Below are 113684 nucleotides of genomic sequence, written 5' to 3'. Positions count from 1 at the left end.
AATCCACCACAAAAACCGCATAAGATACTGTTTGTGGTGGATATTCCTGTTCTGCATGAGTTATGCGCAATTTCCTGCCGTTTTTGCTCGACATTTAAGCGGGTGCGCTGTATTTTGCCTGCGCCCGGCGGGTCGCCAACAGCGCCGAATGCCGCACCATGCCTGCGATGGCAGCGCAAGCAGGTGTTTTCGGCAACGCCAGATCCCCAGAGCAGAACAAGAATAAATTGATTAATTTCTAAGGACACCCATGAAATACGCTATTGCAGCGATCCTGGTTATTTTTGCCAGCGGCTGTGCCAGCACCGGCAGTCAGCAGGTAGTCAACCCACAAGCCAAACAGGCAGATGCCTTTATCGGTCACAAGAACCGCACCGTGATGCCCGGCAAAGCCGCTAACCCCAGAAAGGCCGTGTCAGCCATCTGAGCCGACCCCGCCAAAACCCCGCCCGGTGCGGGGTTTATTTTTTAATCCATTCGGCAGTGACTGGCGTATCCATTCTGGTAACCCAAGCCAAGGAGTCATGCCATGACCATTCGCTATTCAAGCCTCAAAGTCATGCCCCGCATCGACAAAGCCTGCATTCATTCGCTGGATATGTCGCTGTATCAGCTGTCGGTGGTGATTGATGGCGCCGAGCTGTATGTGACCGATGATGATGACCGTATGCTGCGAAGTTTAAATCTGTGCCAGATGCAGGCACTGCTTGAAGACTTGCCGGTGCGTGAGACAGTGCTGCGTCAGGAAAGCGCCTACGATGAAATGGTCGGTCAGTCGGTGCGGGAGTGCAGCAATGCCATGGAAATTCCCCTGCGCGTTGCCTGAATACGGCTTTGTGCAAACGCTCCCAAATAAAAAGCCCCGCAGTGCGGGGCTTCTCGTTTCGCGCAGTTTTACGTGCTGACAGGCTTAATGCTTGTCGGCCGGTTTGTCGGTGTTGTGCTCTTTGCCTTCTTTCTCGCGCTTGCTGAAGATACGCTCAACAATCACGAAGAACAGCGGCACGAAGAAGATGCCGAGGAAGGTCGAGCTCATCATACCGCCGAGTACCCCGGTACCGATGGCGTTCTGCGCGCCTGAGCCCACGCCGGTAGAGATAGCGAGCGGCACCACACCCAGACCGAAGGCCAGCGAGGTCATCAGAATGGGGCGCAGACGCACCCGCACCGCGTGCAGGGTGGCTTCGATAAGTCCGGCGCCCTTCTCATAGAATTCCTTGGCGAATTCCACGATAAGGATGGCGTTCTTGGTCGCCAGACCCACTGTGGTGAGCAGACCCACCTGGAAGAATACGTCGTTGGACAGACCGCGACCGTTCATTGCCAGCAGGGCACCGATAATACCGAGCGGTACCACCAGGATAACTGCAAAGGGCACCGACCAGCTCTCATAGAGGGCCGCCAATACCAGGAATACCACCAGAATCGACAGCGCATACAGTGCCGGCGCCTGGTTGCCTGACAGACGTTCTTCGTACGACAGACCGTTCCATTCGATACCGAAGCCCGGTGGCAGCTGCTCAACGATTTTCTCGATATCCAGCATGGCATCACCGGTGCTGTAACCCGGGGCGGTGGCGCCCTGGATGTTCATCGCAGGCAAGCCGTTAAAGCGTTCCAGACGTGGCGAGCCATATTCCCAGCGACCGGTGGCGAAGGCCGAGAAGGGCACCATTTCGCCTTTGGCGTTACGCACATACCAGGTGTTGAGGTCTTCTGGCTGCATCCGGTACTGGGCATCGGACTGCACAAATACCTTCTTCACCCGGCCACGGTCGATAAAGTCGTTCACGTAGCTGCCGCCCCAGGCGGTGGCAATGGCGCTGTTGACCGAGCCGATATCCACGCCGAGCGCGCGCAGCTTGGCATGGTCGATATCCAGCTGGTACATGGGCGCATCTTCCTGACCATTGGGGCGCACGCCCACCAGGTTGGGGTTTTGCGCGGCCAGGCCCAGCAATTGGTTACGGGCTGCCAGCAACTTGTCGTGGCCCTGACCGTTTTTGTCCTGCAGATAGAAATCGAAACCGTTGGCGGTGCCGAGTTCAATTACCGACGGCGGCGCAAAGGCAAACACGAAGGCTTCTTTAATCTGCGAGAAGGCACCCATGGCGCGGCCGGTGAGGGAGAATACGTCCTGACCAGGACCTTCACGCTCGGCCCAGTCCTGCATACCCACGAAGGCGATACCCATGTTCTGACCCATACCGGCAAAGGAGAAGCCAGCCACGGAGAACACGGATTTCACGTTCTCTTTCTCGTCTTCGAGGAAGTATTTGTCCATCTTCTCCAGCACCTTCACCGTGGACTCCTGAGTGGAGTTGGTGGGCAGGATCACCTGGGCAAACAGAATACCCTGATCTTCATCGGGCAAGAAGGCGGTAGGCATGCGCATAAAGATCCAGCCGGTGGCAACCACCAACGCCAGATAAATCGCCATCACCCGCAGGGTGCGCTTGAGGATACCGGCCACACTGGCTTCGTAGCGCGATGTCAGGCGCTCAAAGCTGCGGTTGAACCAGCCAAAGAAGCCGTGCTGACCATGGGCATGGCCGGGCTTGAGCGGCTTGAGCATGGTGGCACACAGCGCTGGAGTCAGAATAAGTGCCACCAGTACCGACAGCGCCATTGCCGATACGATAGTGATGGAGAACTGACGGTAAATCACCCCGGTTGAGCCGGACATAAAGGCCATGGGCACGAATACCGCCGACAGGGTCAAACCGATACCCACCAGGGCGCCGGTGATCTGATCCATCGACTTACGGGTGGCTTCCAGCGGGCTTAAGCCCTCTTCCTGCATTACCCGCTCGACGTTTTCCACCACCACAATGGCATCGTCCACCAGAAGACCAATGGCCAGTACCATGGCGAACATGGTCAGGGTGTTGATGGAGAAGCCAAAGGCCGACAGCACCGCGAAGGTACCCAGCAGCACCACGGGTACCGCAATGGTTGGGATAAGAGTGGCGCGGAAGTTTTGCAGGAACAGGTACATGATCACGAATACCAGTACCACGGCTTCCAGCAGGGTGTGCACCACGCCTTCTATGGATTTTTCCACGAAGGGGGTGGTGTCGTAGGGGTAAACTACTTCCATACCGGCAGGGAAGAAGGGCTTCATCTCTTCGATTTTTGCCCGTACCCGCTTGGCGGTATCCAGCGCGTTGGCACCTGTGGCCAGGCTGATTGCCAGACCCGCTGCCGGACGGCCGTTGTAGTAGGATTCAACCACATAGCTTTCGGCGCCCAGTTCCACCCGGGCCACGTCGTTCAGATAAACCTTGGCGCCGTTAGTGTCGGACTTGAGGATAATCTTACGAAACTGCTCCGGGGTTTCCAGGCGGCTTTGGGCCGACACAGTCGCGTTCAGCTCCTGACCTTTTACCGAGGGCGCGCCGCCCAGCTGACCGGCCGACACCTGGGCGTTCTGCTCACGAATCGCGGCAACCACGTCCTGGGTAGTCAGGCTGTACTGGGTCAGTTTGAGTGGGTCGAGCCATATCCGCATCGCATAGGGCGCGCCGAACAGGGTGATATCACCCACACCGGCAACCCGGCTTAAGGGGTCCTGAATGTTGGAGCCCACATAGTCGGCGATGTCGTTCTTGGTCAGGCTGCCGTCACCGGACACAAAGCCCAGCACCATCAGGAAGCCTGAGGTGGACTTATTCACCCGCACGCCCTGGGCCTGCACTTCCTGCGGCAGCAGCGGCATGGCCGATTGCAGCTTGTTCTGCACCTGCACCTGAGCGATATCCGCGTCGGCTTCGGCGTTGAAGGTCAGGGTGATTTCGGCATTACCGAAACCATCACTGGTGGAGTTGATGTAACGCAGGTTGTCCAGACCTGTCATCCGCTGTTCGATAACCTGGGTTACCGAGTCTTCCAGGGTCTTGGCGGATGCGCCGGGATAACTTGCCGAGATCACCACCTTGGGCGGTGCAATGTTCGGATACTGGGATACGGGCAAGCCCCTGATGGCGAGCACACCCGCCAACATCACCAGAATCGCGATCACCCAGGCAAAGATGGGTCGATCGATAAAGAAACGTGCCATAGCTTATTCCTGAAACTCGCTTGGTCTGAATTACTGTGCCTGAGTAGAACCGGCAGGCTTGGCCACCACAGGGGCGCCGGGACGAATTTTCTGCAGCCCTTCGATGATGAGCTTGTCACCGGCCTGAAGACCTGAAGTGACGCGCCACTGGTGATCGATCACCTCGGCTGTGGTCACGTTACGGGCCTCAACCTGGCTTTCGGCGTTCACCACCATGGCCACGGCTTCACCGCGGGTGTTGCGGGTAATGGCCTTTTGCGGCACCAGAATGGCACTCGGGTCCACGCCTGTGTTCAGCACGGCGCGCACATACATGCCGGGCAGCAACACGTTGTCAGGGTTAGGGAATTCGGCGCGCAGAATAACTGAGCCTGTGTTCTCATCCACGCTCACTTCGGCAAATTGCAGCTTGCCTTTGTGCTCGTAGGTGGTGCCATCTTCGAGTACCAGTTGCACCTCGGCGTTATCGGCCGCCTGCAACTTACCGGCACGCAACTTGGCCTTGAGGGCCAGCAGCTGAACGCTGGACTGGGTGATGTCAACGTTGATGGGGTCAAGCTGCTGGATGGTGGCCAGCACCTGTCCCTGGTTGGCGGTCACCAGTGCACCCGGGGTCACGGCAGATTTGCCGATGCGGCCGGAAATAGGCGCCTGCACCTGGGTGTACTTGAGGTTAATCTCGGCGGTGTGCAGCTGGGCTTCGGCCACTTTCACCCGGGCGAGGGCTTCTTTGTAGCTGGCGTCGGCTTCGTCGAAGTCCTGTTTGGAGATAGCATTGGTTTTCACCAGCTTCTCGTAACGGGCGGCGCGGGCCTTGGCACTGGCAAGGGATGCCTGGGCGCTGGCCAGATCGGCCTTGGCGCTTTCCAGAGTGGCCTTGTAGGTGGCGTCGTCAATCTTGTACAGCGACTGGCCTTCCTTCACTTCGCGACCTTCAACGAAGTTGCGCTCCATGATGATGCCGGACACCTGAGGGCGCACTTCGGCTTCGAGGTAAGCACGACTGCGGCCGGGCAGTTCCACCAGAATGTTCTGGGCGGATGCCTTCACCTCAACCACGCCCACTTCCATGGGGGGACGCGCTTGCTGGGCGCCCTGCTGCGCTTCTTCCTGACCACAGGCACTGACCCACAGCACCAGGCCAACGGCGGAGGCAATTTTTAACATTTGCCGCATTGAAATCTCCTTTTTGTGTCTGGGCTAACGGGGTGGTGTAGATAAAAACACCTGGATACCCAGACAAATCGCCCATTTTTAATACTGAATTTATGATCCGCAAGTTATCTCACACAGGGGACGACAGCTCAAGTCAGCAAATAGCTGAAAAGTGTAAAGGAGTGCAAAAATTTCTTTTATTTGCACGTATTTAGCTATTTTTTAACATTTCATGGCAGCAAATTGTCTCCCGATAACCTGCCACATCAGTTGTTCATATTTCTTCATAATCTGTCGCGAGCTATTCACGACCCCCGCCAAGGCCATTCATAACCCCTGCTTATTATTCGTTGCAGCGGGAGAACCCATTTCAATGAGGCAGTGATGATGAAATTGAACAAAACCCTGTTGGCGCTGGCCGCCATCGCGTGTTCCAGCGGCGTTATGGCCGAAGAAGCCAAGGTATTTGGCGGCACCCTGGGCGGCAAGCTGACTATCGCCAGCGACTATGTATTCCGTGGCGAATCCGAAACCATGGATGGCGATGTGCCAGCCATTCAGGGCACCCTGAGCTGGAGCAATGATGCCGGTTGGTATGCCGGTGTATTCGGCTCCAACATCAAGTTTGCCGACCCCAATCTGGAAGTGGTAACCGGCCCCTTTATCGGTAAGGCCGGTGAGTTTGGTGATTCAGGTTTCACCTACGATGTGATGGTGTTTTCTTACCTGTATCCCGGCGCTTCCTACAGCAATTACACCGAGCTGTGGCTGAAGGTGGGTAAGCAATTTGGCAAGCTGAACATGCAGTTAGAGGTGACTCCAACGCTGGATGACTGGTTCGGCGTGGATGGCTGGCAAGGGGTGAACTATGCGGTGCACCCAAGCTACAGCTTCGACAATGGCATTCAGCTGTCCGGCTCTGTGGGTTATCAGGATCTCGACGGCGAAGGCGCCGAAGGCTGGGGCCACTGGAACCTGGGTGTGTCCAAGACCTGGGCCGGTTACACCCTGGATCTGCGTTACCACGGCAGCACAGTGGACACAGATCACAAGGTGTACGGCACCCAAACCGAGATTTTTGACGATCGCTTCGTCGTCGGCATCAGCAAGGCGTTTTAAATCCGGTTGTCACCCACGCCGCAGGCAATAATGCGGCTGACTTGAGCCAGCGTCCGGCCCGATTCAGCCTGCCAGTGGTTAAAGGCGGCCTGCGCCTGAGCCAGGCCCTTTTGGGTGGCAAGCCCTGCATCCACCAGACCGGTTGCCCTCAGATAGCCCTCCACATCTGAGGTCAGCAGGAAGGTGTCTTTCCCGGTGGCGCGCAGGAAGTAAGGGCCGGTATTGCCCCCAAGCCTGGCGCCGCGCTTTTTGAGTACCTGCCACAAGGCGGTGATCTCTTCCCCGGGCCAGAGGCCGATATAACGTGCCAGACTGCCATGTTCAGCAGCAATTTCTTTCACCATCAAGGCATTGTCGTAGATGGCCCGGGTCTTTTTTTCATGGCGGATAAGCGCAGGATCGCTGGCGCGGGCATCCAGTTGCTCCGGTGACATCAGCAAAATCTTCAGCGGATCGAAGCCAAAAAACGCCTCTTCATAGGCGGCCCATTTGGCGTCCACCACCTTCCACACAAAACCACTCTGAAAAATCTGCTTGCTCATGGCCGACAGTAACCGGTCATCAGAATATTCCTGATATTCGTCGGCCGACAAAGACTGTGGCAGCAGTGCCTCAAGCGCATCGACGCCGCCTTTTCGCTCGGCGGCGCGCTGATAAATACTGGCAAAGGATTCGATTTTCATGAACTTCCCTGAAACGAAGAATGGCTTTGCCAGTGTACTTGCATGGGTGCCGTCAATCCAAGTGGTTGCGGTGAGCCGGGTTATCAGCCAAGGGCGGCTGCAATCACCTCGCGAAGACTGCGGGGCTCGCGGCCGAGGATACGCGCCAAATCATCGCTGCGCGTATCGTATTCCCCTGCGGCAATGGCACGGCTGGCACCGCCCAGCGCCTTGGCCAAGAAGCCGGGCAAACCCATTTGGCTCAGCGCCGCAATTTGCGCTTCCGGGCTGATTTCGTTGGTTTCAATTCGCTTACCTGTGAGTTCGCTGATGAGTTTGGCGATGTCGGCATAGGACAGCAGCTCAGGGCCGGTGAACTCGTAAGTGCTGCCGATATGCTTGTCTGCATCGGGTGTTGTCATCAGCAATCTGGCCAGCGCCTCGGCAATATCTGCCTTGCTCACAGGTGCAAAGCGGCCGTCGGCGGCAGCGTGGGTCAGGGTGCCGCTTTCCAGGGTATGGCCAAGGCTCATCAGTTGCAGCTCAGCATAAAAGGCGTTGCGCACCACGGTGGCAGGCACGCCCGAGGCGCGGATGGCGGCCTCAGTGGCGGCGTGGCTGGCACCAAAATCAAAGGCGCTGTCGAGGCTGGGTGACTGGAAGCTGGTGTACAGCAGTTGGCTCACGCCGGCCTTTTTCGCGGCGGCGATAACGTTCAGATGCTGGGCCAGACGGGCATCGTTGGCGATGTTGCCCGAAATAAACAAGACTTTGGACACGCCCGCCATGGCGGCTTCGAGTGAGTCTTGTTGGTCGTAGTCGGCAAACAGGGTTTGGATGCCTTCGGCCGCCAGTTTGGCAGGGGAGCGGCTGCCCAGGCGTACAGTTTCAGTGTTGCCGAGGGTTTGCAGGGCTGCTGTGGTCAGGCTGGCCAGTTCGCCACTTGCACCGAGGATCAGGATCATAATGTGTACCTCAAGGGTTGGGATTGATGAGGTGCTCAGTGTATTCCCGTGGCAAAAATTGATAATGAGTGATTTACTTATATCTTTGGTAATTAAAACTAAACAAAAGGACGGGCCATGGACGCTTCCCAACTCTATCGCATGCTGGTGTTTGCCTCGGTTGTCGAGCAGGGTTCGCTGACCTTGGCCGCCGAGGTGCTGGGGATAAGCCGCTCCATGGTGAGCCAGCATCTGAAAAAGCTGGAAGAGCGTTTGGGCTGCGAGCTGTTGCATCGCACCACCCGCCGTATCAGCCTGACCGAGGACGGCCGTGAGTTTTTCCATTACTGCGGCGAACTGCTGCAATTGGCGCGTCAGGCCGAGGCGGTGACCCGTCCGGCGGATGAACATCTGCACGGCAGTTTGAGGATCACCGCCCCTGTGGGCCTTGGCGAGCACGATCTGTTGCCGCTTATCGGCGAGTTTCACCAGCGTTATCCCAACATCCGCATGACCCTGCTGCTGGAAGACAACAAGCTGAATTTGCTTGAGCATCAAATCGATGTGGCCATTCAGGGCGGCTGGCCGGAAGACTCAGAATTCAGAGCCATCAAGCTTGGCAGTTTCGATGAGCAGCTGGTGGCCAGCCCAGCCTATGTGGCCGCCCACGGCAGGCCATTGCACCCTGATAATCTCCAACATCATCAGTGGCTTGCCCATGCCTCAAGCCATCTTCCCAAGAGCTGGACCCTACACAATGGTCAGGGCGAGGAATACCGGGTTCGGGTGACTCCCTTTATCAGCTGTAACAGCACCAATGGCCTGCTGGCGCTGACCTTGCAGGGCCTGGGGGTGGCGATTCTGCCGGACAATCTGATAGGCCAGCATCTGGCCTCCGGCGAGCTTGAGCTCTTACTGCCCGACTACCATTTGCGCGAAGGCGGCATCTACGCATTGCACCCCTACAAGGAGAACACTCCGCCACGGGTGCGGGTGTTTATCGATTTTCTGAAACAGAAGCTGTTCAAATCTACCTGAACGGGGCTAAATTTAAGGAAGGCGTAAATTTGCCTGTGCGGCAGCCGCCTTCTTGAAAGGGCGTATGAAATGGGGGCCAGATTCCATGGAGCTCTTCTACCATCCGCTTTCCCGTTACTCCCAAAAGGTACTTCTTGGGCTGTACGAGAAACAGGCGAACTTCTATCCCAGGGTCACTGAACTCAGAGACCCCTTGCAGCGTCAGGCCTTCAGTAGCCTCTATCCCCTGTGCAAGCTGCCGCTGCTCAAATGCGTTGATGGCAGTCTGCTGCCGGAATCCACCATCATTATTGAATACCTCGACCACCATATTCACGGCGGCACCAGGCTGCTGCCGGTGGATGACAATGACCGTCTGCGGGTCAGGCTGTGGGACAGGATCCTCGATAACGATGTCAGCAATCAGTTGTTTTTGCTGGAACAGCAACTGAGCATGGCGCCTGAACATCGCAACGAGTTGGCCATGGCGCAAGTGCGCCAAAAGCTGCTGCAGGTGTTTGCGGGCATAGATGAGGAGCTTGCCAACAGCCACTGGCTGGTGGGCGATGGCTTTACCCTGGCCGACTGCGCGCTGCTGCCTTGTCTGGAGCCGGCGTTTGAGCTGATGGGTTTGCTGGATTTGGAAAATCTCTGCCGCTACCGCCAGCAGGCCAAGCTAAGAGGCGCCTGGGAGCTGGTGGCAGAGGAGGCGGCACTGGCCGCCGCCGCGGAAGTCACAGGGCTGAAACTTATCCCTTAACCTCAGGTATTGCGCTCTTTTTTGAGCTGCAGGAAGGCCTTCCACTTTTGCACTTCGGGTGACAGGGCTGGCGCCTCGCCCTCATAACCTGCTTCCCGTACCAGCTCGCTGATGGGCACCTGCTTGCGATTACACACAAACACCCCGCGTACATGCACTATGCAATGCAGGCCACGCTCGCTGACAAAGCGCTGATCAATATAAAAATACTTTTCATCCCAACCCACTACGCGGCTCTCGATGGTGAACTTTTGCAGCGGCTTAATATCGCGGATGTAGGTGAATTCGGCGGCATTGACTATGGGCATCCACTTCAGTTTCAAAAAGCGTTTCAGCAGACCCATTTCCGCCAGCATGTAGGTGCGGGCCAGATCCATAAAGGCCGGATAGCGGCTGTTGGTCAGGTGCATGTTGATATCGCAGTCTGACGGCAGTGCCCGGTATTCGATGCGGCTGACATCGAGGAATCCAATGCGATTGCAGTGGCGAACACGCCATAAAAACAACCAGATAAGTCGAAAGTACAGGTTCATGGATCTATGTATTAGAGTAATTGCGTAAAGCTGAAGGCTATCAGAGGTCGTACCTGCAAGCAATCGAGCCGGGCAAAGGGGGCGCGGCGTATGCAGTCAGTTGACCAACAAAAAGGGCGCCGCAGCGCCCTTTGAAGTTTCTAAACCTCAGCTTCAGTGACTGATACCGCTGTGACGCAGCAGCGCGTCTGTGTTGGGTTCACGGCCCATAAAGCGGCGGAACAGCTCCATCGGCTCTTCGCTGCCACCCATCTCGAGGATGTTGGTGAGGAAGGCTCGGCCGGTTTGTGGGTTGAAAATCCCTTCATCTTCAAAGCGCGAGAAGGCGTCTGCCGACAGCACTTCGGCCCATTTGTAGCTGTAGTAACCGGCAGCATAACCGCCGGCAAAAATGTGCGAGAAGCTGTGCTGGAAGCGGTTGATACTGGGGGGGATCACCACAGCAACCTGCTGACGCACTTCATCCAGGGTTTCCTGAATACGGGCGCCGTCTTCGCTGTTGTATTCCAGGTGCAGGCGGAAATCGAACAGCGAGAACTCCAGCTGACGCACCATCATCATCGCCGACTGGAAGTTTTTCGCCGCCAGCATCTTGTCCAGCATGCTCTTGGGCAGTGGCTCACCGGTTTCAAAGTGGCCGGAGATTTCCTGCAAGGCTTCTTCTTCCCAGCACCAGTTTTCCATGAACTGACTTGGCAGTTCTACCGCATCCCAGGGCACACCATTGATGCCGGACACGCCCGCCACATCGACCTTGGTCAGCATATGGTGAATGCCGTGGCCAAATTCGTGGAACAGGGTTACCACTTCGTCGTGGGTGAACAGCGCTGGTTTGCCGCCCACCGGACCGTTGAAGTTACAGGTGAGATAGGCCACCGGGCGTTGCAGTTCACCGCCGCTTAAGCGCCGTACCCGACACTCGTCCATCCAGGCGCCTCCGCGTTTGCCGCTGCGGGCGTATAAATCGAGGTAGAAGCTGCCTCTGTGCTCACCTTCGGCATCAAAAATATGGAAGAAACGCACGTCTTTATGCCAGCGGTCGAACTCGGTTTGCTCTTCGATTTTCAGGCCAAACAGGCGCTCAACCGTGTGGAACAGGCCACTCAGCACCTTGTTTTCTGGGAAGTACGGGCGCAGTTCTTCCTGGGAGATTTCGTATCTGTGCTGTTTGAGCTTTTCGCCATAGAAGCTCAAGTCCCATGCCTTGAGGTCGGTAGCGCCATATTCGCTGGCGGCAAAGGCCTTGAGTTCATCCAACTCTTTTTTGGCCTGTGGGCGGGAGTGCAGCGCCAGTTCGTTCAAGAAGCTGATGACCTGGGCCGGAGTCTCGGCCATTTTGGTGGCCAGCGACTTGTGGGCAAAGCTGTCAAAGCCGAGCAGGGTTGCCAGTTCATGGCGCAGTGCCAGCAGCTCTTCCATCAGCGGGCCATTGTCGAACTTGCCTGCATTGGGGCCCTGATCTGATGCGCGGGTAACGAAGGCGGTGTAACACTCTTCACGCAGCTCACGGTTTTCGCAGTACATCATCACCGGCAGGTACGACGGGAAGTCGAGGGTGAACAGATAGCCCTGCAATTCTTTGTCTTCGGCCATGGCTTTGGCGGCGGCCAGGGCTGACTCGGGCAGCCCCTTAAGCTCGGATTCGTCGGTGATGAGTTTGGTCCAGGCGTGGGTGGCATCCAGCACCTGATTGGAGAAATTGCTGGAAAGCTCCGACAGACGCTTGACGATGTCGCCGTAGCGAGCCTTTTTGGCATCGTCCAGGCCAATGCCCGACAGTTCAAAATCACGCAGCGCGTGTTCAATCAGAGTTTGTTTGGCCCGTGGCAGGGTTTTGAATTCGTCTGAGCCGTGCAGGGTTTTGTAGGCCTGATACAGGCCCTCGTGCTGACCAACGAAGGTGCCGTATTCAGACAACAGCGGCAAACAGGCATCGTGGGCGGCGCGCCATTCTTCGGTGCTCAGCACAGAATTCATGTGGGATACCGGTGACCAGAGCTTGCTCAGGCGGTCGTCGGCCTCTTCGAGCGGCGCCACCAGTCCCTGCCAGCTGAAGTCGCCGGCCGCCAGTACGCGTTCTATCTCGGCGCGGCAGTGGCCTATGGCCTGCTCAACAGCGCTTTGGATGTGCTCGGGTTTAATGGCCGAAAACGGCGGCAGCTTGGAAGGCTCAAGCAGTGGATTGGTCATTGGGTATCCTTTTCTCTGTAAGGAAAGGGCGAGTCCTGTGATGGCTGAGCCATGGCAGAAGCGGCTTGCACCTTTCTGAGTATCGATAGGGGATAAATAGGGGCTGGCAGGCAATTTATCAAGGCCGCCGGGCACTCGTTACGCATTCCTAACAACTCATCCCGCCAAAAACCGTGAGCAAAATCCCGAAATGGATTTACGCTTAATTTACAATGTCATCTTTGCTAACGGCGCCGCAAATGCAAGCTATTCGCATTTACTCTCGCATTGGCGGGCATAAGATCGCAGCAGATCAAGCGTAGTTTCAGGATGGGTGAAATGAACGGGGCAAAATCGATGTTGGCACTGGCCTTGGGGTTGGTGACCTTACCTGCCGTGGCGTTGGAGCCAAGTTTTGTGGTGGATGTTGGCTGGGATAGCCGTTATATCACCGAAGGGCGCGACAATCTCAACAAAGGCGGCATTGGCTGGGGCGCTTTGGCGGCCAGTTTTGGTGATTTGACCACCTATGCCCTGGTTGGCCGTGCCGACAGTGAACATTACACCGAATGGAATCTTGGTTTCGAATATGCCCTGCACCTGCATGAGGATATCGAAGCCTTTGTCGGCCTGCAGCGCATTGAAAGCTACGGCGACGAGCGTTGCAGCGACAATGAGCTGTTTGCCGAAATGGCTTATGTGCGCTGGGACTATCTGGTGCCCTCGGTGGCCTACACCTACAGCACCGAGGCCGGTGGCTATTTTGTGGAACTGAGTCTGCACAGTAACTGGCATGTGAGTGAACGCCTGACCCTGAGCCCTTACATCACTCAAGGGTTGGATTACCAATACGTGACCGAAGCGCACAATGGCCGCAACCACCTGCAATTTGGGCTTGAGGCCGAGTATATGCTTACCGAAGGGCTTGCCATTACGGGGCATGTCAGTCGCAGCCATGCCGGACACGATATCACCCTGGAGCTGGGGGACGACGCGCTGGATGAAACCTTCGCCGGTGTCCATCTCAATTGGGCGTTTTAACCGCCGTTGACTAAACTTGGTTTCTGACGCCCCGTTTGGGGCTGTGCTGCCAAGGCCGCAGGATGTGGCCTCATCGGAGGACAAGGAATGTCAACTATCCCGCTGGCGCCATCTGCCGCGCCCAATCAGCTCAAGTTTGCCCTTTTACTGTGTTTCTCGCTGCTGGCGCCCTGGGCTGCTGCGGGGGAATACCAATCCCTCATTGAGCCTGGGCAAAACGCCAAGAGTACAGAGCCTGAAGACCCCGCCCGCTTGGATGCGTCAAAGGGGCAGGGTTCCGTTACCAAGCAAAGCGCTCTTTCCAATCAAAGTCTTTTGCCGGAGAAGCCCGCTGCCATCGACAGTCAGGGGCGCCAGCTAAGTATTCCCCATACCCCTCAACCTGGGATGGAATTCAGCGGCCGCGATTATGTTGACCATGCCAAAAAGCAGGGGCGTCGCAGCGACAACAACCGGCCTAAGCGACAGGTAAGCAGCAAAACGGCGGCCGCCAGATCCTATGTGGCCGACGACCCCAACTGCCGCTGGCTGGATAACCGTATGGGGCAACTGGAGAAGCTGCTGACCTCCCGCGGGGCGGGCGAGCATCACGGTGATGAGCTCAAAGCCAGACAACAGGAATGGCGTTGTCTTAAGTGTGGCAGCAATGGCCCGCGTCAGGGGGACCATGACCGCTGCATGTATCGGCGTTGAGTTTTGTTGGCGCCGATGTAAACCGCGCTGAGTGCAACAAAGCTGGCCTGGGGCCGGTCTTTGGTTGCTGCGGGAGCAAACCGGATGGCGCCTCGCTTCCCTCCGGACAAAAAGCTCCCTACAATTGAGCCCTTACCTCGTCGTTCACAACGGAGATTTCCATGGCCCAACACTACGATTATATCTGTCTGGGAGCAGGCAGCGGCGGCATTGCATCCGCCAACCGCGCTGCTATCCGGGGCGCCAAGGTCCTTTTGATTGAAGCCAAACACGTGGGCGGAACCTGCGTGAACGTGGGCTGTGTGCCTAAAAAGGTGATGTGGTATGGCGCCCAGGTGGCGGAAGCCATGCACCTGTATGCCAAAGACTATGGTTTTGATGTTGAAGTAAAAAACTTTGACTGGAACACCCTGGTTGCCAGTCGTGAAGCCTATATCGAGCGTATTCACGCCGCCTATGGCCGTGGTTTTACCGGCAATGGCGTGACTTTGGTAGAGGGCTACGGCCGCTTCAAAGATAACCGTACCATCGAGGTGAACGGCGAAGAATACACCGCCGATCATATTCTTATCGCCACCGGCGGTCGCCCAAGCATCCCCAATATCCCTGGTGCCGAGCATGGTATCGACTCCAACGGCTTCTTTGCCCTCGACGCCCAGCCCAAGCGGGTTGCTGTGGTTGGCGCGGGTTACATTGCCGTCGAAATCGCCGGTGTGTTGCATGCCCTCGGCAGCGAAACCCATTTGCTGGTGCGTAAGCACTCGCCACTGCGCAGCTTCGACCCCATGCTGAGCCAGGCGCTGGTTGACGCCATGGCCGAAAACGGCCCGACTCTGCACACACAGGCCGTACCCAAGGCTGTGGAAAAACACGCCGACGGCAGCCTGACCCTGCAACTGGAAAACGGCGAGTCCATCACTGTGGATTGCCTGATCTGGGCCATTGGCCGAGAACCTGCCACCGACAAGATTGGCCTTGAAAACACCGACGTTAAGTTGGACGAGCGTGGCTACGTGCTGGTGGATGAGTGGCAAAACACCAGCGCCGAAGGCATCTACTGTGTGGGCGATATCATTGCCGGTGGCATTGAACTCACCCCGGTGGCGGTGAAAGCCGGTCGCTTCCTGTCTGAGCGCCTGTTCGGCGGTCAGCCCAATGCCAAGATGGACTACAGCCTGGTACCGACAGTGGTATTCAGCCATCCGCCTATTGGCACCATGGGCCTGAGTGAGCCAGACGCCAAGGCGCAATACGGCGAAGATCAGGTGAAGGTATACACCTCAACCTTCACTTCCATGTACACCGCCGTCACTGCCCATCGTCAGGCCTGCAAAATGAAGCTGGTATGTGCCGGTCCGGATGAAAAAGTCGTGGGTATCCACGGCATTGGCTTTGGTATGGACGAAATCCTCCAGGGCTTCGGTGTGGCCATCAAGATGGGCGCCACCAAGGCCGACTTCGATGCCGTGGTGGCCATTCACCCCACAGGCGCCGAAGAGTTCGTGACCATGCGCTGATCGCAGGGCCAGTTTTAAACCAAAGCCGCTCATGGAGCGGCTTTTTGCTGTCTGAAACTTTGTTAACTGGTCAGCCTTTAGCGAGTGTGGCACCTTGGATAGACGCTCGGAAAAAGAGCGGACATTAAGCCCGGATTAACTGCGAAAGGACTGCGCCGTGATAGATCATCTGAGTACCTACGCCAGCGACTATATTGCCAGCCGCGACTTTTATATTGCCGCCTTCAGGCCACTGGCTTACCCCATGTTGTTTGAAGAGGTGACCAGCTGGGATGCCGACTGGCCGACCCGGCGCATGTGTGCCTTTGGCCCCGAGGGTAAACCCGTGTTCTGGGTAATAGAAACCCGTGATGCAGCCTCGCCGCGCCATACCGCATTTGTGGCACCAAACCACGCTGCCGTCGCTGCCTTTCATCAGGCGGGTCTGGCGGCCGGAGGTCAAGACAACGGCGCTCCGGGCCTCCGGCCCATCTACCATGAGCACTACTTCGGCGCCTTCCTGCTGGACCCTGACGGGAATAACGTGGAAGCCGTCTGCCATGCGCCCGAATAAGAATTCGCGCTCGCGTTTTGGCAACATTGCTGCCGTGACGCTGCTTATCCCGCTAATGTTCTGGGGTTTCTGGCCCGAGTCGCCTAAGTTGCCGGTAACAGGCGCAGCCAGTAAAGACTGGCACCCGGATACCTTCTGGTATGAGCCCTGGGGCAGTTCTGGGGTACACAAGGGCATGGATATCTTCGCCCCCAAGGGCCAGACGCTTGTGGCCCCTGTACCTTTGCTCAGGTTATGGCGCGGCGAGCTCAGTAAGGGGGGTAAGGTGATATTGGCACTGGGGCCGGGCTTTAAGCTGCACTATTTTGCCCATCTGGACAGTTTCGAAGGCAATGGCTGGTGGCTGGCTGCAGGCAGCCCTATTGGCACGGTGGGCGACAGCGGCAATGCCAAAGGTAAACCGCCGCACCTGCACTACAGTCTGGTGAGTCTGCTCCCCAGACCCTGGCGGCTGGATTTCACCACCCAGGGCTATAAAAAGGTGTTCTACCTCGACCCGGTCGAGTACTTTTCCCGCTCCGGTATCTGACCCTGGCACTGCGGATCAGGCGTTCAGCCACAGCGTAAGTTACAGCCTGATGCTTTGGTATTCCCCGGGTTTCCTATGTTTTCATTGCTCGCGATAATCACTTCAATGTGATGATTTTATTGGCAATAGATTTAAATTCCTGTTGCCAATTCTAAAGCGCAATCAAGCGGTTTTGGGATCTGCCCCTTAAGTCACAGAAATACCTGTTCGCCCATGACAGGGATCGCGTTTTGGCGCCAACACCATGGCTAGACTGCGACGGTTTGTCTGTACCCGGAAACCTGCCATGGAAATTTTAATCAGTCTTATCGGCATGCTGTCGCTTATTGCGCTGGCTGTGCTGCTTTCAGAAAATCGCCGCGCCATTCGCCTTCGTACCGTGCTCGGTGCACTTGCTTTTCAAATCGCCTTTGGCGCCTTCGTGATGTATGTGCCCGCCGGCCAGGTGGTGCTGGATGCGGCCTCCAAGGGCGTGATGCATGTGATCAACTACGGCAACGAGGGGCTTGGGTTCCTCTTTGGCGATCTGGCCCGCTTTGGCCTGGGCTTTATCTTTGTGATTAACGTGCTGTGCGTGGTGGTGTTTATCAGCTCGCTGATTGCCGTGCTCTATTACCTCGGCATCATGCAGTGGGTGATTGGCATCATTGGCGGCGCCTTGTCGCGCCTGCTCGGTACCAGCCGCGCCGAGTCACTGTCGGCCACCGCCAACATTTTCGTTGGTCCTATTGAAGCACCGTCCATGGTGCGCCCCTTCGTGCGCCGCATGACCCGCTCAGAGCTGTTTGCGGTGATGACCGGTGGCCTCGCCTCTGTGGCTGGCGGCACCATGATTGGTTACATCCAGATGGGGGTGGACGTGAAGTATGTACTCACCGCTGCCTTTATGACGGCACCGGCCGGACTGCTGTTTGCCAAGCTGATGTGGCCGGAAACCGAGACGCCTATCAACGATATCAACAAGGTGCTGGACGAGCAGGACGACAAGCCTGCCAACGTGCTGGACGCTGCCGCAGGCGGCGCGGCCATGGGTATGCAACAGGTGCTGGCGGTATCGGCGCTGCTGCTGGCTTTTGTGGCGCTGGTGGCGCTGCTCAACGGCATGATTGGCGGCATAGGTAACTGGTTTGGCATCGATAATCTGTCGCTGCAGATGATGCTTGGGTATGTATTGGCGCCGCTTGCCTGGCTGATGGGTGTGCCCTGGAGCGAAGCGACTCAGGCGGCAAGCTTTATCGGCCAGAAGATGGTGATCAATGAGTTTGTTGCCTACATGGACTTCCTTAAGGTGGCCGATGGGCTGTCGCCCAAGACCCAGGTGATCATCAGCTTTGCCCTGTGCGGCTTTGCCAATATCGGCTCGCTGGCCATGGTGATTGGCGGCCTGTCGGCCCTGTGCCCCGAGCGGCGCCACGACCTTGGTCAAATCGGCATGAAGGCACTTATCGCAGCGGCGCTGGCCAACCTGATGAGCGGCACCATCGCAGGCTTACTTTTCAGTATCGGAGGTTAACCATGACACCCCATATCAATGCGCCCCAAGGGGCTTTTGCAGACACAGTTCTGATGCCCGGCGATCCGCTGCGGGCCAAGTTTATTGCCGAGCAGTTTCTCGATAACGCGGTGCAGGTCACCGATGTGCGCAATATGCTCGGCTTCACCGGCGAGTATCGCGGCAAGCGGATTTCGGTGATGGGCTCTGGCATGGGTATTCCGTCCATTTCCATTTATGCCCGCGAGCTGATTGTCGATTATGGCGTAAAAAATATCATCCGTATCGGTTCCTGCGGCGCCGTGAGCAACGATATCAAGCTGATGGATGTGGTAATGGCCATGGGTGCCAGCACCGACTCAGGAGTTAACCGCTCAAGGTTCCCAGGCACTGACTTCGCTATGCTGGCGGATTTTAACCTGCTGCGTCACGCAGTAACCGCGGCCGAAAATCAGGGCGTGTCTTTCAGGGTGGGTAACATTTATTCATCTGACCTGTTTTATTGCGCCGATGAAAGCCGTTATGACCTGATGGAAAAGTACGGCATTCTTGGGGTCGAGATGGAGGCCGCCGGGCTCTATGGCGTGGCCGCCGAAACCGGTGCCCGGGCGCTGGCGATGATGACGGTGACGGATCATCTGCGTCAGGGACTGCACCTGAGCGCCGAGGAGCGGCAACAGACTCTGTGCGACATGATTAGGCTCACTCTGGAAGCCGCCTGTCAGCTCGACTGATTGCCCCATTCCAATTTTAAGCCGCTCTGTGAGCGGCTTTTTTTTGTGCGCGCAAAAGGCCGCTTCAGCGCTGATGAGCAACACCGGCGGGCATGGCAACAGCAACCGGAAGCAGCAACTGTGTATCGTGGGCTGCATTGTAAATTTCGTTGAGACTGATTCCTATTTACAAATAGAATGCTGGCTGCCAATGGCGGGCCTGTTTCGATATTCACTGAAAAATTCCTGTAGAAAATTCACTTTATATCAGTGTGATATGCGAAATTCTTACTTGCGTCCGTACACGTTGGCCTGTGTCTTTTTGGTTTCTGGTGTCCGTGATGGAGAATGTTATGCCCAAGCCTCTGGCTCGCGTTAGCCTGATTGCTGCTGTTGTTATTGCCCAATTCAGCCCGTTGGCACTGGCCAACGCAGCCGACAAGGATATGGAGCGGATGGTGGTGACCGCCAATCGCACTCCCACCCAGATTAGCGAGCTTTCCAGCACCGTTTGGCTGATTGATGAAGACAGTATTCGCGAGCAAATCAACAGCGGCAAAGGTGTAAAAGAAATGCTGGCGGCGCTGGTGCCGTCGATGGACGTTTCCAGCCAGGGGCGAAGCAACTTTGGCCAGAACATGCGTGGCCGCGCCATGGTGGTGCTGATTGATGGGGTGTCGATGAATACCTCTCGCGGCATCAGTCGTCAGCTCGACAGCATCGACCCCTTCAATATTGCCCGCATCGAAGTACTGGCGGGCGCCTCGGCCCTCTACGGCGGCGGCGCGCTGGGCGGTGCCATCAATATTGTCACCAAAAAGGCCAGCCAGAGCACGGATACCTTCGAAGCCGAAGCCGGGTTTAAGTCAGGTTTTGGCGGTGGCGACGACTTGGATTACCGCGCTGCCTTCGCCGCAGCCGGTGGCAGCGATACCCTTCAGGGGCGATTCAGTGCTGCCTGGCAGGAAAACGGCCAATGGTTCGATGGCAGTGGCAACGAGGTGATGCCGGATATTACCCAAACCGGTATGCAGTACACCCAAGGCTATGATCTGATGGCAAATCTGGACTGGCGCTTGCCCAATAACGCCAGCCTCGGCGCTCTGGTGCAGCACTACCGCAATGGCTCCGATAGCGATCATGGTTTGTATATGGGCGAGAACTTTGCCGGTGTCACCGGTGATGCCTCATTACTTGAAAGCCGCAGCGGGCTGAATGCCGACCGCAGCCCCCGCACCGAACGCACCCTGCTGAACCTTAGCTACACTCAGGCAGAATGGCTCGGCCAGACCCTCTATTTACAGGGCTTTTATCGAAAGGAAGACCTCGATTTTCATCCGTTTCCCTACGTCAGTGAGGCGAGGGGCGTTTACAACTTTTCCGCCTCGGCACAAAACACCGGCATCTATGGCCTGAAGGCGGTGCTCGAATCCCGGCCAGCTGATCCAGTTAAGCTCACCTGGGGCATCGACTGGGACAAAGAGAGCTTCGATTCGAGCCAAATGAGCTTTGACCTGACTGCCGCCAATCAAAGCGGTGGCTTGGTTATGCAGGAGCTGTTTACCACCGGCCGCTATGTGGATTTCACGGTGGAGTCGGTGGCCGCTTTTGTGCAGGGCAGCTGGGATATCAACAGCTTTCTGGTGCTCAATGGCGGCTATCGCTACCAGCAGATGGAAAACAGCGTCGATGACTTTATCGGCTTCAACCAGCAGGTGGCGATTGCCTCCGGCAAGGCCCCGGGCGCCGATGCCATTCAAGGTGGCAGTACCGACTACAGCGTGGGGCTGGTGAATCTGGGGCTGGTGGCCAAACTGAGCGCGGATCAGCAGTTATGGCTGTCGTATTCTCAGGGTTTTGAACTGCCGGATCTGTCCAAATACTATGGCCGTGGCAGCTATAAGGCCGATGCCGATGGCTACCTGCGGCTGCAAAACAGCATCAACATCAATGACACCCGTCTCGATGGCATTAAAACCGACTCGATGGAGCTGGGTTGGCGTTATCTGGCGGACAGTTGGCAGGCTCAGGCGAGTATTTACTACGCGGTGTCGGATAAGGTGATTGAGGTGAATCGTGCCGACCTCACCATCAATGTGAACGATCAGGATAAGCGTACCCTGGGGCTGGAGGCACAGCTGAATGTGGATCTCAGCCGCAACTGGCAGGCGGGCAGCAATCTGCATTTGGTACGCAGTGAAGTGAAGCAGGAAGGCGGCTGGGTTGATGAGACTGTGACTTATGCTTCCCCCTCCAAGGCCACCGCTTTTATTGCCTGGCAAGGTGAAGGGCAGCAAATTCGCCTGCAGGCCGAGCACAGCTTCAGCGCCGATTCTGACTATAGATTCAAAGCCGGAGATGGGCTGCAAAGCGAGCTTGAAAGCTATACAACCCTGGATTTGCTTGGCTCGGTCGAGTTACCCGTTGGCACCCTGAGCTACGGCATCGAAAACCTGCTGGATAAAGACTACAGCACCCTGTGGGGCCAGCGGGCGGTGTATTTCTACAGTCCGACCTACGGCCCTGAGGCGATGTTTGACTACCATGGCCGTGGCCGCACCTTTGCCGTGAGTTACCAGCTGGGCTGGTAAGTGAAAAAAAGCGCCGATTGTTCGGCGCTTTTTGTTGGTATCCCCTGTGTTTATCTCGGCTCTGGCTTATTTTGGCAACAGCTTGAGGCTATGGCGGATGTCCCCCGGCAACAAAGGTGTGGGGGTATGGCTGGCATAGTCGCCAAAGCCGCTGCGGTAGAAGGCTGATAACGGGTGACCTGACTGACCGCCAGGCACCATCAGGATTGCGCTGGCCTCATCGCCCGGTTGCACCACCATCCGCTGGGAAGCGCCAAAGCCGGGGCTTTGCACCGCAGGTTCAAAATGGCCGCCAAAACCAGGCACTTCCGGCATATCAAGCAGCGGCGCCAGCAGCGGAATTTGCTTGCTGAAAGGGTGCTGGATTTTGAGCGCATTCACCTTGCCCCAATTCAGCTCTGCCAGTGTGCCGCCGGGCGCATGGCGCCTGAGCAGTTCGGCACGATTGGTGCGGTAAATATCCAGCAGGAAGTCGTTCCAGTCAGTCATTTTCTCTGGCAGCCAGGAGTCAGGTTTTTGCTGCAGCAGCTGCCAGACCGATACTTCCAGATTGCCCTTAATCTTGCTCAAACTCAGCCCTTCTTTGGCAAGCCGGGTTTGCAGCGGCGCAAACAGGGTGTCCATTACCCGAATGCGGAAGCTGCTTACCAGGGTGTAGCCCACAGACTCGCTGCAGGCGCAGGCACCCCAGTCGGCGAGCGCTTTGATATCGTCTGCAAATTCATCCGGTTGCAGCTTTAACGTCTCGCTCAGCAGTTGCTGCCATGGGGTGAGAAACAGCGCCCTGTTGTCCAGTTGCATGGCAAGAAAGTCTGACTCATCAAACGTGGATTTGGCATTTAAGTTGTCGCGGATCTGCGCTGCCCGACTGGCGATGGCATAACCGCCGTCACCGAATCTTGAGGTATCGGCAGCCGACAGCACCCGGCTGTTGGCGCTCCACAGCCGCTGATTGTCCGGATTGGCGACCAGGGGCACATTGGCTGCCGGAGCAGCCCAGCCCTCGGCTTGCCAGTCATTGGCCGATTGCGCCACTTGAACCGGATTGTCCCGCGCCGAAATGGCGCCTGTCAGTCGCCAGGCGGCGTTGCCGGCGTTATCCACAATCAGCATATTCTGCACCGGGATCCCTGTGTGCTCGGTAACGGCAAGCCCTTGCTCCACGCCGGTGGCGGTTTCCAGACGCATCAGATCCAGGTTAATGGCGAAGTCGCCATGGGCCACCCAGGACAGGGCATAGTCTTTATCACCGAGGCGCTTAACCGGCCCGAAACGGGACAATGTCAGCGGCATCTCTTTGCCGGCACCTGTGCTGGCGAGCTGCTCGGTAACGGTTTCGGTGATTTCATCTTTTGGCAGTTCAATCCAGTCGGCGGTGTCGATATAGCCGTTGGTAAAGCCCCAGGCCACATGACCATTGCTGCCGACCACAATCACGGGGGCGCCGGGCAGGCTGACGCCAGTGACCTGAATGTCGCTGTCGTGGTGACGGTAATTGAGCTGAGCCCGATACCAGATAATGGGCACGGCCAGACCCAGATGCATATCGTCGGACAACATGGCGCGGCCGCTGTGGGTGAGCTGACCCGTGACCGCCCAGTTGTTACTGCCTTTCACGAAGGCGTCCAGCTCGCTGCCGATGGTGCTCAGTTCCGCCTTATCCAGCGCCCTGGCAGAAAGCGGCGGCACCACCATCGCCTGGGTTGGCAAGGTGCTGCCATCAAGAGCCGCCTGAATGGGATCGTTCTGGCTCACAAAGGCGAGCATCTCATCGCCATAGAGCTGCCTGATGCGCTCCAGCACCAGCTCACGCTCAAGGGTATTCCCCTGTAAATCCAGATACATACTGAAGATGGTCAGCAGGCTGTCTTCGGGGCGCCAGGGCTGAATGGCAGCGCCACTGAGCAGGTATTCAAAGCTTGGCAGTGTTTGCTGTGCCAGCGCCTGATTCACGCCGCGGCTGTAGGCTTCAAGCACGGCCATGTCGTCGGAAGGCAGCTGTTTCAGCAGAGCCTGGGCGCGCTTTCTGAACTGATGGAACCTGTGGCGTTCATCGAGCTTCAGCGCTGCGTCGCCAAAAAGCTCGGCCAGTTCACCGGCGGAGTTTCGCCGCAGCAAGTCCATCTGGAAAAATCGATCCTGACCGTGGGCAAAGCCCAGACCAAAGGCCGCATCGGCGCGGGAGTCTGCGGTGATCACTGCGCTGCCCAGATGATCCCGGCCGAGGGTGACCGGCTTGCTAAGGCCGGGGCTGTCGATATTGCCATCGAGCGTGGGCAGGCTGGCCCGCAGGCCGAAGTAGACAGCCAACACCAGCAGTATCAGCAGCAACCCCAGCCACTTGGCGGCAGAAACGAGTTTGTTCATCCTTGATTGGCCTCCGGGGCGCAAATTAGCTTGATGTTGGCGTCATGCCAGCCTGCTCGGCCAGCCAATCGAGAAACAGCTTCACCTGGCGCTTGGCATCGGCCGCCTGGGTGGTTGCAACCAAATAGCCCGGGCCGCTCAGCACCTTTTCCGGCAGACAGGGCTTAAGCCAGCCCTTTTCAACCTGAGCCGAGACCAGCAGCGAGCTGGTAAGCGCCAATCCCTGTCCGGCAAGACCGGCTTGCAGCAGCTGGTCTTCACGGTCAAATTCAAGCAGTTCAGCGTCCCGGAACTTGCCGTGTTCTTTTTGCCAGCAATCCCAATTCACTTCACCCGGACTGCCGGGACGGCGCACGTGCATCAGGGTTTGGTGCGGGTGCTTGCGGCCAAGGTATGCGGGGCTGGCGTAGATGCCAAACTGCTCTGGCAGGGTCAGGTTGCCGGGCTGGCTGCCATCTTCTCTGGCAATCAGAATATCGGCGTCCTGTGACGCTGGTGTTTCCGACTGACTCACCGCCACCCGAATATCCGGATAGCGACGTTGGAAATAAGGCAGTCGCTGAGCGAGCCACAGGGCGGCAAAGCCATGCACGGCGCTGATGGTTAAATCCTGATTACCAACGCCAAGCCCCGTCAGTGTCTGATCTATCTGGCGCAGCACCTGCCGGCTGGTTTCATACAGGGTTTGGCCTGCAGCCGTAAGTTCCACGGCGCGGGTATGGCGGATAAACAGCGGAATATCCAGATGTGCTTCGAGGTTACGGATCTGATGGGAGACAGCAGTCGGCGTCAGTTCCAGCTCCTTGGCGGCGAGCTTGAAGCTCAGATGCCGCGCGGCGGCTTCAAATACCCTGAGTCCATTTAAAGAAGGCAGATGAGAGAACATGGCTATAGATGAATTAAAAGACGTTATGGTGGTGATTTTGCGACCTAAGTTGATGAATGTCTATTGTTACGCCATGATTTTTTTCACTCATAAAAAAGCCCCGTCGAAACGGGGCCATCTGTGCTCTAACCGGATCAGCTTTTGGTCACAACCCAGAGGGCGTGCAGCAGGCCGGGGATAAAGAAAAACAGGCACAGAATGATGTTGATCAGCAGGTGCTTGCCAGCGCCTTCTTTCAAAAACACTGCCACAGGTGGCAGCAGAATGGCGATGATCACGAGCAGCAGCTTATTGGTATCCATAGCGTCTCCTTAGATTTGTTATCAGGGTTAACTTCGCAAGCCCCGACCCAAATGGCAAGCCCGGTCACGAAAAAACTGTGCGCTCGCAGGTGCCCGAGCTATAGTGAAGTCACTCTTGTAAGCCCTTTCTGCTATGGATATTCAGGCAAAGCTTCTTATTCAGGTCATTATCTTGCTTACCGGCGCCTGCGCGGCGGCGTGGGCGCTGTTGGCCGGTCCGCTGCGGATTGCTCCCAAGGCCTGTTGGCGTTATGCCGGTGCCAATGCCCTGATGATGCTGGGGCTGATGCTCAACACCCTGCGAACCGATGAGCCCAGTTATCTTGCCTGGTTTGCCGCGGATCTGTGCCTCTTGTCCGGTATCGTGATGCTGCGGCTGGGTACTGTATTCCTTTTCAGGCAACCAATTGATTATCGGTTGGATTTACTGGTTTGGCTTGCTGCGGCCGGTGCCATGTTTGCGGTGAGCCCCGAAATCGACTCGCAGCAGTATCTGGGGGTAGTGTTTTCACTGGCGGCGGCGATACTGTTTGCCAGACTGGCTCTTGCTACCTATCAGGGCTTGCTGCCCAGCGCCGGACCGCGATTGTCGGTGCTGCTGATATCGCCCATGATGGTGGCGGCACTGTCGTTTTTCGCGCGGCTGGTGGTAATCCTGGTGGTGGACCGTCCGGAAGAGCAGTTCATCTCGATTCAAACCGCCAAGGCGGTGCCCATGCTGTGGTTTTATCTGGTGCTGACTATTGCCATCAATGCCCTCGCCATTGGTAATGCCCTGACCCGACTGGTGCAAAAAATCCGCCTGCTGGCCGACAAGGATGTGCTCACCGGGCTTTGGAATCGCCGCAGCGCCGAAGATACCCTCAGCCAGCTGCATCACAAGTGGCAACGGGGCGGTGAGGGGTACGCACTGGTGCTGCTGGATTTGGACTACTTTAAGCAAATCAATGATAAACATGGGCATCAGGCGGGGGATGCGGCCCTGCGGCAGGCAGCATTGCTGATGACCAATGCCCTGCGGGAATCCGACGTGCTGTGCCGTTTCGGAGGCGAAGAGTTTTTGGTGATTTTACCGGGGGCGGGAATGAAACAGGCCCATCAGGTAGCTGAGAAGCTGAGAACGTGCCTTGAGGCCAGGGCGCTGCGCTGGGAAGATCAGGATGTGCCCCTCAGTGCCAGTTTTGGCTGCGCTGCCGTGGTGCCGGGGCTCAGTGTGTCACAGCTGATTTCTGCCGCCGACCATGCCATGTATCAGGCCAAGGCCGCAGGTCGCAACCGGGTGATGGACTCCTCGGTGGGTGCGGCCTCGATTTAACATCCTGAATGCAAACCTCAGAACAAAAATCACAGAAAAACTCGTAACAAACATCAGGGTTTGGGCCACTCTAGGCTATCCGGATTTCCCCATTCTTCGTCCAGCAACTTGCCGAAGCCTGGCAGAGCAAACTGCGCCCCGGGTGGATGGCCACTTAGAATATGAAAGTGCTGACCGCGAAAGCAAAAATACAGCTGCCATGCGTGCAAATAGCCGCGGTCGGCTGCCTCTCCACCATAGAGCTCATCCCCCAATATGGGCGTGCCAAGGCTGGCCAGCGCCACCCGCAGTTGGTGAGTCTTGCCGGTGAGGGGTTTGAGCAGATAAGCGCGCAGCCCTTCATCCACCGAAGCGGAAAAAAACTGGGTTACCGCCGGGTTTTCCATGGTGCGCAGCAGTTTATGTTGGCTGCGACGGGCCTTGGCCATGTCGCCGGCAACCTTGCCCTGTTTCTTTTTTGGCTTTCCTTTGGCGAGTGCCAGATAGTATTTTTGCACCCCGTGGCGGGAAAAAAGCTCGGTAAAATCGGCGGCGGCCTCGCTGGATTTGGCAAGGATGATGAGCCCGGATGTGAGGGTGTCGAGCCTGTGCACCGGGTACAGCTTGAGCCCAAGTCTGGCCTCGGCAGTGGCGACAACGCCCGCGCTGCCATCCTGACTGTGGAAATGCACTCCGGGCGCTTTATCAATCACGATAAAGTCGGCCTCATCCTGGATTAGTTGAAACATATGGATTACTGAAACTCGATAATGACCCGCAGGCCCGGCTGGTTGTCTTCGAGGCGGATTTGCGCCTGATGGCGCGATAATATCGCTTTCACCATCGACAGGCCAAGTCCGGTGCCTTGATGATGGCGGCTTGGGTCTAGTCTCACCAGGCGCTCAAACACCCGTTCACGGCTGTCTTCGGGGATCCCGGGTCCGTTATCGCTTATCACCACTTCGCGGCCATTCTGGCTGATGTGGATAGCCGCGCCTTCACCGGCATACTTGATGGCGTTATCCACCAGATTGAACAGCGCCTGGAACAGTAAATACTTATCCCCCTGCAGCTGGCAGGGCTGGCCCAAATCCAGAGTAAGGCTCTGACCGCGTTCTTCGGCCATCAGTTCGGCCATTTCCACCAAATCGCTGCACAGCTGCGACAGCTCAACGTCCTGCAAATCCAGCTGTTGCTGACCTTCTTCGATGCGGGTCAACGACAACATGGCGTCGAAGGTGGCAAGGCAAAAGTCCAGTTCTTCAATCAGTTGCTCGGCTTTCTCGGCTTGCTCTTCGGTGGGTTTATCCCGCAGTTGTTCAAGGCCGATCCGCAGGTGCGACAGCGGTGTACGCAGGTCATGGGCAATGTTGTCGGTCACGCCGCGCACTGCCTGCAGGTTGGCTTCCAGTGTATCCAGCACCCGGTTGAACTGCCTGGCCAGCATATCGAACTCGTCCTGGCGCCAACTGATGGGCAGACGGGTGTCGTAGTGACCGCGCTCGATTCGCTGCGCCAGTCGGTTGTATTGCACCAAACGGCGCAAAATCGCCTTGGAAAACAAGTACCCCAGCGCCATTGTCAGCACTATGGTCAGGGTCATGGCGGTCACGGCGGCGCGCAGGAACTTCTTAATCAGGGTCGCCAACTGGTCGGTACGGGTGGCAATCAGCACAGGGCCATAGCGGGTGATCACCAGGCCTCCGGTGAGGATGTGCAGCTTGTCCGGCCCGCCGGTCAGGATGGGGAACTCTACGGTTTCAGGCAGCAGCGGAATGTCTTCCGGCATCAAACTCAGCGAGCCGACGATATCGTAGCTGTTGCGCCAGGCAACCAGCACGCTTTTGGGGTCGGCGGCGCGGATCTGCGCGGCAAAGCTGCGTCTGTCCACGGTTTGAGCCAACTGGATATAACGCTGCTTTTCGGTTTCAAGGTGTTGTTCTATCTGGTGTTCCTGCTCTGTCACCAACTGGCGGTACAGGGTGAACAGCAGGGCGCCGGTGATCAGCGTCACCAACGCGGTAAAGATAAGGGTAATTCCCCAGATGGAACTCTGGTGAGGCTTAATGCCTTTGACGAAGGCGATAACCAGCCCCCCGCACGGTTTCAATCAGCTCGCCGTGGCCCAGCTCTTCAAATTTGCGTCTGAGTTTGGCGATATGCACGTCAATCACATTGGTGCGCGGGTCGAAGTGATAATCCCACACAGCTTCAAACAGCAGAGTACGGCTGATGACCTGATTGGGGTGTTCCATCAGGTACTTGAGCAGTTGAAACTCCTTGGGTTGCAGCATCAGCTCATGGCCGTCGAGGGTGACATTGCGGGTGAGCAGCTCCATTTCCAGCGGTCCTGCCTGCAGGTGGGTTTGCACCGGCGCCGATTGGCCGCGTGACACCAGAATTTCGGCGCGCACCAGCAGCTCTGAGAAGGCAAACGGCTTCGTCATGTAGTCGTCGCCGCCGCTGCGAAGCCCTTTGACACGCTCGTCCACGTGGGACAGGGCGGAGAGGATCAGCACCGGGGTTTGATTGGCATTGGCGCGCAGCGCGGCCAGCAGAGCCAGGCCGTCGAGGCCCGGCAACATGCGGTCAAGAATGATGAGGTCGTACTGGTTGCTGGTGGCGAGCAACAGCCCCTGATGGCCATCGGCGGCAGCCTCGATGTTGTGGCCCTGCTCAGAAAAGCCTTTGACTATGTAGTCGGATGTGGTGGCGTCGTCTTCGACCAAGAGGACCTTCATGGTTGCTCCTTAACCGCGGGTATTACTGCCACTGCAGCATCGGCAGTGGCTTGAGTTTTTGGATATCGAAGGCGTGCTTGCGCTTGCCGTTCTCATCCACCATTTTGAATTCCAGATAGCTGATGCCCAGGTCGTGCTCCAGCTGTGCTTCCAGCAGCTTACCCTGATGCTTTTGGCTGGCAAGACGTACCAGCTCAGAAAATGCCATTTGCTTGCGCTCGAGCAATTTTACCGCTTCGAGTTCGTCGTGATCGTCCGCCTCTAGTTTGCTGTTGCGCTGCACCACCAGGGCGCCGTCGGTGGCGCGGTAAGTCAATTCGGTGAGGGTATTTTCCTCCGGATTGATAACATCGAACTCGTACAGCAGTTCGCCTTCTTCCACGTCCAGCTCGAACTCGGAAATGTAACCCGGATGTTCCGCTTCAACCTTCTCCATCATGGCCAGGGGATCGACCCGCTCGCCGGTGCTGAGCAAATTAAATAAACTGGTGTTGGCAGATGCAGCGCCCACCACCATCATTGCTCCAAGCAGCCAATATCTCATTGATGCCTCCGAAAAAAGCCAGTGCGAGTATCCTAAAAGACTAACCCTGAGAAGTCACCACACGGATGCTGTCGATTTCGACTTCACGGCCGTGCCATTCTTTGTCGACTTCACCTTTGAGTTCCACCACTGTGGCATCGGTCACATCCAGATTACGGAACAGGGCGTTATCGATTTCGACCTTGATTTCGCCGCTGCTGTCTTCAAACAGGTAGTGCTCGTCACCCAAACTCTTGGTCAGGCGACCTGTGAGTAAAACCTGGGTATCGTCGGGGGCATTGGCGGCGGCCTTGGCGTTGCTGACCTGATTGGCTGCAGGGCCCTGATAGGCGGCGTAAGTAAGTGCGGTGCTGGTGGCGGTTATCAGGCCTAGGGCCAGCACCAGAGGGGTAATGATACGCATAGGGGATCCTTGTTTTCGAACTATGGATCCAGTCTAGCGGCGGTGCCCTGAATTCTCTGTGGCGCCAAGATTAAGCTTTGATCATCTCCAGCAGATGCAGCTGATCCGACTTAAGTGCCACTTCGGTTTCAACCCCGGCGGTAATGGCGAGTTTCCTGGCCAGATGCAGCGGAATTTCGGTGTTGAGCCGCTCCCCCGAGCCCAGCACTGTGGCTTCGAGCCGCACCGACTCACCCAGGGTCAGCAGGGTTTCGATGCGGATATGGAGGATATTGAAACTGCGGCACAAACGGCCGCTGGCGATGGAATTGAAGCGAATCCCCTGATTGGGGATAACCCAGCGCACCTTCTGGCCTATGATCACATCCGGCAGGCTGTCGGAGGCAATCAGCCGCTCGCCGAACTTAAGCCAGGTCACGCCTTTTTGCTCATCCTGCGCCACCACATGGGCATCGAAAATATTGCGAAGCCCCATCTGACGGGCAACTGCCTCGGTACGCGGCCGGGCAAACACCTCCTGCGGCGCCCCGTGCTGCAGCATTTGTCCCTGACTAATCAAAAGCATACTGTCGGCCAGCAGCAGTGCCTCATTTAGATCGTGAGTCACCATGATCACCGGAATATTGAGCTCGGCCTTGAGCCGCGCCAGTTCCAGATACAGTCGCTCGCGGGTTTCTCTGTCGACCGCCGAAAAGGGCTCGTCCAGCAGCAGTACCCTGGGCTCGCGGGCCAGCGCCCTGGCCAGTGCCACCCGCTGTTTTTGGCCACCGGACAGCTCGCCTGGCAACCGGTCGGTAAGGCCGTGCAGGTTCACTTTTTCAAGCGCCGCCAGCGCTCTGGGAAGCCGCTCGGCCTTGGGCAGATGATCGAGCCCGGCGATAATATTGCCAAGGGCCGAGAGTTTGGGAAACAGGCCAAAGTGCTGCGGCACAAACCCGATATGCCGCGCCTGGGGCGAGGCATGGATATGTTGCTGGTCATCAAACCACACATCCTCGCCGCAGCGGATTTCACCGGACTCGGGTTTGGCAAGGCCGGCAATCATCCTAAGCAAGGTGGTCTTGCCGCCGCCGGACGGGCCGACCACTGCCAGAAACTCCCCTGCACGGCAGGAAAACGCCGCCTCGATACGGATGCCGCGCTCTTGATGAATGCGTACGTGCAGATCAGTGGCCGCGGGCATGGTTTCCTCCCATTCGGCGCGACAAGCTGGTGGTCAGCGCCAGGGCGCTGATGGCAAACAGCAGCAAAATGAGCGACATGGCGCCGGCCGAGTCAAAATCAAACGCCTGCACGCTGTCGTAAATGGCAATGGAGATGGTTTTGGTTTCGCCGCTGATATTGCCGCCCATCATCAGCACCACGCCAAATTCACCCAGTACATGGGAGAAGGTCAGTACCAGCGCTGTTACCAGTCCGGGCCAGATCATCGGCAGTTCGATGCGGGTGAGAATTTTAAAGCGGCTCATGCCGCAGCAGGCGGCGGCGTCGCGCACATCCATGGGAATGGCTTCAAAGGCGCGCTGAATAGGCTGAATCGCAAAGGGAATATTCACCAGCACCGAGGCCAGCACCAGGCCGGAGAAATGAAACACCAGCTCGATACCGAAGGTTTCCCGCAGCCACACCCCCAGCACACTCTGGCTGCCAAAGCTCACCAGCAGGTAATAACCCACGACTGTGGGCGGCAGCACCAGCGGCACCATGATAAGCGCCTCAATCAGGCTTTTGCCGCGAAACTGGCGATAGGCAAGCACCCTTGCCGCCAGAATCGATAACGGCAGCAGAATCAGCACTGTCACCAGTGCCAGCTTGCCTGAGAGCCACAGCGCCTGCCAATCCATCAGTGGCTGGCCTCCAGCCTGGCATCCTTGGTCGGCAGCGAGAAGCCGTAGTCAGCAAAGATAGCGCGGGCCTTGTCGCCCTGAAGGAAGGCATACAGCTCCTGGGCGGCAGCGGACGCCTTGGGCAGCAGCACCATGCGCTGGGCCAGTGGTGCGTGTTTGTGTTCGGGAATGGCCACATAGTTGGCTCGGGCGACAAACTGTGGCGCCTTGGCCAGCGACAGCGCCACCAAACCGCCCTGAGCCGACCCTGATATGGCAAACTGCGCCGCCTGGGACACGTTTTCGCCCAGCACCAGCTTGTCTTTGATGCCATCCCACAGGTTTGCGGCCTTTAGCAGCTCGCGGCCGCGCTCGCCGTAGGGGGCAAGTTCAGGGTTAGCCAGCGCAAAGCGGCGCAGCTCTCCGGACGCCACCAACGCCTTGAGGCCGGTGAGGTTTTCATCGAGCGTCAGCGGTGAGCCCTTGGCCGCCACCAGCGCCAGTCTGCCGTAGGCATAGATATCACCGTCGCTTGCTGTCACCCCGCTTTGATGCAGGTGAGTTACATAGCGCTCGTCCGCCGACAAAAACAGCTCGAATGGGGCGCCATGGCGGATTTGCGAGGCAAAGTTGCCCGACGAGCCGTAGCTGACCCTGAGCTTGTGGCCGCTGTCTGCTTCAAACTGGCGGGCAATGTCTTCCATGGCGAATTTGATATTGGCCGCTGCCGCCACTGTGATGGTATCGGCCATGGTGGCAAGTGGAGCCAGCAGACTTGTCAGCAATAGCAGCAGGCGCGGCAACATGGATTACTTCTCCCAGGCTTTGGCGGCCTGCTCGTCGGCATCGCGCGCTTCGACCCAGCCCTGACCCTTGTCGCTGCTCTCAAGTTTCCAGAAGGGCGCTTTGGTCTTTAAAAAATCAATCAGAAACTCGCAGGCGGCGAAGGCGGCCTTGCGGTGGGCACTGCTGACACCGATAAACACGATTTGCTCGCCCAGGTGCATGGTGCCGACCCTGTGGATAATGGTCAGGTGATTGAGCGGCCAGCGGCCACGGGCCTCAGCGGCGATTTGCTCCAGCACCTTTTCGGTCATGCCGGGGTAATGCTCCAGGGTCAGGTCACTGATTTGATTGCCTTCATTGAAGTCGCGGACCTTACCAACGAAGGTGACCACGGCGCCATCCTGATGATCGGCAGCAATACGCTGATACTCTTCGGGCACGTTGAAGTCGGCGGTTTGCACCAAAATACGACTGGTTTGCATATCAGCCTCCGGTCACGGGCGGGAAGAAGGCCACTTCGTCGCCGTCGTTGATTTCGGTATCCCAGTGGCACAGGGTCTGATTCACCGCGACCAGCAGCTTGTCCGAGGCCAGCACCTTGCTCCATTTGTCGCTGCGCGCGGCCAGGGTCTGGCGCAGAGCATCGGCGGTGGCTGTATTGCTGCCGGCTTCGATGCTTAAGGAGGATTCACCAAGAAGTTCGCGCACCTGCGCAAAGAAAAGTACGTTAATCATAAACTTATGCCTTTAACTGCTTGCAGCCAATACTAAACCTTGAAGTGGCCGGACTTGCCGCCACGCTTCTCGAGCAGGCGCACCTGGCCAATCACCATGTCTTTCTGCACCGCTTTGCACATATCGTAAATGGTCAACGCGGCCACAGAGGCGGCGGTGAGGGCTTCCATTTCGACCCCAGTTTTGCCCGAGAGTTTACACAGACTGGTGATCCGCACCCGATTGTGTTCCACCTCGGGTTCCAGCTCCACTTCCACCTTGGTCAGCGCCAGCGGGTGGCAAAGCGGAATTAAATCAGAGGTTTTCTTGGCAGCCATAATGCCTGCGATGCGGGCGGTGGCGAACACGTCACCCTTGTGATGCTTGCCTGAGAGGATCATCTCCAGGGTTTCGGGCGCCATCTCGATATAAGCCTCGGCACGGGCCTCGCGCTCGGTCACCGACTTGTCGGTCACATCCACCATATGGGCGTTGCCCGCGTCATTGATATGGGTAAAAGAACTCATGGACTGGCTTACTCCTGGGAAGGGGCTTTTAAGTGAGCGACAAAGTTACAGGGGCGGTGGCGGGCATCGAGCTGCTCTTTGATGATGCCGTTCCAGCCGGTGCGACAGGCGCCGGTGGAGCCCGGCAGGCAGAAGATGGCGGTGCCGTTGGCCACGCCGCCGATGGCGCGGGACTGCACCGTGGAGGTGCCAAGCTCCACATAGCTTAAATGGCGGAACAGCTCGCCGAAGCCTTCGATGGGCTTGTCGAACAGGGGCGCGACCGCATCCGGGGTGTTGTCGCGGCCAGAGAAACCTGTGCCGCCGGTGCTGATGATCACCTGTACTTCGGGGTCGGCAATCCAGGCGGAAATCACCGCACGGATTTGATATTTATCGTCTTTGATGATGCGTCTGTCTGCCAGAATATGGCCGCTGGTTGTGACCGCATCCACCAAAAAGGCACCTGAGGTGTCGGTGGTTTCATCGCGGGTGTCTGACAGGGTCAGTACGGCAATTTTGAGGGGTTTAAACTCGCTTTCGCGGCAGTGTCCCATGTTGTCTCCTTCAAAAGCGCCTTCGTTTGGCCTTGCCCGGCAAAGAGAGCGGCGCACAGAAAATGGCTGGTCACAGTATTGGCATGTCAGAGCGTGTGCGGCGCGGACTTGTGCCGCGCGCAGTGATCAGCCGCCGATGGAGGCCAGGTGCTGAGTGACGCCTGTGATGCCCTGATGCAGGTAGTGGGTTTCTTTTTTGAGATTCAGCTGACCTTCGAGGCGCGCCAGCAGCTCTGGGCGCTGGTCGGGGCTTTGCAGCAAGTCACGCAGATCCAATCCCTGCTCGGTAAAGAGGCACAGGTGCAGCTTGCCCTTGGCGGAGACCCGCAACCGGTTGCAGCTGGCACAGAAATTCTTTTCATAGGGCATGATAAGCCCGATGCGGCCCTGATAGTCGCTGTGGCTGAAGTTTTGCGCCGGGCCATCCTCGGCGCCGCGCGCATCCAGCTGCCAGCCTTCGGCGAGCAGTTTGTCGCGAATGTCGCTGCCGGGCAGGTGATGGGCCTGGAAATAGTCGCGGCCAAGGCCGGTTTCCATCAACTCGATAAAGCGCAGGTCGATGGGGGTGTGCTTTATCCAGTGCAAAAAGCGCGGCAGGTCTTTATCGTTCAGGCCCTTGAGCAGTACGGCATTGATTTTCACCCGCTCAAACCCGGCTGCCAGCGCCGCATCGATGCCACGCATTACGGTGTCGAACTTGTTCTCGCCGGTGATTTGATAAAACATCCGTGGGTCGAGGCTATCCACCGACACATTGATGCGCCGCAGACCCGCATCGAACCATTCTTTGGCGTGCTTTTCGAGCCGGTAGCCGTTGGTGGTGGTGGCTATGGTGCTGATGGCCGGATTGTCAGCAATCACCCGAATGATATCGGTAAAGTCTTTGCGCAGCGTGGGCTCGCCGCCGGTAATGCGTACCTTGCGGGTGCCGGCCTCGGCAAAGGCGCCGATGAGATTTTCCATCTCGCTCAGGGTCAAAAAGCTGGGCTTGCCATTGGGATGATAGCCATCGGGCAGGCAATAGCTGCATTTGAAGTTGCAAACGTCGGTTACCGACATCCGCAGATAGTGAAATTTTCGACCAAAATTGTCTTGAAGTTGAGACATGATCACCTTTCCAAGTATCGGGAGGTGAAGTCATTTCTGAATCCACCCCGGTGGCACCGCGCCACGGCTCAAACACCATATCTGTATGACTTAGGTGCAGGAGCTCGGAGAACCGTCGTTGAAGGGATTATAGGCACAAAGCCTTACCCAACCATACCTCTAAACGTGTATTTATTGGTTTGGATCAATTTGCCGTGAACAATTTGTGACGCCGCTCACTCAGAATATGGCAATGTATTACACTGCCGTTGGCGGCGATCCTCTGTGCCTGAAGCAGGTTTTCGGGTAAGGTGGAGAACTTACATAAAATAAAACACCCGTTTACATCGGGGGAACAAGCTTAGGAATGAGGTGAAAGATGGAACGCGAATTCATGGAGTTCGATGTTGTTATCGTAGGTGCCGGCCCTGCGGGTCTGGCCACGGCGTGCCGTTTAATGCAGATCAGCCGCGATGCCAACAAGGAACTGACCGTTTGTGTGGTCGAGAAGGGCTCCGAAGTGGGGGCTCACATTTTGTCGGGCGCCGTGTTTGAGCCCAAGGTGCTCGATGAGCTGTTTCAGGACTGGCGTGAAGCCGGTGCGCCGCTCAACACTGCCGTTACCCACGATGAAATCCATCTGCTCAAGTCTGCTACCGATGCCAAGTTGATGCCCAATGGCCTCATCCCCAAAACCATGCACAACGAAGGCAATTACATCATCAGCGTGGGCAATCTGGTGCGCTGGCTCGGTGGTCGTGCCGAAGAGCTGGGCGTTGAGATTTTCCCCGGTTTTGCCGCCAGCGAACTGCTGTTTAACGACGATGGCAGCGTGAAAGGTATTCTGATTGGCGACATGGGCGTTGGCGCCGATGGCGAGCCCAAAGACAGCTTTATGCCCGGCATGGAGTTGCACGCCAAGTACACGGTATTTGCCGAAGGTTGCCGTGGCCACCTCGGCAAGCAACTGATTGAAAAATTCCATCTCGATAATGGCAAGACCGCCCAGCACTACGGTATCGGCTTTAAAGAGCTGTGGAAGGTGCCGGGCGACAAGCATACACCTGGCCTTGTGGTACACACCGGCGGCTGGCCGCTGACTGAGTCCGGCTCCTCCGGCGGTGGTTTCCTGTATCACATGGAAGACAACCAGGTGGTTGTCGGGCTGATTATCGACCTGAACTACCAAAACCCACACTTAAGCCCCTTCGATGAGTTTCAGCGCTACAAAATGCACCCGCTGGTGGCTCAGTATCTGCAAGGCGGTGAGCGCATTTCTTACGGCGCCCGCGCCATCACCAAGGGCGGTTTGAATTCACTGCCGAAAATGAGCTTCCCAGGCGGTCTGGTGCTGGGCTGTGATGCCGGTACCCTCAACTTTGCCAAGATTAAAGGCACTCATACTGCGATGAAGAGCGGCATGCTGGCGGCCGAGACCCTGGCAGAAGCCCTGTTTGCCGGTGTGGAAGGTGGCAAGGATCTCGATTGCTACCAGACCCGTTTCGAGCAAAGCTGGCTGGGTGACGAGCTGCACCGCTCGCGCAACTTCGGTCCGGCGATGCACAAGTTTGGCACCTTCCTCGGCGGCGCCTTCAACTTCATCGACCAGAACCTGTTTGGCGGCAAGTTGCCTTTCACCCTGCGTGATGACAAGCCGGACTATGCCCAGATGGGGCTGGCAAGTGAGCACAACAAAATCGACTATCCCAAGCCCGATGGCAAGCTGAGCTTTGACAAGCTGTCGTCCGTGTATCTGTCGAACACCTACCATGAAGAAGATCAGCCCTGCCATTTGCGTCTCAAAGACGAGCGCATTCCGCTGGCGGTGAATTTGGTGAAGTTCGATGAACCGGCCCAGCGCTATTGCCCGGCCGGGGTGTATGAAGTGGTCGAAGATGCCGGTGAGCAGAAATTTGTGATCAACAGTCAGAACTGTATTCACTGCAAAACCTGTGACATCAAGGATCCGAGCCAGAACATCACCTGGGTGACCCCGGAAGGTGCGGGCGGCCCCAACTATCCGAATATGTAAGTTACTGTAATAGTTGATGCAAAAGCCGGTACTCCTGTGCCGGCTTTTTTCATGGCTGTTGAGATTTTGTGATTGCGCCCTGAATGCAATTTCGCCATAATCCGCCGCCTACAAAAACAAGTACACATCTCTGCCCCTGCCTGTACCGCGTCGCCTGCGCGGCCCCTTGCGTTATCGCACCGACAGCACATTTTTGCCCCGATATTCCGGCAAAACACGCCATTTGGGTCAATACTGCTAACGAGTGTCTGATAACGGATTTTCCGACAACCAGGAAGAGTAAGACCATGAAATTGAACATGCTTACCATTAAACAAAAGATTTTGCTGACCGTAGCGCTGGCGGTGATTTTATCCACCGTCGCTGTGGGGGTGCTCAGTCAGCAAAGTGCCCGGGAAGTGGTGGAACAGCGGATGCTGGGCTCAGAAATGCCCAGCCAGATGCTGAGTATCCGCAATCGCCTGGAAAAAGACATTGTCACCCTGATGAATGCCGCCGAGCAGCTCGCCAGCAGCCGTATGCTGCTCAAGTGGCTGGAAGACGGCAGACCTGATGCCGATGAGCCAAGGGTGGTGGCGCAGCTGAAAGACGTGACCAGGCAGTATTCGCTGGTGCAGGCTTCCTATGCCGATCGTCAAAGCGCCGCTTACTACACCCAGGACGGCTTTTTGCGGGTGCTCACGCCGGAGCAGGATGGCTGGTTCTTTGGCTATCGCGACAGCGGCCAGGAACGGATGCTGAACGTGTTCACCGAGGCCAACGGCGAGGTGAAGCTATTCATCAACTACCAACAGCCCAATGGCCGCGGTCTCGTGGGGCTGGCCAAGTCGCTGGACGACATGGTGCGCCTGCTGGGCTCCTTCACCATTGAAGAAACCGGTTTCGTGTATCTGGTGGACGCCAGCGGCAAGGTGCAGCTGCATCAGGACAAGGGCAAAATCGGCCGCGCGACCCTGTCATCCCTTTATGGCGGCGACAGTGGCCGTTTGCTGAATCAGTCCGATTTCAGCTTGCTGCGCACCGAAGTGGACGGCGAGTCCAAGCTGGTGGCCAGCAGTTATATTCCGTCGATGAACTGGTATCTGGTGGCCGAAGTTCCTGAAGCCGAAATGTTTGCGCTGCTGGATGAGGCGGCGCTGAAGATCCTGATTTCCACACTGATTATCGCGCTGGCGTTTGTGGTGTTGGCCGGTTATGTGGCGTCCAGTGTCAGCAAGCCGATTGCTGCCGTGGCACGCATGTTCCGTGATATTGGCGAAGGTGAAGGCGATTTGCGTCAGCGTCTGCCGGTGGAAGGCGACGATGAGCTGGCCGAGCTTGCCGGTGGCTTCAACAGCTTTATCAGCAAAATTCAGGACTCGGTACTGGAAGTGGCCCGCACCTCTGAGGCGCTGGGTAAGTCGGCGCTGGATGTGTCCCGTCAGGCCCAGCAGACTCTGGAAGACAGCCAGGATCAGAAAGACAGAACCATGCAGGTGGTTACCGCCATCAACGAAATGGGCGCCACGGTGAATGAAATTGCCGCCAACGCCGCCAACGCCGCTGAGGCCGCCAAGGATGCCGACCGCGCCTCTGACAATGGCCAGAACGTGGTGACTCAGGCGAGGGATACCATCAACCAGCTGTCGCGGGATGTAGGCCAGGTGGGCGAGGTGATTGAATCGCTGGCGACCCACACCAAGTCTATTGGCAGCATTCTGGATGTTATTCGCGCTATTTCCGAGCAGACCAATTTGCTGGCGCTGAACGCCGCCATTGAAGCGGCTCGCGCCGGTGAAGCCGGTCGTGGCTTTGCTGTGGTGGCTGACGAAGTGCGCAGTCTGGCGTCCCGCACCGCGGCTTCCACCGACGAAGTGCAGGTGATGATTGATAAGTTGCAATCGGAATCGGCCCGCGCCGTGAGCGCCATGTCCCAAAGCCGCAGCCGCTCTCAGGAAGGGGTGACTGCGGTCGATGAGGCCAGCAATACCTTAAGCGGTATTTCCGATCAGATTGGCCTTATCAGCGACATGAACATTCAGGTAGCCGCAGCGACCGAAGAGCAGTCCACCGTGGTGGAAGATATCAATCGCAATGTTACCGAGATTAATGACATCACCCAGCGCACCGCCGACACGGCGCAGGCGGCGGCAAGGGCGAGTCAGGATCTGAATGCATTGGCCACCCGTTTGGATCAGCTGGTAGCGCGCTTTAAGGTGTAACGGCTGCCGTGCAGCTGCGCTGCGTAAACTGTGGAATGCGCCCCTTGCGGGGCGCGCCTTAGTGGCGTAACCTGCCCGGGTCTGTCGAAAAGCCCGGCGCCAACATGGCGTCTGGCGCTTGCGCTAAATAAGAGGAAACACCATGACAGTGATCGCCGTCCCTGAGCTGGAAAGGCCACAAATCAAGTCCCACCACAAAGCACGTCACCTGAAAAAGCTGGCGCTCGGCCCCTGGGCTGAAACCTGCATTGAATTCCGCTTTGCTGCTGACGAAGCCAAATTCGAGCAGCTCGATGAAGTGCTGGGTAACCAGGAGCTGGAAAACGGCTGGGATCTGCTGATTGCCTACTACAACGACCGCTACCATGTGTCCGTGAGCTTCTTCTCCGGCCAGGGCAGTGTAGAAGAAGTGGCCAATGCCGTGGCCGAGAGCATTCGTGGTGTATTTGGCGATCTGCCGCTGACTATCTACGCCGGCGATGCCAACTATGGCGACTGGGATACCACCTACGTGGATTGATCTCGTCGTTAGTTACTTAACGCCCGGTCCTGCCGGGCGTTTTGTTATTTGTTACCCCCCTTTCTCCCCGGGCGCCCGCCCGCTGGTACAAATTCGATCGACTACACTCAGAGCTGAGCCACTGTTCGGTGAGCTAACGCAATATTCTGATATCAATTTTCAAATACAATATCCAATATCCCACGGAGTGGCGTGTCAGTACTTTTTGGGCGGGAGTGAACGGCATCGGGAATGAGGCCGAGTCTCCTGCAATTGGAGTCTTATGAATATGGTGTCGTCAGTTATGCGGGGCAGTGTTTGTACCCGGTCGGGCTTATTGCTGCTGAGCGCGGCATTGCTTCTGTCCGCCTGCGGTGGCGACGATAATGGCTTTCCTACTGCAGAAACCTTTGTTCCTCCCGAGGCATCGGATCTTGGTCTCAGTCCCGGACCTGTGGTTGCCACCCTGCTGACGGCGGCTTATAGGTACAGCGATCAGCAATCGCGGCCAGAAGGGGACTCCCTGATTGAATGGTTTGTCGATGGCGCCCTGGTCGGGGAAGGTCATGAATACACTTCAAAAGTGAGCCATGAAGGCTTGCCGCTATTTTTCTGCGTAACCCCAAAGGCGGCCTATGGCAGTAATGACACCGGGGTGAGGGTATGCAGCGTCGAGCACACGCTACAACCTAAGCCGGGGCAGGCACCGGTTGCCTCTGAAGTGGCCATAGCGCTGCCGTTGCAGCCAGGTTCCAACGCCAGGGCCAGCTATCAATATGCGGATGCCGATGGCGATCTCGAAGGTGCCAGCCAAACTCAGTGGCGCATTGACGGTGACGCTGTGGGTACTGGCTTAACCTTGCTCCTGCCCGCGGACGCAGAAGGTAAGAACCTGCAATTTTGCGTGACTCCTGTAGCCAAAACAGGTGAGCCCAAACAAGGTCTGACGGTGTGTGACACCCAGGTTATTCTCGGCAGTTACTTACCGCCGGTGGCAAACGATGTCCGTATCAGCCCGACTCCTATGGTGGGCGGTGCCCTTATAGGCAGCTACAGCTATGCTGATATGGCGCTGCGTCCAGAAGGCGCAAGCCTGCAGCGCTGGGTGCTGGATGGAGCAGACGTTGCTTTCGGTCAGGTCTATACCCCCACGACGGATGCCGAAGGGAAGCTGTTGCGTTTCTGTGTTACCCCTGTGGCTGCCTGGGGCGTTAACAGTGTTGGCGCAGAGGTGTGCTCTGCACCGCAGGCCATAGCGTCCAAGCCCGGCAGTGCGCCCACAGCAACATCGGTGGCCATCGCTACCCCACTGCAGCCGGGGCAGGCGACCTTTGGCTCTTATGTTTATGGCGATGTCGATGGTGATGCCGAAGGCGCCAGCCAAACCCTGTGGCGTATCGATGGGGTGGATGCAGGCGTTGGTCTTAGCCTTACCCTACCGGCAGACAGCGAGGGTAAGAGCCTGCAGTTCTGTGTCACGCCGCTGGCATTGACCGGTGAACCCAAGCGAGGGAGCGAGGTGTGCGCAACCGAAAACATCATCGGCAGCTACCTGCCGCCCCAAGCCAGTAATCTGGCCTTTTCTCCCTCGGCAGTCGTTGGGGCCAGCCTCAATGGCAGTTACGACTACAGCGACAGTCAGTCGCGGCCCGAGGGCAACAGCATGCTGGTGTGGCAAATCGATGGTGCCGACTTTGCCTCCGGCAGCAGTGTATTGCTGCCGGTAGCGAAGGAGGGCAATGATCTACGTTTTTGTGTTACCCCGGTTGCGGCCTGGGGAGAGAATGATACAGGAGTCCAGGTGTGCTCTGCGCCCGAGACCATAGCGCCCAAACCCGGCAGCGCACCCACGGCAGCCAACCTCAGCTGGGATACCTTGCCCAAGGCTAATGTGCTGCTGGGTGTGAATTACGACTATGCCGATGCTGATGGCGATCTGGAGGCCATCAGCCTGTTTAGCTGGAAGCTGGGTGGCACTGAGGTGAGCCAGAACATCAGCTATACCCCTCCAGTCGGCAGCGAAGGCCAGACACTGAGTTTCTGTGTTACTCCAGTCGCGGCGACCGGGACACCCAAGGTCGGCAGTGAAGCCTGTATCACCACTCAGCTGGTGGCTATCCTGCTCTCGGGTGAACTGAGGCTGTACGAGACCCTGACTCTGGATGTTCGCGGCTACTCAGTCACAGGCGTAAGCTGGAAGTCGACCAAGCCAGGAGGCGGCTTTATCCGCTCCACGGATGTAAATGGCTTCAACATTCAGAGGTCTACGGATACGGAATCGGCGTTTAATCTGGTGGGTTATGATATCGAGGTGTGTGTGACCACGGTGGAAGAGGGTGAGCTGTGCCGTTTGGCCTCAGAATACCCCACTGATGAGGTGACCGGCGGTCTGCCGATGGCACTGGATGGTTCAAACAATGTGATTGAGCGGGCCGTGGCGCCGATTGACTATGTGGATTTGACCATAGGCGGCGTGACCAAAAGGCTGCACCGGCCTTTGACTGTGCCGGAATCGACCCTGTTACAACTGAGTCTGCCGGGTGTCCCAAATCACGATAATTTTCGCAGCGAGAGCGGCAGCCTGGTGCAAAACACCCGTTATACCTGGACCAATGCCGATGCCCTGTGCACTGCCAGGGGCATGACACTGGCAGTTGAGGGAGAAAACGATACCTCAGACCCCTTCGGCTTACGGCAATACTATGATGAGCTGGCGAGCCGCTATCCGGCGATTCCGGTCGCCCATGCCGCCAGGGCACTCGGTTGGGGTGTGGATGTGGACTATTACTGGAGCAGCTCCGATGCCGGCGGTGGCTCCCATATGGACTTTTATATGGCGGCTGGGGATGCAGGTTCCATCGATGATACGACTCCCGAGTACGCGGCCTGTCAGGAGACCCTGCCTTAAACTGAAAAGCCCGGCATCGCCGGGCTTTTATCGTAAGCTCTCGTTATTACCTGGTCAGTATTACTTGATGAATTTTATCGAGAAGGGGTACTGATAGTGACTGCCCTCACTGGCTCTGACCATAGCGAGTATGGTGACAACAATGTCGAGGATCGCCAGTGCGAACACCAACACGAAACCAACCAGAACAAACATCAACAGGAAGCTCACCATAAAGTAGATCAGCATGCTGATTTTAAAGTTGAGGCAGTTGATGCCCGCCTGATTGACGAAGGCTGACTCGTCCCGTTTCATCAGCCACACGATTAGCGGGCCAAGGACACTGCCAAAGGGGATGAGATAACCGGCAAAGCTGGCGGCATGCACCAGCAGCGCCATCTCTTTTTCTTGTTTTTCAGGTTGGTGGAGTTCTGTCATTTGCTCTTCAGCCATGGTCCGTCCTTAGTGTTGTTGGCCCAATCAAACGTGGGCGCCAATCCTCAATTTTGCCGCTGGCCAGGCGGCGCTCCAAACTGCCGCGCCAGCTTTGGGCCAGCCCGGTGCAATTCAATAGCCGTGTGTAAGCTGCTTCATCGAAGCTTGGGCTGAAGTAAATACCCATAGCTCCGGCAACGCTGATATCCGACACCCGCTCGGTCAGTATCAGCTGGTCGTGTTCGTGAATGCTGCCGCCTTCCAGTACCCGGTAAAACCAGCCACTGAACCCCAGAGTCTGCATTGCCAGGGCAAAGCCCGGGTAGTCAAACTGTAAATCCAGTTTGAAACAGGGCGAGCGTGGCTGAGTCAGTTGCAATACTGCGCTGCCGTATCTGAGGATATCGCCGATGTGCAGGTCCTGTTCGAGCAAGCCCACCGAGCTGATGTTTTCTCCCATCGATGGTGCATCGACAAAGCCCTTGAACATGTCCCGCCGGCGGTACTCGCCGTAGTGCTCGCGGGGGAAGTGGTGAATGGCCCGGTCTGGTCCGCCGTGGTGGCGCGTGTCAACCTGGGCATCGCCATCAATTCCCTGTGGTGACACCTGCAGTTCGGTTGCCCGGTGTTTGTGTGCCATGCCGCTGTCTACCGGACCAAGGGATGAGTGAGCGTTGCCGCGATACATCGATGCTTTGGAAATCAGAATGTCAGTCACTTACTGTCCTTGGGTTGTAACCTGGGGAAGGTTGGCAGAGATCCTATCTCTGTGGCTTGTCAGGGCAACAGGTTAACAGTGGTGCGCCACGCTGCCAAGTTTGCCGCTGTCGGGGCTGAATTAAGTTCAAGTTCAAAGCCTTGCCAGGGAGGTGCATCGAGGGAAGGACGGTGGCTGAATCCAAGTTTACCAAGCAGATGACAGGAGGCGAGGTTGTCGGTCATGGCGCGGCTGATAAGCTTTGACAGGCCAAACTTGTCGTGGCCAAGCACCAAGGATGCCTGTGCCGCTTCCGAAGCGAGCCCTTTGCCCCAGTGACGCCGCATCAACCTGAACCCCAAGTCGACTTCGCCGCTGAGATGCTGCTTCAGGCCACAAAAGCCGATAAATTCGTGCTCAAAATACAAGGCCCAGCGGCCGAAGCCATAGAGCTGGTACTGATCGTATTGACGGATAAAGTCGCTGGCGGCGTCCACATCGGCAAAGGGGTCGTCACCCGTGTATTTAACAACTTCAGGGTCTTGATTCAGTTCGAAAAAGCCAGCGGCGTCTGATTCGCAAAACTCGCGCAGACTCAGCCTTGGGGTGGTGGCTACAATCTTCATGGGTGACTCAGAACCACCCGGTTGCGGCCCCCTTCCTTGGCCTGATACAGCGCCATATCGGCGCGTTTGATCAGCTGATCGGCCGATTCATGGTATTGGAACTGCGCCACCCCCAAGCTGATGCTGACCTGGATATCATGGCCATTCACCCTCAGCTGACGTTCGGCCACCCGGGTTCTGAGCTGTTCGGCGCGCTCGCTGGCGTGCACCATGTCCAGTGGTGACATCAGCAAAAACTCCTCACCGCCCCAGCGGCAGAGCAGCTCGCCTTCCATCAGATCCCGGCCAAGCATGTTGGATACTGTCTTTAGCACCAGGTCGCCCATGCTGTGACCATGGGTGTCGTTGATGTGTTTGAAATGATCTATGTCCATCAACACCACGCTGATGGGCGTTGAACCGGCCTTGGCCTTTTGCAGCGCAGCTTCAAAGACATCTTCAAATACCTGACGATTGGCCGCGCCAGTGAGTTTATCGACCGAGGCCATATGTTCCAGGCGGCGCTGGTAGCGGCCGAGGGTCATATTGGCGATGAACAGCACGCCGCACACGACCAGCAGGCTCAGCGCCATATTGATCCAGAAGGTGCCAAGCAGGGTGCGCTCGGCCGGGGCTTCTTCCTGTTCGACCAGCAGGTACCATTTGAATTCGGGCACCAGGCGGCTGTTGAGGTACACGGTTTTACCGGCGCGCTCGTAGGTAAAGGCGCCACTGGGCGCAGTAAGGATGCGGGTGGTGAGTTTGTCGAGTCCCGGAGTGTGCTGCAGGCTGTCGCCACCATAGTAGCCGCTGCCACTCAGGGTGATGCGTCCTTCGCGATCGGCGAAATAGACCACCCGGTTATAGCGCTTCTGGTACAGCTCAATCAGCGCTTTGACTTTTTCAACCGCCAGCCCAACGCCGGTAATACCAATAAAATTACCCTCAAAATCAAATACCTTGTAGTTAACGAACACAGTGGTTTTGCTGCGATCGGCGGTGTCGGCATCAATATTGATTTCATACTGTTCTTTTTCGGGCAGCGAGCGAACCCGGAAGTACCAGCTGTCGGACGGTTCTGTGTCCTTGATTTGCTTCAGTACGCCGCTGGAATGGTAGTAGTTACGGCTGTGTTCAGACACAAAAAAGCTGGTGACAGTGCCGTATCTTTCCTGAATTTCCCGCAGGTAACGTATCAGACGCTCGGGATCTTTCTCGTTATTGAGGGTCCATTCACGGACAAAGGTGTCCTGCGCCATCAGCGAGGAAATAAAGATGGGAGTAAGCAGATCCTGTTGAATTTCTGAGTAAATATTGTCACTGGTCAGAGGCAGGGTGTTTTCTTCTACCTGTTGGATCAGGGAGTCGTGGGCCACCTTGTAGCTGATGCCACTGGTTGCGAGAAAGGCACTGATCAGCAGAAGTGTCAGTACCCAAATAAATCGTTTCTTGTCGCTCCAGGCGTGACTGCCCATGGCCTGTACTCCAACTTGTTATTGTTTTGTTTAAAATCCTAATTCAATGGAGACTGTTCGGCCAGCGATTGCCCATAAAAAAAGCCCCGCTCGGGGGGCGGGGCGACATAACGAGCAAACAACTGACAAATGGGGAAAGTCAGGAAGGGCAAACCCTATTCATGCATCTCACTGTGGCCAGATTAGCCCCCGACGATTGCAGTTGTATGACATTCTGATTCTTTTTCATCCAAATAGTTTTTCAGCGCCGTGCCCGGGGTCGAGCTTTCGCTTTGCACCGCAAAGGCGCCCCAAATCGCCGCTTCTCTCATGGCCAGTTCCAGTGGCATACCGGTTAAGAGTCCGTGTATTAAGCCAGCCGCATACACATCTCCGGCTCCGGTGGTATCGATTACTTCGGCCGGTTCGGCGGCAACCCTGATGACGCCATCACTGCTGTAGGCGCGGGCGCCCTTGGCGCCGTCGGTCACGATAAAGTGGCGCAGGCAGTCGCCGGCAATGCCCTGGGCATATTCCCACAACTCGCCTTCGGCGCGACCTGCGAGGTCAGAGCTTGAGGTAATCAGCACGTGGCAGGGGCGCTTTCGTTCGTCCTTGGCAAGCTGCCCCACCACCAGACAATGCTCCAGTGCGGTTTTGGCCCAGCTGACAGCGCCTTCGGCCGAGGAGTTGATATAGAGGGCGTCCCAGCGGCGCCAGCGCGGTGGTGCCGGCAACTCAAAGATGGGGCGCTGTGGCCGGATAATGGTGCGGTCGCCGTTGGGGGTCATCATCAGCAGCATCTCGCAGGTGTTGCCGGGACGACGCTGAATAAGGTGACAATCTATGCCTGCGGTGCTGGTTTCGGCGAGCAGCCAGTCGCCGACATCATCGCGGCCCACCTGGCTGACCAGGGCGACTCTGTGCCCGGCCCACACCAGGCCCAGGCCGGTATTGGCACCGCCGCCGCCGAGGCGCTGACCGCCGTCGCGATAATGAAAACGGCCGCCGCTGGCGAGGGGTTTGTCCAGCAATAAAATACGATCACAGTTGAGGTTGGCTACCAGAAGAATGTTGGCCATGGGCAGGATCCCGAAACAACGATATACCGGATGTTACCCGGCCTTGGCGTTGCAGAAAAGCGGGTCGCTCAATCGTCGCGGAATTTGTTGGCGATTGCGAAGAAATCCGCCTCGATGGCAAAAAAGGCGTCCACCAATACAGGGTCGAAGTGGTTGCCACTGCCATTACGGATGATTTGCAGCGCGGCTTCGTGGGTCATGGCGCTCTTGTACACCCGTTTGCTGATGAGGGCATCATACACATCGGCGATGGCCATCAGTCGGGCGCTCAAGGGAATGTCTTCCCCTGCCAGCCCTTCGGGGTAGCCGCTGCCATCCCATTTTTCATGATGAAAGTGAGCGATTTCCTTGGCAACTTCAAGAAATGACTCTTTACTGCCGATGGTTTTTTCAGCCTCTTCAATGGCATGCCAACCCAGATCGGCGTGGGTCTTCATTACCGTAAATTCGTCGTTATCCAGCTTGCCGGGTTTGAGCAGTATATGGTCGGGAATACCGACCTTGCCGATATCGTGCAGCGGCGCCGACTTAAACAGGGTTTCTATGTATTCGTCGGTCATCAGCTTGGCAAATTTGTCCTGCTCGCGGATTTTCTGTGCAAGCAGTTTGACGTACCACTGGGTGCGGCGGATATGAAAGCCGGTTTCCTGATCGCGGGTTTCGGCAAGGCTGGCCAAGGCAGAGATGGTTACGTCCTGAATTTCGCTGATTTGGCGGGTACGGCGCTGCACTTCCTGCTCAAGGAATTGATTCTGATCCCGCAGGAAATCCTGGGAGGCCTTCACTTGCAGCAGATTTTTAATGCGGGCCATCACTATTGGCGGGCTGATGGGCTTGCTGATGTAGTCGCTGGCGCCAAGGTCAAAGCCGTGGTGCTCGTCTTCCACTGAGTCGCGGGCGGTGAGGAAGACCACCGGGATGTGCTTGAGTTCGGGGTCAGACTTGAGTTCGCGGCAGACGTCGTAGCCGGTCATGCCCGGCATAACCACATCCAAAAGGACTATATCTATCGGGACCTTGCGGGCTATCTCCAATGCCAGGGCACCGTTATTGGCGGCTCTGACACGGTATTTGTCTTTCAGCAGGCCGTTGAGCAACGTCAGGTTCTCTGCAGCATCGTCCACAATAAGTACACAAGCCGGTTGTTCGGATAGCACTTTGTCACCTTATGGATTGGAATTTCACCACCCCTTTGAAATTCATAGCCTAAACTGAAGCTTGAGGCGGACTTTAGTAAATGTAGACGCCATTTTTCAGTTCATCCAGCCGGGGAAGGGCAAGGTGTAATGACATCGATTCGCAGCGTCTTCTGGATCCTCAGCAGCCTGATGTCGCTGCTGTTGCTGCTGTTGGCGGCCGTGGTTTTTCAGCTCAACGGCGCCATTGACCAAACCAAACTACTGAGCGAGCAACGCCAGCTGCAACTGATACTGGCCGACCGGCTGCGCAGCCACACGGATGCCCTGTCTGATCTGGCGCGAGCCTACGTGACCACAGGCAATGGTCGCTGGAAAGCCTCCTATGAACACCTTATCAACTCCCCCGAACAGGGCATGTTTGGCGCCAGGGTGTGGGAAGAGTTATCGGCGCGGCAGCTCAAGGCGGTTGAAGCCAGTTCCAGTTCGCTGATTGCCGGGCTCGATAACAACCAGCAGATGCATCTGGATACCATCATGCAGCAGGCCGGACGCATTCATCACACCGAGCAGCAGGCCATGGCCCGTTTCGATGGTCACCTCGAAGACTCAAGTGGTCAGTTACAGGGGCGGCCAGATCCCCAGGGCGCAATAGACCAGCTATACGGCGCCAATTACCTGCAGGAGCGGGCGCAGTTTTTCGATGGTTTTCATAACTTTTTCGATGAAGTCGACCAGCAGAGCCGACTTGCCATGGCCGATGCTTTACGCCACGAAGATGGTCTCAGTCGCAGCCTGAGTGCCCTGCTGGCGCTGCTGTTTATTACCACAGTCTGTATTTTGATGCTGCTGTGGCGCTGGTACCTCAAACCTGTCGACTGGATGCAGAAAAATCTTACTGTTCAGGTTCTTAAAGGCGATTACCAGGTGCAGATGGAGCAGAGTCGTGCCGGGGCGCTGCACTCGCTGGCCGAGGCGCAGAGTGCGCTGCTGAACGAAGTGCGTGAACTGCTGCAGGCGAATGAAACCACCAAGGCACTGATCGATGTGCTCAGGGAAGCACGGGAGGTCAGTGACTTTGGCGACCGGCTGGTGAACTTCTTTGCCCGGGAACTCAACCTGCCGATGGTGGCGCTCTATAAGTCCAGCAGCGGTGGATTGGAGCGGATTGCAGGGTTTGGCTATCTGAAAAATAACGACTTTCGAATTCAGGAACAAAATGCCATCCAGATGTGCATCGCCAAGGGGCAAAAGCACCATGTGCTGAAAAACCTTGGCGGCCGCTACCATCTTTCCGTGGTGGAAGGGCAGATCACCCTCGAAGAGCTGCACTTTTTCCCCCTGCGGGTGAACGACATTCTGGTGGGCTTTCTCGAATTTGGCTGCCATATCCCATTCGATGAACAGCAGCTGGAATGGATGCTGGAGATTAAGCGCGACCTTGCGGTGAGCTTCCAGCTGGTGCGAAATCTTGAGCAGCAGAGTCAGGCAGAGCGGCAAATCACCGAGCAACTCGAGTTCATCCGTCAGGTGTTGGATGCCATTCCAAGCCCCATGTACTACCAGGACAGCACCGGCCGCTATCTGGGGGTCAACAATGCCTTTATGGATTTTGTCGGCGCCTTTGAAATGGACATTATCGGCAATAATAACAAGGGGTTGTTTGATGAAGTCGCCGAGGGCATTTTCAATGATGCCCGCCAGAACCTGATGTCGCGTCCGGGAAAGACCCAATACGATTTACAGCTCAGCAATGCCGATGGCGAACTCAGGCACATCAACATTGTGGAGGCGACTTACTTTTCCGCCAAGGGCGAGCCCAAGGGCATTGTGGGTCTGTTCATGGATGTGACTGAACAAAAAGTGCTTGAGAATCAATTGAGAACGGCCAAGGATGCCGCCGACGATGCCAGCCGCGCCAAGGGTGAATTCCTCGCCAATATGAGTCACGAAATCCGCACTCCCATGAACGCCATTATCGGTATGGCGCATCTGGCGCTGCATTCCGGTCTGGATGACACCCAGCAGCACTATGTCAGCAAGATTGATTCGGCCGCCCGGGCACTGCTTGGCATCATCAATGACATTCTCGATTTCTCCAAAGTCGAGTCCGGCAAGATGACCATTGAGCATATCGATTTTCAGCTCGATGAAGTGTTGGATAACCTGAGCAATGTCATCAGCTTCAAGGCCGAAGAGAAGGGCCTGGAGCTGCTGTTCGATATGGACCATGCATTGCCGATGGCGCTGGTGGGGGATCCGCTGCGACTGTCGCAAATCCTGATTAACCTCTGCGGCAATGCAGTGAAGTTTACCGAGAAAGGCGAAATCATAGTACGGGTGCGCTTTGAGCGGGTGGAGGCGCCTGCTGGCAACGTGATGCTGCGCATTCAGGTGCAGGACACCGGCATCGGCATGACCAAAGATCAGATGAACCGCCTGTTCCAGTCGTTTTCCCAGGCCGACAGCTCCATCACCCGCAAATATGGCGGCACAGGTCTGGGACTGACAATTTCCAAAAAGCTGGTGGAACTGATGGGTGGCCGGATGGAAGTCTCCAGCGTGCCCGGCGAGGGCTCGGTGTTCAGTTTCAATGTGCTGGTGGGCACCCAGGACAGCAAGGCGCTGGAGTACTATCAGCCCGACATCAGTCTGCATGGCAAGCGGGTGTTGGTGGTGGACGACAACGATGCCGCCCGGGAAATTATGCTGGGGCTGCTCAAGGCCATGAGCTTCAGGGTGATGGCGGTCAGCAATGGCTTTGAGGCGGTGGCGGCAGTGCGCCAGAGCGCCATTGAAGAAGATCCCTTCGAGATAGTGTTTATGGACTGGATGATGCCGGGGATGGACGGCATGGAAACCATCAAAAAGATGGAGCAGGACCTGATGGGCATTCAGGCCAAAACCATCATGGTCACCGCATACGGCCGCGAGGTGCAGGTGTCACCGCAGGTGGAACATCTGGTGCATGGTCTGGTGATTAAGCCGGTGAACCCCTCGCTGCTGTTCGATGCCATTGCCAATGCCTTTGGCAGGTCGGCCGACTTCCTGCCTGCCAAGACCCAACCCCAGAAAACCGACCTGTACCAGGAAGAAGGTCTCAAAGGGGTGCGGGTGTTGCTGGTTGAAGATAACGAAACCAACCGCGAGGTGGCCAAGGGCATGCTGGCGCCCTTTGGCGTGCAGATCACTGAGGCTATTAACGGCCTAGTTGCGTTGGAAGCGCTGGAAAACGAGCAATTTGATCTGGTGCTGATGGACATGCAAATGCCGGTGATGGATGGCCTTACTGCCACCCGTAAGATCCGTGATAACCCCAAATTTGATGCCTTGCCCATAGTTGCCATGACCGCCAATGCCATGCAGGAAGATGTGGAAAACTGCAAGGCTGCGGGTATGAACGATCATGTGGGCAAGCCGATTATGCTGGCGGAGCTGGTGCAAAAAATGAAAACCTGCCTTGCCATGGATGCCAGCGTGCGCCCCGCTCAACAAGCCTTGCCCGCGGCTGATGCACCTGAGTTTGAGCTGGACGACGATGTCGAACTCAATGCTGCGCAAAACGCCGATCCTCAGGTGCTGGATATGAAAAAGGGGATTGAGCGCCTTGGCGGCAACGAGCAGCTCTACTGGCAGATTGTGGGCACCTTTGTCCTTAGCCGCGAAAAGGAAATGGCACTGCTGGAGGCGGCCTTTGCCGATGCCAATTTGCCGCAACTGGGCGATATCGGCCATACCATCAAGGGCGCGGCCTCCAACATCGCCGCCACTACCTTAAGTGAACTTGGGCGCTCGCTGGAGCAGGATGCCAAGGCCGGCACCATGCCTTCGGCTGAGCTGCTAGCACAAATCAAAACCGCGGTGGTAGAACTTGCCGCTGTGTTTACCCAATATGGCGGCAGCGCCGAGCCCGTTGCCGACGACCAGCCCAAAACGGTGCGCAGTTACGATTCCCGTGAGTTTGTGATGGAGCTGGAGCAGTTGGGGATGCTGCTGGATAACTTTGATACCCAGGCATTGGATTTTGTGGCGCCGCTTAAAGAAAACGCCGCAAATCTTCGCGGCGTGAGTATCAGTTTCGCCACGCTGGAGGCGGCGCTGCAGTCGTTTGATTTTGAAACGGCCCGCAACTCCCTCGATGAAATGATTGCTCTGGTGAAGGCGTCCTGAGCCGGGCGCCAGTTTCCAAGCCAAGTCAGTTATGTCAGTCAGTCAAGTCAGTTGCCCTGTAACGCCTGCCATTCCCTTGCCAGCAGAGCATATTGATACTCAGACCCCCAGGCACCCTTAAAAAACACATTGTCTATCCAGTGTGCTTCACGGCGAAATCCCAGCCGCTCCAACAGCCGGTAGCTGGCATGGTTTTCCACATCGCAGATGGCGGTAACCCTGTGCCCCTGGCAATGGCTGAAGAACCAGGTCAACAGGGTGGAAACTGCTTCGCCGGCCAACCCTTTTCCCTGATGCTCAGGCGCCAGGGTGAAGCCAATTTCCAGTTGATTGTCATACAAAAAATGCAATGCCAGATCGCCAAGCAGATTGCCATGGTTATCGCACACCGCCATTTGGAACCAACTGTCCTCCTCGCCAAAGCGCTGTCCTTGCTGGCTATCCAGCAAGGCCTGGCCGCGGGCGTCATCGTAGTCGCTCCAGCTTTGGTAGCGGGCCACATCCGGATGGCGTCGGTAGCGGACGAAGGTGGGCAGGTCCTGCTGCGCCAGGGCTCTGATGTGCAGGCGCTGGCTGGTGAGTTGGGGTGGCGAACAGTCCATATCCGATCCTTTTGGCTGAGTTTAACGGCGATCGTTCGGTAATAAGTTTTAATTCAAATGGTTATCTTACAGCCGCAGAGAGAGTAAATGTAAGTCGGCACCCTTATTCTTGTAGGAAATCAGCCATAGTCCTGGAAAAATAATAGCTATCTAAATAATAAAGCTATGATTTAAAAGAAGTTGATGGATTACTGGCGGATGTTGTTTGGTATATGCCTTGCCCCGCAGCCAGCTTTCTTTGCTCTAGACTAAAGGCTCCAACCCATTCCGAGTGAACACATGGATGTGAAAGCGAAAATGGATTTTCTTTTTTCCCCGACACTGACCCCCGAACGCAAGCTGGAAATGTACCAGGCTTGCTTGGACGAGTTTGAGCGCCTGCAATACGACGACCCCTATGTGGCGGAGATCCGCCGCGAGGCTGAAAAGCTCAAACACAAGCAGCAGAAACCCAGCTGATTCCGGGTGAGTGCAGCTCACGCCTGATATACGTCGGGGCGGTGCAGCTCCATCATAATTTCGGGACGCGCCAGGTCGGTAAAACCAAACTGGCGATAGAGGCTGTGGGCATCGCGGGTGGCCAGCAGCATGCGTCTCAGCCCCTGCAAATCGGCATGATCCATAATGGCTGTCATCAGGGTTTTGGCGCCACCATGGCCGCGATGGCTCTCAAGCACAAACACATCCGCAAGATAAGCAAAGGTGGCTTTGTCGGTGACCATACGCGCAAATCCCACTTGCTGCTCACCATCAAACAAACCAAAACAGAGGCTGTTTTCCAGCGCCTTTTGTAAGGTCGCCTGCGGGATCCCTTTAGCCCAGTAGCTTTGGCTCAAAAAGCCGTGGATTACCGCCATATCCATGTCGTCGAAATTCGTTATCACCCGGAAGCGGTTCATCACCAGTCTCCCCCCTGGATCCTGTCGGCGCCAAAGCTCCACATGGTTTGGATAAGCCCATCGCGGATTTCGTACACCACCGCCACTTCAAACGGCGCATCACCAATGCCGCTGATCCTTTCGTGATCCACCACCTTGTTGCCCAGCACCATGCGGCTTTTCACCTCGGCGTGCAGCGTGGGCAGGCAAAAGCGCTCGCGGCGGTAGAATTCGGCAAAGTCGGCTTTGCCAAGCAGCACAGGGCGGGTTTCTGGTGGGCGGATTACCGCAATGGTGTCGCTGAAAAACGGCAGAAAGGCGTCGAGATCGTGGGCGTTATAGGCATCGAGCTGTCCCTGCGCCAATTGTTCCGGGGTCATGGGAGTTCCTTGTAAGTCTCGCAGAGTTGCCTTAACCGGCAGCCAAAGCCAGCAGCAGCCCGGATAACGGCAATTGAGGGAATAACAACCAGATGGAATAGCATGCCAGAAAAAAAGTATAAAAAAATTTATTCCTGGCCTTGCCGTACCCTGTTTTGTAACTCGTTGTTACATAAGCGTTTAATAAATTGTGCGCAATTTATTTCGTCACTTTTTTGACTGGTCAAAAAAACTACTATTGAAACTACTGATTTTTTTGAACAAAATTCGCGGTGAGTGGAGAAAAGTCCCATTCGCCCTGAGTAACACTACAGATAAATTTGAAGGATATTGTCATGAAACGGCAGATATTTTATGCCATTCTCGCGTATGCAGCCTGGCTTACCTACCAGGACATCAATGGCACACTGCAAGACACTAACCTTAACGGCGTGCAGCCAATGCTGCGCGAGGCGGTTGCCGAGCAGGTAGGTGATGCCAAGAGCATTTCCGCCTATCGCGCCGAGCCAAAGGCCGACGATGCCTGTATCGACCCTTATGCCTGTAATGATGGTCGAACGGAGCACAGCCGCGGCGAGTAAGGTCTTGCGGTTACAGGCTCAGATTGCCAAATTTGACGACGGCACCTAAGGGTGCCGTCGGTCTTTTGTGTTTGTGAATGCGTTAGTACCCCCGGGGATGTGACTTAAAAGCCTGGCCTACGCAATTTCATTCCTCTGATGCCACTTGTCCCTGCTTTTTCTCTGTGTTTGCCCCCGCCAAAAAGGCGTAGCATGGTGGCTCAAACCACTCCGGAGAGAATCATGATTACCCAAGGACAAACCCTTCCTGCTGGCCAACTGGCCGAGCTGACCGCCGATGGTATGGTCACCCACGATATTGAAACCCTGTTTGCCGGTAAAAAGGCGGTGGTCTTCGCAGTGCCCGGCGCTTTTACCCCAACCTGTTCGGCGGCGCACCTGCCGGGTTACGTGGTGCTGGCCGATGAACTCAAGGCCAAGGGCGTAGACTTCATTGCCTGTGTATCGGTAAACGATGCCTTTGTGATGAAGGCCTGGGGTGATGCCCAGAACGCCGCCGAAATCCGTATGCTGGCCGACGGTGATGGCAGCTTTGCCAAGGCACTGGGACTGGAAATGGAAACCGGCGCCTTTGGTGGTCTGCGTTCACAGCGCTATGCCATGGTGGTGGAAAACGGCGTGGTTACCCTGCTGAATGTCGAGCAGCCAAAGAGCTTTGAAGTCAGCAAAGCGGAAGTGATCCTCGCAGCCCTGTAAGCAGGCCGCTGGGCGGGCACCGGTTTAAGGCTGGCGCCCGCCCAGCGAGGTTTCTATGGTGTTTATCTGGGCCGCGACTTCGGCCGCAATGGCCTGGCTTTGACTGACCCCATGGGCCGACTGCTCCATCAGCCGCGCCATGGCATGGCTGAAGGCATCGAGACACAGCTGCTGCTCATTGGCGTTGCTGGCGCCTTCACCGGCAGTCGCCGCCATGGTCGCTGCCTGGGTCTGCACCGCTTCGGCGGCGGCCAATAGTTCGCCTGCACGCGCTTTTTGGGTATGGGTCGCTGCATCAATCCCGTCTACCCGCCCGGATAACTGCTCGCTGGCGTCTTTCAGTTCACCAAGAATATTCTGCACTTCCTGCAGCGAACTCTGGGTACGCTGTGACAGGCTGCGAACCTCGTCGGCCACTACCGCAAAGCCGCGGCCTTGCTCACCGGCCCGCGCCGCTTCGATGGCGGCATTGAGCGCCAGCAGATTGGTTTGTTCGGCGATATTGCCAATCACATCTATGATACCCGACACCTTGATAACCGAACTGCTGAGGCTGCCAAGTGCCTGATGGCAATGGCCTACGGCCTCGCGGGTTTCGTCGGTGGCGCGGATCATTGCTTCGGCGCCTGCCTGACTCTGGGCCATTTGCTCTACAGTGGCATTGGCATCGCCCGCAACCCGATTGGAACTGTTGCTGACCTCGGTCGCCAGCATTTTCAGCTCCTCGGTACGGGACTGCGCCTGACGCACAATCTCGCCCGTGGCCTCAGCGCTGCCCGCCATGTCGGCGATGCGGCCTCTGAGCTGCTCAAGGGTGGCTGATACGCCGCTGAATTGTTGCCGCTGTGCCTCGTCTTCTTCTTCGAATCGTTTCAGCAGGCGGTTGAAGTGACCGGCGATTTGTCCGGTTTCGCAGCGGCTTCGCACCTCAAGTTGTTGGCGCTCGCCCGCCTCTGTCAGCTTCAAAAAGGCATGGTTGAGCCGCTTCAACGGCGCCACCACCTTGCGCTGCTGCACCACCAGATAACAACAGGCGTACAGGGCCAGCAAACCCGCCATCGCATACAGCATCAGCTGCATATCCTGCTTGAGGCTATTGCTCTGTGCCTGCTGTTTTTCGCCAAGCGCCAGCAGGTTTTGCTCGGTGGTGGCTATGGCACCGAGCAGCGACTCCTGGGTCGCCTGGTTATCGACCAGCAACTGGTGAGTGTTGTCTATTTCGCGGCGGTATCGGCTGCTGAGGCTGCTGAGTTCCGCCACCAGTGTGGCCCCTTTCTCGCTCGCCTCAGGCACATCCTGCCCGGGTAACAGGTCTTCATCATCTGCCGCTTCATAGAGACCCAGCAGCGGCATGGCAGCCAGCTGTTGCTGCCAGTGCTCAAGGCTGTCGAGACTCGATTCCAACACCTTCTTAAGGCGGCTGTCGCGGCCAATCAGATAAGCGTCGGTCTGCTGCGACAACCCATATACCAGCGGTGGCAGTTCCTGGGTGAGCTGTAACAGGGCGGTGGCTTTGTCCGGGGCGCTGCTCAGCCCCTCTGTGGCGTAGCTTGCCAGCATGCGGTTGTAGTCGAGCAGTTCAGATTCGGCGTGGGCCAGCAACTGGCGCGGGTTGCCCGCCAGTTTACCGGCGGCACGGTACTTACTGTCGAGATCGGCTTCAAATTGGCTGAGGGTTGCGGCCAGCTGAGTGGCCTCGGCGGCGGGCAGGGCGGCAAGAGATGCATTCATATCGCGCAGTTTGCTGCGGGCGGCTTCCAATTGGCTGGCATCACCGCTTTTGAGGTACAGCTCCAGCAGGCGGCGCACATCAATCACAAAGTCCTGTTGCAGTGTGGCAATCCGATTGCTGTGATCTTCAAGCTGAGCACGTTGCTTGCTGGTCCAAAGCAAGGTGGCCGTCATCAAGCTGGCCAACACCAAAAGCAGCGCCGAAGCGCCCAACGACAGGGTGGAAATTTTCATAACGGCAGACGACAAGCACTGGATATCAGCAGCTTATGACAGCCCGGTTACACTTTTATGAAGCCGCTTATTCCAGCGGTAAAAAGACGTCGGCTTTCAGGCCGCCTTCGCTGCGATTGCTGAGTTTTACCTTGCCCTGATGGCGGTCGATGATGCGCTTGATAATGGCAAGCCCCAGGCCAGAGCCCACGCTGCCACGGGCGGTATCGCCCTGAGTAAAGGGTTGAAACAGCTTAGGGATCTGATCAACAGGAATGCCGGGACCATTGTCTTCCACCGTCAGTACCAGCTGGTTTTTCTCCATCCGGGTCGAGACCTTAAGCCAGCCGCGGCCGTAGCGGAAAGCATTTTCCAGCAGGTTGCCCAGTACCCGTTTGATGGCGATTACCTGCATGGGGATCTCACGGCACTCGCCCAGCGCCAGCTCGATAGTGGCATCACGTTTGGATTCGGCCTGTGCCAGTTCGGTAACCAGCTGATTGATATCGGACTTTTCCCACACGGCTTCCTGATCCTGGCGGATATAGGCAATAAACTGGTTGATGATGGCGTTCATGTCGTCGATGTCGGCCACTATGCCATCGCGCAGGTACGCGTCCTCTTCGACCATCATTTCGGATGCCAGCCGGATCCGGGTGAGCGGGGTGCGCAAATCGTGGGAAATGCCCGCCATCATCAGGGCACGGTCCTGCTCCAGCATCCGCATGCTGTGGGCCATCTGGTTGAAAGCATGGGTTACTTCAACAATTTCACTGGAGCCCGCGGGCGGGATCGCCTCGGGGTATTCGCCGCGCGAAACGCTCATTGCCGCTTTTTGAAGTTCTTTCAATGGTTTGCTTTGGCGTCTGGCAAACAGCCAACCGCCCGCCACACTAAGGGCACCAATCACCATCAGATACAGGGTCAGCAGCGACATTTCCAATTCGTTGAAGCTGGACAGTGGCACCCTGATCCACACGCTGGGAGCCTGAGGCGGGCGGATCCAGATTTGAACGGTTTCGCCCTGAGCAATACGTACTTCTGCCTTGCCGCCCAGGTATTCGGACATCTGTTCCGACAACAGGTTGTAGTAGGTAGCGTTGTCTATGCCGGCTTCTCTGGCCTGCTTTTGGTTGTACACCTGCATGCTGTCGTCATGGACTTTGGCATTGAGGGCATCCACCAGGCTCAGGTATTCGCGGCCAATCACCACATCGTCGGCAAACATAAAGTTTATCTGCCGGGCAATGAGTTGGTTAATCTGCTGGTAGCTGGGTTTTATCACGTAGAGCGCAACAGACACATAAGAAAACAGCTGATTGATTAGCAAAAGACAACCAATCAGCATCACGGTCTGGCTGAAGGCGCTGCGGGGCAGCAACCGCTGCCACCAGCGAAGTTTCATTCAATCACCCGGGGATCAGCGACGGGCACTGCCGTCGGGAACAAACACATAGCCCAGGCCCCACACGGTTTGAATGTATCTGGGGTTGGCGGGGTCTTTCTCAATCAGGCGACGCAGGCGGGACACCTGCACATCGATGGAACGCTCCAGCGCCGAGTAGTCACGGCCACGGGCGAGGTTCATCAGCTTATCCCGCGACAGCGGCTCGCGCGGGTGAGTGACCAGCACCTTGAGTACCGCAAATTCGCCGCTGGTGAGCGAAATAGATTCGCTGCCCTGATACATCTCGCGGGTGGCCAGGTTGAGGGTGAACTCGCCAAAACTCACTTCTTCTTCCTGCTGCGCCGGGGCGCCGGGCACTTCCTGAGTTTGACGGCGCATTACCGCCTTGATGCGGGCCAGCAGTTCGCGGGGATTAAAAGGTTTGGGCAGGTAATCGTCGGCGCCGAGTTCGAGGCCGATAATGCGGTCTACTTCGTCGCCCTTGGCGGTCAGCATGATGATGGGCAGTGGGTTGCCACTCTGGCGCAGGCGGCGGCAAATCGACAGGCCGTCTTCGCCGGGCAGCATTAAATCCAGCACCATCATGTGGAAGTTTTCACGCTCGAGCAGCCGGTCCATTTGTTCGGCATTGGCGGCCGCGCGCACCTGGTAGCCCTGTTCAACCAGATAGCGCTCAAGCAGCGCACGAAGACGCATATCATCGTCGACAACCAGAATCTTGGAAGTTTCCTGTCCCATGTATCCTTCCCCTCAAAGTGGCCGCAGCAGCCACAACATACTAACCGAAAAAATGACGGAATATCCTAAATTTAGCCAGTTTAGGGCCAAAAAGCACCTGTGACTTTGTAACATTCGTTAAACGCAGTTTTCGGCGGTTTTGCGCTATCATTCTGCCATGTATATTAAAAAGTCTGATTTAAACTGTGTATTATGCCTCATTAGAATAAAAGGACGCGTTTACGAAACAATAGGGATGCCAGTGCGTACTATCAGCAGTGACAAGGAATACTTTGCAGAATTTCATGCCGACAGGCAGCTAATAGCTGCCTACTTCAAGGCCAATCCGGCGGTGTTTATCAGCGGGCTCTACTTCCTGTGCAGTATTGCTGGCCTGATTTATCTGGCCGTGCTGCATCAGGGCTTCGATATTCCGGTGCTTGCTTATTTAGAACTAACAGACTTTTTAATGGCCTTTATCGCAAATCCGAGCATCTATATTGCCATGGCCGGGTTTACCAGTTTCATTTTGTTTTTATACGTCCTATCGAGGTGGTTTCCTCACTGGTTTGAGGCGAAAGCAGAGGCTAAGTGGTACAACAGCTGGAAGCCTTTTTATGGCATCCGTATGTATAAACTGGTGCTGTTGTTGGTGGTAATCCCTTTGTTTTTATACGCATTCACAGTGGCCAGCCATGATGTGGAATACCTCCAGTCAGATTCAGCCAGCAAACATCGCTTGGACCTGAATTACCCCATTACCCTGACAAACGCCGCTAAGGTGCAGCAAGTCACGGTCACTCTGATAAGTCTCACCAGCCGCTTCGCCTTTGCGCTGCCCGAAGGCCAAAGCAAACCGATAACCGTGCCTGTGCACAACATTGCGGCTCTGCAGCCGCTGCCGACGTCCGAGGCCTCGTCATCAATTACGCCGAGTACCGAGCCCAAAGTTAACAATCAATCGAATCTGAGTTCATTGTTAACCGATGAACCGAGTGAGCCCGCTGGCTTGGCCGTCCCGCAACGGGTCGCCAAGCCAAAAGCCTTCGGTGAGAATGCCGTCGAAGCCAATATCTCAACAGAGACAAAAATAAATTAGTCGGCGACCATTCACTGCCATAGCGACTAAAATCAATGCGTTCACTGACTTTGGATTGTCTTGGCGCTTGCAAGCGGCGCGGGCTTCTGGAAACCTGTGGGCAGTTGCTGCATTTATCACAGGCCGTTTACTACCCATGACTGAAAAAGCCCACCTCATCACCCGCAAAGGCTGGGAAGCGCTCGATAAGGAGCTCAAATACCTCTGGAAGGAATACCGCCCCGAAATCACCCTCAAGGTGCAGGAAGCCGCGGCCCAGGGCGATCGCTCAGAAAACGCCGATTACACCTACAATAAGCGGCTGCTCAGGCAAATCGACAGCCGGGTGCGCTACCTTATCAAGCGTCTCGAAGTGCTGAAAATCGTCGACTACTCCCCCCAGCAGGAGGGCAAGGTGTTCTTCGGCGCCTGGGTCGAGCTGGAAAACGATGAAGGCAAAATCGTGCGTTATCGTATTGTGGGTAAAGATGAAATCGACACCCAAAAAGGCTACATCACCATAGACTCGCCCATGGCCCGCGCCCTGATTGGCAAGCAGGTGGATGACGAAGTCTCGGTACAAACCCCCTCCGGCCGCAAAGAGTGGTACATCAACGTCATCCGCTACCAGCCCTTCGAGGCAGAAGACTAGCCAGACAGGCAAAAAATCAAGCGGCTTCGGCCGCTTTTTTTAGCTGTGCATTTTGAATCTTAGCGCGGTGGCATGCTGGCCGTTCCAGTGGCTTCTATACTCAAAATCAGGGGTGATTTTGCCTTTGTTTACCGGGGTGAAGCTATGAAGCCATCCAAGTTGGCTCTGTGTTGCGTTGCGGCCATGGTGCCCGCTGCCACATGGGCCGAACAGTCGATTTTTGAGCTGTCGATAGAGCAGCTGGCCGACATTCAGGTGTCGGTATCCTCCAAGGTGTCTTTACCGCTGAGCCTGTCTCCCGCCAATATCAGCGTATTTAATCAGGAACAATTACAAACCCTTGGGGTGAGTCAGCTGGCCGAATTGGCGGATGTGACGTCGGGTTACAGCAGCTACAGCATTTACGGCGAATGGGTGCTGGAAACCCGTGGTCAGCGGGCTGGCAGTTTTGAGAACAACAAACACCTGGTGCTGCTGGATGGGATACGGCTGAACCATGCCCGCGCCAACAAGGCGCCGATTGAAAACGAGTTGCCATTACTGCCGATGAAACAGGTGGAAGTGCTGCGGGGGCCTGCCTCGGCGATTTATGGTCAGAGTGCATTTTTTGGAGTGATTAGCCTGACCTCCGACAATGAAGGCGCTGATGGTTTGCAGCTGGATGGCACCTATGGCGGTGATGAGACAGGGCGGCGTGCCATGGTCAGCGGCAGGCTATCGAGCCGCTTGGGTAACAGTTTTGGGGTGTATCAGGCCTTCGATAAGGGCAGTGAGCAGGCCTTGGTGGGGCCAGACTTTTCGCCTCTGCAGCGTTACTATGATGATCAGCAGGCACACTTTGGTTATGTGCGCCACGCCTTTGCCCCCGGCAACTTGGGCCAGTTTGTGGTGGGTTATATCGATATGCAGCGCCAGTCGGGCCTTGGCGAGCACTGGGTGGGTGATTTGTCGGTGCCACAAAACCAAATCCAGTGGGATACCCGCATCGCCTATCTCAGCTGGCAGAACACCTTTTTTGATGACTGGCAGGCCAGTGTACGGCTGGTGAATAACGACTCGGACGAGGCGGGCACGGCCATTAACAACACCCGGGCGCAAATTGAGGCTGGAGATCAGCCGCTGTTCAGCCAGTATCTGGTGGAGGCCAACGCCCGCTTGCTGGAAGCCGAACTGCAATGGCGGCTGGGGCCGCAGCGCTCGTTACTGATGGGCGCATCGTTGGAGCGGCGCCGGGATAAGGGCGGCTTTTTTGTGCCTGACTCGCCCTTTGAGGAGCTGGCTCAAACCGATACCTCAGCGCCGGAGTGGCAAAGGCAGGCGTCTGACAGCGTGGAATATCGTGGGGCATTTTTTCAGTATCACGATGTTTTCCCGTCGCTTTTTGATGTTCATCTTACCGCTGGGCTGCGTTACGACAGCGGCGCTTATCTGCAAGACAGTTTCAGTCACTGGTCACCAAGGGTGGCGCTGGTGAAGGCGCTCAACGAGCGCTGGACGCTGAAGGCGTTGTACAGTTCGGCCTTTCGCTCGCCGGGGTTGAAGGAATACCTGCTGAACGATGAGACCCGCAATTATGTCGGCACCCATGCCGCCGATCCGGCAGCGGCCCTGGCGGGCCTGAGCGACAGTCTGGCGCCCGAGACATTCAGCTCAACCGAGCTGGATGTGTTGTACCGTCAGTCGCCCTGGATGCTGAAACTGAGCGGCTTTTACAATCAAACCGACAGTGCCCTCGATGGTCGGCCATTGAGATTCATCGATAACAAGGGGGATGAGCTGAGCAAAAACAGCTTTGCCAACTCAGCGCAGCGGTTTGAAGTCTATGGCGTGGAGGCCGAGTTTGAGTGGCGGTTTGCAGCCGATTGGCAACTTGGTGGTGCCGTCAATCAAGTGTGGCCTGCCAGTGGTTCTGAAGCGGCCACCAAAGACATGCCCAAGGCTAAGCTGCTGGCCTTTGTGGCCCACGACCTCAGCTTTGCCAGGGCGCAGCTGGGCTACCGCTGGCATGGTGATATCGAAGGCGACGCCAGTGCCATTGCCAGCCTGGACGCCAGTTTACATGGGCAGTGGCGCACACTTGGCTGGCATCTGCGGTTTAAAAATCTGCTCGGCAGAGACAATTTTTACGCTTTCGATGGTGAGCCGGGCAACCCGCTGCCGGGGCGCACCGTGGAACTTGGACTCAGCTATCGCTTTGACTAAAAAACAATTTAATTAAGAGCTGGTTTGATTGAGAGTCGGCTTGATCACGCGGGCGGTTGCAGCGGCAAACTCAGCCGGAAGTGTGCGCCATGGGCGCAGGGCAGGCACTGAATGTCGCCGCCGAATTTTTGGGTGACTATGTTGAAAGACACGTGCATCCCAAGGCCTGAGCTGCCTTCGCCGCGACGGGTGGTAAAGAAGGGGTCGAACACCTTGGAGATGGCATCGTCGTCTATCCCTTTGCCGCTGTCCTGATAGTCGATGATGATGCCATCGCCGCTGCGATAGCATTCGAAACGGATTTGGCCGTCACTCATGTCCCTGAATCCATGCACCAGCGAGTTCATCACCAGATTGGTAAGCACCTGCGCCATGGCACCGGCTTCGCAGCTGAAGCTGAGGCTCGGGTCGGCTTCAATGTGCACCTGATGTTTGCCGCGCTTGAGCTCGTGGTGCAGGCTGTCGCACACCTCGCGGATATATTCCTTCAGTTGCAGGGTGCGCACTTCTTCGTGGCTTTGGTCCACCGACACCTGTTTGAAGCTGCGCACCAGTCTGGCGGCGCGATCCAGATTGCGCACCAGCAGGTCGAGGGATTGGGTCAGGTCGTCCAGTAGCAGATCCAAATCTTCTTCGTTGACATCGTCGGCCCGGTATCGGCTGATAAAGCGCGCCAGTTGCTCCTGCATGTGGGTCGATGAGGTGATGCCGACCCCAACCGGGGTGTTGATTTCGTGGGCAACCCCGGCAACCAGACCACCAAGAGCCGCCATTTTCTCGCTTTTGATCAGCTGGTCACGGGTATTCAAAATCTCGGTATTGGCTTTTTCAAGCTCAGTGTTTTTGTGGGCCAGCTTGAGAAACAGGCCGTTTTTAATCCGCACGCCGCGGTAAATCAGCATGATGGACACGCTGATGGAGATAATGAGCGCGATGGAGATATACAACAGGTACTTTTGAGTTTGGATGATGGAGCTTTGAGCTTCGAGGGTTTCGCTCTGGCTGGCGAGGTTTTGCTCCTTCTGCGCCAGCTCGGTTTCATAGCTTGCCAGTATCTGTTTTTGCTCGCGAATGCGCGCTTCGTTGACATTGATGGAGGCCGAGAGCGCGGCAATGTCTTCGGTCTTGTTTTTCAGCTCCTGCTGCTTGGCATCCAGCTGTGACTGATGGCGGCTGAAGGTGGCCTGGGTGTCGGCCATACGCTTTTCCATGTCCTGCTGCTGGGCTTGCAGGCTGGCCTGCAGTTGGCGCTGCTCTGTGATGGTGGCATCCAGCTCGGCAATCTTGGCTTGTTGCTGACGCTGCTGTTGCTGCTGAGCCTCCAGCTGACGCTGCTTCTCGGCCACCTGAGCCTGCAACTTGGCGTATTGCTCGCGGTTGGCCTGCAGGGTGGATTCCATATCCTTGACCATGGCGGCGATGTCCAGCTCGGTGCCGCCGAGGATAACTATGTCTTTTGAAACAGCAAGCTTTTGATAAATAAGGCTGTATCTGTTGATTTCAAATCCGATTTTACCGCCGCTTTTGGCAATGAAATTCAGCCCGAACAGCTGCTTTTCACGGGCGTTGTCGGCAATTACCAAAATTGGTTTGTCTTTGATAAGGGCATTAATGGCCCCAAGCCTCGGCTCGCCAGCCTTATCCACCAGCACCACATCGGCCGCGGTGATGGCGCTGTTACTGCTGCCCTGGGTCACTTTCAATCTCAGCCCGCGGACTTGCTGCTGCTCTAACGATTTGAGCACATTCAAATACTTGCCATCATCCCCTGTGTACAACAGCCTGAGTTCACTGCGTTTGGTTTCGTCCGGCCAGGTGATGTACTTGAGGAAGTTAAACACATAGGCGGTCTTGACCTGTTCGGGGGTGAGGTCCGCCGCCTGCGTCAGCACGGCTGCAAGCAACAGGGCGATGGGATACAGGAGTTTGCCGACTCGGGTCATTCTTGCTCCGAATGCTGGAATAAAAGCGTGGGGAAGTGATAAAAGCATAGGTCGAGAGGCTGTTTTTTTCCTGTAACAGCGCTTGATTATCGCCGGGCATGAAACTCTGCCAAGGGCTGTGGTACTCTTGAGGGCATTGTGATTTTTTCCCGTGTTTTTCTACACCACAGACGTACGAGAATCCTTGATGACATCAAATATTGCGCGGATCATCGCCGAAGAATTGAATGTCCGTGAGGCACAGGTGACTGCCACCATCGCCTTGCTGGACGATGGCGCAACCGTGCCCTTTGTGGCCCGTTATCGAAAAGAAGTGACCGGTGGTCTGGATGACACCCAGCTGAGAACCCTGCACAGCCGTTTGGGCTACCTGCGTGAACTTGGCGATCGCCGTGACGTTATCCTGTCGTCCATTGAGGCCCAGGGTAAGCTGACCCCCGAACTCAAGGCCGCCATTCTGGGTGCTGACAGCAAGACCCGCCTTGAAGATTTGTACCTGCCTTACAAGCCCAAGCGCCGCACCAAGGGCCAGATTGCCATTGAAGCAGGTATCGAGCCTTTGGCCGAACTGCTGCTGGCCAACCGCAGCGCCGATATCGATGCCGAAGCGAGCGCCTTTATCAATGCCGAAGCCGGATTTGCCGATGTGCGTGCCGTGCTCGATGGCGCCCGCTACATCCTGATGGAGCGCTTTGCCGAAGACGCCGAGCTTATCCGCAAGGTGCGTGAACATCTCTCGGGCGTGGCGGTGCTGCAAAGCAAAGTGATTGCCGGCAAAGAGAAGGAAGGCGCCAAGTTTCGCGACTATTTTGAACACAGTGAACTGCTGGGCAAGGTGCCATCGCACCGGGCGCTGGCCATGCTGCGTGGCCGCAACGAAGGTATTTTAAGCCTGGAGATGGTTGCCGATCCTGAAGCCGAACCCGGCAGCGGCAGTTACTGCGAAGTGATTATTGCCGAACATCTGGGGCTGAAACTGGGTGACACTGCTGTGGATCAGTGGCTGAAAACCGTGGTCACAGGCACCTGGCGCATCAAGGTGGCGCTGCAGATGGAAACCGAGTTTATTTCCCGTCTGCGTGAACAGGCCGAAGAGGATGCCATCAAGGTATTTGCCCGAAACCTCAACGACTTGCTGATGGCTGCCCCTGCGGGCTCCAAGGCCACCATGGGGCTGGACCCCGGATTGCGTACCGGGGTGAAAGTGGCGGTGGTAAACGACACCGGCAAGCTGGTGGCTCATACGACTATTTTCCCGCATGAGCCGCAAAATCAGTGGGATAAGTCGCTGCGTACCCTCACCACATTGGTGAACATGCACAAGGTGGAGCTGATTGCTGTGGGTAACGGCACTGCGTCCCGCGAGACCGACAAGTTGGCCGGTGAAGTGATTGCCGCCGTGAAAGAAAGCCATCCAGGCCTGACCAAGGTGATGGTGAGCGAGGCGGGCGCTTCTGTGTACTCGGCCTCTGAACTGGCGGCGCAGGAGTTTCCGGATCTGGATGTATCCATCCGCGGCGCCGTGTCTATTGCCCGTCGTTTGCAGGACCCACTGGCAGAGCTGGTGAAAATCGAGCCCAAGTCCATCGGTGTTGGTCAGTATCAGCACGATGTGAGCCAGAGCCAGCTGTCGTCCAGCCTCGAAGCCGTGGTGGAAGACTGCGTAAACAGCGTGGGTGTGGATCTGAACATGGCCTCGGTGGCGCTGCTAAGTCAGGTGTCTGGTCTGAACAAGACTCTGGCGAAAAACGTGGTGGAATACCGCGACGAAAACGGCCAGTTCAAGAACCGCAAAGAGCTGTTAAAAGTGCCACGTCTCGGCCCCAAGGCTTTCGAGCAGGCAGCCGGCTTTTTGCGTATTCGCGAAGGCGACAATCCGCTGGATGCCTCGGCAGTGCACCCCGAAGCCTATTCGCTGGTGGAGCGCATTGCCCAGACCCGCGAGTTGCCGCTTGGCAACCTGATTGGCAATACCGAGCTTATCCGTACCCTCAAGGCCGAGGAGTTCGTGACCGAGTCCTTTGGTTTGCCAACGGTGACCGACATCCTCAAAGAGCTGGATAAGCCGGGCCGCGACCCCCGTGGTGAATTCAAGACTGCGCACTTCAAAGAAGGCGTGACTGAAATCCGTGACCTCAAGTTGGAAATGATCCTCGAAGGTGTGGTCACCAACGTCACCAATTTCGGCGCCTTTGTCGACATTGGGGTGCATCAGGATGGTCTGGTACACATCTCGTCGCTGTCGGACAAGTTTGTCAGTGACCCGCATACTGTGGTGAAGGCCGGTGATGTGGTGAAGGTGAAGGTGATGGAAGTGGATGTGGAGCGCAAGCGTATTGGCCTGACCATGCGTTTGGATGAAAAGCCGCAGCCAAGCGGCCAGCCGCGTGCCCGTCAGGGGCAGGGTGGCAAGCCGGGCGCTAAGCCTCAGGGTAAGCCGCAGGCCGGTGGTCAGGGCAAGGCGTCCAAGCCGCAACCCATCAATGCCGCCATGGGCAACGCTTTTGCCGATGCCTTTGCCAAAATGAAAAAATAATTCTGCCCAAGCAGACCGAAAAACGCGGCCCTTGCCGCGTTTTTTTATGCAAATCAGACAGTCACAATCCCGCCTCCCGGCAATCTTGCCGATGCTTTTGTTGAATTCTGCAGTCGACTTGTGCCCAGGTATGAATTTTCTGTGATATTCAGGTGAACTTTTGGTGGCTGTGAGTATCATACCACTCACGTATGAGAGACCGCCGACAAGAGCGGACGCCGGAGTAACGCAATGAGATTCAGAGAACCACCCCAAAGCCCGTGGCGGGCATTGGGGATTTTTGCCTTGTTGGCATTGGCAGCCCTAATGATAAGCCGGATTGGCCTGGGGCTGTGGCAGGCCGAGCGGGTTGATGCCGCCGGTGGCTGGCAGCACTTACTGGTGCAGGGGCTGCGGGTGGATATTGCCACCCTGTGTTGGCTGTGGGGCGGCGCTGCCCTCGGCACAGTGATATTTGGTGGCAAGCATGTGCTTGGCTATGTGTGGCGCCCCATATTGCGACTGTGGCTGACTCTGGGCCTGTGGCTGATGCTGTTTCTGGAGCTCTCTACCCCATCCTTTATCGAAGAGTATGGCATTCGCCCCAATCGACTCTATATCGAATATCTGATTTACCCCAAAGAAGTGTTGTCCATGCTGTGGAGCGGCAGACCGCTTGAGCTGCTGTTTGGCCTGGTGGCGTCAACGCTTATTCTGTGGGGCGGCTGGAAGTTATCGGGCCGTCTGACCCAGAATCTGACCTATCCCCGTTGGTACCTGCGGCCGGTATTGCTGGTACTGGTGGCTGTGGTGATCCTGGCCGGTGGCCGTTCGACTCTGGGCCACAGACCGCTCAACCCGGCCATGGTGGCTTTTTGTGACGATCCTCTGGTGAATTCACTGACGGTGAACTCCTCTTATTCGCTGGTGTTTGCCATCAGCCAGATGGGCAAAGAGGCCAACGCCGCAAAGATGTATGGCGAGTTGCCAAAAGATGAAATTATTGCCGCAGTGCGGGCCGACAGCGGCCGCAGTCCAGAGCGCTTTGTGTCGGATAAGCTGCCGAGCCTGTCGGACAACCAGGCCAGTTTTCAAGGCAAACCCCGCAATCTGGTGATCATTCTGCAGGAAAGTCTGGGGGCACGTTTTGTCGGCAGCCTTGGCGGCTTACCGCTGACGCCGAATCTGGATGCCTTGTCGGCCGAAGGCTGGTATTTCGATAATCTCTATGCCACCGGCACCCGCTCGGTGCGTGGCATCGAAGCGGTCACCACCGGCTTCACGCCGACGCCAGCGCGCTCGGTGGTGAAACTTGGCAAGAGCCAGAACGGTTTCTTCACTATTGCTGAAATGCTGCGACGCCAGGGCTACGACACCTCCTTTATTTACGGCGGTGAAAGCCACTTCGACAATATGCGCAGCTTCTTCCTCGGCAATGGATTTGGCCGTATTGTGGATCAGGACGACTACGACAACCCGGCCTTTGTAGGCAGTTGGGGGGTGTCGGATGAAGACCTGGTGCGCCGCGCCGACAGTGAGTTCAAGCGTCTGCATCAGCAAGGTAAGCCCTTCTTCAGCCTGGTGTTCAGCTCCAGCAACCACGACCCGTTCGAATTCCCCGATGGCCGCATTGAGCTGTTCGAGCAGCCCAAGCAGACCCGTAATAACGCCGCCAAGTACGCCGATTTCGCCATTGGCGAGTTCTTCAAGCTGGCCAAAGATTCAGACTATTGGAAGGATACGGTATTTCTGGTGGTGGCCGACCACGATAGCCGCGTGGGTGGTGCCAGCCTGGTGCCGGTGAACCGGTTCCGCATCCCTGGACTCATTATTGCCGATGGGGTTGCGCCTAAGCGCGATCAGCGGGTGGTGAGTCAAATCGACCTGGCGCCAACCCTGTTGTCGCTGATGGGCATTTCGGGCCGCTACCCTATGCTGGGGCAGGATCTGACTCAGGTTGCCGATGATTGGCCCGGACGGGCCCTGATGCAGTACGACAAGAACTTTGCCTATATGCGTGGTCGCGATCTGGTGATCCTGCAGCCTGAGCGGGCACCTGAGGGTTTCCGTTATCAGCGCGAAGATGGCAGCCTGAGCCCCTTCCCGCAGCCGGAAACCATGCAAAAAACCGCGCTGGCGTGGGCGCTGTGGGGCAGTCTGGCGTATCAGCAGGGCTTGTTTGCGCTGGAATAGAACGTCACTGAATATGGTCGCGGCAGCTTGGGTTGCCGCGACTCAATTAAATCCAGGCTTCGATGCCAGCCTCGGCAGCAGGCTCGCTGGTGTGGCGATAGAAACTGCCTACATGTGAGGCTATGGTGCGGTACAGGGAGGCTTCCTGGCCTGTTGCCGGTGTGGCGGTTTTGGCGCCTATGGGCTGTTTGGGTGCCTTATCTTCTACCCTGACTCTGATGTCTTTACGGCTCAACGCCCCCGGCGTGCGGGCTGGCAGCTTAAGCGCCTTGAGCGGCAATGGCTGGCTGGCCTGCTTTTCACCTTCCCTTTGCTGCTGTTGTTGCTGCTGGTTCTGTTGTTGCTGGCGCTCGTCAACCCGCTGCTGCAGTTTGGCCTGTACCTGTGGCTCGTCGGCCGTACGTTCATTCTGTGAATTGAAGGCCCGTTCTTCATGGCCCTTGGTCAACTCGGGCGCGGGCACTATGGGTGGGCGCTGCTGGCTTTCTACCCGCAACGCATCGGTCGCGGCGTTGGTCGTCGCGATCGGTACCTGAGGATAGTTGGTGACAACCAGCATGGTGCATCCTTAATTGATGGCAGAGCTGTTTAAATAATAACCGCTCATCCGCCGGGATTAAAGCTTTGCCAGCCAACTTGTCATGCCACTGACAAATTCATCGGGATGGGAAAAGAACGGCGCATGGGACGCCTTGGCCAGCATCAAATCTTCCGCAGTGTCGCTGCTGGGCATAGCGGGCATCACCCGCTTGGGAACCAGCCCATCAAGACGCCCCCAAATTCGCAGCCAGGGCTGGCTGAGCCCGGCAAGTTCAGGCCGTAAATCCACCTGCTCCAGCATCTCAAGCCCCTGCTTTAGTGCGGCGGCGTCCGGCAACGGGCGCGACAGCACCAGATCGCGCAGGCGGCGAATGTCTTCCCGGGCGGTATCGCTGCCCATGGCCTGAATCGCCAGGAATCGCTCAATAGTTTTGGGCAGATTTTTCCCCAGCTCATTGCCAAACTGAGCCAGCACCTGCGGCGGAATACCAGGCCATTTCTCGGTTTCCCGCGCCATAAAGCAGGGCGATGAAGCAATGCTCACCAGCGCCCTTACTCTGTTTGGGTAGCGCAGTGCTGCGCGGGTCGCCACCAGGCCGCCCAGAGACCAGCCCGCCAGAATCATCTGCGGCGGCAATACCGCCATCAGTGCATCGACCCAGGCATCCAGGTTTCCGGCAACGGGGCTGCTCAGGCCAAAGCCCGGCAGGTCGGCAAAATGCAACCTATACTCGGGAAACGCACCTTGCAGCGGCGCAAAGACGGCGCCATTCATGCCCCAGCCGTGGAGTATGACCAAATCCGGCCCCTGGCCGTGGCTGTCGATATGGATTGTTTGCTGCAGGTGCTTTGTCACTTGTGCCTCTTATCAGGGATGATGCTATGGCCAATCTGTTACGCTGGCGCCACCTTTGGCTACGGGCCATTGAATGTCTGGCGCAAAGTTTACCCAACCGATGTCTGCTCTGTCATCAGCACCTGACCGATGGCAGCGGTATTTGCTGTCATTGCATGGCCTCTTGTCTGTATCAGGGCCCTTCCTGTTTGGGATGTGGCCGCGGCTTGACGGCGGAATTTGGCCTGTGCGGCAGTTGTCGGGTGCTCGACGCCTTGCCGGTGGTGGCTCCCGCCAGTTATCACCAGGGACTGGGGCAGGCGATTGCCGGCATCAAGTATCAGGGGCAGTTTGCGCCGCTGCAAAGCCTGTGTGAGGCGCTGCATTTCAGGGTGTGCAGGCTTGAGCGGGCCGGATTGGTGCGTCCGGTCTCCTTGCTGTTGCCCGTGCCCTTGCATCCCAAACGGCTGCGACAGCGGGGGTTTAATCAGGCCCATGAGATAGCCCTCAGTCTGTCTCGCCTATCGGGGATCCCGGTTAACAGCAACTTACTTGCCCGCAGTCGTAATACGCCTCAGCAGGCGGGTTTGAGCGGCAAGGTGAGGCGGCAGAATCTGAAAAATGCCTTTGTGATAAATGGCGTCTGTGAGGCGGGCTCGGTGGCGTTGGTGGATGATGTGGTGACCACCGGCAGCACGGTAAATGAAATTGCGCGGCTATTGGAGGCGCAGGGCGTTGCGGTGCAGGTTTGGTGTCTGGCCCGGGCAGAGGCGCCCGGGCTTCTCGACAGCTGAGACTTATCGCGCCATGGCTGCCGGCAGCATATAGAGGGCGTTGGCGTAAATTTTTTCGCTGCCAAGCCAGATATTGCGAAACAGCAGGTTATCGCTGAACGCCACGACCACGCCTTTACCCCTGGGTTCGGCCACCATGCTGTTACCTAGGCCAAATGCGCGTTGATATTCATCCGATAAATACCCCGAGATCAGCGGCTTGTCTGGATATCTGGCGCCAACCACAAAAGGCTCGTTGGTATCGCCAAGCCCCAGCACCTTGTTCTTCATCACGGGCACCATGGGGTCTGGCAGACCGAAGGCCAGCGGGTGGGCCGGATCCAGTTGCCAGGCGAGCACAGCCCCACCAATGGCCTGACGGGCCTTGAAGGCGGCCTTATCCTCATAGCTTAGCCCGGTAGTGGCAAACTGTTGTTGGAAGAAGCGCGCCTCATGTACCCCGGTGCGCAGCAGGTTGTTGTCACCAAGCCAACCAAGCGCACCTTTTTGCGCTACCAACACGCCTCCTTCACTGACAAAACTGCCCAGCTTGCGAGCCAGCGAGTCGTCGAGATGCTTGTAGTTGCCATCCGCCAGCAACACGTGGGTGTACTTATCCAGCGAAATCCGCCCCAGCCTATCGCTGTCGACCAAGGTCACGCCCTGCTTCAGTTTGCTGTCGAGGAATTGCCAGATTTCACCGACCTCGGTGGGGTCTGAGCCCTGGCCGGACACCAACAGGGCCCGCACACCTTGCAGTGCTACCATGTCGCCGCTGCCAAGATCGATCCCCGAGCTGGCGGCAAAGGAGCTGAACGGATGCCAGCGAATATCCATCTCGGTTGCCAGTTGGCTCAGGAATGTCTTAAGCGCCGCAGGCTCCATGGCGTCCTGCTTCAGTTGCAACATCAGGGTTCCGGCCGGAAACGGGTTGTCGCTACCAGCCGGGGTAAAGGCCTTGGTCGCCGCGCGCACCCGCAGCCCTTTACGCTGCAGCTGGGCAAGTGCAGGCGCAGCTGCGCCATCGCGCCAGTCCAGCAGCACTGCCACGGTATCGTCCGGGATAGCCTCGGTTGTTAACTTGGGTTGGCTGTCGCTCAATTGGCCTGAGCCGGGGCGGAAGCTCTCGGCCACGATGAGATTAAAGGCAGAAGGCAAATCCCAGGCACTGACATCATAGAAAGTTGGGTCGGCAAAGCGGGTGCGGCGCTCAAACAGCGCCTCAACCAACACCGACTGAGATTGTTCGCCAGGAATAAACAAACTATCTTCTGCGCGATAGATTTGTTTGCCAGTCTTCAGATCCTGACTCAGATAGCTGAACTCAATACCGTGCTGGCTCAGCAGCTTTGCCAGTTCATTGAGGCGTTGATGGTCGCCGCGGGTAGACACCAGTCGCCCTTGACCCCGACCCTGTTTGCCGCTTTTTCCGCTGTAAAAACTACGTTGAAACTCAATCAGCTCCTGTCTCAGGGCGTGGGTGCCCTTAAGTGCCGCCAATGAGGTGGCCAACTGATTGTCAATGGCCTCAGCCAGGCTGACACCGCCGTAGTCGGAGTCCTGTACCTGACCGCGGGCACTGGCCTGTTCGAACAGCACGCCCACGGCACCGTTGATGTCGGGGTAAGTTGAGCCTTTACCGTAAAAGAAGTCATCGAACCCCTGGCGACTGTAATAAGGCTGGCCCTTGGCATCGAGCGCATCGCGATAATATTGCGCCAGTCGCTCGGTCAGCTGTTGATTGCGGCCATCGGTCAGTGGATGAGTGCGGTCCGGGACGCCGGGCTGGAAGAAGTAACTCTGGTTATGGCCCATTTCGTGAAAGTCACCCACGTAATGGGGCTGCCATTTATGCAGCAAGGCCACCCTGCCGCGACTTTCGGGGTGCCTTAAAAACAGCCAGTCACGGTTGAGGTCAGCCAGATAGTGGTTGAAGCGACCCGCAGGCCAGTTCTGATTGTGTTCTTTGTGGTTTTCATCGCTGACCGGTGTACCTATACCACGGTAACTGTTTGACCAGTTTGAAAATCTGTCCAATCCATCAGGATTCTGGCTGGGGGTAATCAACACCACAGTGTTGTCGAGCAACTCCTTTACCCAAGCCTCCTGACTGGTGGCGAGTTCCTGTACCAGCGCCATGGCGGCATGGGCGCCGCTGGCTTCATCACCGTGAATCGAGTACGCGAGCCATACCACCAACAAGGGGCTTTTGGCTTTACCCTGTTTAACCAGTTGCCGGTCTTTGAGGATGTCATCCAGCCGACTTTGATTGGCGGGTGAGGTTACCACTGCAGTGAGTTGATGACGGCGTTCGTGACTGTAGCCGGTGCTTTCCAGTGAGACTCTGTCGCTTTGCTTGGCGAGTTGGCTGAGAAAACCATTCACCTGATCGTGGCGAATATGCCACTCGCCCAGGGGGTAGCCAAGGTAGTCATCCAGAGGGGTTGCCGGGGCGGCGAAGGGCTGGCTCAAACAAATGCTCAGGCACAGGCCGTTTAACACAGAGGCGCGGGACATGGGTTGCTCGTTATTATCTTTTTGTATTACTGAACAAATTAGCAGGTTGGTTTTAAATTGACTACTTACAGCGTTGTTTAAGCTTTCGGGGGAGTGAGATCCAGTCGACATTTTTCCCGATGGTGGTTGTGGCCGGGACTACTATCCGGCGGTGAGACGGAGTATCATAGCCGCAATTCTTAGTAATTTACTCAGGTTTACCTGACGGAGCGCTCTACATGATTACCATTTCCGAAGCGGCCCAGGCTCACTTTGTGAAACTGCTTGCCGATCAGCCTGAAGGCACCAATATCCGCGTGTTTGTTATCAGTCCGGGCACTGCCCAGGCCGAGTGCGGCGTGTCTTACTGCCCGCCGGATGCCGTGGAAGATGATGATATCGAGCTTGAGTTCAATGGCTTCAATGCCATGGTGGACGAAAAGAGCGCCCCATTCCTTGAAGACGCCAGCATAGATTTGGTGAACGATCAGTTGGGCTCACAGCTGACCCTGAAGGCACCCAACGCCAAGATGCGTAAAGTATCTGCCGACGCACCGCTGGTTGAGCGTATTGAGTACGTGATCCAGGCCGAGATCAACCCTCAGCTGGCCAGCCACGGCGGTAACATCCTGCTGGTGGAAGTGACCGAAGACGGTATTGCCGTTATCCAATTTGGCGGTGGTTGTAACGGTTGCTCTATGGTCGACGTGACCCTGAAAGATGGTATCGAAAAGCAACTGCTGGATATGTTCCCTGGCGAGCTGACCGCCGTGCGTGATGCCACTGAGCACCAGCACGGTTCACACTCTTACCAGTAAGAGTGACTGATAAAAAAAGCGGCTGAGGCCGCTTTTTTTATGCCCGGATGAAACCGGGATGATAGCGGTAAAAATGCCAGCCGAGGCTTAAGCTGCGACAGGCCATAAAGGCGCTCATCGCAAGCCAAAGGCCATGATTGCCGCTGTGGGAAAATAAATACCACACCGGGAAAAACACCCCGAGGGTGGCCAGCATCATGCTGTTGCGCATGATCCGTCCCTGGGTTGCGCCAATATACACTCCATCAAACAGATAGGAGCCAAACGCCAGCAGCGGCAAGGCAACCAGCCAGGGCAGGAATTGCTGTGCGCCAAGACGTACCGCGTCGATATCCGTCATCAGCGATATCAACTCAGGCCCCAACAGCCAGAAGGTTATTGAAAAGCCTGTGGCAAACAGTGCCGACCAGCCAAAGGCGAGCGCAACCGAGTGAGTCAGGCCCTGTGCATCCTGCTTGCCAACTGCCGCACCTGTTTCGGCCTCGGCGTAGTAGGCTATGCCATCGAGCGCATAGGAAATCAGCATTAAGAAATTCAGCAGCACCGCATTGGCCGCCACCGTGGTATCGCCAAGTCCGGCGCCTTTAAAAGTCATAAAGGCAAAGGTGGCCTGCAGACACAGGCTGCGGATGAAAATATCCCGATTGAGTTTCAGCAACCGGCCCGTGCCCTGGAGGATATCGGTAAGGCGAATGACGGATTCCGGCAGGCCGTGCCAGGCGCGCAGGCAAAAATAACCGGCAATGGCAAAGGCGGTCAGATCGGCCAGCACCGACGCCCAGGCGGCACCTTTAACTCCCATATCCAGCCCGATAACAAACAGCACATCCAGCGCGATATTCACCAGATTGGCCACAATCAATTGCCACATGGCAACTTTGGGAGCCTGCCTGCCAAGCAGCCATCCCAGCATCACCAGATTAGCCAGTGCCAATGGCAGCGACAGCACCCGCACGCCAAAATAGTCGCGGCAGTAGCTCAGCACCTCACTGCTTGCCGATGAAAAGGACAATACAATATTGAGCAGCAGCGGATAGCTGGCCAGCAGCGCAAGCCCCATGGCAAAGGCCATCACCAGTCCCTGAAGCAGTAACCGCTTTTGCCCATGGCCATCGGCGCGGCCCCAGGCCTGAGCGGTCAGCCCCGTTGTGGCCATGCGTAAAAAGCCCAGCAGCCATACGATCAGGGTAAACAGAGTTGACCCCAGAGCTACCGCGCCCAAATAATAGGCCTCGCTCAAATGGCCGATGATGGCCGTGTCGACCAGACCGAGCAGCGGCACAGTGATGTTGGACAGCATCATCGGCAACGCCAAGGCCCACAGGCATCGGTGTGTCTGCCAGTTGCGCCAGTTGTTGTCCGTTGTGATCAGAGGAATTTCCCCGCAATGTTGAAGTTTTTGGCGAGTATCTTCGCCCTGTTGATTGGTAGCGCTCAGGCGGCGGTGGTTTTGCAATATCACCATGTGTCCGATACGACCCCCAGGGTGACCAGCGTGACCCCGGCAGAATTCAGAAGTCATATGCAGTTTCTGGCTGACAACGGCTTTGAGGTGGTGCCACTGTCGAGCCTGGTTGCCGCTGTGCAACGGGGCGAAGCGCCGCCACTGAGGGCAGTGGCCATCAGCTTTGATGATGGTTATCAAAACATTGCCGATGAAGCCGTTCCTATCTTAAAGGAATACGGTTTTCCCTACACCCTGTTTGTGGCCGCTGAGCCGCTGGCGGCGCCGCACAAAGGCATGATGAGCATGGCCACGCTGACGCAGTTGGCCTCAGAAGGGGCTGAGCTTGCCAATCACAGTTTTGCCCACGAGCATCTGGTGCGTCGACTACCGGGGGAAGACCTGGCGGCTTGGAAGGCGCGGGTTCGGAACAATCTGTTGCGGACCGAAGCTGTACTCGAGCAACTGCGTGGTAAAGCAGATACCCCCATGCTGGCATATCCTTATGGCGAATATAACGCTGAGCTGCAGGCGCTGGTCGGCGAGCTTGGTATGGTGGCTTTTGGGCAGCAGTCGGGGGCGCTTGGACAACACAGCAATCTGACGGCCTTGCCCAGGTTTCCGCTTGGTGGCAAGTATGCGTCGCTGCAAACACTCAAAGATAAACTCTACAGCCTGCCGATGCCCGTGGTTGGCCTGACTCCGGCTGACCCGCTGCTGCGTGATGATTTTCGTCCAAAGATGCAACTGACACTGGCTGATAGCAAAGATATCCATAAAGCGCAGCTCAGGTGCTATCTGCCAAATGAAGGTGCGGTTACCCCGGCGTGGATTGATGAGAACCGCTTTGAGGTACAGGCGAGTCGTGAGTTGCCTGCGGGGCGTTCGCGTTACAACTGCACTGCGCCATCCAAAACCCAGCGCGGCTTTTATTGGTTTTCTCAGGCATGGCTGAGGCCAAACAAAGACGGTAGCTGGCCCGCTGAGCCCTGAGCCCTGAGCCCTGAGTCATACGCCCGAAGCCAGGGGCTCGCTAATCTGATTTCAACATGCCAAGCAGCTTGCCGGCGATTTTATCCAGATGCAGCTGCTCGCAGGCGGCGCCGATTTCCACCGAGCTGCCTGGCATACCCCAGACCACGCTGCTGGCTTCGTCCTGAGCGATGGTGTAAGCGCCTTGTTCACGCATGTTCAGCAGGCCTTTGGCACCGTCGCGGCCCATGCCGGTGAGGATAACGCCAATGGCAGCTTTACCGGCCACGTCGGCCACGCTGTCAAACAGCACATCCACCGAGGGTTTGTGACGGTTCACTGGCTCAGTGTCCAGCAGAGCCGTATGCAGGTGTGCACCGACCCGTTTGATAATCATGTGGCAGTGCCCGGGCGCTATGTACACATTTCCCGGTTTGAGCTGCTCGTTGCCTATCGCTTCGACAACGGTCATTTGTGAATTCAGGTCGAGCCGCTTGGCAAACGAAGCGCTGAAGGCCGCGGGGATGTGCTGCGCTATGACCACAGGTGGGAAGTTGGCGGGCAGCCTCGATACCAGTCGCTGAATGGCTTCGGTGCCGCCGGTTGAAGCGCCAATGGCGATGACCCGGTTTTTCAGTTTGGAAGGGCACTCTGGCTCCGGTGGCGGCGGGCTCAACGCCCTGACCCGGCTTACTGCCGCCTGACGAACTTTTTCCAGCAGCTCGTCCTGATAATCCAGCAAGCGGTTGGCAAGGTCATTCTTGGGCTTGCTGATAAAGTCCACTGCGCCCAATGACAGAGCTTCCAGCGTGATAGCGGCGCCTTTTTCGGTGAGGGTCGAGATCATGATCACCGGCATGGGCCTGAGTTTCATCAGGTTGCGTAAAAAGGCGATGCCATCCATTCTGGGCATCTCAATATCGAGTGTGATCACCTGGGGATTGAGCTCTTTGATCATGTCCCGGGCCTGATAAGGATCTTCGGCGCAACCCACCACCTTAATGTCCTCGGCCTGAGACAGCATATGGCTCAGAAGCTGGCGTACCAATGCTGAATCGTCAACGATGAGCACTCTTATCATAGCTTCCCCCTCTGAAGATTAGCGCCCATGGCGTCTGGGACGGTATATGGTCTGGCCTATCAGGTCGAAGTCGTCTGAAATCTGATGCAAGGTTTCAGAGTGGCCAATAAAAAGAAATCCGTCGTCGCTGAGCAGCTGTCTGAATTTGTGAATGATTTTTTGTTTTGTTGGATTATCGAAATAAATAAGAACGTTACGGCAAAAAATGGCATCAAAAGGCCCTTGCATGGGCCAGCTGTCGAGTAAGTTGAGCTGCTTGAAAAATACCATCTCTTTTATGCTGTCTTTCACCCTTGCCATATCACCCTGACGCTGAAAATACTGCTCAACCAGGCTGGTTGGCAGACTTTCGAGATTCTCCGGTGGGTAAATGCCGTTTTCGGCTTTAGTGAGCACATTGGTATCCAAATCTGTCGCCAGAATTTTCAGATCCCATTGGTTTTTTGGGAAAAATGGCGCCAGTGTCATGGCAATGGAGTAGGGCTCTTCACCGGTTGAACAGGCAGAAGACCAAACGCGCAGGCGTTTCCCCCCCCTTTTTTGCCACTTGGGCACCACATCATCACGCAGATAGTGGAAGTGATGTTTTTCACGGAAGAACGAGGTGAGGTTGGTGGTCAGGGCGTTGATAAAATGGCCCAGCTCTTCCTCTTCCCGTTGCAGGTACTGGCAGTAATCTTTGAAGTCGTTGATTTTAAGCGCCCTGAGCCGCCGACACAGGCGTGAGTACACCATGTGTTTTTTACGGTCGGGTAAAACGATGCCGGTCTGGTTGTAGGCAAGATCGCGGATAAACTCGAAATCTGCCCGAGTCATCGTAAATTCTCGCTCGGATTTGAATTCCAAGGCGGCTTCTCCTGTACATGCCATCACTGATGACAAGGGGCTCACTGGATGAGCCCCTGTGCGCTTTCATCGCTTAGTCATCAGAACTCGTGCCACTCTTCTTTACTCGCCTTGAACTTACCTGAAGGGCGCTTATCGCCACCGGAAACCAGTGCCAATGGTGCTGCGCTGGTGGTCTGCTCGTCAGTACGGAAGAAGCCAAGTTGACGCCGCATATTGCGTGCCTGTTCGGCCATGGCGTCACCCGCGGCAGAAACCTGTTCTACCAACGCCGCGTTTTGCTGAGTCATTTCATCCATTTGCGACACAGCCTTGTTCACTTCCTGGATACCGGAGGCTTGCTGTTCTGCGGCGACGCTGATTTGGTTAATCATCTCGGCCACCTTGGATACCGCATGGACGATTTCCTGCAGGGTGTTACCCGATTGATTGACCAGCGAAGTGCCATCGTTGACCTTGTTCACGCTGTCGCGAATGAGCTCTTTGATTTCCTTGGCGGCACCGGCCGAGCGTTGGGCCAGATTGCGAACTTCACCGGCAACCACCGCAAAGCCCCGGCCCTGTTCACCGGCGCGGGCCGCTTCAACGGCAGCGTTCAGTGCCAGCAGATTGGTCTGGAAGGCGATTTCATCGATAACACCAATGATGTCGGCAATCCGCTTACTGGACTCATTAATGGCTTCCATGGCGGTAACGGCTTGTTTCACCACCTTGCCGCCATGGTCGGCCTTGCTTGAGGCTTCTTTGGCGAGGGTGTTGGCCAGGGTGGCGTTTTCGGCGCTTTGCTTCACGGTCGCGGTCATTTCTTCCATGCTGGAGGCGGTTTCCTCCAACGAGGCGGCTTGCTCTTCGGTGCGCTGGCTCAAATCGGCGTTACCCTGGGCTATCTCTTCGGCGCCTGAGGTGACGGTATTGGCCGATTCGCTGATGCCGTTGAGCACTTCGGTCAGGCGGCTGACCGTGGCATTGGCATCGGTTTGCAGTTTGCCAAACTGGCCCTCGTATTCGCCGTTTATCTTACGGGTCAGGTCGCCCTTGGCCAGACCATCGAACATTTCCACCACATCGGCCATGACCTTGTCGGCAATGCCAACCAGGCTGTTTAGGCCATTGGACAAGTTGAGGAAGAAGCCATCTTTGTCGTGGGTGGTGATGCGCTGCGACAGGTCACCGGCATTGGCGGCGTTGATGATGGCATCAATCTCATGCTCAATGGCGACTTCTGCGGTGCGGTCGGCCCATTCCACCACTGTGCCTATGCGGGTGCCGTCGGTATCGGTAATTGGATTGGCGATGATCCTGAAGGTGCGGCCACCCACTCTGAGCTGGTTGCTGTAAGTGGATTTGAGATTGGCCAGCAAGTTGCGTTGATGCGCCGGGTTCTTGTGGAACACATCGATATTTTCACCAATAAGCTTATTGATGTTGAAGTTGGGCAGCTCTTTGACAATGTCGGCCTGAGCGGCACCGAACATCTTCAGTACGGCCTCGTTCAAATAAATGATGTTGCAGTCGGCATCGGCCACCATGGTGTTGGACGACACATTATCGAGTGCTTTGCGAATGCGGGCATTTTCTGCCGACAGTTTGCGGTCTGCTTCTTCACGGGCGAGCATGGCGGTTACGTCGCGCCATTCCACAACTGTGGCGGTGCGCTTGCCGTTATCAAATACGGGCGTTGCGATCAGATTGAATGTCAGCCCGGCGACCTTGATGCGGGTTTCATAGGCCGAGGTGAGCTTATCGAGCATGTTGCGCTGATGGGCTGGGTTTTGGTGGAAGATATCGATATTGGCACCCATCAGCTGGTTCATATCGAAGCGGCTTAACGACTCTTTCAGCTTTTGCTCGTTACCGCTCAGCATCTCTTTCAATGAGTTGTTGAAGTAGATGATGTTGTAGTTTTCGTCAGCCATCATCACGTTGGCTCGGCATACATCCAGAGCCTGCTTGATGCGGTTGGTTTCACGGATGAGTTTTTCTTCAGCATGCTGGCGGGCAAGGGACTCGGTCAGGTCTTGCCATTCCACCACAGTAGCTATGCGTTGGTGACTGTCGTCAAACACCGGAGAGGCAATCAAGCTGAAGGTGCGGCCACCCACCTTGATTTGCGCCGAGTAGACAGATTTCAGTGCACCAATCAGGCGCCGCTGATGGGAAGGATCTTTATGGAAGCTGTCCATGTTCACGCCAATCAAACGGCTGGCATCGAAGTTGGGCAGATCTTTGCGAATATCACTTTCAGCCTCGGACAGCGTCGCCCTCAGAGACTCGTTGAAGTAGAGGATATCGCCGTTGGGGTCTGCCACCATCACGTTGGCCTGGCAGATATCCAGTGCCTTCAACGTGGCTTTACCCTGCTGCTGGGCATCCCAGAAGTTACAGAAGTCGTCTGAAAACGCCTGCCAACCCGGAATATCATATTGATTGAACACCGGGCGGGTGTTGCTTCGCAACGCCTTGGAAATCTCGTCCAGTGCCTCGCCGATACGGCTTTTGCCTTGGCCAGCGCCCTGGCTCAGACCAATGCCCATCAGCACCAGAGTCAGCGCCAGCGCGCCGCTAACCAGGTTGCCGGACTGCCCTGCCAGGCTCAGCACCAGGGTCACGGCGCCTATCACCATGCCACCCAGCGTGAATGGGCTATGGCCCATCAGGTTGTTGTTGCCTGCGTCCATGTTGATTCCTCTCAATCAAATACCTGTCTCAAGCGTTGACGGCCTGAGGTTGCTGTTCAATATTGCCGATAATCCGGCTCAGGGTGTCAGGGTCCGGTAGCACTGCAGAACCGAGTAATTTATTGATTTCAAGTAAAATAACCATCTTGTCCTGCACGTTGGCCAGCCCCTTGATGAAACGCAAATCTGTTTCATGGCCGAAGTCTGGTGCACGGCGGATTTCTTCTTCTTCAATGCTGAAAACATCGGATACCGCATCAACCACAATGCCGATGATTTTCTGGCTGTCTTCCATGGTGACCTTCACCACAATCACTACCGTGGTGGCGCCATATTCCAGGGTCTTGATGCCGAATTTTTGCCTGAGGTCGATAATGGGCACTATGGTGCCGCGCAGGTTAATCACGCCTTTGACATAATCCGGTGCGTTGGGCAGCACTGTGGTGGCTTCCCAGCCACGGATTTCCTGCACCGAGAGGATATCGACCCCATATTCTTCGTTGGCCATAATAAAGCTGAGAAACTGCTGATTTCCGTGTTCAGCCTGTTCAATGGAAATGTCTGCCATAATCAGCCTTCCTTTTACGCTGCGTGTTCGTTGCTGCTGCCTATGCCGGCCAGATTCACCAGACCGGACACATCAATGATCAGGGCCACAGTGCCGTCACCGAGAATGGTGGCCCCTGAAATACCGGGGATACGGGTGTAGTTGTCTTCCAGGCTTTTGATCACCACCTGCTGCTGGGCCAATAATTCATCGACCAGCAGGCCAGTTTTTTCGTTGTTGTTATCCACCACCATCACCAAACCATCTTTGATTTCTTTGGCGTCGGCATCGTGATTGAACTCGCGGTAAACCTTAATTACCGGCAGGTATTCATCACGCAGGCGAATAAGCTCATGGCCGTCAGAAAGCTGATTGATACGGTGGGGGGGCACCTGCAGCGACTCGTAAATAGACACTAGAGGCACCACGTAAACATGCTTGCCAATCCGGATTAGCTGGCCATCCAGAATCGCCAGGGTCAGCGGCAGTCGAATGGTGAAGCGGCTGCCTTTGCCGGCTTCAGAATGCAGCTCGATAGTGCCGTTAAGCTCGTGAATATTGCGCTTAACCACATCCATACCCACACCGCGGCCGGACAAATCCGACACCGCATCGGCGGTGGAAAACCCGGGCTTGAAGATAAGCTGGTGGATTGCTTCGTCCGATAATTCTTCATCGGCGCTGACCAGGCCTTTTTGCCGCGCTTTATCAAGGATTTTGGCGGTGTTGAGCCCGGCGCCGTCGTCGATAATTTCAATCACAATGCAGCCGCCCTGATGGAAGGCGTTCAGCATGATGGTGCCGGTTTCTGGCTTGCCGCGGGCAAGGCGAGCTTCAGGAAGCTCCAACCCGTGATCGAGTGAGTTGCGCACCAGATGCACCATGGGGTCGACAATTTTTTCGAGCACGGTTTTATCCAGCTCTGTGTCTTCCCCTTTCAATACCAGTTCGACCTTTTTACCCAGCTGCTGGCCAATATCCCGCACCAGTCTGGGGAATCGATTAAAGGCGAAGCTGATGGGCAACATACGGATTTGCATAACACTTTCCTGCAAATCCCGGGTGTGGGAGGCCAGTTGCTCAAGCCCCTGCTGGAGCAGAAGCAGCGACTCCTGATTAATTTCTTCCTGCTGACCAATCTGACCGAGCATGGCCTGAGTGATCACAAGCTCGCCCACCATATTGATAAGCATGTCGATTTTTTCAGTGCTGACCCGAATCGAGCTGCTTTCGCTGCTCTTGGCTACCGCTGTCGGTTTAGCCGCAGGCGCTTTCTCTGTTGGGGCTGAGATGGGAGTCACTTCTGCGCTGACGGCCTCTGCAGGCGTTGACTCATCAGCCAGTGCCGGTGGGGAGATTGCGTCGGCCGACGGTATTTCGGCCGCAGCGGCGGCTTCGGTTGCCGGCGTGGTTTGAGCGTCAGTGGCGCCGAGGGGCTCATAGCTGATTTCGCACTCGTCTTCTACCCATTCGAACACTTCTTTGAGTTTGTCGACACCCACGTCGGTAACCAGGCGCAGCTGCCAGTGCAGGTAGCAACCCTCAGGGTCAAAGTCATCCCACGCAGGAAATTCAGCAGGTTGCAGCAGTACCTGCAACTCGCCTTTTTCAGCGAGTTCGGCAAACATCAGCTGAGGATCGTTGCCGCAGCGCATGATGTCGAAACCGGCTTTAAAATCGATTATCCAGCCCTGGCCGATATCGTCGCAGGCTGCTGTCGCTGGTGCTTGCTGAGGAGCCTCAGCTGCCGGTGCGTTCTCGTCGGCCAGTGCCGCCGCCAGGCGCTGTTCCAGCTGTTGCAGCTTAGGATCGCTGAACTCGGTTTGATTCATCAGCGAATCAATCATGCCCCGCAGCAGATCAACCGAATGCAGCAGCATATCGACGTGATCCGGCGTCATCTGCCGTCTGCCGTCACGGATTTCATCCAGCAGGGTTTCCAGCAAATGGGTGTAGTTGGCAACAGCGGTAAAACCAAAGGTGGCGCTGCCGCCTTTGATGGAGTGAGCGGCGCGGAAGATAGTGTTGATGGTTTCAGGATCCGGCGCTTCAACATCCAGCTTCAGCAGTTCAGATTCCATGATGGCCAGGCCTTCAATACTTTCTTCAAAAAAGACCTGACTGAATTGGCTGAGATCTATATCCATGCTCTCGTCTCTTTGCGGATCATCCCAATACCTTGCGTACCGTGGCCAACAACTGCTCTGGATTGAATGGTTTTACAATCCAACCAGTGGCGCCCGCCGCCCGTCCTTCCTGCTTTTTGTCGCCGCCGGATTCGGTGGTGAGCATCAGCAGAGGGGTAAATTTGTAGGCGGGCAAGGTTCGCAGATTGCGGATAAGGGTAATCCCATCCATCACCGGCATATTCACATCGGAGATCACCAAGTCGAATTGTCCGGTCTGCGCCACTTTCAGGGCCTCATCACCGTTGCAGGCCTCGGTAACATCAAAGCCAGCGGTCTTGAGGGTAAAGCCCACCATCTGGCGCATGGAGGCGGAGTCATCAACGGCAAGAATCTTCTTCATATGCTGTCATCCTTTTACAGTTCGTCGGTTATTCCCGGGAGCTGCATACCCATTTGCAGGAATTGCTTTTTAAGTTCTGGGGTTATTCCTATCCAGTTGAGCGGAATGGACCTTTGAACACAGGTGGATTGCAGGCAAAAAAGCAATTGGAGGCCTGCCGTGTCCGCCTTGATAAGCTCAGATGCTTCCAGCCTGACGGCGCTGCCCTGATGCAGCAATTCCGCCAGCTGGCTATAGAGCGGCTGGATATTACGTATGGTCAGTTCACTGCCCAATTCCACGGTATTTTCAGACATCGAGGCGTCCTTCGTGCTTTTGCGTTGCGTCCCTTTACTTTCAAAAGATAGACGCCATTCAAGACTGTCGCCTCATTTGCAAGGATTTTTTTTCGTATGGGAGCCTGTAACTGAAATAAAAGAGCGGCCAATGTCGGCCGCAAGTTGGAGAGAAAGAATGTTTGGCAGGATTAAAACTGATTGCGGATAATCTGCATGTCGGCGATCAGCGCCTGATTGAGGATTTGCGGAACGGTTTTACCGTCAGACTTTGGTTTGAAAACGGCGTATTTCTCTCCTTTGGGAGAAATCACCACAATGGAAGCACTGTGGTCGACCTGATAATCGGCGCCTTCCCCCACCATGGTGTACACCATGCCAAGCTCGCGGGTAAACGGCAGTAGCGCCTTGTGCTCGCCTGTTGCTGCAATAAATTCGGGATGATAAAACGCAGAATATTGCTTTAGCCGCTCCAGAGTATCCCTGGCGGGGTCGACCGACAGGAAAATCACCTGCACATTGCCTGCTTCATTCAGGCTAGGGTAAGCCGCTGACAGCTTTGCCATGGTGGTGGGGCATACATCAGGGCAGGAAGTGTAACCGAGGAAAATTAAACTCCACTTGCCAGCCAAACGGCTGTTATCAAACGGTTGGCCGAATTGGTCGGTGAGGCTGAAGGGCGACAGCGGCTTGGCATTGGAGAACACAAAACCTGTGTCGAGCGGCGGCGGAACATGCTTCACCCCCGCAAACTTAATCAACAGCAGGCCGCCAAGGCCTATCACCAAAATCAGGGCAATGATCCACTTTTTATTCATGGTGACTCCTTTCGCAGGTCGCAGTTAAACGTAGTGATCGACCAGCAACACAATAAACAGCAGCATCAGGTGATAGATAGAAAAGCGAAACACATCCATGGCCATGCCGGGTGTTTCGTGAAATTTAAGCTGCCAGGCTTTGTAGATAAACATCAGGCTCAGCACGGTCGACCCCACCAGATACACAGCGCCGCTCATACCCACCAGCACCGGCAGCAGGCAGGCAAGTGCCAGCAACAGGGTATAGAGGAAGATGCAGGTCTTGGTGAAATCCACGCCGTGGGTAACCGGCAGCATGGGAATGTCTACCTTGGCGTAATCGGCGCGGCGATGGATGGCCAGGGCCCAGAAGTGGGGCGGGGTCCAGGTGAAGATAATGATCACTAGCAGCAGCCCGTGGCCGTGGAACTCGTTGGTTACCGCGGTCCAGCCCAGCAGAGGTGGCATAGCGCCTGCCAGGCCGCCAATCACAATATTCTGCGGGGTGGCGCGCTTAAGGTACGCGGTATAGACGACGGCATAGCCGAGCAAACTTGCCAGTGTCAGCCAGGCGGTGAGTGGATTAACCAGCAGATACAGCAGTACAAACCCGGCAACGGCGAGCACGGCGGCAAAGACTACGGCATTGGCAACAGGTACTTTACCTTTGGGCAGTGGCCGATTATAGGTGCGTGCCATCAGGCCATCGATGCGTCTGTCGATTAGATGGTTCATGGCAGCGGCGGCGCCCGCCATCATGCCAATGCCCAGCATACCGGCAAGCAAGGGTTGCAGTGGTACTGCGCCTGGCAATGCCAAACACATGCCCACCAACACAGTCAGTAGCATCAGCGCCACGACCTTGGGCTTAGTCATTTCCAGATAAGCACGCCAGTGGCTGCGGGTCTGGCTGGAGATATCGGCGATTGAGAGCGACTTGGCCATAGGAAACTCCTTGTCTTGTCAGACTTTGCGCCACAGGGCGTAGTTAATGAACACCAGGGTGACCAGCAGGAGTGCCGCCCCCAGATTGTGGGCAACGGCCACCGCCAGTGGCAGCCCCAGAACCACATTGGAAATCCCCAGCGCCACTTGCAGCGCCAGAAGTAAAAGCAAGACGCCGCCGGCAGAACGTAGCGCACTGCTGTGGGCACGGCGCAGCAGTCGGATCGCCAATAAGCCCACCAAACCTGCGGTGATCATGGCACCAAAGCGGTGGGCAACATGGATGGTCATGCGGGCATGGTAATCGAGCACGCCAAACTCGAAGCTGGGGTGGGTACCCTGAAACGGTGAAAATGCATCCGCAAGGCGGAGGTTCTGACTCCAATCCCCTTCACAGAAAGGCAGCTCGGTGCAGGCCAGCGCCGCATAGTTGGAGGAGGTCCAGCCTCCCAGCAGAATTTGCGCGACCAGCACCGCCAGACAAGTCAGCGCCAAAGTACGGTATGCCCGCATGGGGCTGTCGCCGCCGGGGATGCGAAAGCCGCTGGTTCTGAGATACAGCAGCGTCAGTAGTGACAGCAAGGTAAAGCCCCCCAGCAGGTGCGACATCACCACTACCGGCATGAGTTTCATGGTCACGGTCCAGGCGCCGAGCGCGCCCTGAAACAGGATCAGCAGGAAGATAAACACCGGCAGTTTGCGCGGCGCTTCGCGGCTTTTCAGACAACTGACCAAAATGATGATGACCAGCACCCCAAGCCCGCTGGCGATATAGCGGTGGATCATCTCCAGCCAGGCTTTTTCCGGCTCCACCGTGTGGCCGGGGAAGTGAGTCTCCACCCTGGCAAGTTCGTGGTCGGCTGTGGGCACCTTGATATGGCCGTAGCAGCCTGGCCAGTCAGGACAGCCAAGTCCCGCATCAGACAGCCGGGTATAGGCACCCATGATGATTACCATCAGGGTAAAGACCAGAGTGAGTTTAAGCAGTGTTTTCAATGCCATCAGCCAACCCTCGACAGTTTGAGCAGCTTACGCAGGTCGGCCAGCATCGCCTTGCCCTGGGTGATATTGGCTTCGCGGCCGTCCACTCTGGGATAGCTCATTACCAGGGTGCCCATGGGGTCAACCAAGATCAGAGCCTGGTCGCTTAAAAGTGGTTCAAGCTCGCTGGGCAGGGTGGCGGTAACAAAGAAATCGTCGTTCAGCACCGCTTTGTCGGCACTGCCGCTGAGGAGTATCACGGGAGCGACCCGGCCCCGCTCGGCACCAAGGGCGGTGTAGCTTTGTTTGATCAGGTACAGACGGTCTTCGCAGCTGGCGTCGCAGTGTTCGGGCAGGCGATAAAGGATTTGCCAGCGTTCCGGCAGTGGGTTGTCGGCACCAAGGCTTTGATAGCTGGTGGGGCTTGCAAACAGCTGACCCTTATTGGTCACGCCCTCGGTGTACCAGTGTTGGCTCAGCACCAGCTTTGCCAGCACCACCGGAAGGGCAAAGGCCGCTACCAGCAGTAGTAGGGGACGCGCACCTGAGGTTGGGGAGTTCATGCTTCTCTCCTCTTTACATTATTGAGTTTCAATCCCTGAAGATGTGTTGCTCTTCTTCCGTGTTCTTATCCAATACAGCAGTGTCAGTACCAATAAGGCGCCGGCCAGAGAGAACCACTGAGCGGCATAGCCAAGGTGCTTTTCAACCGGCATGCTGACCGGCATCCAGCGCCGTGGCAGCGGCAGTCCGGGCATGGTGTCCGGTTGCAGGCAGATGTTCAGCAGGGGCTTACCCAGCTGTACCGACAGCGCATTGATATCCAGCGCCTGTATCCGCATTGGCTCTCCAGCCTCGGCGCCCAGCCCTTGACTCATGGGATTGGCCTGACGCTGATACAACCTGCCGCGCAGTGTCAGCTGCATGGCTTCAGCGGAAAGCTGCGGTAATATCCGCCTGTCGTTGCCTGCAGCGATAAATCCAAGCTCCACCGGCAGCAAGGCCTTGTAGCCCGGCACCTGCAGCAGCCGATAGGCCAGATAGCCCACTTTGCCGTCCATCACCTGGTTATCCAGTAACAGGGTAGGCGTTGCCAACAAGGTACCTGTGACTTCCATTCGGGCACCTTGCACTTGCTGCAGTGGCGTTTGCACAAGGTTATCCATGGTCAGCGGCGTTGCCTGAAAGCGTGCTTCCTGTGCCGCCAACAGCTGCTGTTTTTCCTCTGCCCGCGACAGTTGCCAGAATCCCAACTTGACGAGCACTACAAAGAGTCCCAGAGTGAAAAGTATCAGCAACTTGCCGGCCAGCGCCGGTCGCCTCACCGGAGAATCCATGGTCACGCTCTTCAAGTCTGTGCTGGTTTTGCTGCTGCTTTTCATTATTTTCAATCTCGGCAGAGCGCTTTACATCATGGTCAAGGGCGACAACTCTGTGCCCATGAGCCGCTTTCTCGGCCGCCGGGTGGCACTTTCCGGCCTGGTGGTACTGTTATTACTGATTGCGCTGGCCATGGGGTGGATAGCGCCCCACCCCCGGCCTTACTGAGTTACAGCACGTACACGAATACAAACAAACACAGCCACACCACGTCGACGAAGTGCCAGTACCAGCTCCCCGCCTGGAAGGCGAAGTGGTTGTCGGCACTGAAATGCCCTTTGAGAACCCTGAAAAACAGCACCAACAGGAAGATGGTGCCCAGGGTTACGTGCATGCCGTGAAAACCTGTGAGCAAAAAGAAGGTGTTGCCATAAACCCCGGAGGCCAGTGTCAGCCCCATTTCGGTGTAGGCATGGATGTACTCTTCTGCCTGCAATGTCAGGAAGCTCAGACCCAGCAGAATGGTGAGCCCCAGCCACAGTGTCAGTGCGGTGCGCTTACCTTTCTCCAGCGACACATGGGCAAAGTGCAGAGTAAAAGAGGATGTGAGCAGCAGTATGGTGTTGATGAGTGGCAGCCCGGTCCAACCCATGGCCTGGGTTTGGGTGCCGCCGGGGGTGGTTTCCAGCGGCCACACGGCCTCAAAGGTAGGCCACAGCACTTCGTGGGTCATGGCGTTGTTGGAGGCGCCGCCAAGCCAGGGTACCGCTACCATACGGGCGTAAAAGAGTGCGCCAAAGAAGGCGGCGAAAAACATCACTTCAGAGAAGATGAACCAGCTCATCCCTTGACGGAAAGAGCGATCCATTTGCCCCGAATAGAGTCCGGACATGGACTCGTCAATCACGTTTCTGAACCAGCCCACCATCATAAACAGGATCACGGCAATCCCCAGTAGCAGGATATATCCGCCGCCGCTGCCGCCCGATTTAAGTTGATGGACATAATTGCCGGCACCAAAGGCAATCAGGAATAGGCCGATGGCTCCGACGATGGGCCAGCCGCTTTGGCTGGGCACATAATAGTTTTGAGGCTTGCTTGTCATTTTGCTGCTCCTGCCTGTATGGCACCGGCCAGACTTTTGTCGGTGATGTCATACAGGGTGTAAGAGAGGGTCAATGTCCCTATGGACTCAGGCAGGTCGGGATCTACAAAGAAGATCAGCGGCAGCGATGCGCTGTCCTGGCCTGCCAATACCTGTTGGTTAAAGCAAAAGCATTCGGTCTTGTTGAAGTAAGCGGCGCCCTGGCCCGGCGACACCGAGGGGATGGCTTGCCCCACGATGCGATTGCCTGAGTTATTGGTGGCATGAAATTCGGTGCGCACCAGCTCCCCCGGATGCACCTGCATGCGCTTAACTGCCGGACCAAATTCCCAGGGCATGCCGGGCTGCACCTGCGCCATAAACTCCACTTCAACGGTACGGGTCTCATCCACGCGGATTTCACTGTAGCTGGCGGCTTCTGAGCTGGTTTTGCCATTGATGCCGAGCTTCTCGCACAGCACGTCGTAAAGCGGCACCAGAGCAAAACCAAAGCCGAACATCGCCACGCATCCAAGGGCGAGCCCCAGAATGAGTTTGCGGTTTGATACCCGACCGGTAGTCATTTACTTCACCTCGGGAGGTGTGCTGAAGGAGTGATAAGGCGCTGGGCTTGGCAGCGTCCACTCAAGGCCTTCGGCACCTTCCCATGGCTTGGCAGGTGCTTTCTCACCACCGCGAATACACTTGATTACCACCGCGAGGAAAATCAGCTGCGACAGACCAAAGGCAAACCCGCCGATGGAAACTATCTGGTTCACATCGGCGAACTGGATGGCGTAATCGGGGATGCGTCGTGGCATACCCGCCAATCCCAGGAAGTGCATGGGGAAGAAGAGCACGTTCACCGAAATCACCGAGCACCAAAAGTGCAGTCTGCCCAGCTTCTCGTCGTACATATTGCCGGTCCATTTCGGCAGCCAGTAGTAGGCGGCGGCCATAATCGAGAAGATGGCGCCGGACACCAGCACGTAGTGGAAGTGGGCCACCACGAAGTAGGTGTCGTGGTACTGGAAGTCCACCGGAGTAATCGCCAGCATCAACCCCGAGAAGCCACCGATGGTGAACAGGATGATAAAGGCGATGGCAAACAGCATTGGGGTTTCGAAGGTGATAGAGCCGCGCCACATGGTGGCCACCCAGTTGAACACCTTCACGCCTGTGGGTACCGCAATCATCATGGTGCAGTACATAAAGAAGAGTTCGGCGAATACCGGCATGCCGGTGGTAAACATGTGGTGCGCCCACACCAGGAACGACAGAATCGCGATGCTGGCGGTGGCGTACACCATGGAGGCATAGCCGAACAGGGGTTTGCGGCTGAACGCGGGCACTATGGCCGAAATGATCCCGAACGATGGCAGGATCATGATGTACACCTCGGGGTGACCGAAGAACCAGAAGATATGCTGGAACATGACAGGGTCGCCACCACCGGCTGCGTTAAAGAAGCTGGTGCCAAAGTACTTATCGGTGAGTACCATAGTCACAGTGCCAGCCAGTACCGGCATCACAGCAATCAGAAGGAAGGCGGTGATAAGCCAGGTCCAGACGAACAACGGCAGTTTCATCCAGGTCATGCCGGGGGCCCGCAGGTTCACAATGGTCACAATCACGTTGATGGCACCCATGATGGAGCTTATCCCCATGATGTGTACCGAGAACACAAACAGCGCAGTACTGTCAGGACTGTAAGTGGTTGAAAGTGGGGCGTAGAAGGTCCAGCCGAAGTTGGGGGCACCGCCTTCCATAAACAATGAACTGAGCAGGATCAGGAACGCGAATGGCAGGATCCAGAAGCTCCAGTTATTCATTCGGGGCAGAGCCATATCCGGTGCGCCAATCATCATGGGGATCAGCCAGTTAGCCAAGCCGGTAAAGGCGGGCATTACCGCACCGAACACCATGATAAGACCGTGGACCGTGGTCATCTGGTTAAAAAAGTTGGGTTCAACCAGTTGCAGGCCGGGCTGAAACAATTCTGCCCGGATCACCATGGCCATGGCGCCGCCGGTAAGGAACATGATGAAACTGAACCAGAGGTAAAGGGTGCCTATGTCCTTGTGGTTGGTGGTTAAAATCCAACGCATTATGCCCTTGGCAGGGCCATGATGGTGTTCGTCATGGACGCCCTGATGGGTATCGTGGGTCGTGGTAGTCATTAGCGTTCCCCTACTTTCCATGATTGTTGACGTCGGTGGCCTGAACCGCATCGCCGGTGCTGTTGCCCCAGGCGTTGCGTTCATAAGTCACCACGGCGGCTATGTCCTGTGCCGACAGCTGGGCGCCGAAGGCTTGCATTGCGGTACCTGCCTTACCCTTGATAACGATATCCAGGTGGTCGGCAACGGGACCTGTGGCAATGGGACTGCCCTTCAGGGCGGGGAAGGCACCAGGTAAACCGGCACCATTGGGCTGGTGGCAGGCGACGCAGGCGGTCATATACACCTTTTCACCTCGGGCCATCAGCTCATCCATCGACAGTGGCTCATTGGACGCGGGTTCATCTGCAACCGCTGCTGTAGGTGAGGTTTCGCTGCCGGCAGATGGCTTGGTGGCCGCAGGCACCGTATTAACGGCAGGCTCAGAGCTTGAGGGGACTGCACTGGCAGCGCTATCAGGGCTGTGGCCATTTACGTCGGCCGCTTGCACTGTGTCACCGGTATTGTTACCCCAGGCATTGCGCTCATAGGTCACCACGGCTGCAATATCGGTGGCTGAAAGCTGCTTACCAAAGGCTTGCATGGCGGTGCCGGATTTGCCGTTAATCACTATCTCAAGGTGATTGGCTATCGCGCCTGTGGCGATTGCGCTGCCTTTCAAGGCCGGGAAGACCCCGGGCAAGCCTGCGCCATTGGGCTGGTGACAGGCGGCGCATGAAGCCAGATAGACTTTTTCGCCCTGGGCCATTAACTCCTCCATGGACAGGGTTTGATTGAGTGCAGCGGCAGCTTCTGCAGCCTGTGCGCTGGCTTTCTGCTTCTGGGTTTCTACCCAGGCATCAAACTCATCTTCAGCCAGTACCTGCACCACAATGGGCATAAAGCCATGGTCTTTGCCGCAAAGCTCGGCGCACTGGCCACGGTAAATGCCGGGTTTGTCTACCCGGGTCCAGGCTTCATTGATAAAGCCTGGATTGGCATCCTTTTTCACGGCGAAGGCGGGAACCCACCACGAGTGGATAACGTCGTCGGAAGTCATCAGGAAACGGACTTTACGATTGGTGGGCAGTACCAGCGGATTGTCGACTTCCAGCAGGTAATGCTCGCCCTTGGCTTCAGCACCTTCAATTTGCGCGCGGGGAGTAGCAAGAATGCTGTAGAAACCGAAGTCATGGTCGAAGTAATCGTAGCGCCATTTCCATTGGGAACCAGTGACCTTGATGGTCAGCTCAGCATTGGAAGGATCTTCCATGGCAATCAAGGTTTTGGTGGCCGGAATGGCCATGCCAACCAGGATCAGAAAGGGTACCAGGGTCCAGGCTATTTCTACTTTGGTACTTTCATGGAATTGGGCGGCGACGGCGCCTTTGGATTTGCGGTGGTTGATCATGGCGTAAATCATGGCGCCAAAAACCACCACACCTATGGCGCAGCAGATGTACAGGATGGTCATGTGCAGGCCATAAACCTTGCCACTGATCTCCGTTACGCCCTGCGTCATGTTTAGCGGCATGTCAGCCGCAAGGATTGGCGGGGCCAATAAAGCCGCCGCGATACAATACAACCAATGCTTCACAAGACATCTCCTCTGTCAATTGCATCAAGCAACTACAAAGAAAAGTCACACAGTAAGTCTCTGCTCTATGCAAACTCTTCAGTTCCCACAAAAAGCAACGATGACTTCAAAGTGCATTGGCGGTTTGATTGTTGATTAGGTATTTACAGCTCTCTTAACCACACTTGCACCTACAGCTGAATATATCGGTCTGATCCGCATTACCCATGGCGCAAGCCTCAGATACTGCGACGACATAATCGCCAGATATAACAAACGAATCGTTGTTCGCCTGAACTACATTACTTGCAGTTTAAATATTGATCAAGATCACTTTCTTTTCTAATTATCTGAAAAAATTATCGAAAAAAAGCCCCGAAAACGGGGCTGAAGGGGATGAAGCTGTGATTAGTGGAATTGGGCCGAGTGCCTGAGTATGGTGTTTGGCTCGGTTCTTCCTGGCAGGTTGTTGGCATGAGAGTGAGTATTTACATTTTCAAAAATCACTCCGAGGGCAACGGCATTTCGGGCGACCAGTTCAAGGCGGCGTTTGTCTCTGGCTTCCAGTGCATTGGTCCAGCACAGTACCGCGCTTGAGGTGCCATTGGTCAGGGCCTTTTCCATTGCCCAAAGAGTTTCAACTTCGTCCTTGGCATGCACCAGCAATACTCTATCCATACGAACACCAGCCTGAGCCAGCATGGCTTTAAGGCCAATGTTCGGCGGGCTGATAAGCACAATCCAGCGGCCTTCCAGGCTCAGGCGAGCCAGTTCCGGTGCCAGGTTGGCTAATTCATCACGACCCATGGAACAGGTTGAGCGGGTGAGCACCTGAGCCGGACCCATTGCGCTGCTTGCTGGAACATCTGTCCACAGGCCTGGATGGCGCGGTGCGTTGCCAAGGAGTTTGTTCATAGCCAGTCTCCGTTGCGGATAACCCCAACTGCCAGCCCTTCAATGGCGAGGCTTTGATGGGTCAGATCCACTTCAATGGGGGCAAAATCTTCGTTTTCGGCATGCAGATAAACCACATTGCCTTTCTTCTCGAACCGCTTCACGGTGACATCATCTTCAACCCGTGCTACGACAACCTGGCCATTACGGGCCTGATCCATTTTGTGCACGGCCAGCAGGTCGCCATCGAGAATACCTATGTCTTTCATACTGTCGCCGCGAACCCGCAGCAGAAAATCGGCCTGTGGGCGGAACATATTGGGGTCGACCTGGTAATACTGTTCGACATGTTCCTGCGCCAGAATAGGTTCACCCGCAGCCACCTGACCGATAAGTGGCAGACCGGGATCGGGCTGATCTTCCAGCTCGTCACCGGCGAGACGAATACCGCGGGAAGTGCCGGGCATAATCTCAATGCAGCCTTTTTTGGCTAACGCTTTGAGGTGTTCTTCGGCGGCATTGGCACTTTTAAAGCCAAGCCGGGTGGCAATTTCGGCCCGGGTTGGGGGCATGCCGGTTTCGGCGATATTGCGTTTGATCAGGTCCAGGATCTCGGCCTGGCGCGGCGTCAGCGGTCTCATGGGTGTTCCTGTTTTTCTATACAGTTACTGTTAGTATATACAGTATTTTTATCAGTGCAAGTATTAACCATTTTTCAGATTATTGGCGAAGGGATATGGCTGTCTGATATTCTATGCCGCTATTGATAGAAGCCAGGTCCCAAGAAAACAGCATGTCAGCACACGACTCTATTTGGTTTAAGTCTCTGCGTTGGATCCAGAAGCATCTGGTGCACACCATTGTGGTGCCGCAGGACCCCTTTGCCGATTTGAATCTGGATCCCGCCAGACCTTTGGTTTATGTGATGAAAACTGAGTCGGTGAGCGATATTGCCGCCCTCAATGAAATCACCGGCAAAATGGGGCTGCCCAGCCCTTACGAGCCCCTGAAACTCGACGGCGTGGAAACTCCCAGAATCGTTTGTCTCGAAGGCAGTAAGCCGCTGTTTGGCAAGCGTGAAAGCAACGAGCCTTTCCTGCAGACCTTCCTGCAATTGCTGGCTCTGCATCGTCAGCAAAAGGATCTCGATATCCAACTGGTGCCGGTAAGCCTGTATTGGGGCCGCACGCCAGGCAAAGAAGACGACAGTATGCGCGCCGCCGTGCTGGAGCGTGAAGATCCAACCTGGCTGCGTAAGTGCCTGATGATCCTGTTTTTAGGGCGTCATAACTTTGTGCAGTTCTCCCGCGCAGTGTCGCTGCGCAGCATGGCCGATGAACACGGCACCGATAAGCGTATTGCCCACAAATTGGCGCGGGTGGCGCGGGTGCATTTCCGCCGTCAGCGTAAAGTGATGACAGGCCCGGTGCTGCCGAATCGTCAGGCGATGTTCCACGCCCTGCTCAAGTCCGATAACCTCAAAAAGGCCATTGCCGAAGAGGCGGCCAGCAAAAAGATTTCCGAAGAAAAAGCCCGCGAGACTGCCATTGAGTATCTGGATGAAATCGCTGCAGATTACTCCGACAGCCTGGTGCGTATTGCCGAGCGTTTCCTTACCTGGCTTTGGAACAAGCTCTATAAAGGCATCAGCATCAAGGGTGCCGAGCAAATTCGTCAGCTGCACCACGATGGACATGAAATTGTCTACGTGCCCTGTCACCGCTCGCACATGGACTATTTGCTGTTGTCTTACATCCTGTATTACGAAGGCATGGTGCCGCCCCATATTGCCGCGGGTATCAACCTGAACTTCTGGCCTGCCGGTCCCATGTTCCGTCGTGGTGGCGCCTTCTTCATCCGCCGCAGTTTCAACGGTAACAAGCTCTATACCGCAGTGTTCCGAGAGTATCTGGATCAGCTGTTTGCCAAAGGCTATTCGGTGGAATACTTCACCGAAGGTGGCCGCTCCCGAACCGGTCGTCTGTTGGCACCCAAGACGGGCATGCTGGCGATGACGCTTTCCTCTGTGATTCGCGGTATCGAACGCCCGGTGACCCTGGTGCCCGTGTACCTTGGCTACGACCATGTGATGGAAGTGGCGACTTATCACAAGGAACTGTCGGGTAAGAAGAAAGAGAAAGAATCAGTGTGGCAGGTGTTTGGTGCCATCCGTAAGCTTGGCAACTTCGGCCGTGGTTATGTGAACTTCGGCGAGCCTATTACCCTGCAAAACTTTCTCACCGAGAAGGTGCCCGATTGGCGCGAGCAGGTGAGCGAAGATCCCGACCAGAAGCCAAGCTGGCTGACCCCTGTGGTGAACTCCTTGGCCAATCGGGTGATGACCCGTATCAACAACGCCGCCGCCGCGAGCTCGGTTACTTTGTCGAGCATGGTGCTGCTGGCCTCAGAGCAAAATGCGCTGGAGCGCGGTCAGCTTGAGCGTCAGATTGACCTCTACCTGAACCTCCTGAAAACCGTGCCTTACACCGGCTATGCCTCTGTAACCGAGGGCAGTGGTAAAGATTTGGTTGAGCGCGGCCTTGAGCTGAATAAGCTGGTGGAAACCCGTGATGATTTAGGCTCCATCATTTCCATTGAAGATGGTCAGGCCATTTCAATGACTTATTATCGCAACAATATCATCCACTTATTTGTGATCCCGTCGCTGCTTGCCACCATCATGGTGCGCCATGAGCGGATATCCCGTGCAGACCTGCATGAAATGGTGGCCGAATGTTATCCACTGCTCAAGGCTGAGCTGTTTATGGGCATTCAGGATTTGCCTGCCTATGTAGATGCGCTGGTAGATGCCTTTGTTGCCGAGGGGCTGATCCAGGGTGACAGCGAGCTTGCACTGGTAGACGATCGCATTGCGCAGCTGTTGCTGCTTGCCGGCGTGGTCTCAGAGACCCTCAAGCGCTATGCGGTGATCTTCAACCTGCTGGCCGAATCGCCGGATATGGAGCGTTCTGACCTTGAGCATCACAGCCATCGCCTTGCCAGCCGTCTTGGCTCCATCCATGGTGTGACTGCGCCTGAGTTTTACGACAAGAAGCTGTATGCGTTGCTATCGAGTAAACTGAAGGACCTTGGCTATCTGTCTGATAAAGCCGATGGCAACAAGGCCCGTAAGATCCGCGATCACGTCAATGGGCTGCTGCGTGGCTCGGTACGTCAAACCATTATCGATACCGTCACCCAGGAGCGCGACTGATGGCAAACCACATGAATGCGGCCCGTCATAAGGCCAAGGCGCCGTCCTTACTTGGCGGCGCCATGATCATCGCCGGTACCACTGTCGGTGCCGGGATGTTTTCGCTGCCGGTAGTGGGCACAGGCATGTGGTTTGGATGGTCTCTGGTGTTGATGGGCGGCATTTGGCTGTGTATGTTGCTGTCTGGCTTGTTGCTGCTGGAAACCAACTTAAGATACGAGCCCGGCGCCAGCTTCGATACCCTGACCCGCGATACCCTCGGGCGCTTTGGCCGGATTGTGAATGGCCTGTCCATCGCCTTTGTTCTCTACATTCTCACCTACGCCTATATCAGTGGTGGCGGCTCGATTGTCAACCACAGCCTGGAAGGCTTAGGGATCAGCTTGCCCCAAAGCATTGCCGGACTGGTATTTGCGCTGGTGCTGGCTGCGGTGGTGATGATTAGTACCCGCGCGGTGGACCGTATTACCACCATTATGCTGGGCGGTATGGTGATCACCTTCTTCCTTGCCGTGGGTAATCTGCTGATTGAGGTCGATACCCTCAAGCTGTTTTCACCCGACGGTGAGCAGCGTTTTGCGCCCTTCCTGTGGGCGGCCATCCCCTTTGGTCTGGCCAGCTTTGGCTATCACGGTAATGTGCCTTCGCTGGTGAAATACTACGGTAAGCAGCCGTCAGTCATCATCAAAGCCATTGTGATTGGTACCTTTATCGCATTGGTGATTTACGTGTGCTGGCTGCTGGCCGCCATGGGCAATCTGCCGCGCAGCCAATTCAGCGAGATCATCGCCCAGGGTGGCAATATGGGGGTATTGGTGTCGGCGCTCTCTGGCGTGATGGCCAGCGAATGGCTTGGCAAAATGCTGACCCTGTTTGCCAATCTGGCTGTGGCGTCTTCATTCCTTGGGGTGACGCTGGGGCTGTTTGACTACCTGGCCGACCTGTTTGGCTTTGCCGATACCCGTACCGGCAGACTGAAAACCGCGGCCGTGACCTTCCTGCCTCCGACCCTGCTTGGCATTCTGTTCCCCAATGGTTTCTTGATTGCCATTGGTTTTGCGGCGCTGGCGGCCACTGTGTGGACCTTGTTGGTACCCGGGATGATGGCCTTTAAGCTGCGTAGCCGTGAGCCTGACTATCAGGGCTTTGTGTTGCCTGGCGGCAATCTGGTGATTTATCTGGTGATCGCGTTTGGGGTGCTAACTGCGGCGTGCCATTTGTTGGCGATGGCCGAGCTGCTGCCTATTTACAGATAATCGAAAACGGCAGTGCATCATGCGTCCAGGCGGCGCGTGGTGCGTGCTGACTCTCTTGACAAAGGCATGGAATTCAGTAATTTGTATCCATGTTCGGCGGGTGTAGTTCAATGGTAGAACGGCAGCTTCCCAAGCTGCATACGAGGGTTCGATTCCCTTCACCCGCTCCATTTTCCCATCTATTTCGCCTCAGTGGCTTGCCTCTCGATTCATCTCGGCTTTCATCACATCCGACACCAGATGCAGCACCGCAATCCAGGCCGCCTTGGTATCTGGGGTAAACTTGTCGCCCAGCCCTTCGGCGAGTGTGTAAAGCAGCGCGTTGCCCACTGGGGAGAAGTGCGTGGTTTTTACACCGTATTTGATATGGCGTCTGGCGAGATCTTCAAGCACCGGTACCAGGGTATCCGGTCGTTCCAGCCCTTTCACCGCGGCATCCAACATGGCCATCAGTTTGCGTCCCTGACTGCGAATATCGTCTTTGAACAGGGGCCGCAGAGTGGGGTCAATTTCAAACAGGTTGCGGTAAAACAGCGCCGCAGCATCATCAGAAATGGGCCTGACCAAGTCGAATGATTGGCGGATTAACTTTATTTGCTGTTCAGTCAAAGACATCGTGAGTCCTTCCGTGAAAATGTCCCCTTAAGCATAGACAAAATTTCAGCTGACGACTTAACTTGAATTCCACCCACCAGTTAGGAGGCTGTCGTCATCATGAGGGTCACTGAATATATTCCCGGTCAGCCCTGTTGGAGCGAGTTGGCCACCCACGACTGGCAGGGTGCCAAACGCTTTTATCACGCCCTGTTTGGCTGGGATATGGCCGACATGGCCTTGCCCGGCAGCGCTTTTTCCATGTTTACCCTCGATGGTGACGATCTGGGCGCCATCTATCAGGTGCCCGATGTAGCCGTCGATAATCTCAAAACCCAGTGGGGCATCTACTTTGCCACCGATAACGTCGACACCACCATTGCCAGAGTGCTGGAGGCCGGTGGTACTTTGGTGATGGGCCCCCATGACATAGGCCATGCCGGTCGTATGGCGCAGCTGGCCGACCCCGAGGGTGCCAGGTTTGCCGTATGGGAGTGCAAGCGGCACATAGGGGCTAAACGCCGCCACGAGCCCGGCGCCCTGTGCTGGGTTGAACTGGCCAGTCGCAGCCCTGCCAGAGCCCATCAATTTTATTGTGAAGTCTTTGGCTGGGATTGCCGCGAAAGCAGCAACAGCGAGATGCGTTACTGTGAATGGCTGGTGTCGGGGGAAGCCCACGGTGGTATGTTGGAAATGACAGCAGAATGGGGCGAGATGCCACCCCACTGGATGCTGTATTTTCAGGTGTTGGACTGCGATGAGCATGCGGCCCGGGTCGAAGCCCTTGGCGGCAGGGTATGTGTGCCGCCAACGGATATTCCCGGGGTGGGGCGTTTTGCAGTGCTTAACGACCCTGACGGTGGGATATTCTCAGTGATTGCCCTGAGAGGCTCCTGATCAGCCTGGCTTGTCCACCAGAAAACTGGCCGGGCAGCTGTCTCTGAGGTCGGGGCCGCTGCGGGCCATCAGGTGTTTGATTTCAATCGAACTGTCGAGCCTGTCCGGCAGACTCAGACGCACTTCGGTCAGCAGGCCACGGCTGCAATGAAAGCTCACTCGCTTGCCGCTGTGCTTACCAAACTCCTCGGTAAACAACTTGCGTAAATTGGCGGTGGTTTGCATCTTGCCACTGCTCTGGGCCAGTGCCTTGACCATGCGGCTCTCGTTCACCAATCGGGTCAGCCTGGCGGCCTCGATAAAGTAATCGCTGGCATCCATGGTCTGACAGCTGCCATGCTTCCACCATTGGTGACGATCCAGACAGGTGGAAAACTCAGCCGACGGCATCACGCCCGCCAGGGCAGTTTCCGCCTCTTTGTTCAAAGTAATGGCCGGATAATTACAAAAGCCGCGTGCCTTTTGGTGTACCGAGCCGCAGAAACCATAGTCGGTACCGCAACTGGCTTTGTTGGGCCACAGACCGTGCAGGGTAAGTGCCTGCCAGCGAGCATCGTCGGGGTTGCCTTCCAGCGCATGACACTCACGTTTGCCCTTACCGTAAAGTTCGCAAAATGCACCTTGCCAGCTCAAGGCCAGAATATGGCTGTCCTGCTCGCCTGCCAGATCACAGCGGCCGCTGTCGGCGCTTGCTCCCTGCTGCTCTATTTTACCGCAGCGTCCATTCACCCAACGTGCCGACGAGGTGAGAGCTGCCGTTTCCAGACGCACCCAATCAGGGCGATTGGGGTTACCCAATACTTCCAATACGGAATAACGCTGTCCGGGGACTGTCATCACCTCACCTGGATTGGTGAGTTTGTTTTTGGACTGATACAGGGGGCAGTTTTGGTCAGCAACAAAGGTATCGGCCTTTGCCGACGCAACAAGACTTAAGGCAATGAGCGGGATAAGGCGCCGCAACAGGGACATGTTTGATAAACCCATAACCACAAAATGTCACCAGTTTATCAGGCTTCCTCCGAAGAGGAAGCCTTACAGATCAATAACTAGACTTTAGGAGGGTATGGCCATGCCCTTGGTGCTGACCATCCCATGCTTAAGTGTTATCGCCACCTTTTTTGCCGAACGGCATGCGCCGATATACCAGCAAATAAAGGGCGGGCAAAACAAACAGCGACAGCAGTGGCGCCGTGACCATGCCGCCGACCATGGGGGCAGCGATCTTCTGCATCACATCATTGCCGGAACCTGCGCCCCACATGATGGGCAAGAGACCAAAGAAGATGGTCGCCACCGTCATTGCCTTGGGGCGAATACGCATCACGGCACCTTCAATCAGGGCGGCCCGCAGGTCGGCTTCCTGCTGCAGTTGGCCAAGGGTTTGCTTTTGTTTGATGGCGTTATTGAGGTACACCAGCATCACCACCCCAAATTCCGCGGCCACACCGGCCAGTGCAATCATGCCCACGGCCACCGCCACCGACATGTTGTAGTCCAGCAGGTACAGCAGCCAGGTGCTGCCCACCAGCGCAAAGGGCAGACTCAACATGATCATGCTCGCCTGTTTGCCCGAGCCAAAGGTGAGCATCAGCAGAATGAAGATAATGCCAATGGCCAGCGGAACCACCTGCTTGAGCTTGGCATCGACCCGCTGCATGTACTCATACTGACCGGCGAAGCTGTAGCTGTACCTTGGCGGCAGATTCAGCTCCTGTTCCAGCGCGGTTTTGGCCACATCGATGTACTGCCCGATGGACGTGCCCTGAATGTCGACAAACACCCAGGAGATCAGTCGGCCGTTCTCACTCTTGAGCATAGGCGGGCCATCGCTGATTTGGATGTCGGCAAGGTTCCCCAGCGGCAGATAATGGCCCGACTTGGTGATCACCGGCAGATCGCGCAGTTTTTCAATGTTATCCCGCAGCTCCCGTGGGTAGCGCAGGTTTATCGGGTAGCGCTCGGCGCCCTGAACCGATTCACCTATGTTCATGCCGCCCACGGCGTAGCGCACTACGTCCTGAATATCGTTCAGGGTCATGCCATAACGCGATGCCACGTCCAGCTTGGGGCTGATATCTATGTAACGGCCGCCACCCACACGTTCGGCATAGGCCGAGCGTGTATTGGGCAGTTTGGCCAGAATGGCTTCGACATTGGCACCAATACTTTGCAGCTCATCCACATCGGCGCCGGTGATCTTGATGCCCACCGGGGTTTTGATGCCGGTGGAGAGCATGTCGATACGGGTCTTGATGGGTTGCACCCAGGCATTGGTAAGGCCGGGCACCCGCACCGTTTGTTGCAGCTGCTCGACTATGCCATCCAACGTCATGCCCTGGCGCCACTCATCCCGGGGTTTGAGCATGATGGTGGTTTCCAGCATGGTCAGCGGCGCCGGGTCGGTGGCGGTTTCGGCGCGGCCGATTTTGCCAAATACCCGCGCCACTTCGGGGACGGTTTTTATCAGCCGATCAGTCTGTTGCAGCACCTCTGCTGCTTTGCCTGCGCTGATACCGGGTAGGGCGGTTGGCATATACAGCAGGTCACCTTCTTCAAGCTCTGGCATAAACTCGCTGCCCATGCGGCTCATGGGATACCAGACACTGAGCAGTGCAATCAGCGCCACTGCCAGGGTGAGCTTGGGAAAATCCAGTACCTTGTTCAGTGCAGGTTTATACAGGGCAATCAAAAAGCGGCTGATGGGGTTGGCTTCTTCCGAGGGGATTTTGCCGCGAATAAAGTAGCCCATCAGTACCGGCACCAGGGTGATAGCCAGCACGGATGCAGCCGCCATGGCGAAGGTTTTGGTGTAGGCCAGTGGCGCGAACAATCGGCCTTCCTGGGCTTCCAGCGCAAACACCGGAATAAAGCTCAAGGTAATGATAAGCAGCGAGAAAAACAGCGCCGGACCCACTTCGAGCGAGGCCTCGGTAACCACCTCCCAGTGCTCGCGGGTGGTGGGGGCTCGGTCGTGTTTGGCGCGGAAATGCTCCAGATGCTTGTGCAGGTTTTCAATCATCACAATGGCGCCGTCCACCACGGCACCGATGGCGATGGCGATACCGCCCAGACTCATGATGTTGGCGTTAATGCCCATGTGATTCATCACGATAAAGGCGATAAGAATCGACAGCGGCAGGGTGAACACCGCCACCAGAGTTGAGCGGGCGTGCAGCAGAAATACCAGACACACCAGACCCACCACCAGCATCTCTTCCACCACCTTGGAGAAGAGGTTATCGACTGAGTTTTCAATCAGCTGTGAGCGGTCGTAGGTGGGCACTATCTCCACCCCTTTGGGCAGGCCGCCCTTGAGCTCTTCCAGCTTGGCCTTGACTGCATCTATGGTGGCCAGGGCGTTTTCGCCGTAGCGCATGACGATAATGCCGCCCACCACTTCGCCTTCACCGTCGAGTTCGGCAATGCCGCGGCGGGACGCAGGCCCCTTGCGGATGGTGGCCACGTCTTTGAGCAGCAGCGGCGTACCGGCACTGGTGGTCACCCCAAGCGGAATTTCGCGAAAGTCATCCAGCGTCTGGCGGTAGCCCTTGGCCCGCACCATGTATTCGGCTTCGGCCATTTCCACCACGCTGCCGCCAGCCTCGCCGTTGGCGCGGGTGATGGCATTTTTGATGGTGGCAATATCCAGCTTATAGATGACGAGCTTGTCCGGCTCCAGCACGATTTGATAGGTCTGCTCCATGCCGCCCACAGTGGCGACTTCGGACACCCCGGCCACGCTTTGCAGCTCCAGCTTGAGGTACCAGTCCTGCAGACTCTTGAGCTGCGACAAATCCAGGCTGCCGCTCCTGTCGACCAGGGCGTACTCGTAGACCCAGCCCACGCCGGAGGCATCCGGCCCCAGTGACGGTTCAACCCCGGTTGGCAGGCGGGTACGCACCTGGCTTAAGTACTCAAGTACCCGTGAACGGGCCCAGTAGATGTCGGTCCCATCTTCAAAAATCACATAAACATAGGAGTCGCCGAACATGGAAAAGCCACGTACGGTTTTGGCACCGGGCACCGCCAGCATGGCGGTGGACAGCGGATAGGTGACCTGTTCTTCCACCAGCTTGGGCGCTTGCCCCGGGTAGCTGGTTTTGATGATCACCTGCACGTCCGATAAGTCAGGCAAGGCATCCAGCGGCGTCTTTTTCAGCTCATTTACCCCCCAGAGGGTGACCATGAGCGCCACTATCAACACCATGAATCGCTGGCGGATAGAGGACTTGATGATGTAATCCAACATGGCCTGTCTCCTAGTGCTGATGGCCGCTGCCAAGGCGCATCAAACTGCCCTTGAGGCTGGCTTCGGAGTCGAGCAGGAACTGACCTGAGGTCACCACCAGATCGCCATCGTCAAGGCCCGACAGAATTTCGGCCTTGCCCTGTGACAACATGCCCACGCCCACTTCTTTGGCCACGAAGCTGTTGTCTGAGTTACGCACTATCACCCGGTTTTGGCTGCCGGTTTGGATCAGGGCTTCCTGGGGAATGGACAACACATTGCGCTTGGGGCCGCCGTACAGCTTCACTTTGGCGAGGGTGTTGGGTCTGAGTTCCTTGTCGTTGTTGGTCAGCACCACCCGCACCCGCAGACTGCGGGTCACGGGGTCGAGTTCGGGGTAGATGTAATCGATGCTGCCCTGAATAGCGCTGATGCCCATGGCTGGCACGGCCACTTCGGCGCCCTGACCGACTCGAAGCCAGCTCTGTTCGTTCTCAAACACGTCGGCAATCACCCACACCTTGCTGATGTCGGCCAGCGCCATCACTTCGGTCATTGGCTGGATGTACATGCCGTCCCGTACGTTCAACGTGGTGATGACCCCGGACTCTCGGGCGTAGAAGGGCACCCGGTACTGGGTCTTGCGCGATTTTGCCAACGCCTTGACCTGAGCTTCGTTCATGCCGAGCAGTTCGAGACGCAGTCCCGCCTTGCGCACCAGTTCCTGATAGCGCTCGGCATCGCCGGATTTCTTTAAGGTGTCCAGCGCCAGCAGATAGTCGTCCTGGGCGTTAACCAGATCCGGGGAGTAGATTTCATATAACAGCTGCCCCTTGGTGACCTTGTCGCCCACGGCGCTGACCTGCAGCTTCTCTATCCAGCCGTTGACCCGGGCGTGGATATGCAGGATTTGGCTCTCATCGTAACCAATCTGCCCCACGGTGGAGACAAAGCGCCACAGGGTGCCGCGTTCGGCCTTGGCAACCCGCAATGCCAGCGCCTGCTGCATGCTGCCGGACACATCCACCTGCACTTCCTGGCTGGTGCCCATCTCGACTTTCTCGAGATCCATGCCGCAGATGGGGCAAGTGCCGGGCTCATCGCTGATGATGTGGGCGTGCATGGGGCACACATATTTAACCTTGCCGCCTTCCATTGGGCTGGCGACCGGTTTGGCGAAAATGTCTTTTTGTACGGCCTGATGGGCGCTGTGATCTTCTGCCGCTTTGGGTTCTGCCTGAGGTTCGGCTTCTTCTTCCTCTTCTTTTTCTACAAGGAACATGTTGCATTTGGGGCAACGGCCGGGCTCATGGCTTTCCACCTCGGGATGCATGGGGCAGGTATAGGTTTTTTGTACCGCGGCCTGTTGCTCGCCGGATAAGGACGATGCGCCGGCGCCCGGCACCAGAAACATCTTGCATTTGGGGCAACGGCCGGGCTCGTGGCTTTCCACTTCGGGATGCATGGGGCAGTGGTAAATTGCCGCCTCATTGGTTTGAGCCGCTTGGTGCTGCTGATGATCTTTAGCCAGCACCATGGCCGGCATGCCAGGGCCGAAGGCCAGGCTGGCGCCAAGGAGCAGCAAGGCGCTTTTTTGCTTTTTCGTGTTCATAGTCAACCTCATTTCCACCCTTGGCCTGTCAGTGATGCTTGTGGTTCATGGTTTTTTTCGGGCAGTTGGCGCAATGCTCACCCTGGGCTGCACCATCGGGCTCAAGATCCATACCACAGTCGGGGCAGGAGTCACCGGCAACCCCGGTTACCTGAGGATGCATGGGGCACTTATGGGTGTGTTTGGCCTCAAGATCCATGCCGCACTTGGGGCAGCTGTCGCCGGCTTTGCCGGTCACTTCAGGATGCATGGGGCAGGCATGGCTGGCTTCGGCTGCCACAGCCTGATGGCTATGGTGCTCGTGGGCTGGCGTAGCCTGAGCGCTGACTGACACAGAGACAGACAGAAGGGCGGCCATAAACAGGCCTATCAGTGTTTTCATACAGATACTCCACTCGGGTCAGCAGCAAAACGAGGATAGCTGCAACGACCTTATATTCAAATAAGCTGAATTAATTGCGTAAGCTGAGGGTGTGCGTTCAGGCCTTGGGCGGCTTGAAAGCGACAGTGGGCGCAATAGAGTGGAAATGAGGCAAGGGTAGCGCCTGGGCTTCTTCCGGACCAAAAGACATTGGCCAGGAATTGGCGATAGGCAGGCTCAGGCTGATGGAGATGGTCAGACAGTGGTTGCAATCACCACTGCAGAAACCGTCGCCGTCGCAACAGGAGGACATGCTGTGGTCGGGAAGCATGGTCATGTCCTGATTGTCACAACAGGCGTGTTGCTGCTCTGCCATCTCCGGGTGTCCGGCCATCGCGGCGCTATCCATGGTCTCGGTCATGTCCATGTCGGCTGACATCACCATAGCGTGGCCATTACCCACCAGTGCCTGTCCCACAAGGGCAAGCAGGGTAACTATCACCAGCAATGGTTTACGCAGCATCGGCGACATAAAGACCTCAGACCATGAACAGCGTCGATATTAGCACAGAGTACTTAATTGGATATTGATTTTACTCACAAAGCTGCAGTCGCTCAGTGCGCTGCAGCCATCCTGGCCATCATGGCCGCGTGGTCGAGCAGAATGACTTGCCCGTCCGACTTGCCGTCGCGGCTCAGCGTAGCTTTTGGCGCCTTGAGAAAACGTCTGGCTTCATCATAGCTGTAGAGCTTGGGCAGCGTGAGTGTCAGCAGTTGCTCATCGCCTACGCGCAGCGGCAAATACAGCGGACCTGAGCGCAGCCACTGACCGGAGTCGTCGGCGCTGCTGGCGTACATCTCGGCAAAGCGCAGCTCCAGCAAGTGGTCGCCTTTGGGCAGCATCAGAGGCTTGGTGATGTCGCGTTCGCCATTCACAGCCTGCAATCCCAGCTGTTCCGGCAGGTTGATAGTGGCGGCACTGGCGAGGGAAGAAAGCAGCAGACCAGCGGTGATAACAAAAGATTTGATAAAGGTTTTCATGCAATTACTCCTGGGCCGCTAAAGGCGTGCCCTAAAAATTCAACGTTAATTTTGCGTGGGTGTAGAAACACTCAGGCCAAATCAGGAGGCGGAGTTTGCAATGAACCTATAAAGGCAATCAGGCTCCAGGACGCAGTGGCAACGGCATCCTGGGGGTGATGATGGGTGCTGTGAAGCGGCAATATCGGCAACGCCATTGCCGAGGCGCAGTGACGGGCGCAGTCGGATTCGCTGTGGCTGGCACAGTGGGTCTGGCAGTCGGTGTCGTGCTCACCTGTCACCATCATGGTGCTCATGTGGCTGACCTTGGGCATCAGTGTTGTTGCATCGCTGACCTCATGGGAAACCTCTCCCATGGTCATGGGCGCATTCACAACCGACACAAGAGCCTGCACCGGGGTCAGTATTTGCCCCAGCAGCATGGTAATCAGCAAGAGTTTTAATGCCAGTTGCGGCAATCTCAGGCTCATGGTTGGCTCCGTTTATGTGTCGATTAATCAGACCGGCATGGCTGAGTAAAAGTTCCCAGGGCAACAAAAAACTGAAACTTTTAATTGATAATCAAATGGATTTAATCAATTAAGGGTCGCTGTACGGCTTGCAAGCACCTAAGCTTTACTTTAGGTTTTGATGTTGGAACATCAGGGAAGACGTGATTTGACGGCCAAAGTTTGCGCTGGATCTCAAACCCGCACAAAACTTGGGGATTCGCTCAAAAACTCCGCTTGCGGTCAAATTTCCGAAACCCGAATTACCCTACTATGGGCACACTAAAACAATAACCCGATTTTGGAGATAGAGTGATGAACTGGCGTGCACTATTCAAACCCAGCGCGAAATACTCAATATTTGCCCTGTTGTTGGTGGGTATCATCATTGGTGTAGTGGGCTACTTCGCGACTCAGACCACCTTGCATATGACCAGTACAGACGAGTTCTGTATGAGCTGTCACAGCAATCATTCCCTTAAAGATGAAGTGCTTGCTTCTGCACACGGCAACAACAAAAACGGTATTGTTGTTCAGTGTCAGCAGTGTCACATCGCTCAGGAGCCGTTCGCTTACCTGAAGAAGAAAATCATTGTGTCCAAGGACGTTATCGGCTTCCTGACCATCGATGGTTTCAACACTCAGGAATGGCTCGAAGCCAACCGCAAAGAGCAGGCCGACCTGGCCCGTGACTACCTGCGTGCCATCGATTCTTCTACCTGTCAGAACTGCCACAATCGTATTTACGAGAACCAGTCTGAAAACATGAGCAAGATGGCCGTGCGTATGCACAGCAACAACTTCAAGAAAGAGCCTGAAAAGCGCAAGACCTGTATCGATTGCCACAAGGGCGTTGCCCACCCCTATCCAAAGAGCTGATAGCGGTCGCAAGATATAGCGATAGCAAAAAGCCCCGCAATGCGGGGCTTTTTTGTGGCTGCGTTTCAAGGAGTCATCAGCGTTGACGCGCCTCGGCCTCAAATTTAGCCAGTGCCCGTGCCCGGTATTCCAGCAGCGCAAACACGCCAAAGGCAAATACCTGCAAATAGTCGCTGCCCTTCAGTGGCAACAGCTTCTTAAACAGCAGGTGAAACACGCCCAACTGGAAGCTGTGCATTACCACAGTCACCCCCAGCAGGATCTTCAGCAGAGTACCTATATTGCCATCGAAGGGTACAAACAGGTTGTAACCCATCATCACCCAGGCGCCCATTGTCGCCAGTTTGCCAAGCATGGTCAGCCATTTCATGGGGTTTGCTCTCCTGCGTTAAATTGCAGCAATCGGTAACACACCTGGCCGGCGAGCTTGTGTTTAAGCTCATCAAAGCCTTCTGGCAGCGCCATGCCTGCCAGTTCACTTTCGGTTTCCAGATATACCAGAGCCCCCTGTTTCAGCCAGTCGTGGGCCTTAAGGGCGTTGAGGGTCGCTTCCGCCAGCCCCTTTCTGAATGGCGGGTCGATAAACACGATATCGAAGCCTTCGGCAGTGCCTGAGGCCAGCAGCGCCAGGGTGTCACCATTGACAACCTCGGCGCTGTCGCACTTTAAGGTTTGCAGGTTGGTCTTAAGCTGATTGGCCGCTTCACGCTGCAGCTCAAATACCTTGGCGAAGCTGGCATAACGGGACAGGGCTTCCAGTGCCAGCGCACCGCTGCCGCCGAAGCAATCCAGCACCCGCGCGTGGGGCAAATGCGGTGCTATCCAGTTAAACAGGGTTTCACGTACCCGGTCGGTGGTAGGACGCAGCCCTTCCAGATCCTTGATTGGCAGCTTGCGCGAGCGCCATTGGCCGCCGATGATCCGCACCTGACCCGTGCCCGAACCGCCGCTGGTCTTGGGCTTGGAGCCCTGACCGCGTCCGGCAGATGAACGATTTCTGCTCATTGGTTCCCCGTCATTTTGCCCGAAGAAAGAAAGTGGTAGACTAGGCCACCCCGTAAAAGGCCGTCATTTTAACGTAAAGCGTATCCCCAGGGATACCTTCCCAGACGGCACGGAATGACCGATGAAGCCGCCGGCTTCGCAAACGGCCCCGCGCCAACACAGACCGGTACAACAGATGTCAAAGAAAGGTTTTTTCTCCTGGTTCCGCCGGGACAAGGATGATGCGGCCGCAAAACAGGCCGAAGCAGAACGCGCCAGTGCCCAGCAGGAACACATTGCCGCCGAGCAAGCCGCAGCTGAACAGGCTGCCGCCGAACAAGCAGAACAGGCTGAGCGCCAAGCCGCAGAGCAAGCGGAAGCTGCTCGTCTTGAGGCTGAACGTGTTGAAGCAGAACGTGTTGAAGCAGAACGTATTGCCGCCGAGCAGGCTGAAGCCGGCCGCGCCGAAGCCGCCCGTCTTGAGGCTGAACGTGTTGAAGCCGAACGTCTTGCTGCCGAGCACGCTGAGGCCGCACGCTTCGCGGCTGAACAAGCCGAAGCTGCGCGTGTAGAGGCTGAGCGCGTTGAAGCAGAACGTATTGCCGCTGAGCAGGCTGAATCTGCCCGTCTCGAAGCCGAACGTATCGAAGCTGAACGTATTGCTGCCGAGCAAGCTGAGGCCGCCCGTCTTGAGGCCGAACGTATCGAAGCCGAGCGCCTTGCTGCTGAGCAGGCTGAATCTGCCCGTCTCGAAGCCGAACGTATCGAAGCTGAACGTATTGCTGCCGAGCAAGCTGAGGCCGCATGCCTCGCGGCAGAGCAAGCGGAAGCAGCCCGTCTTGAAGCTGAGCGCGTTGAAGCCGAACGTATTGCCGCCGAACAAGCGGTTGCAGCCGATGTTGAGGTGCAGCCAGAGCCCCAGGCCAAGCCGGTGAAAGAAGGCTTCTTCGCCCGTTTGAAGCGTGGCTTGATGCGCACCAGCGAGAACATCGGCAGTGGCTTTATTGGCCTGTTCCGCGGTAAGAAAATTGATGATGAGCTGTTTGAAGAGCTGGAAGAGCAACTGCTGATCGCCGACGTGGGGGTTGAAACCACCTCCAAGCTGATCAACAGCCTGACCGAGCACGCCAGTCGCAAGCAACTGAAAGACGCCGAGGCCCTGTATGAGCTGCTGCGTGAAGAAATGCAGCGCACTTTGGAGCCTGTGAGCGTGCCTCTGGTGCCTGAAAATGCCGAAGGCCCTTATGTGATCCTGATGGTGGGCGTAAACGGTGTGGGTAAAACCACCACTATCGGTAAGCTCGCCAAGCAGTATCAGAGCCAGGGCAAGAGCGTGATGCTGGCTGCCGGTGATACCTTCCGCGCCGCTGCGGTTGAACAGCTGCAGGTGTGGGGCCAACGCAACAATATCCCCGTGGTGGCGCAGCATACCGGCGCCGACAGTGCATCTGTGCTGTTCGATGCCCTGCAATCGGCCAAGGCCAAGGGTGTGGATGTGCTGATTTGTGACACCGCCGGTCGCTTACAGAACAAGAGCCACCTGATGGAAGAGCTGAAAAAAGTGGTGCGGGTGATGAAGAAGCTCGACCAGAGCGCCCCCCATGAAGTGATGCTGACCCTGGATGCCAGCACCGGCCAGAATGCCATCAGCCAGGCCAAGTTGTTTGAAGAGGCCGTGGGCGTGACCGGTATCTCCATTACCAAGCTCGATGGTACCGCAAAAGGCGGAGTTATCTTTGCCATTGCCGATAAATTTGGTATTCCTATCCGATACATAGGTGTTGGCGAGCAGATCGACGATCTGCGGGTGTTCAACGCTCACGACTTTATCGATGCCCTGTTCAGTCAGGAGAAAACGGATAACCCATGATTCGATTTGAGCAGGTCAGCAAGGTCTACCCCGGCGGGCAAAAGGCCCTGTCCGATGTGAATTTCCATCTGCGCCGCGGCGAGATGGCCTTCCTCACCGGACACTCGGGGGCGGGCAAGA

The 113684-nt window shown here is 56.4% G+C and carries 104 protein-coding genes, 1 tRNA gene and 1 riboswitch (1 of these 106 running past the window's edge); of the genes, 38 read left to right on the top strand and 67 right to left on the bottom strand.

From position 1 onward, the window contains the following. The first annotated feature begins 250 nt into the window (after positions 1-250). Both STH12_RS21460 and STH12_RS17475 read left to right on the top strand, forming a co-directional pair. Complete coding sequence (locus tag STH12_RS21460) at positions 251-427, top strand: hypothetical protein (protein WP_164551244.1); 177 nt, start codon at positions 251-253, stop codon at positions 425-427. Positions 428-529: 102 nt separating this feature from the next. After that, a complete protein-coding gene (locus STH12_RS17475) occupies positions 530-826 on the top strand; it encodes a DUF6482 family protein (RefSeq protein ID WP_126168738.1) in 297 nt (98 codons plus the stop codon). 84 nt (positions 827-910) lie between these two features. Here STH12_RS17475 and STH12_RS17470 read toward each other — a convergent pair whose 3' ends face one another. Beyond that, positions 911-4060: an efflux RND transporter permease subunit gene (locus STH12_RS17470; protein ID WP_126168737.1), complete on the bottom strand. Its 3150-nt coding sequence runs from the start codon at positions 4058-4060 to the stop codon at positions 911-913. A 30-nt stretch (positions 4061-4090) separates the two neighbouring features. Next, a complete protein-coding gene (locus STH12_RS17465; RefSeq protein ID WP_126168736.1) occupies positions 4091-5236 on the bottom strand; it encodes an efflux RND transporter periplasmic adaptor subunit in 1146 nt (381 codons plus the stop codon). A gap of 423 nt (positions 5237-5659) precedes the next feature. Between STH12_RS17465 and STH12_RS17460 the strand changes: the two genes are divergently transcribed. Beyond that, the gene (locus tag STH12_RS17460; RefSeq protein ID WP_418856628.1) at positions 5660-6334 is read left to right on the top strand and encodes a TorF family putative porin; all 675 of its coding nucleotides are present in this window, start codon (positions 5660-5662) and stop codon (positions 6332-6334) included. On the opposite strand, the gene STH12_RS17455 is transcribed toward STH12_RS17460, so the two are convergent. Both STH12_RS17455 and STH12_RS17450 read right to left on the bottom strand, forming a co-directional pair. Continuing rightward, complete coding sequence (locus tag STH12_RS17455; protein WP_126168734.1) at positions 6331-7017, bottom strand: DNA-3-methyladenine glycosylase I; 687 nt, start codon at positions 7015-7017, stop codon at positions 6331-6333. The two genes, STH12_RS17460 and STH12_RS17455, sit on opposite strands and share 4 nt — an antisense overlap. Before the next feature lie 83 nt (positions 7018-7100). After that, positions 7101-7961, bottom strand: coding sequence for an SDR family oxidoreductase (locus STH12_RS17450; RefSeq protein WP_164551243.1), 861 nt, complete (start codon positions 7959-7961; stop codon positions 7101-7103). Between the two features lie 117 nt (positions 7962-8078). Between STH12_RS17450 and STH12_RS17445 the strand changes: the two genes are divergently transcribed. Next, positions 8079-8978: a LysR family transcriptional regulator gene (locus STH12_RS17445; protein WP_126168732.1), complete on the top strand. Its 900-nt coding sequence runs from the start codon at positions 8079-8081 to the stop codon at positions 8976-8978. 85 nt (positions 8979-9063) lie between these two features. Beyond that, positions 9064-9717 (top strand): glutathione S-transferase family protein, encoded by a 654-nt coding sequence (locus STH12_RS17440; RefSeq protein WP_126168731.1) that lies wholly within the window; start codon positions 9064-9066, stop codon positions 9715-9717. A 2-nt stretch (positions 9718-9719) separates the two neighbouring features. On the opposite strand, the gene STH12_RS17435 is transcribed toward STH12_RS17440, so the two are convergent. After that, positions 9720-10250, bottom strand: a complete 531-nt coding sequence (locus STH12_RS17435; protein ID WP_126168730.1) for a thioesterase family protein — start codon at positions 10248-10250, stop codon at positions 9720-9722. Positions 10251-10403: 153 nt separating this feature from the next. Continuing rightward, the gene (gene prlC / locus STH12_RS17430) at positions 10404-12440 is read right to left on the bottom strand and encodes an oligopeptidase A (RefSeq protein WP_126168729.1); all 2037 of its coding nucleotides are present in this window, start codon (positions 12438-12440) and stop codon (positions 10404-10406) included. A gap of 318 nt (positions 12441-12758) precedes the next feature. Here prlC and STH12_RS17425 point away from each other — a divergent pair, with 318 nt between their 5' ends. From STH12_RS17425 to STH12_RS17390, 8 genes are all read left to right on the top strand, one after another. Beyond that, positions 12759-13460, top strand: coding sequence for a hypothetical protein (locus STH12_RS17425; protein ID WP_237158656.1), 702 nt, complete (start codon positions 12759-12761; stop codon positions 13458-13460). Between the two features lie 87 nt (positions 13461-13547). After that, positions 13548-14153 carry a hypothetical protein gene (locus tag STH12_RS17420; protein WP_126168728.1) on the top strand — a complete coding sequence of 202 codons (606 nt, stop codon included), beginning with the start codon at positions 13548-13550 and terminating at the stop codon, positions 14151-14153. Between the two features lie 161 nt (positions 14154-14314). Continuing rightward, positions 14315-15670, top strand: coding sequence for a glutathione-disulfide reductase (gene gorA / locus STH12_RS17415; RefSeq protein ID WP_126168727.1), 1356 nt, complete (start codon positions 14315-14317; stop codon positions 15668-15670). A gap of 157 nt (positions 15671-15827) precedes the next feature. Further along, positions 15828-16223 carry a VOC family protein gene (locus STH12_RS17410; protein WP_126168726.1) on the top strand — a complete coding sequence of 132 codons (396 nt, stop codon included), beginning with the start codon at positions 15828-15830 and terminating at the stop codon, positions 16221-16223. Then, complete coding sequence (locus STH12_RS17405) at positions 16210-16752, top strand: M23 family metallopeptidase (protein WP_418856586.1); 543 nt, start codon at positions 16210-16212, stop codon at positions 16750-16752. Before STH12_RS17410 ends, STH12_RS17405 begins: the two co-directional genes overlap by 14 nt. Before the next feature lie 286 nt (positions 16753-17038). Beyond that, the gene (locus tag STH12_RS17400; RefSeq protein WP_126168725.1) at positions 17039-18265 is read left to right on the top strand and encodes a NupC/NupG family nucleoside CNT transporter; all 1227 of its coding nucleotides are present in this window, start codon (positions 17039-17041) and stop codon (positions 18263-18265) included. Between the two features lie 2 nt (positions 18266-18267). Beyond that, on the top strand, positions 18268-18978 hold the full coding sequence (gene deoD / locus STH12_RS17395) for a purine-nucleoside phosphorylase (RefSeq protein ID WP_126168724.1): 711 nt from the start codon (positions 18268-18270) through the stop codon (positions 18976-18978). Positions 18979-19310: 332 nt separating this feature from the next. Then, positions 19311-21548, top strand: a complete 2238-nt coding sequence (locus STH12_RS17390; RefSeq protein ID WP_126168723.1) for a TonB-dependent receptor — start codon at positions 19311-19313, stop codon at positions 21546-21548. A 66-nt stretch (positions 21549-21614) separates the two neighbouring features. Here the strand turns inward: STH12_RS17390 and STH12_RS17385 are convergent, their stop codons facing one another. From STH12_RS17385 to STH12_RS17375, 3 genes are all read right to left on the bottom strand, one after another. Next, positions 21615-23915 (bottom strand): penicillin acylase family protein, encoded by a 2301-nt coding sequence (locus STH12_RS17385; RefSeq protein ID WP_126168722.1) that lies wholly within the window; start codon positions 23913-23915, stop codon positions 21615-21617. Between the two features lie 25 nt (positions 23916-23940). Continuing rightward, complete coding sequence (locus STH12_RS17380; RefSeq protein WP_126168721.1) at positions 23941-24801, bottom strand: LysR family transcriptional regulator; 861 nt, start codon at positions 24799-24801, stop codon at positions 23941-23943. Positions 24802-24935: 134 nt separating this feature from the next. Further along, positions 24936-25103, bottom strand: coding sequence for a YqaE/Pmp3 family membrane protein (locus tag STH12_RS17375; protein WP_126168720.1), 168 nt, complete (start codon positions 25101-25103; stop codon positions 24936-24938). Between the two features lie 133 nt (positions 25104-25236). On the opposite strand from STH12_RS17375, the gene STH12_RS17370 reads away from it, so the two are divergent. Next, positions 25237-26418 (top strand): GGDEF domain-containing protein, encoded by a 1182-nt coding sequence (locus STH12_RS17370; RefSeq protein ID WP_126168719.1) that lies wholly within the window; start codon positions 25237-25239, stop codon positions 26416-26418. Between the two features lie 53 nt (positions 26419-26471). On the opposite strand, the gene STH12_RS17365 is transcribed toward STH12_RS17370, so the two are convergent. The 13 genes from STH12_RS17365 to moaA form a co-directional block, all read right to left on the bottom strand. Further along, positions 26472-27146 (bottom strand): TIGR01621 family pseudouridine synthase, encoded by a 675-nt coding sequence (locus STH12_RS17365; RefSeq protein ID WP_126168718.1) that lies wholly within the window; start codon positions 27144-27146, stop codon positions 26472-26474. A gap of 5 nt (positions 27147-27151) precedes the next feature. Next, a complete protein-coding gene (locus STH12_RS17360) occupies positions 27152-28411 on the bottom strand; it encodes a sensor histidine kinase (protein WP_126169572.1) in 1260 nt (419 codons plus the stop codon). A gap of 49 nt (positions 28412-28460) precedes the next feature. Beyond that, a complete protein-coding gene (locus STH12_RS17355; protein ID WP_126168717.1) occupies positions 28461-29138 on the bottom strand; it encodes a response regulator transcription factor in 678 nt (225 codons plus the stop codon). Positions 29139-29160: 22 nt separating this feature from the next. After that, positions 29161-29682 carry a PepSY domain-containing protein gene (locus STH12_RS17350; RefSeq protein ID WP_126168716.1) on the bottom strand — a complete coding sequence of 174 codons (522 nt, stop codon included), beginning with the start codon at positions 29680-29682 and terminating at the stop codon, positions 29161-29163. Between the two features lie 40 nt (positions 29683-29722). Beyond that, positions 29723-30085, bottom strand: a complete 363-nt coding sequence (locus STH12_RS17345; protein WP_126168715.1) for a NirD/YgiW/YdeI family stress tolerance protein — start codon at positions 30083-30085, stop codon at positions 29723-29725. Between the two features lie 70 nt (positions 30086-30155). Continuing rightward, positions 30156-31268, bottom strand: coding sequence for an ABC transporter ATP-binding protein (locus tag STH12_RS17340; protein ID WP_126168714.1), 1113 nt, complete (start codon positions 31266-31268; stop codon positions 30156-30158). Beyond that, complete coding sequence (gene modB, locus STH12_RS17335) at positions 31252-31929, bottom strand: molybdate ABC transporter permease subunit (protein WP_126168713.1); 678 nt, start codon at positions 31927-31929, stop codon at positions 31252-31254. The genes STH12_RS17340 and modB overlap by 17 nt, the downstream gene beginning before the upstream one ends. Beyond that, on the bottom strand, positions 31929-32663 hold the full coding sequence (modA, locus tag STH12_RS17330) for a molybdate ABC transporter substrate-binding protein (protein ID WP_237158884.1): 735 nt from the start codon (positions 32661-32663) through the stop codon (positions 31929-31931). Before modA ends, modB begins: the two co-directional genes overlap by 1 nt. A gap of 57 nt (positions 32664-32720) precedes the next feature. Next, the gene (gene moaE / locus STH12_RS17325) at positions 32721-33179 is read right to left on the bottom strand and encodes a molybdopterin synthase catalytic subunit MoaE (RefSeq protein WP_126168711.1); all 459 of its coding nucleotides are present in this window, start codon (positions 33177-33179) and stop codon (positions 32721-32723) included. A gap of 1 nt (position 33180) precedes the next feature. Further along, the gene (gene moaD / locus STH12_RS17320; protein WP_126168710.1) at positions 33181-33432 is read right to left on the bottom strand and encodes a molybdopterin synthase sulfur carrier subunit; all 252 of its coding nucleotides are present in this window, start codon (positions 33430-33432) and stop codon (positions 33181-33183) included. A gap of 32 nt (positions 33433-33464) precedes the next feature. Next, positions 33465-33938, bottom strand: coding sequence for a cyclic pyranopterin monophosphate synthase MoaC (gene moaC / locus STH12_RS17315; RefSeq protein WP_126168709.1), 474 nt, complete (start codon positions 33936-33938; stop codon positions 33465-33467). An 8-nt stretch (positions 33939-33946) separates the two neighbouring features. After that, positions 33947-34474 carry a molybdenum cofactor biosynthesis protein B gene (gene moaB, locus STH12_RS17310; RefSeq protein WP_126168708.1) on the bottom strand — a complete coding sequence of 176 codons (528 nt, stop codon included), beginning with the start codon at positions 34472-34474 and terminating at the stop codon, positions 33947-33949. Positions 34475-34600: 126 nt separating this feature from the next. After that, positions 34601-35581, bottom strand: a complete 981-nt coding sequence (gene moaA, locus STH12_RS17305) for a GTP 3',8-cyclase MoaA (protein WP_126168707.1) — start codon at positions 35579-35581, stop codon at positions 34601-34603. After that, a riboswitch (molybdenum cofactor riboswitch) is annotated at positions 35569-35703 on the bottom strand. (Overlaps the previous gene by 13 nt.) Positions 35704-35939: 236 nt before the next feature. Between moaA and STH12_RS17300 the strand changes: the two genes are divergently transcribed. The 4 genes from STH12_RS17300 to STH12_RS17285 all read left to right on the top strand — a co-directional run bounded on the left by STH12_RS17300 (position 35940) and on the right by STH12_RS17285 (position 43200). Next, positions 35940-37592 carry an electron transfer flavoprotein-ubiquinone oxidoreductase gene (locus STH12_RS17300; RefSeq protein ID WP_126168706.1) on the top strand — a complete coding sequence of 551 codons (1653 nt, stop codon included), beginning with the start codon at positions 35940-35942 and terminating at the stop codon, positions 37590-37592. A 287-nt stretch (positions 37593-37879) separates the two neighbouring features. Next, entirely contained in the window at positions 37880-39793 is a 1914-nt protein-coding gene (locus STH12_RS17295) for a methyl-accepting chemotaxis protein (protein ID WP_126168705.1), read from the top strand. A gap of 142 nt (positions 39794-39935) precedes the next feature. After that, the gene (locus STH12_RS17290; RefSeq protein WP_126168704.1) at positions 39936-40313 is read left to right on the top strand and encodes a hypothetical protein; all 378 of its coding nucleotides are present in this window, start codon (positions 39936-39938) and stop codon (positions 40311-40313) included. A 283-nt stretch (positions 40314-40596) separates the two neighbouring features. Next, on the top strand, positions 40597-43200 hold the full coding sequence (locus STH12_RS17285; RefSeq protein ID WP_126168703.1) for a hypothetical protein: 2604 nt from the start codon (positions 40597-40599) through the stop codon (positions 43198-43200). Between the two features lie 60 nt (positions 43201-43260). On the opposite strand, the gene STH12_RS17280 is transcribed toward STH12_RS17285, so the two are convergent. The 6 genes from STH12_RS17280 to STH12_RS17255 all read right to left on the bottom strand — a co-directional run bounded on the left by STH12_RS17280 (position 43261) and on the right by STH12_RS17255 (position 48609). Then, positions 43261-43632 carry a DUF4870 domain-containing protein gene (locus tag STH12_RS17280; protein WP_237158655.1) on the bottom strand — a complete coding sequence of 124 codons (372 nt, stop codon included), beginning with the start codon at positions 43630-43632 and terminating at the stop codon, positions 43261-43263. Further along, positions 43625-44332: an MOSC domain-containing protein gene (locus tag STH12_RS17275; RefSeq protein WP_126168702.1), complete on the bottom strand. Its 708-nt coding sequence runs from the start codon at positions 44330-44332 to the stop codon at positions 43625-43627. The genes STH12_RS17280 and STH12_RS17275 overlap by 8 nt, the downstream gene beginning before the upstream one ends. A 59-nt stretch (positions 44333-44391) precedes the next feature. Then, on the bottom strand, positions 44392-44937 hold the full coding sequence (locus STH12_RS17270; RefSeq protein ID WP_126168701.1) for a GNAT family N-acetyltransferase: 546 nt from the start codon (positions 44935-44937) through the stop codon (positions 44392-44394). After that, positions 44934-46391 carry a sensor domain-containing diguanylate cyclase gene (locus tag STH12_RS17265; protein ID WP_126168700.1) on the bottom strand — a complete coding sequence of 486 codons (1458 nt, stop codon included), beginning with the start codon at positions 46389-46391 and terminating at the stop codon, positions 44934-44936. The genes STH12_RS17270 and STH12_RS17265 overlap by 4 nt, the downstream gene beginning before the upstream one ends. A 182-nt stretch (positions 46392-46573) precedes the next feature. Continuing rightward, a complete protein-coding gene (locus tag STH12_RS17260) occupies positions 46574-47452 on the bottom strand; it encodes a PfkB family carbohydrate kinase (protein ID WP_126168699.1) in 879 nt (292 codons plus the stop codon). 68 nt (positions 47453-47520) lie between these two features. After that, on the bottom strand, positions 47521-48609 hold the full coding sequence (locus STH12_RS17255; protein WP_126168698.1) for a response regulator: 1089 nt from the start codon (positions 48607-48609) through the stop codon (positions 47521-47523). Positions 48610-48738: 129 nt separating this feature from the next. On the opposite strand from STH12_RS17255, the gene STH12_RS17250 reads away from it, so the two are divergent. Further along, the gene (locus tag STH12_RS17250; RefSeq protein ID WP_126168697.1) at positions 48739-52758 is read left to right on the top strand and encodes a response regulator; all 4020 of its coding nucleotides are present in this window, start codon (positions 48739-48741) and stop codon (positions 52756-52758) included. 47 nt (positions 52759-52805) lie between these two features. Here the strand turns inward: STH12_RS17250 and STH12_RS17245 are convergent, their stop codons facing one another. After that, entirely contained in the window at positions 52806-53360 is a 555-nt protein-coding gene (locus STH12_RS17245; RefSeq protein ID WP_126168696.1) for a GNAT family N-acetyltransferase, read from the bottom strand. A gap of 297 nt (positions 53361-53657) precedes the next feature. Between STH12_RS17245 and STH12_RS17240 the strand changes: the two genes are divergently transcribed. Next, complete coding sequence (locus STH12_RS17240; RefSeq protein ID WP_237158654.1) at positions 53658-53819, top strand: hypothetical protein; 162 nt, start codon at positions 53658-53660, stop codon at positions 53817-53819. A 17-nt stretch (positions 53820-53836) separates the two neighbouring features. Here STH12_RS17240 and STH12_RS17235 read toward each other — a convergent pair whose 3' ends face one another. Next, positions 53837-54259 (bottom strand): GNAT family N-acetyltransferase, encoded by a 423-nt coding sequence (locus tag STH12_RS17235; protein WP_126168694.1) that lies wholly within the window; start codon positions 54257-54259, stop codon positions 53837-53839. Continuing rightward, positions 54259-54618 (bottom strand): nuclear transport factor 2 family protein, encoded by a 360-nt coding sequence (locus tag STH12_RS17230; RefSeq protein WP_126168693.1) that lies wholly within the window; start codon positions 54616-54618, stop codon positions 54259-54261. The genes STH12_RS17235 and STH12_RS17230 overlap by 1 nt, the downstream gene beginning before the upstream one ends. Before the next feature lie 335 nt (positions 54619-54953). Here STH12_RS17230 and STH12_RS17225 point away from each other — a divergent pair, with 335 nt between their 5' ends. Together STH12_RS17225 and STH12_RS17220 are read left to right on the top strand one after the other, a co-directional pair. Further along, complete coding sequence (locus STH12_RS17225) at positions 54954-55199, top strand: hypothetical protein (RefSeq protein ID WP_126168692.1); 246 nt, start codon at positions 54954-54956, stop codon at positions 55197-55199. A gap of 222 nt (positions 55200-55421) precedes the next feature. Next, entirely contained in the window at positions 55422-55895 is a 474-nt protein-coding gene (locus STH12_RS17220) for a peroxiredoxin (protein ID WP_126168691.1), read from the top strand. Positions 55896-55919: 24 nt separating this feature from the next. On the opposite strand, the gene STH12_RS17215 is transcribed toward STH12_RS17220, so the two are convergent. The 3 genes from STH12_RS17215 to ompR all read right to left on the bottom strand — a co-directional run bounded on the left by STH12_RS17215 (position 55920) and on the right by ompR (position 59985). Next, positions 55920-57860: a methyl-accepting chemotaxis protein gene (locus STH12_RS17215; RefSeq protein WP_126168690.1), complete on the bottom strand. Its 1941-nt coding sequence runs from the start codon at positions 57858-57860 to the stop codon at positions 55920-55922. Positions 57861-57927: 67 nt separating this feature from the next. Further along, on the bottom strand, positions 57928-59244 hold the full coding sequence (gene envZ, locus STH12_RS17210) for a two-component system sensor histidine kinase EnvZ (RefSeq protein WP_126168689.1): 1317 nt from the start codon (positions 59242-59244) through the stop codon (positions 57928-57930). Between the two features lie 15 nt (positions 59245-59259). Continuing rightward, entirely contained in the window at positions 59260-59985 is a 726-nt protein-coding gene (gene ompR, locus STH12_RS17205; RefSeq protein WP_126168688.1) for an osmolarity response regulator transcription factor OmpR, read from the bottom strand. A gap of 241 nt (positions 59986-60226) precedes the next feature. Here ompR and STH12_RS17200 point away from each other — a divergent pair, with 241 nt between their 5' ends. The 3 genes from STH12_RS17200 (at position 60227) to STH12_RS17190 (ending at position 63896) form a co-directional block, all read left to right on the top strand. Beyond that, entirely contained in the window at positions 60227-61063 is an 837-nt protein-coding gene (locus tag STH12_RS17200; protein WP_126168687.1) for a hypothetical protein, read from the top strand. 136 nt (positions 61064-61199) lie between these two features. Then, entirely contained in the window at positions 61200-61694 is a 495-nt protein-coding gene (gene greB / locus STH12_RS17195) for a transcription elongation factor GreB (RefSeq protein WP_126168686.1), read from the top strand. 144 nt (positions 61695-61838) lie between these two features. Then, positions 61839-63896 carry a TonB-dependent receptor plug domain-containing protein gene (locus STH12_RS17190; protein ID WP_164551242.1) on the top strand — a complete coding sequence of 686 codons (2058 nt, stop codon included), beginning with the start codon at positions 61839-61841 and terminating at the stop codon, positions 63894-63896. A 44-nt stretch (positions 63897-63940) separates the two neighbouring features. On the opposite strand, the gene STH12_RS17185 is transcribed toward STH12_RS17190, so the two are convergent. Next, positions 63941-65839, bottom strand: a complete 1899-nt coding sequence (locus tag STH12_RS17185; RefSeq protein WP_164551241.1) for a YfiR/HmsC family protein — start codon at positions 65837-65839, stop codon at positions 63941-63943. Positions 65840-66026: 187 nt separating this feature from the next. On the opposite strand from STH12_RS17185, the gene STH12_RS17180 reads away from it, so the two are divergent. Together STH12_RS17180 and STH12_RS17175 are read left to right on the top strand one after the other, a co-directional pair. Next, on the top strand, positions 66027-68375 hold the full coding sequence (locus tag STH12_RS17180; RefSeq protein ID WP_126168683.1) for a Tex family protein: 2349 nt from the start codon (positions 66027-66029) through the stop codon (positions 68373-68375). 231 nt (positions 68376-68606) lie between these two features. Then, the gene (locus STH12_RS17175) at positions 68607-70547 is read left to right on the top strand and encodes an LTA synthase family protein (protein WP_126168682.1); all 1941 of its coding nucleotides are present in this window, start codon (positions 68607-68609) and stop codon (positions 70545-70547) included. A 46-nt stretch (positions 70548-70593) separates the two neighbouring features. On the opposite strand, the gene STH12_RS17170 is transcribed toward STH12_RS17175, so the two are convergent. After that, complete coding sequence (locus STH12_RS17170) at positions 70594-71106, bottom strand: hypothetical protein (RefSeq protein ID WP_126168681.1); 513 nt, start codon at positions 71104-71106, stop codon at positions 70594-70596. Positions 71107-71163: 57 nt separating this feature from the next. Then, positions 71164-71862, bottom strand: coding sequence for a pimeloyl-ACP methyl ester esterase BioH (gene bioH / locus STH12_RS17165; RefSeq protein ID WP_237158883.1), 699 nt, complete (start codon positions 71860-71862; stop codon positions 71164-71166). 107 nt (positions 71863-71969) lie between these two features. Between bioH and STH12_RS17160 the strand changes: the two genes are divergently transcribed. Next, entirely contained in the window at positions 71970-72716 is a 747-nt protein-coding gene (locus tag STH12_RS17160; RefSeq protein ID WP_126168679.1) for a ComF family protein, read from the top strand. Between the two features lie 3 nt (positions 72717-72719). Here STH12_RS17160 and STH12_RS17155 read toward each other — a convergent pair whose 3' ends face one another. After that, positions 72720-75212 (bottom strand): M14 family zinc carboxypeptidase, encoded by a 2493-nt coding sequence (locus tag STH12_RS17155; RefSeq protein WP_126168678.1) that lies wholly within the window; start codon positions 75210-75212, stop codon positions 72720-72722. Between the two features lie 218 nt (positions 75213-75430). On the opposite strand from STH12_RS17155, the gene nfuA reads away from it, so the two are divergent. Continuing rightward, the gene (gene nfuA / locus STH12_RS17150) at positions 75431-76009 is read left to right on the top strand and encodes a Fe-S biogenesis protein NfuA (protein ID WP_126168677.1); all 579 of its coding nucleotides are present in this window, start codon (positions 75431-75433) and stop codon (positions 76007-76009) included. 37 nt (positions 76010-76046) lie between these two features. On the opposite strand, the gene STH12_RS17145 is transcribed toward nfuA, so the two are convergent. Next, the gene (locus STH12_RS17145) at positions 76047-77312 is read right to left on the bottom strand and encodes an MATE family efflux transporter (protein ID WP_126168676.1); all 1266 of its coding nucleotides are present in this window, start codon (positions 77310-77312) and stop codon (positions 76047-76049) included. Between the two features lie 84 nt (positions 77313-77396). Here STH12_RS17145 and STH12_RS17140 point away from each other — a divergent pair, with 84 nt between their 5' ends. Further along, positions 77397-78446: a polysaccharide deacetylase family protein gene (locus STH12_RS17140; protein ID WP_126168675.1), complete on the top strand. Its 1050-nt coding sequence runs from the start codon at positions 77397-77399 to the stop codon at positions 78444-78446. Between the two features lie 40 nt (positions 78447-78486). Here the strand turns inward: STH12_RS17140 and STH12_RS17135 are convergent, their stop codons facing one another. The 12 genes from STH12_RS17135 to STH12_RS17080 all read right to left on the bottom strand — a co-directional run bounded on the left by STH12_RS17135 (position 78487) and on the right by STH12_RS17080 (position 90441). Next, positions 78487-79506 carry a protein-glutamate methylesterase/protein-glutamine glutaminase gene (locus tag STH12_RS17135; protein WP_126168674.1) on the bottom strand — a complete coding sequence of 340 codons (1020 nt, stop codon included), beginning with the start codon at positions 79504-79506 and terminating at the stop codon, positions 78487-78489. 18 nt (positions 79507-79524) lie between these two features. After that, entirely contained in the window at positions 79525-80322 is a 798-nt protein-coding gene (locus STH12_RS17130; protein WP_126168673.1) for a CheR family methyltransferase, read from the bottom strand. Between the two features lie 110 nt (positions 80323-80432). Beyond that, complete coding sequence (locus tag STH12_RS17125; protein WP_126168672.1) at positions 80433-83030, bottom strand: methyl-accepting chemotaxis protein; 2598 nt, start codon at positions 83028-83030, stop codon at positions 80433-80435. Between the two features lie 28 nt (positions 83031-83058). Then, positions 83059-83598 (bottom strand): chemotaxis protein CheW, encoded by a 540-nt coding sequence (locus STH12_RS17120; protein WP_126168671.1) that lies wholly within the window; start codon positions 83596-83598, stop codon positions 83059-83061. 14 nt (positions 83599-83612) lie between these two features. Further along, complete coding sequence (locus STH12_RS17115; RefSeq protein ID WP_126168670.1) at positions 83613-85724, bottom strand: chemotaxis protein CheA; 2112 nt, start codon at positions 85722-85724, stop codon at positions 83613-83615. A gap of 19 nt (positions 85725-85743) precedes the next feature. Further along, positions 85744-86106: a response regulator gene (locus tag STH12_RS17110; RefSeq protein WP_126168669.1), complete on the bottom strand. Its 363-nt coding sequence runs from the start codon at positions 86104-86106 to the stop codon at positions 85744-85746. Between the two features lie 14 nt (positions 86107-86120). Further along, positions 86121-86402: an STAS domain-containing protein gene (locus tag STH12_RS17105; RefSeq protein ID WP_126168668.1), complete on the bottom strand. Its 282-nt coding sequence runs from the start codon at positions 86400-86402 to the stop codon at positions 86121-86123. 170 nt (positions 86403-86572) lie between these two features. Next, complete coding sequence (locus STH12_RS17100) at positions 86573-87199, bottom strand: SCO family protein (RefSeq protein ID WP_126168667.1); 627 nt, start codon at positions 87197-87199, stop codon at positions 86573-86575. A gap of 24 nt (positions 87200-87223) precedes the next feature. Then, entirely contained in the window at positions 87224-88123 is a 900-nt protein-coding gene (gene cyoE / locus STH12_RS17095; protein WP_126168666.1) for a heme o synthase, read from the bottom strand. Positions 88124-88141: 18 nt separating this feature from the next. Further along, positions 88142-89125: a COX15/CtaA family protein gene (locus STH12_RS17090; protein WP_126168665.1), complete on the bottom strand. Its 984-nt coding sequence runs from the start codon at positions 89123-89125 to the stop codon at positions 88142-88144. Beyond that, positions 89125-89667, bottom strand: coding sequence for a hypothetical protein (locus STH12_RS17085; protein WP_126168664.1), 543 nt, complete (start codon positions 89665-89667; stop codon positions 89125-89127). The genes STH12_RS17090 and STH12_RS17085 overlap by 1 nt, the downstream gene beginning before the upstream one ends. 18 nt (positions 89668-89685) lie before the next feature. Then, positions 89686-90441 (bottom strand): SURF1 family protein, encoded by a 756-nt coding sequence (locus STH12_RS17080; RefSeq protein WP_164551239.1) that lies wholly within the window; start codon positions 90439-90441, stop codon positions 89686-89688. Here STH12_RS17080 and STH12_RS17075 point away from each other — a divergent pair. Next, a complete protein-coding gene (locus tag STH12_RS17075; RefSeq protein ID WP_126168662.1) occupies positions 90440-90652 on the top strand; it encodes a DUF2909 family protein in 213 nt (70 codons plus the stop codon). The two genes, STH12_RS17080 and STH12_RS17075, sit on opposite strands and share 2 nt — an antisense overlap. 1 nt (position 90653) lies before the next feature. Here the strand turns inward: STH12_RS17075 and STH12_RS17070 are convergent, their stop codons facing one another. From STH12_RS17070 to lexA, 6 genes are all read right to left on the bottom strand, one after another. Next, on the bottom strand, positions 90654-91529 hold the full coding sequence (locus tag STH12_RS17070) for a cytochrome c oxidase subunit 3 (protein WP_126168661.1): 876 nt from the start codon (positions 91527-91529) through the stop codon (positions 90654-90656). Beyond that, entirely contained in the window at positions 91526-92092 is a 567-nt protein-coding gene (locus STH12_RS17065; protein WP_126168660.1) for a cytochrome c oxidase assembly protein, read from the bottom strand. The genes STH12_RS17070 and STH12_RS17065 overlap by 4 nt, the downstream gene beginning before the upstream one ends. Beyond that, positions 92093-93688 carry a cytochrome c oxidase subunit I gene (gene ctaD / locus STH12_RS17060; protein ID WP_126168659.1) on the bottom strand — a complete coding sequence of 532 codons (1596 nt, stop codon included), beginning with the start codon at positions 93686-93688 and terminating at the stop codon, positions 92093-92095. It lies immediately after the preceding gene. Between the two features lie 10 nt (positions 93689-93698). Continuing rightward, complete coding sequence (coxB, locus tag STH12_RS17055; RefSeq protein WP_126168658.1) at positions 93699-95264, bottom strand: cytochrome c oxidase subunit II; 1566 nt, start codon at positions 95262-95264, stop codon at positions 93699-93701. A 387-nt stretch (positions 95265-95651) separates the two neighbouring features. Continuing rightward, positions 95652-96158, bottom strand: coding sequence for a cell division inhibitor SulA (locus tag STH12_RS17050; protein WP_126168657.1), 507 nt, complete (start codon positions 96156-96158; stop codon positions 95652-95654). After that, complete coding sequence (gene lexA, locus STH12_RS17045) at positions 96155-96778, bottom strand: transcriptional repressor LexA (protein WP_126168656.1); 624 nt, start codon at positions 96776-96778, stop codon at positions 96155-96157. The genes STH12_RS17050 and lexA overlap by 4 nt, the downstream gene beginning before the upstream one ends. Positions 96779-96930: 152 nt before the next feature. On the opposite strand from lexA, the gene plsB reads away from it, so the two are divergent. The 3 genes from plsB (at position 96931) to STH12_RS17030 (ending at position 100777) form a co-directional block, all read left to right on the top strand. Then, positions 96931-99351: a glycerol-3-phosphate 1-O-acyltransferase PlsB gene (gene plsB, locus STH12_RS17040; RefSeq protein WP_126168655.1), complete on the top strand. Its 2421-nt coding sequence runs from the start codon at positions 96931-96933 to the stop codon at positions 99349-99351. Next, the gene (mtr, locus tag STH12_RS17035; RefSeq protein ID WP_126168654.1) at positions 99351-100607 is read left to right on the top strand and encodes a tryptophan permease; all 1257 of its coding nucleotides are present in this window, start codon (positions 99351-99353) and stop codon (positions 100605-100607) included. The genes plsB and mtr overlap by 1 nt, the downstream gene beginning before the upstream one ends. Before the next feature lie 96 nt (positions 100608-100703). Next, positions 100704-100777: transfer RNA gene (locus tag STH12_RS17030), tRNA-Gly, on the top strand. Between the two features lie 19 nt (positions 100778-100796). Here the strand turns inward: STH12_RS17030 and STH12_RS17025 are convergent. Then, entirely contained in the window at positions 100797-101222 is a 426-nt protein-coding gene (locus STH12_RS17025; RefSeq protein ID WP_126168653.1) for a globin family protein, read from the bottom strand. Positions 101223-101321: 99 nt separating this feature from the next. Here STH12_RS17025 and STH12_RS17020 point away from each other — a divergent pair, with 99 nt between their 5' ends. Then, positions 101322-102098, top strand: a complete 777-nt coding sequence (locus STH12_RS17020; RefSeq protein WP_126168652.1) for a VOC family protein — start codon at positions 101322-101324, stop codon at positions 102096-102098. Here the strand turns inward: STH12_RS17020 and STH12_RS17015 are convergent, their stop codons facing one another. The 7 genes from STH12_RS17015 to STH12_RS16985 form a co-directional block, all read right to left on the bottom strand. Then, the gene (locus STH12_RS17015) at positions 102099-103070 is read right to left on the bottom strand and encodes a ribonuclease T2 family protein (RefSeq protein ID WP_164551238.1); all 972 of its coding nucleotides are present in this window, start codon (positions 103068-103070) and stop codon (positions 102099-102101) included. Positions 103071-103197: 127 nt separating this feature from the next. After that, positions 103198-106350, bottom strand: a complete 3153-nt coding sequence (locus STH12_RS17010) for an efflux RND transporter permease subunit (RefSeq protein ID WP_126168650.1) — start codon at positions 106348-106350, stop codon at positions 103198-103200. 10 nt (positions 106351-106360) lie between these two features. Beyond that, entirely contained in the window at positions 106361-107941 is a 1581-nt protein-coding gene (locus tag STH12_RS17005) for an efflux RND transporter periplasmic adaptor subunit (RefSeq protein ID WP_237158653.1), read from the bottom strand. A gap of 28 nt (positions 107942-107969) precedes the next feature. Next, complete coding sequence (locus tag STH12_RS21675; RefSeq protein WP_237158652.1) at positions 107970-108323, bottom strand: heavy metal-binding domain-containing protein; 354 nt, start codon at positions 108321-108323, stop codon at positions 107970-107972. A 97-nt stretch (positions 108324-108420) separates the two neighbouring features. Continuing rightward, entirely contained in the window at positions 108421-108834 is a 414-nt protein-coding gene (locus STH12_RS16995) for a hypothetical protein (RefSeq protein ID WP_126168649.1), read from the bottom strand. Between the two features lie 83 nt (positions 108835-108917). Next, positions 108918-109343 (bottom strand): DUF2057 family protein, encoded by a 426-nt coding sequence (locus STH12_RS16990; RefSeq protein ID WP_126168648.1) that lies wholly within the window; start codon positions 109341-109343, stop codon positions 108918-108920. Positions 109344-109414: 71 nt separating this feature from the next. Then, the gene (locus STH12_RS16985) at positions 109415-109813 is read right to left on the bottom strand and encodes a hypothetical protein (protein WP_126168647.1); all 399 of its coding nucleotides are present in this window, start codon (positions 109811-109813) and stop codon (positions 109415-109417) included. A 333-nt stretch (positions 109814-110146) separates the two neighbouring features. Between STH12_RS16985 and STH12_RS16980 the strand changes: the two genes are divergently transcribed. Continuing rightward, positions 110147-110710: a NapC/NirT family cytochrome c gene (locus STH12_RS16980; RefSeq protein ID WP_126168646.1), complete on the top strand. Its 564-nt coding sequence runs from the start codon at positions 110147-110149 to the stop codon at positions 110708-110710. Between the two features lie 76 nt (positions 110711-110786). Here STH12_RS16980 and STH12_RS16975 read toward each other — a convergent pair whose 3' ends face one another. Both STH12_RS16975 and rsmD read right to left on the bottom strand, forming a co-directional pair. Next, the gene (locus STH12_RS16975) at positions 110787-111080 is read right to left on the bottom strand and encodes a DUF1145 domain-containing protein (RefSeq protein WP_126168645.1); all 294 of its coding nucleotides are present in this window, start codon (positions 111078-111080) and stop codon (positions 110787-110789) included. Beyond that, on the bottom strand, positions 111077-111715 hold the full coding sequence (rsmD, locus tag STH12_RS16970; RefSeq protein WP_126168644.1) for a 16S rRNA (guanine(966)-N(2))-methyltransferase RsmD: 639 nt from the start codon (positions 111713-111715) through the stop codon (positions 111077-111079). Before rsmD ends, STH12_RS16975 begins: the two co-directional genes overlap by 4 nt. A gap of 175 nt (positions 111716-111890) precedes the next feature. Here rsmD and ftsY point away from each other — a divergent pair, with 175 nt between their 5' ends. Together ftsY and ftsE are read left to right on the top strand one after the other, a co-directional pair. Further along, on the top strand, positions 111891-113564 hold the full coding sequence (gene ftsY, locus STH12_RS16965; RefSeq protein ID WP_126168643.1) for a signal recognition particle-docking protein FtsY: 1674 nt from the start codon (positions 111891-111893) through the stop codon (positions 113562-113564). After that, positions 113561-113684, top strand: the 5' portion of a protein-coding gene (gene ftsE, locus STH12_RS16960) for a cell division ATP-binding protein FtsE (RefSeq protein ID WP_126168642.1). The gene runs 566 nt beyond the window's last position; the window shows 124 of its 690 coding nt (coding positions 1-124); its start codon is at positions 113561-113563; its stop codon lies off the right edge, out of view. The genes ftsY and ftsE overlap by 4 nt, the downstream gene beginning before the upstream one ends.

The sequence above is a fragment of the Shewanella khirikhana genome, from assembly GCF_003957745.1.
Classification (GTDB): domain Bacteria; phylum Pseudomonadota; class Gammaproteobacteria; order Enterobacterales; family Shewanellaceae; genus Shewanella; species Shewanella khirikhana.
Note: the sequence above shows the minus strand (reverse complement) of the source record. Positions and strands in the feature narration are given on the sequence as shown.

What these genes read in the sequence shown, in the direction of transcription:
- STH12_RS21460 (WP_164551244.1), top strand. Translation starts at nt 251, where the DNA reads ATGAAATACGCTATTGCAGCGATCCTGGTTATTTTTGCCAGCGGCTGT.
- STH12_RS17475 (WP_126168738.1), top strand. Translation starts at nt 530, where the DNA reads ATGACCATTCGCTATTCAAGCCTCAAAGTCATGCCCCGCATCGACAAA.
- STH12_RS17470 (WP_126168737.1), bottom strand. Translation starts at nt 4,060, where the DNA reads ATGGCACGTTTCTTTATCGATCGACCCATCTTTGCCTGGGTGATCGCG.
- STH12_RS17465 (WP_126168736.1), bottom strand. Translation starts at nt 5,236, where the DNA reads ATGCGGCAAATGTTAAAAATTGCCTCCGCCGTTGGCCTGGTGCTGTGG.
- STH12_RS17460 (WP_418856628.1), top strand. Translation starts at nt 5,660, where the DNA reads ATGGCCGAAGAAGCCAAGGTATTTGGCGGCACCCTGGGCGGCAAGCTG.
- STH12_RS17455 (WP_126168734.1), bottom strand. Translation starts at nt 7,017, where the DNA reads ATGAAAATCGAATCCTTTGCCAGTATTTATCAGCGCGCCGCCGAGCGA.
- STH12_RS17450 (WP_164551243.1), bottom strand. Translation starts at nt 7,961, where the DNA reads ATGATCCTGATCCTCGGTGCAAGTGGCGAACTGGCCAGCCTGACCACA.
- STH12_RS17445 (WP_126168732.1), top strand. Translation starts at nt 8,079, where the DNA reads ATGGACGCTTCCCAACTCTATCGCATGCTGGTGTTTGCCTCGGTTGTC.
- STH12_RS17440 (WP_126168731.1), top strand. Translation starts at nt 9,064, where the DNA reads ATGGAGCTCTTCTACCATCCGCTTTCCCGTTACTCCCAAAAGGTACTT.
- STH12_RS17435 (WP_126168730.1), bottom strand. Translation starts at nt 10,250, where the DNA reads ATGAACCTGTACTTTCGACTTATCTGGTTGTTTTTATGGCGTGTTCGC.
- prlC (WP_126168729.1), bottom strand. Translation starts at nt 12,440, where the DNA reads ATGACCAATCCACTGCTTGAGCCTTCCAAGCTGCCGCCGTTTTCGGCC.
- STH12_RS17425 (WP_237158656.1), top strand. Translation starts at nt 12,759, where the DNA reads ATGAACGGGGCAAAATCGATGTTGGCACTGGCCTTGGGGTTGGTGACC.
- STH12_RS17420 (WP_126168728.1), top strand. Translation starts at nt 13,548, where the DNA reads ATGTCAACTATCCCGCTGGCGCCATCTGCCGCGCCCAATCAGCTCAAG.
- gorA (WP_126168727.1), top strand. Translation starts at nt 14,315, where the DNA reads ATGGCCCAACACTACGATTATATCTGTCTGGGAGCAGGCAGCGGCGGC.
- STH12_RS17405 (WP_418856586.1), top strand. Translation starts at nt 16,210, where the DNA reads ATGCGCCCGAATAAGAATTCGCGCTCGCGTTTTGGCAACATTGCTGCC.
- STH12_RS17400 (WP_126168725.1), top strand. Translation starts at nt 17,039, where the DNA reads ATGGAAATTTTAATCAGTCTTATCGGCATGCTGTCGCTTATTGCGCTG.
- deoD (WP_126168724.1), top strand. Translation starts at nt 18,268, where the DNA reads ATGACACCCCATATCAATGCGCCCCAAGGGGCTTTTGCAGACACAGTT.
- STH12_RS17390 (WP_126168723.1), top strand. Translation starts at nt 19,311, where the DNA reads ATGCCCAAGCCTCTGGCTCGCGTTAGCCTGATTGCTGCTGTTGTTATT.
- STH12_RS17385 (WP_126168722.1), bottom strand. Translation starts at nt 23,915, where the DNA reads ATGAACAAACTCGTTTCTGCCGCCAAGTGGCTGGGGTTGCTGCTGATA.
- STH12_RS17380 (WP_126168721.1), bottom strand. Translation starts at nt 24,801, where the DNA reads ATGTTCTCTCATCTGCCTTCTTTAAATGGACTCAGGGTATTTGAAGCC.
- STH12_RS17375 (WP_126168720.1), bottom strand. Translation starts at nt 25,103, where the DNA reads ATGGATACCAATAAGCTGCTGCTCGTGATCATCGCCATTCTGCTGCCA.
- STH12_RS17370 (WP_126168719.1), top strand. Translation starts at nt 25,237, where the DNA reads ATGGATATTCAGGCAAAGCTTCTTATTCAGGTCATTATCTTGCTTACC.
- STH12_RS17365 (WP_126168718.1), bottom strand. Translation starts at nt 27,146, where the DNA reads ATGTTTCAACTAATCCAGGATGAGGCCGACTTTATCGTGATTGATAAA.
- STH12_RS17355 (WP_126168717.1), bottom strand. Translation starts at nt 29,138, where the DNA reads ATGAAGGTCCTCTTGGTCGAAGACGACGCCACCACATCCGACTACATA.
- STH12_RS17350 (WP_126168716.1), bottom strand. Translation starts at nt 29,682, where the DNA reads ATGAGATATTGGCTGCTTGGAGCAATGATGGTGGTGGGCGCTGCATCT.
- STH12_RS17345 (WP_126168715.1), bottom strand. Translation starts at nt 30,085, where the DNA reads ATGCGTATCATTACCCCTCTGGTGCTGGCCCTAGGCCTGATAACCGCC.
- STH12_RS17340 (WP_126168714.1), bottom strand. Translation starts at nt 31,268, where the DNA reads ATGCCCGCGGCCACTGATCTGCACGTACGCATTCATCAAGAGCGCGGC.
- modB (WP_126168713.1), bottom strand. Translation starts at nt 31,929, where the DNA reads ATGGATTGGCAGGCGCTGTGGCTCTCAGGCAAGCTGGCACTGGTGACA.
- modA (WP_237158884.1), bottom strand. Translation starts at nt 32,663, where the DNA reads ATGGCCGATACCATCACAGTGGCGGCAGCGGCCAATATCAAATTCGCC.
- moaE (WP_126168711.1), bottom strand. Translation starts at nt 33,179, where the DNA reads ATGCAAACCAGTCGTATTTTGGTGCAAACCGCCGACTTCAACGTGCCC.
- moaD (WP_126168710.1), bottom strand. Translation starts at nt 33,432, where the DNA reads ATGATTAACGTACTTTTCTTTGCGCAGGTGCGCGAACTTCTTGGTGAA.
- moaC (WP_126168709.1), bottom strand. Translation starts at nt 33,938, where the DNA reads ATGAGTTCTTTTACCCATATCAATGACGCGGGCAACGCCCATATGGTG.
- moaB (WP_126168708.1), bottom strand. Translation starts at nt 34,474, where the DNA reads ATGGGACACTGCCGCGAAAGCGAGTTTAAACCCCTCAAAATTGCCGTA.
- moaA (WP_126168707.1), bottom strand. Translation starts at nt 35,581, where the DNA reads ATGTCTCAACTTCAAGACAATTTTGGTCGAAAATTTCACTATCTGCGG.
- STH12_RS17300 (WP_126168706.1), top strand. Translation starts at nt 35,940, where the DNA reads ATGGAACGCGAATTCATGGAGTTCGATGTTGTTATCGTAGGTGCCGGC.
- STH12_RS17295 (WP_126168705.1), top strand. Translation starts at nt 37,880, where the DNA reads ATGAAATTGAACATGCTTACCATTAAACAAAAGATTTTGCTGACCGTA.
- STH12_RS17290 (WP_126168704.1), top strand. Translation starts at nt 39,936, where the DNA reads ATGACAGTGATCGCCGTCCCTGAGCTGGAAAGGCCACAAATCAAGTCC.
- STH12_RS17285 (WP_126168703.1), top strand. Translation starts at nt 40,597, where the DNA reads ATGCGGGGCAGTGTTTGTACCCGGTCGGGCTTATTGCTGCTGAGCGCG.
- STH12_RS17280 (WP_237158655.1), bottom strand. Translation starts at nt 43,632, where the DNA reads ATGGCTGAAGAGCAAATGACAGAACTCCACCAACCTGAAAAACAAGAA.
- STH12_RS17270 (WP_126168701.1), bottom strand. Translation starts at nt 44,937, where the DNA reads ATGAAGATTGTAGCCACCACCCCAAGGCTGAGTCTGCGCGAGTTTTGC.
- STH12_RS17265 (WP_126168700.1), bottom strand. Translation starts at nt 46,391, where the DNA reads ATGGGCAGTCACGCCTGGAGCGACAAGAAACGATTTATTTGGGTACTG.
- STH12_RS17260 (WP_126168699.1), bottom strand. Translation starts at nt 47,452, where the DNA reads ATGGCCAACATTCTTCTGGTAGCCAACCTCAACTGTGATCGTATTTTA.
- STH12_RS17250 (WP_126168697.1), top strand. Translation starts at nt 48,739, where the DNA reads ATGACATCGATTCGCAGCGTCTTCTGGATCCTCAGCAGCCTGATGTCG.
- STH12_RS17245 (WP_126168696.1), bottom strand. Translation starts at nt 53,360, where the DNA reads ATGGACTGTTCGCCACCCCAACTCACCAGCCAGCGCCTGCACATCAGA.
- STH12_RS17240 (WP_237158654.1), top strand. Translation starts at nt 53,658, where the DNA reads ATGGATTTTCTTTTTTCCCCGACACTGACCCCCGAACGCAAGCTGGAA.
- STH12_RS17235 (WP_126168694.1), bottom strand. Translation starts at nt 54,259, where the DNA reads ATGAACCGCTTCCGGGTGATAACGAATTTCGACGACATGGATATGGCG.
- STH12_RS17230 (WP_126168693.1), bottom strand. Translation starts at nt 54,618, where the DNA reads ATGACCCCGGAACAATTGGCGCAGGGACAGCTCGATGCCTATAACGCC.
- STH12_RS17225 (WP_126168692.1), top strand. Translation starts at nt 54,954, where the DNA reads ATGAAACGGCAGATATTTTATGCCATTCTCGCGTATGCAGCCTGGCTT.
- STH12_RS17220 (WP_126168691.1), top strand. Translation starts at nt 55,422, where the DNA reads ATGATTACCCAAGGACAAACCCTTCCTGCTGGCCAACTGGCCGAGCTG.
- STH12_RS17215 (WP_126168690.1), bottom strand. Translation starts at nt 57,860, where the DNA reads ATGAAAATTTCCACCCTGTCGTTGGGCGCTTCGGCGCTGCTTTTGGTG.
- envZ (WP_126168689.1), bottom strand. Translation starts at nt 59,244, where the DNA reads ATGAAACTTCGCTGGTGGCAGCGGTTGCTGCCCCGCAGCGCCTTCAGC.
- ompR (WP_126168688.1), bottom strand. Translation starts at nt 59,985, where the DNA reads ATGGGACAGGAAACTTCCAAGATTCTGGTTGTCGACGATGATATGCGT.
- greB (WP_126168686.1), top strand. Translation starts at nt 61,200, where the DNA reads ATGACTGAAAAAGCCCACCTCATCACCCGCAAAGGCTGGGAAGCGCTC.
- STH12_RS17190 (WP_164551242.1), top strand. Translation starts at nt 61,839, where the DNA reads ATGAAGCCATCCAAGTTGGCTCTGTGTTGCGTTGCGGCCATGGTGCCC.
- STH12_RS17185 (WP_164551241.1), bottom strand. Translation starts at nt 65,839, where the DNA reads ATGACCCGAGTCGGCAAACTCCTGTATCCCATCGCCCTGTTGCTTGCA.
- STH12_RS17180 (WP_126168683.1), top strand. Translation starts at nt 66,027, where the DNA reads ATGACATCAAATATTGCGCGGATCATCGCCGAAGAATTGAATGTCCGT.
- STH12_RS17175 (WP_126168682.1), top strand. Translation starts at nt 68,607, where the DNA reads ATGAGATTCAGAGAACCACCCCAAAGCCCGTGGCGGGCATTGGGGATT.
- STH12_RS17170 (WP_126168681.1), bottom strand. Translation starts at nt 71,106, where the DNA reads ATGCTGGTTGTCACCAACTATCCTCAGGTACCGATCGCGACGACCAAC.
- bioH (WP_237158883.1), bottom strand. Translation starts at nt 71,862, where the DNA reads ATGAATGGCGCCGTCTTTGCGCCGCTGCAAGGTGCGTTTCCCGAGTAT.
- STH12_RS17160 (WP_126168679.1), top strand. Translation starts at nt 71,970, where the DNA reads ATGGCCAATCTGTTACGCTGGCGCCACCTTTGGCTACGGGCCATTGAA.
- STH12_RS17155 (WP_126168678.1), bottom strand. Translation starts at nt 75,212, where the DNA reads ATGTCCCGCGCCTCTGTGTTAAACGGCCTGTGCCTGAGCATTTGTTTG.
- nfuA (WP_126168677.1), top strand. Translation starts at nt 75,431, where the DNA reads ATGATTACCATTTCCGAAGCGGCCCAGGCTCACTTTGTGAAACTGCTT.
- STH12_RS17145 (WP_126168676.1), bottom strand. Translation starts at nt 77,312, where the DNA reads ATGATGCTGTCCAACATCACTGTGCCGCTGCTCGGTCTGGTCGACACG.
- STH12_RS17140 (WP_126168675.1), top strand. Translation starts at nt 77,397, where the DNA reads ATGTTGAAGTTTTTGGCGAGTATCTTCGCCCTGTTGATTGGTAGCGCT.
- STH12_RS17135 (WP_126168674.1), bottom strand. Translation starts at nt 79,506, where the DNA reads ATGATAAGAGTGCTCATCGTTGACGATTCAGCATTGGTACGCCAGCTT.
- STH12_RS17130 (WP_126168673.1), bottom strand. Translation starts at nt 80,322, where the DNA reads ATGACTCGGGCAGATTTCGAGTTTATCCGCGATCTTGCCTACAACCAG.
- STH12_RS17125 (WP_126168672.1), bottom strand. Translation starts at nt 83,030, where the DNA reads ATGGACGCAGGCAACAACAACCTGATGGGCCATAGCCCATTCACGCTG.
- STH12_RS17120 (WP_126168671.1), bottom strand. Translation starts at nt 83,598, where the DNA reads ATGGCAGACATTTCCATTGAACAGGCTGAACACGGAAATCAGCAGTTT.
- STH12_RS17115 (WP_126168670.1), bottom strand. Translation starts at nt 85,724, where the DNA reads ATGGATATAGATCTCAGCCAATTCAGTCAGGTCTTTTTTGAAGAAAGT.
- STH12_RS17110 (WP_126168669.1), bottom strand. Translation starts at nt 86,106, where the DNA reads ATGAAGAAGATTCTTGCCGTTGATGACTCCGCCTCCATGCGCCAGATG.
- STH12_RS17105 (WP_126168668.1), bottom strand. Translation starts at nt 86,402, where the DNA reads ATGTCTGAAAATACCGTGGAATTGGGCAGTGAACTGACCATACGTAAT.
- STH12_RS17100 (WP_126168667.1), bottom strand. Translation starts at nt 87,199, where the DNA reads ATGAATAAAAAGTGGATCATTGCCCTGATTTTGGTGATAGGCCTTGGC.
- cyoE (WP_126168666.1), bottom strand. Translation starts at nt 88,123, where the DNA reads ATGGCCAAGTCGCTCTCAATCGCCGATATCTCCAGCCAGACCCGCAGC.
- STH12_RS17090 (WP_126168665.1), bottom strand. Translation starts at nt 89,125, where the DNA reads ATGGCATTGAAAACACTGCTTAAACTCACTCTGGTCTTTACCCTGATG.
- STH12_RS17085 (WP_126168664.1), bottom strand. Translation starts at nt 89,667, where the DNA reads ATGAACTCCCCAACCTCAGGTGCGCGTCCCCTACTACTGCTGGTAGCG.
- STH12_RS17075 (WP_126168662.1), top strand. Translation starts at nt 90,440, where the DNA reads ATGGTCACGCTCTTCAAGTCTGTGCTGGTTTTGCTGCTGCTTTTCATT.
- STH12_RS17080 (WP_164551239.1), bottom strand. Translation starts at nt 90,441, where the DNA reads ATGGATTCTCCGGTGAGGCGACCGGCGCTGGCCGGCAAGTTGCTGATA.
- STH12_RS17070 (WP_126168661.1), bottom strand. Translation starts at nt 91,529, where the DNA reads ATGACAAGCAAGCCTCAAAACTATTATGTGCCCAGCCAAAGCGGCTGG.
- STH12_RS17065 (WP_126168660.1), bottom strand. Translation starts at nt 92,092, where the DNA reads ATGACTACCGGTCGGGTATCAAACCGCAAACTCATTCTGGGGCTCGCC.
- ctaD (WP_126168659.1), bottom strand. Translation starts at nt 93,688, where the DNA reads ATGACTACCACGACCCACGATACCCATCAGGGCGTCCATGACGAACAC.
- STH12_RS17050 (WP_126168657.1), bottom strand. Translation starts at nt 96,158, where the DNA reads ATGAACAAACTCCTTGGCAACGCACCGCGCCATCCAGGCCTGTGGACA.
- lexA (WP_126168656.1), bottom strand. Translation starts at nt 96,778, where the DNA reads ATGAGACCGCTGACGCCGCGCCAGGCCGAGATCCTGGACCTGATCAAA.
- plsB (WP_126168655.1), top strand. Translation starts at nt 96,931, where the DNA reads ATGTCAGCACACGACTCTATTTGGTTTAAGTCTCTGCGTTGGATCCAG.
- mtr (WP_126168654.1), top strand. Translation starts at nt 99,351, where the DNA reads ATGGCAAACCACATGAATGCGGCCCGTCATAAGGCCAAGGCGCCGTCC.
- STH12_RS17025 (WP_126168653.1), bottom strand. Translation starts at nt 101,222, where the DNA reads ATGTCTTTGACTGAACAGCAAATAAAGTTAATCCGCCAATCATTCGAC.
- STH12_RS17020 (WP_126168652.1), top strand. Translation starts at nt 101,322, where the DNA reads ATGAGGGTCACTGAATATATTCCCGGTCAGCCCTGTTGGAGCGAGTTG.
- STH12_RS17015 (WP_164551238.1), bottom strand. Translation starts at nt 103,070, where the DNA reads ATGTCCCTGTTGCGGCGCCTTATCCCGCTCATTGCCTTAAGTCTTGTT.
- STH12_RS17010 (WP_126168650.1), bottom strand. Translation starts at nt 106,350, where the DNA reads ATGTTGGATTACATCATCAAGTCCTCTATCCGCCAGCGATTCATGGTG.
- STH12_RS17005 (WP_237158653.1), bottom strand. Translation starts at nt 107,941, where the DNA reads ATGAACACGAAAAAGCAAAAAAGCGCCTTGCTGCTCCTTGGCGCCAGC.
- STH12_RS21675 (WP_237158652.1), bottom strand. Translation starts at nt 108,323, where the DNA reads ATGAAAACACTGATAGGCCTGTTTATGGCCGCCCTTCTGTCTGTCTCT.
- STH12_RS16995 (WP_126168649.1), bottom strand. Translation starts at nt 108,834, where the DNA reads ATGTCGCCGATGCTGCGTAAACCATTGCTGGTGATAGTTACCCTGCTT.
- STH12_RS16990 (WP_126168648.1), bottom strand. Translation starts at nt 109,343, where the DNA reads ATGAAAACCTTTATCAAATCTTTTGTTATCACCGCTGGTCTGCTGCTT.
- STH12_RS16985 (WP_126168647.1), bottom strand. Translation starts at nt 109,813, where the DNA reads ATGAGCCTGAGATTGCCGCAACTGGCATTAAAACTCTTGCTGATTACC.
- STH12_RS16980 (WP_126168646.1), top strand. Translation starts at nt 110,147, where the DNA reads ATGAACTGGCGTGCACTATTCAAACCCAGCGCGAAATACTCAATATTT.
- STH12_RS16975 (WP_126168645.1), bottom strand. Translation starts at nt 111,080, where the DNA reads ATGAAATGGCTGACCATGCTTGGCAAACTGGCGACAATGGGCGCCTGG.
- rsmD (WP_126168644.1), bottom strand. Translation starts at nt 111,715, where the DNA reads ATGAGCAGAAATCGTTCATCTGCCGGACGCGGTCAGGGCTCCAAGCCC.
- ftsY (WP_126168643.1), top strand. Translation starts at nt 111,891, where the DNA reads ATGTCAAAGAAAGGTTTTTTCTCCTGGTTCCGCCGGGACAAGGATGAT.